Origin of the sequence: Lysobacter soli, from assembly GCF_003382285.1 — a bacterium.
Lineage (GTDB): Bacteria > Pseudomonadota > Gammaproteobacteria > Xanthomonadales > Xanthomonadaceae > Lysobacter_J > Lysobacter_J soli.
The window spans coordinates 54,957-169,715 of the sequence record NZ_QTJR01000005.1; the positions used below are offsets into that span (position 1 = coordinate 54,957).

The 114,759-nt window shown below is 67.8% G+C and carries 104 protein-coding genes and 1 pseudogene (2 of these 105 running past the window's edge); 56 read left to right on the forward strand and 49 right to left on the reverse strand.

Annotated elements, in window-relative coordinates:
• A protein-coding gene (locus tag DX912_RS08875) for a pseudouridine synthase (protein ID WP_115842148.1) crosses the window boundary here: on the forward strand, positions 1-222 show its final stretch. The gene continues 690 nt to the left of window position 1, outside the view; the window shows 222 of its 912 coding nt (coding positions 691-912); its start codon lies beyond the left edge, outside the window; the stop codon is at positions 220-222.
• Here the strand turns inward: DX912_RS08875 and DX912_RS08880 are convergent.
• The 8 genes from DX912_RS08880 to DX912_RS08915 all read right to left on the reverse strand — a co-directional run bounded on the left by DX912_RS08880 (position 212) and on the right by DX912_RS08915 (position 10,152).
• Positions 212-910 (reverse strand): response regulator, encoded by a 699-nt coding sequence (locus DX912_RS08880; protein ID WP_115842149.1) that lies wholly within the window; start codon positions 908-910, stop codon positions 212-214. The genes DX912_RS08875 and DX912_RS08880 overlap by 11 nt on opposite strands.
• A 15-nt stretch (positions 911-925) precedes the next feature.
• Positions 926-3,571 carry a sensor histidine kinase gene (locus DX912_RS08885; protein ID WP_115842150.1) on the reverse strand — a complete coding sequence of 882 codons (2,646 nt, stop codon included), beginning with the start codon at positions 3,569-3,571 and terminating at the stop codon, positions 926-928.
• A gap of 25 nt (positions 3,572-3,596) precedes the next feature.
• Positions 3,597-4,205 carry a potassium-transporting ATPase subunit KdpC gene (kdpC, locus tag DX912_RS08890; RefSeq protein ID WP_115842151.1) on the reverse strand — a complete coding sequence of 203 codons (609 nt, stop codon included), beginning with the start codon at positions 4,203-4,205 and terminating at the stop codon, positions 3,597-3,599.
• Between the two features lie 127 nt (positions 4,206-4,332).
• Positions 4,333-6,393, reverse strand: a complete 2,061-nt coding sequence (gene kdpB / locus DX912_RS08895; RefSeq protein WP_115842348.1) for a potassium-transporting ATPase subunit KdpB — start codon at positions 6,391-6,393, stop codon at positions 4,333-4,335.
• A gap of 18 nt (positions 6,394-6,411) precedes the next feature.
• Entirely contained in the window at positions 6,412-8,115 is a 1,704-nt protein-coding gene (gene kdpA, locus DX912_RS08900) for a potassium-transporting ATPase subunit KdpA (protein WP_115842152.1), read from the reverse strand.
• 143 nt (positions 8,116-8,258) lie between these two features.
• A complete protein-coding gene (locus DX912_RS08905) occupies positions 8,259-8,351 on the reverse strand; it encodes a potassium-transporting ATPase subunit F (RefSeq protein WP_115842153.1) in 93 nt (30 codons plus the stop codon).
• A 13-nt stretch (positions 8,352-8,364) separates the two neighbouring features.
• Entirely contained in the window at positions 8,365-9,078 is a 714-nt protein-coding gene (locus DX912_RS08910; protein ID WP_115842154.1) for a TorF family putative porin, read from the reverse strand.
• Between the two features lie 138 nt (positions 9,079-9,216).
• On the reverse strand, positions 9,217-10,152 hold the full coding sequence (locus DX912_RS08915; RefSeq protein WP_115842155.1) for a 2-hydroxyacid dehydrogenase: 936 nt from the start codon (positions 10,150-10,152) through the stop codon (positions 9,217-9,219).
• 367 nt (positions 10,153-10,519) lie between these two features.
• Between DX912_RS08915 and DX912_RS08920 the strand changes: the two genes are divergently transcribed.
• Positions 10,520-11,041 carry an Ohr family peroxiredoxin gene (locus DX912_RS08920; protein WP_115842156.1) on the forward strand — a complete coding sequence of 174 codons (522 nt, stop codon included), beginning with the start codon at positions 10,520-10,522 and terminating at the stop codon, positions 11,039-11,041.
• A 28-nt stretch (positions 11,042-11,069) separates the two neighbouring features.
• Here DX912_RS08920 and DX912_RS08925 read toward each other — a convergent pair whose 3' ends face one another.
• Together DX912_RS08925 and DX912_RS08930 are read right to left on the reverse strand one after the other, a co-directional pair.
• The gene (locus DX912_RS08925) at positions 11,070-13,061 is read right to left on the reverse strand and encodes a ferritin-like domain-containing protein (protein WP_115842157.1); all 1,992 of its coding nucleotides are present in this window, start codon (positions 13,059-13,061) and stop codon (positions 11,070-11,072) included.
• An 88-nt stretch (positions 13,062-13,149) separates the two neighbouring features.
• On the reverse strand, positions 13,150-14,163 hold the full coding sequence (locus DX912_RS08930; protein WP_115842158.1) for an aldo/keto reductase: 1,014 nt from the start codon (positions 14,161-14,163) through the stop codon (positions 13,150-13,152).
• Positions 14,164-14,429: 266 nt separating this feature from the next.
• Between DX912_RS08930 and DX912_RS08935 the strand changes: the two genes are divergently transcribed.
• The 14 genes from DX912_RS08935 to DX912_RS09000 all read left to right on the forward strand — a co-directional run bounded on the left by DX912_RS08935 (position 14,430) and on the right by DX912_RS09000 (position 31,323).
• Entirely contained in the window at positions 14,430-15,866 is a 1,437-nt protein-coding gene (locus DX912_RS08935) for a basic amino acid/polyamine antiporter (RefSeq protein ID WP_115842159.1), read from the forward strand.
• A gap of 180 nt (positions 15,867-16,046) precedes the next feature.
• The gene (locus tag DX912_RS08940) at positions 16,047-17,471 is read left to right on the forward strand and encodes a basic amino acid/polyamine antiporter (RefSeq protein ID WP_115842160.1); all 1,425 of its coding nucleotides are present in this window, start codon (positions 16,047-16,049) and stop codon (positions 17,469-17,471) included.
• Positions 17,472-17,487: 16 nt separating this feature from the next.
• Positions 17,488-18,741 (forward strand): arginine deiminase, encoded by a 1,254-nt coding sequence (gene arcA, locus DX912_RS08945; RefSeq protein ID WP_115842161.1) that lies wholly within the window; start codon positions 17,488-17,490, stop codon positions 18,739-18,741.
• Positions 18,742-18,883: 142 nt separating this feature from the next.
• Positions 18,884-19,990, forward strand: a complete 1,107-nt coding sequence (locus DX912_RS08950) for an efflux RND transporter periplasmic adaptor subunit (RefSeq protein ID WP_115842162.1) — start codon at positions 18,884-18,886, stop codon at positions 19,988-19,990.
• On the forward strand, positions 19,987-23,046 hold the full coding sequence (locus DX912_RS08955; RefSeq protein WP_115842163.1) for an efflux RND transporter permease subunit: 3,060 nt from the start codon (positions 19,987-19,989) through the stop codon (positions 23,044-23,046). The genes DX912_RS08950 and DX912_RS08955 overlap by 4 nt, the downstream gene beginning before the upstream one ends.
• Position 23,047: 1 nt before the next feature.
• A complete protein-coding gene (locus DX912_RS08960; protein WP_220340781.1) occupies positions 23,048-23,572 on the forward strand; it encodes a Na+/H+ antiporter subunit E in 525 nt (174 codons plus the stop codon).
• Positions 23,565-23,825 carry a monovalent cation/H+ antiporter complex subunit F gene (locus tag DX912_RS08965; protein ID WP_115842165.1) on the forward strand — a complete coding sequence of 87 codons (261 nt, stop codon included), beginning with the start codon at positions 23,565-23,567 and terminating at the stop codon, positions 23,823-23,825. The genes DX912_RS08960 and DX912_RS08965 overlap by 8 nt, the downstream gene beginning before the upstream one ends.
• Entirely contained in the window at positions 23,822-24,124 is a 303-nt protein-coding gene (locus tag DX912_RS08970; RefSeq protein WP_220340782.1) for a cation:proton antiporter, read from the forward strand. Before DX912_RS08965 ends, DX912_RS08970 begins: the two co-directional genes overlap by 4 nt.
• On the forward strand, positions 24,121-25,065 hold the full coding sequence (locus tag DX912_RS08975) for a hydrogenase subunit MbhD domain-containing protein (protein WP_115842166.1): 945 nt from the start codon (positions 24,121-24,123) through the stop codon (positions 25,063-25,065). Before DX912_RS08970 ends, DX912_RS08975 begins: the two co-directional genes overlap by 4 nt.
• A complete protein-coding gene (locus DX912_RS08980) occupies positions 25,062-25,403 on the forward strand; it encodes an NADH-quinone oxidoreductase subunit K (RefSeq protein WP_115842167.1) in 342 nt (113 codons plus the stop codon). The genes DX912_RS08975 and DX912_RS08980 overlap by 4 nt, the downstream gene beginning before the upstream one ends.
• A gap of 27 nt (positions 25,404-25,430) precedes the next feature.
• Positions 25,431-26,933: a complex I subunit 5 family protein gene (locus DX912_RS08985; protein ID WP_220340783.1), complete on the forward strand. Its 1,503-nt coding sequence runs from the start codon at positions 25,431-25,433 to the stop codon at positions 26,931-26,933.
• Positions 26,930-28,525 carry a proton-conducting transporter transmembrane domain-containing protein gene (locus DX912_RS08990; protein WP_181902771.1) on the forward strand — a complete coding sequence of 532 codons (1,596 nt, stop codon included), beginning with the start codon at positions 26,930-26,932 and terminating at the stop codon, positions 28,523-28,525. The genes DX912_RS08985 and DX912_RS08990 overlap by 4 nt, the downstream gene beginning before the upstream one ends.
• Positions 28,526-28,580: 55 nt before the next feature.
• Positions 28,581-30,035: an efflux transporter outer membrane subunit gene (locus DX912_RS08995; protein ID WP_115842169.1), complete on the forward strand. Its 1,455-nt coding sequence runs from the start codon at positions 28,581-28,583 to the stop codon at positions 30,033-30,035.
• A 31-nt stretch (positions 30,036-30,066) separates the two neighbouring features.
• Positions 30,067-31,323 (forward strand): patatin-like phospholipase family protein, encoded by a 1,257-nt coding sequence (locus tag DX912_RS09000; protein WP_115842170.1) that lies wholly within the window; start codon positions 30,067-30,069, stop codon positions 31,321-31,323.
• 21 nt (positions 31,324-31,344) lie between these two features.
• Here DX912_RS09000 and DX912_RS09005 read toward each other — a convergent pair whose 3' ends face one another.
• Genes DX912_RS09005 through DX912_RS09015 form a run of 3 tightly spaced genes read right to left on the reverse strand, consistent with a single transcriptional unit; the run spans position 31,345 to position 36,022 of the window.
• Positions 31,345-32,649 (reverse strand): sugar MFS transporter, encoded by a 1,305-nt coding sequence (locus tag DX912_RS09005; RefSeq protein ID WP_115842171.1) that lies wholly within the window; start codon positions 32,647-32,649, stop codon positions 31,345-31,347.
• Positions 32,650-32,688: 39 nt separating this feature from the next.
• Complete coding sequence (locus tag DX912_RS09010; RefSeq protein ID WP_115842172.1) at positions 32,689-33,513, reverse strand: polysaccharide deacetylase family protein; 825 nt, start codon at positions 33,511-33,513, stop codon at positions 32,689-32,691.
• A gap of 4 nt (positions 33,514-33,517) precedes the next feature.
• Complete coding sequence (locus DX912_RS09015) at positions 33,518-36,022, reverse strand: glycoside hydrolase family 3 protein (protein WP_115842173.1); 2,505 nt, start codon at positions 36,020-36,022, stop codon at positions 33,518-33,520.
• Positions 36,023-36,360: 338 nt separating this feature from the next.
• On the opposite strand from DX912_RS09015, the gene DX912_RS09020 reads away from it, so the two are divergent.
• The 12 genes from DX912_RS09020 to DX912_RS09075 all read left to right on the forward strand — a co-directional run bounded on the left by DX912_RS09020 (position 36,361) and on the right by DX912_RS09075 (position 51,269).
• Positions 36,361-37,368 (forward strand): LacI family DNA-binding transcriptional regulator, encoded by a 1,008-nt coding sequence (locus DX912_RS09020; protein WP_115842174.1) that lies wholly within the window; start codon positions 36,361-36,363, stop codon positions 37,366-37,368.
• 238 nt (positions 37,369-37,606) lie between these two features.
• A complete protein-coding gene (locus DX912_RS09025; RefSeq protein WP_115842175.1) occupies positions 37,607-40,636 on the forward strand; it encodes a TonB-dependent receptor in 3,030 nt (1,009 codons plus the stop codon).
• Between the two features lie 164 nt (positions 40,637-40,800).
• Positions 40,801-41,508 carry a SapC family protein gene (locus DX912_RS09030; RefSeq protein ID WP_115842176.1) on the forward strand — a complete coding sequence of 236 codons (708 nt, stop codon included), beginning with the start codon at positions 40,801-40,803 and terminating at the stop codon, positions 41,506-41,508.
• Positions 41,492-42,511: a cupin-like domain-containing protein gene (locus DX912_RS09035; protein ID WP_115842177.1), complete on the forward strand. Its 1,020-nt coding sequence runs from the start codon at positions 41,492-41,494 to the stop codon at positions 42,509-42,511. Before DX912_RS09030 ends, DX912_RS09035 begins: the two co-directional genes overlap by 17 nt.
• 9 nt (positions 42,512-42,520) lie before the next feature.
• Positions 42,521-44,044, forward strand: coding sequence for a tryptophan halogenase family protein (locus tag DX912_RS09040; RefSeq protein ID WP_115842178.1), 1,524 nt, complete (start codon positions 42,521-42,523; stop codon positions 44,042-44,044).
• A 6-nt stretch (positions 44,045-44,050) separates the two neighbouring features.
• On the forward strand, positions 44,051-45,802 hold the full coding sequence (locus DX912_RS09045; protein WP_115842179.1) for a cellulase family glycosylhydrolase: 1,752 nt from the start codon (positions 44,051-44,053) through the stop codon (positions 45,800-45,802).
• Between the two features lie 133 nt (positions 45,803-45,935).
• Entirely contained in the window at positions 45,936-46,787 is an 852-nt protein-coding gene (locus DX912_RS09050) for an STAS domain-containing protein (protein WP_115842180.1), read from the forward strand.
• A gap of 2 nt (positions 46,788-46,789) precedes the next feature.
• The gene (locus tag DX912_RS09055) at positions 46,790-47,152 is read left to right on the forward strand and encodes an STAS domain-containing protein (protein ID WP_115842181.1); all 363 of its coding nucleotides are present in this window, start codon (positions 46,790-46,792) and stop codon (positions 47,150-47,152) included.
• Positions 47,153-47,156: 4 nt separating this feature from the next.
• Positions 47,157-47,552 (forward strand): anti-sigma regulatory factor, encoded by a 396-nt coding sequence (locus DX912_RS09060; RefSeq protein WP_181902772.1) that lies wholly within the window; start codon positions 47,157-47,159, stop codon positions 47,550-47,552.
• The gene (locus DX912_RS09065) at positions 47,543-48,520 is read left to right on the forward strand and encodes a SpoIIE family protein phosphatase (protein WP_115842183.1); all 978 of its coding nucleotides are present in this window, start codon (positions 47,543-47,545) and stop codon (positions 48,518-48,520) included. Before DX912_RS09060 ends, DX912_RS09065 begins: the two co-directional genes overlap by 10 nt.
• A 2-nt stretch (positions 48,521-48,522) precedes the next feature.
• Complete coding sequence (locus DX912_RS09070; protein WP_115842184.1) at positions 48,523-49,380, forward strand: sensor histidine kinase; 858 nt, start codon at positions 48,523-48,525, stop codon at positions 49,378-49,380.
• Positions 49,377-51,269: a hybrid sensor histidine kinase/response regulator gene (locus DX912_RS09075; protein WP_115842185.1), complete on the forward strand. Its 1,893-nt coding sequence runs from the start codon at positions 49,377-49,379 to the stop codon at positions 51,267-51,269. Before DX912_RS09070 ends, DX912_RS09075 begins: the two co-directional genes overlap by 4 nt.
• A gap of 1 nt (position 51,270) precedes the next feature.
• On the opposite strand, the gene DX912_RS09080 is transcribed toward DX912_RS09075, so the two are convergent.
• Positions 51,271-51,789, reverse strand: a complete 519-nt coding sequence (locus tag DX912_RS09080; RefSeq protein WP_115842186.1) for a gluconokinase — start codon at positions 51,787-51,789, stop codon at positions 51,271-51,273.
• Between the two features lie 124 nt (positions 51,790-51,913).
• On the opposite strand from DX912_RS09080, the gene DX912_RS09085 reads away from it, so the two are divergent.
• Positions 51,914-52,780, forward strand: coding sequence for an SDR family oxidoreductase (locus DX912_RS09085; RefSeq protein ID WP_115842187.1), 867 nt, complete (start codon positions 51,914-51,916; stop codon positions 52,778-52,780).
• Positions 52,781-52,789: 9 nt separating this feature from the next.
• Here DX912_RS09085 and DX912_RS09090 read toward each other — a convergent pair whose 3' ends face one another.
• Genes DX912_RS09090 through DX912_RS09100 form a run of 3 tightly spaced genes read right to left on the reverse strand, consistent with a single transcriptional unit; the run spans position 52,790 to position 54,900 of the window.
• Positions 52,790-53,638: an NAD(P)H-hydrate dehydratase gene (locus DX912_RS09090; protein ID WP_115842188.1), complete on the reverse strand. Its 849-nt coding sequence runs from the start codon at positions 53,636-53,638 to the stop codon at positions 52,790-52,792.
• Positions 53,635-54,399, reverse strand: coding sequence for a histidine phosphatase family protein (locus DX912_RS09095; protein ID WP_425477923.1), 765 nt, complete (start codon positions 54,397-54,399; stop codon positions 53,635-53,637). Before DX912_RS09095 ends, DX912_RS09090 begins: the two co-directional genes overlap by 4 nt.
• An 18-nt stretch (positions 54,400-54,417) precedes the next feature.
• Positions 54,418-54,900, reverse strand: coding sequence for a pyridoxamine 5'-phosphate oxidase family protein (locus tag DX912_RS09100; RefSeq protein ID WP_115842189.1), 483 nt, complete (start codon positions 54,898-54,900; stop codon positions 54,418-54,420).
• Between the two features lie 274 nt (positions 54,901-55,174).
• Between DX912_RS09100 and DX912_RS09105 the strand changes: the two genes are divergently transcribed.
• Genes DX912_RS09105 through DX912_RS09115 form a run of 3 tightly spaced genes read left to right on the forward strand, consistent with a single transcriptional unit; the run spans position 55,175 to position 56,680 of the window.
• Positions 55,175-55,696, forward strand: coding sequence for a hemerythrin domain-containing protein (locus DX912_RS09105; RefSeq protein ID WP_115842190.1), 522 nt, complete (start codon positions 55,175-55,177; stop codon positions 55,694-55,696).
• A gap of 20 nt (positions 55,697-55,716) precedes the next feature.
• On the forward strand, positions 55,717-56,214 hold the full coding sequence (locus tag DX912_RS09110) for a hypothetical protein (RefSeq protein WP_147298608.1): 498 nt from the start codon (positions 55,717-55,719) through the stop codon (positions 56,212-56,214).
• Positions 56,215-56,224: 10 nt separating this feature from the next.
• Positions 56,225-56,680: a DUF421 domain-containing protein gene (locus DX912_RS09115; RefSeq protein WP_115842192.1), complete on the forward strand. Its 456-nt coding sequence runs from the start codon at positions 56,225-56,227 to the stop codon at positions 56,678-56,680.
• A 54-nt stretch (positions 56,681-56,734) separates the two neighbouring features.
• Here DX912_RS09115 and DX912_RS09120 read toward each other — a convergent pair whose 3' ends face one another.
• The 3 genes from DX912_RS09120 to DX912_RS09130 form a co-directional block, all read right to left on the reverse strand.
• Positions 56,735-58,249, reverse strand: coding sequence for an FAD-dependent oxidoreductase (locus tag DX912_RS09120; RefSeq protein ID WP_115842193.1), 1,515 nt, complete (start codon positions 58,247-58,249; stop codon positions 56,735-56,737).
• 92 nt (positions 58,250-58,341) lie between these two features.
• Positions 58,342-60,624 carry an amylo-alpha-1,6-glucosidase gene (locus tag DX912_RS09125; protein ID WP_181902773.1) on the reverse strand — a complete coding sequence of 761 codons (2,283 nt, stop codon included), beginning with the start codon at positions 60,622-60,624 and terminating at the stop codon, positions 58,342-58,344.
• Positions 60,625-60,699: 75 nt separating this feature from the next.
• The gene (locus DX912_RS09130; protein ID WP_115842195.1) at positions 60,700-61,077 is read right to left on the reverse strand and encodes a sensory rhodopsin transducer; all 378 of its coding nucleotides are present in this window, start codon (positions 61,075-61,077) and stop codon (positions 60,700-60,702) included.
• Between the two features lie 86 nt (positions 61,078-61,163).
• On the opposite strand from DX912_RS09130, the gene DX912_RS09135 reads away from it, so the two are divergent.
• The 5 genes from DX912_RS09135 to DX912_RS09155 all read left to right on the forward strand — a co-directional run bounded on the left by DX912_RS09135 (position 61,164) and on the right by DX912_RS09155 (position 66,801).
• The gene (locus DX912_RS09135; protein ID WP_115842352.1) at positions 61,164-62,123 is read left to right on the forward strand and encodes a TIGR03885 family FMN-dependent LLM class oxidoreductase; all 960 of its coding nucleotides are present in this window, start codon (positions 61,164-61,166) and stop codon (positions 62,121-62,123) included.
• Positions 62,124-62,259: 136 nt separating this feature from the next.
• On the forward strand, positions 62,260-64,662 hold the full coding sequence (locus tag DX912_RS09140) for a hybrid sensor histidine kinase/response regulator (RefSeq protein WP_115842196.1): 2,403 nt from the start codon (positions 62,260-62,262) through the stop codon (positions 64,660-64,662).
• Positions 64,663-64,745: 83 nt separating this feature from the next.
• Positions 64,746-65,663 (forward strand): LysR family transcriptional regulator, encoded by a 918-nt coding sequence (locus DX912_RS09145; RefSeq protein WP_115842197.1) that lies wholly within the window; start codon positions 64,746-64,748, stop codon positions 65,661-65,663.
• A gap of 143 nt (positions 65,664-65,806) precedes the next feature.
• A complete protein-coding gene (locus tag DX912_RS09150) occupies positions 65,807-66,517 on the forward strand; it encodes an SDR family NAD(P)-dependent oxidoreductase (RefSeq protein WP_115842198.1) in 711 nt (236 codons plus the stop codon).
• Between the two features lie 50 nt (positions 66,518-66,567).
• Positions 66,568-66,801, forward strand: a complete 234-nt coding sequence (locus DX912_RS09155; RefSeq protein ID WP_115842353.1) for a tautomerase family protein — start codon at positions 66,568-66,570, stop codon at positions 66,799-66,801.
• Positions 66,802-66,929: 128 nt separating this feature from the next.
• Here DX912_RS09155 and DX912_RS18600 read toward each other — a convergent pair.
• Positions 66,930-67,262 (reverse strand): annotated as a pseudogene (locus DX912_RS18600) (NADP-dependent oxidoreductase); the annotation flags it as partial.
• Positions 67,263-67,272: 10 nt separating this feature from the next.
• Entirely contained in the window at positions 67,273-68,502 is a 1,230-nt protein-coding gene (locus tag DX912_RS09165; RefSeq protein ID WP_115842199.1) for an MFS transporter, read from the reverse strand.
• A 74-nt stretch (positions 68,503-68,576) separates the two neighbouring features.
• Between DX912_RS09165 and DX912_RS09170 the strand changes: the two genes are divergently transcribed.
• Positions 68,577-69,572, forward strand: a complete 996-nt coding sequence (locus tag DX912_RS09170; RefSeq protein WP_115842200.1) for an AraC family transcriptional regulator — start codon at positions 68,577-68,579, stop codon at positions 69,570-69,572.
• An 81-nt stretch (positions 69,573-69,653) separates the two neighbouring features.
• Positions 69,654-71,387, forward strand: a complete 1,734-nt coding sequence (locus tag DX912_RS09175) for an alpha/beta hydrolase (protein ID WP_115842201.1) — start codon at positions 69,654-69,656, stop codon at positions 71,385-71,387.
• A gap of 1 nt (position 71,388) precedes the next feature.
• On the opposite strand, the gene DX912_RS09180 is transcribed toward DX912_RS09175, so the two are convergent.
• The gene (locus DX912_RS09180) at positions 71,389-71,865 is read right to left on the reverse strand and encodes a DUF6491 family protein (RefSeq protein WP_147298609.1); all 477 of its coding nucleotides are present in this window, start codon (positions 71,863-71,865) and stop codon (positions 71,389-71,391) included.
• A gap of 99 nt (positions 71,866-71,964) precedes the next feature.
• Positions 71,965-72,423, reverse strand: a complete 459-nt coding sequence (locus DX912_RS09185; RefSeq protein WP_115842203.1) for an outer membrane lipoprotein — start codon at positions 72,421-72,423, stop codon at positions 71,965-71,967.
• 230 nt (positions 72,424-72,653) lie between these two features.
• On the opposite strand from DX912_RS09185, the gene DX912_RS09190 reads away from it, so the two are divergent.
• From DX912_RS09190 to DX912_RS09200, 3 genes are read left to right on the forward strand one after another with little or no spacing between them, the layout of a single operon-like run.
• Entirely contained in the window at positions 72,654-74,093 is a 1,440-nt protein-coding gene (locus DX912_RS09190) for a MipA/OmpV family protein (protein ID WP_115842204.1), read from the forward strand.
• 11 nt (positions 74,094-74,104) lie between these two features.
• Positions 74,105-75,145 (forward strand): AI-2E family transporter, encoded by a 1,041-nt coding sequence (locus DX912_RS09195; protein ID WP_115842205.1) that lies wholly within the window; start codon positions 74,105-74,107, stop codon positions 75,143-75,145.
• Between the two features lie 27 nt (positions 75,146-75,172).
• Complete coding sequence (locus DX912_RS09200) at positions 75,173-75,631, forward strand: hypothetical protein (protein WP_115842206.1); 459 nt, start codon at positions 75,173-75,175, stop codon at positions 75,629-75,631.
• 3 nt (positions 75,632-75,634) lie between these two features.
• Here the strand turns inward: DX912_RS09200 and DX912_RS09205 are convergent, their stop codons facing one another.
• From DX912_RS09205 to DX912_RS09275, 15 genes are all read right to left on the reverse strand, one after another.
• Complete coding sequence (locus DX912_RS09205) at positions 75,635-76,156, reverse strand: hypothetical protein (RefSeq protein ID WP_115842207.1); 522 nt, start codon at positions 76,154-76,156, stop codon at positions 75,635-75,637.
• A complete protein-coding gene (locus DX912_RS09210) occupies positions 76,153-76,611 on the reverse strand; it encodes a DUF6491 family protein (RefSeq protein ID WP_115842208.1) in 459 nt (152 codons plus the stop codon). Before DX912_RS09210 ends, DX912_RS09205 begins: the two co-directional genes overlap by 4 nt.
• On the reverse strand, positions 76,592-77,914 hold the full coding sequence (locus DX912_RS09215) for a tetratricopeptide repeat protein (RefSeq protein WP_115842209.1): 1,323 nt from the start codon (positions 77,912-77,914) through the stop codon (positions 76,592-76,594). Before DX912_RS09215 ends, DX912_RS09210 begins: the two co-directional genes overlap by 20 nt.
• Before the next feature lie 142 nt (positions 77,915-78,056).
• Positions 78,057-79,073 (reverse strand): sialidase family protein, encoded by a 1,017-nt coding sequence (locus DX912_RS09220; RefSeq protein ID WP_115842210.1) that lies wholly within the window; start codon positions 79,071-79,073, stop codon positions 78,057-78,059.
• A 2-nt stretch (positions 79,074-79,075) separates the two neighbouring features.
• Positions 79,076-80,638 carry a sodium/sugar symporter gene (locus DX912_RS09225; RefSeq protein WP_115842211.1) on the reverse strand — a complete coding sequence of 521 codons (1,563 nt, stop codon included), beginning with the start codon at positions 80,636-80,638 and terminating at the stop codon, positions 79,076-79,078.
• 30 nt (positions 80,639-80,668) lie between these two features.
• On the reverse strand, positions 80,669-81,574 hold the full coding sequence (locus DX912_RS09230) for an SMP-30/gluconolactonase/LRE family protein (RefSeq protein ID WP_115842212.1): 906 nt from the start codon (positions 81,572-81,574) through the stop codon (positions 80,669-80,671).
• Positions 81,571-82,341: an SDR family NAD(P)-dependent oxidoreductase gene (locus DX912_RS09235; RefSeq protein WP_233433541.1), complete on the reverse strand. Its 771-nt coding sequence runs from the start codon at positions 82,339-82,341 to the stop codon at positions 81,571-81,573. The genes DX912_RS09230 and DX912_RS09235 overlap by 4 nt, the downstream gene beginning before the upstream one ends.
• Positions 82,342-82,346: 5 nt before the next feature.
• A complete protein-coding gene (gene dgoD / locus DX912_RS09240; RefSeq protein WP_267896514.1) occupies positions 82,347-83,534 on the reverse strand; it encodes a galactonate dehydratase in 1,188 nt (395 codons plus the stop codon).
• Positions 83,531-84,157, reverse strand: coding sequence for a 2-dehydro-3-deoxy-6-phosphogalactonate aldolase (locus DX912_RS09245; RefSeq protein ID WP_115842215.1), 627 nt, complete (start codon positions 84,155-84,157; stop codon positions 83,531-83,533). Before DX912_RS09245 ends, dgoD begins: the two co-directional genes overlap by 4 nt.
• 37 nt (positions 84,158-84,194) lie before the next feature.
• The gene (locus tag DX912_RS09250; RefSeq protein ID WP_233433542.1) at positions 84,195-84,908 is read right to left on the reverse strand and encodes a FadR/GntR family transcriptional regulator; all 714 of its coding nucleotides are present in this window, start codon (positions 84,906-84,908) and stop codon (positions 84,195-84,197) included.
• A 90-nt stretch (positions 84,909-84,998) separates the two neighbouring features.
• A complete protein-coding gene (locus tag DX912_RS09255; protein ID WP_115842217.1) occupies positions 84,999-86,591 on the reverse strand; it encodes an exo-alpha-sialidase in 1,593 nt (530 codons plus the stop codon).
• Entirely contained in the window at positions 86,591-89,329 is a 2,739-nt protein-coding gene (locus DX912_RS09260; RefSeq protein ID WP_115842218.1) for a TonB-dependent receptor, read from the reverse strand. Before DX912_RS09260 ends, DX912_RS09255 begins: the two co-directional genes overlap by 1 nt.
• 63 nt (positions 89,330-89,392) lie before the next feature.
• Positions 89,393-90,553 carry a cellulase family glycosylhydrolase gene (locus DX912_RS09265; RefSeq protein ID WP_115842219.1) on the reverse strand — a complete coding sequence of 387 codons (1,161 nt, stop codon included), beginning with the start codon at positions 90,551-90,553 and terminating at the stop codon, positions 89,393-89,395.
• Positions 90,554-90,655: 102 nt separating this feature from the next.
• Positions 90,656-91,783, reverse strand: coding sequence for an aldose epimerase family protein (locus DX912_RS09270; protein ID WP_115842220.1), 1,128 nt, complete (start codon positions 91,781-91,783; stop codon positions 90,656-90,658).
• Positions 91,784-92,094: 311 nt separating this feature from the next.
• Positions 92,095-93,024, reverse strand: a complete 930-nt coding sequence (locus DX912_RS09275; RefSeq protein ID WP_115842221.1) for a 2-dehydro-3-deoxygalactonokinase — start codon at positions 93,022-93,024, stop codon at positions 92,095-92,097.
• 156 nt (positions 93,025-93,180) lie between these two features.
• On the opposite strand from DX912_RS09275, the gene DX912_RS09280 reads away from it, so the two are divergent.
• The 5 genes from DX912_RS09280 (at position 93,181) to DX912_RS09295 (ending at position 97,263) form a co-directional block, all read left to right on the forward strand.
• Positions 93,181-94,194, forward strand: coding sequence for a glycoside hydrolase family 43 protein (locus tag DX912_RS09280; RefSeq protein WP_115842222.1), 1,014 nt, complete (start codon positions 93,181-93,183; stop codon positions 94,192-94,194).
• Positions 94,195-94,345: 151 nt separating this feature from the next.
• A complete protein-coding gene (locus DX912_RS18380) occupies positions 94,346-94,486 on the forward strand; it encodes a hypothetical protein (protein WP_181902774.1) in 141 nt (46 codons plus the stop codon).
• A 285-nt stretch (positions 94,487-94,771) separates the two neighbouring features.
• Complete coding sequence (locus DX912_RS09285) at positions 94,772-95,440, forward strand: MarC family NAAT transporter (protein WP_115842354.1); 669 nt, start codon at positions 94,772-94,774, stop codon at positions 95,438-95,440.
• Between the two features lie 124 nt (positions 95,441-95,564).
• On the forward strand, positions 95,565-96,548 hold the full coding sequence (locus DX912_RS09290) for a L,D-transpeptidase family protein (protein WP_115842223.1): 984 nt from the start codon (positions 95,565-95,567) through the stop codon (positions 96,546-96,548).
• A gap of 25 nt (positions 96,549-96,573) precedes the next feature.
• Positions 96,574-97,263, forward strand: coding sequence for a M23 family metallopeptidase (locus tag DX912_RS09295; RefSeq protein ID WP_115842224.1), 690 nt, complete (start codon positions 96,574-96,576; stop codon positions 97,261-97,263).
• 12 nt (positions 97,264-97,275) lie between these two features.
• Here the strand turns inward: DX912_RS09295 and DX912_RS09300 are convergent, their stop codons facing one another.
• A complete protein-coding gene (locus DX912_RS09300; protein ID WP_115842225.1) occupies positions 97,276-97,962 on the reverse strand; it encodes an N-acetylmuramoyl-L-alanine amidase in 687 nt (228 codons plus the stop codon).
• 167 nt (positions 97,963-98,129) lie between these two features.
• Here DX912_RS09300 and DX912_RS09305 point away from each other — a divergent pair, with 167 nt between their 5' ends.
• Both DX912_RS09305 and DX912_RS09310 read left to right on the forward strand, forming a co-directional pair.
• On the forward strand, positions 98,130-99,275 hold the full coding sequence (locus tag DX912_RS09305) for a DUF2235 domain-containing protein (RefSeq protein WP_115842226.1): 1,146 nt from the start codon (positions 98,130-98,132) through the stop codon (positions 99,273-99,275).
• A 16-nt stretch (positions 99,276-99,291) separates the two neighbouring features.
• On the forward strand, positions 99,292-101,781 hold the full coding sequence (locus DX912_RS09310) for a DNA/RNA non-specific endonuclease (protein ID WP_115842227.1): 2,490 nt from the start codon (positions 99,292-99,294) through the stop codon (positions 101,779-101,781).
• 283 nt (positions 101,782-102,064) lie between these two features.
• Here DX912_RS09310 and DX912_RS09315 read toward each other — a convergent pair whose 3' ends face one another.
• Positions 102,065-102,421, reverse strand: a complete 357-nt coding sequence (locus DX912_RS09315) for a response regulator (protein WP_181902775.1) — start codon at positions 102,419-102,421, stop codon at positions 102,065-102,067.
• A 199-nt stretch (positions 102,422-102,620) separates the two neighbouring features.
• Between DX912_RS09315 and DX912_RS09320 the strand changes: the two genes are divergently transcribed.
• Positions 102,621-103,736, forward strand: coding sequence for a PAS domain-containing sensor histidine kinase (locus tag DX912_RS09320; RefSeq protein WP_115842229.1), 1,116 nt, complete (start codon positions 102,621-102,623; stop codon positions 103,734-103,736).
• A gap of 36 nt (positions 103,737-103,772) precedes the next feature.
• On the opposite strand, the gene DX912_RS09325 is transcribed toward DX912_RS09320, so the two are convergent.
• The 3 genes from DX912_RS09325 to DX912_RS09330 form a co-directional block, all read right to left on the reverse strand.
• A complete protein-coding gene (locus DX912_RS09325; protein WP_181902776.1) occupies positions 103,773-104,753 on the reverse strand; it encodes a chemotaxis protein CheB in 981 nt (326 codons plus the stop codon).
• A gap of 165 nt (positions 104,754-104,918) precedes the next feature.
• Positions 104,919-105,077, reverse strand: coding sequence for a hypothetical protein (locus DX912_RS18385; protein ID WP_181902777.1), 159 nt, complete (start codon positions 105,075-105,077; stop codon positions 104,919-104,921).
• A 30-nt stretch (positions 105,078-105,107) separates the two neighbouring features.
• Positions 105,108-105,842: an OBAP family protein gene (locus DX912_RS09330; RefSeq protein WP_233433556.1), complete on the reverse strand. Its 735-nt coding sequence runs from the start codon at positions 105,840-105,842 to the stop codon at positions 105,108-105,110.
• 448 nt (positions 105,843-106,290) lie between these two features.
• Between DX912_RS09330 and DX912_RS09335 the strand changes: the two genes are divergently transcribed.
• Positions 106,291-106,521, forward strand: a complete 231-nt coding sequence (locus DX912_RS09335; RefSeq protein WP_181902778.1) for a hypothetical protein — start codon at positions 106,291-106,293, stop codon at positions 106,519-106,521.
• Positions 106,522-106,545: 24 nt separating this feature from the next.
• Here the strand turns inward: DX912_RS09335 and DX912_RS09340 are convergent, their stop codons facing one another.
• From DX912_RS09340 to DX912_RS09360, 5 genes are all read right to left on the reverse strand, one after another.
• A complete protein-coding gene (locus DX912_RS09340; protein WP_115842233.1) occupies positions 106,546-106,935 on the reverse strand; it encodes a hypothetical protein in 390 nt (129 codons plus the stop codon).
• A 59-nt stretch (positions 106,936-106,994) separates the two neighbouring features.
• The gene (locus tag DX912_RS09345; RefSeq protein WP_115842355.1) at positions 106,995-107,459 is read right to left on the reverse strand and encodes a DUF2269 family protein; all 465 of its coding nucleotides are present in this window, start codon (positions 107,457-107,459) and stop codon (positions 106,995-106,997) included.
• A complete protein-coding gene (locus DX912_RS09350; protein WP_233433543.1) occupies positions 107,440-108,720 on the reverse strand; it encodes an SDR family oxidoreductase in 1,281 nt (426 codons plus the stop codon). The genes DX912_RS09345 and DX912_RS09350 overlap by 20 nt, the downstream gene beginning before the upstream one ends.
• Before the next feature lie 460 nt (positions 108,721-109,180).
• Positions 109,181-109,714, reverse strand: a complete 534-nt coding sequence (locus DX912_RS09355; RefSeq protein ID WP_115842234.1) for a hypothetical protein — start codon at positions 109,712-109,714, stop codon at positions 109,181-109,183.
• Positions 109,715-109,799: 85 nt separating this feature from the next.
• Positions 109,800-110,684, reverse strand: coding sequence for an SDR family oxidoreductase (locus tag DX912_RS09360; RefSeq protein ID WP_115842235.1), 885 nt, complete (start codon positions 110,682-110,684; stop codon positions 109,800-109,802).
• Between the two features lie 249 nt (positions 110,685-110,933).
• On the opposite strand from DX912_RS09360, the gene DX912_RS09365 reads away from it, so the two are divergent.
• From DX912_RS09365 to DX912_RS09385, 5 genes are all read left to right on the forward strand, one after another.
• On the forward strand, positions 110,934-112,103 hold the full coding sequence (locus DX912_RS09365) for a zinc-dependent alcohol dehydrogenase (protein WP_115842236.1): 1,170 nt from the start codon (positions 110,934-110,936) through the stop codon (positions 112,101-112,103).
• A gap of 303 nt (positions 112,104-112,406) precedes the next feature.
• A complete protein-coding gene (locus tag DX912_RS09370) occupies positions 112,407-113,060 on the forward strand; it encodes a penicillin-binding protein activator LpoB (RefSeq protein WP_233433544.1) in 654 nt (217 codons plus the stop codon).
• A 129-nt stretch (positions 113,061-113,189) separates the two neighbouring features.
• Positions 113,190-113,681: a putative periplasmic lipoprotein gene (locus tag DX912_RS09375; protein WP_115842238.1), complete on the forward strand. Its 492-nt coding sequence runs from the start codon at positions 113,190-113,192 to the stop codon at positions 113,679-113,681.
• Positions 113,678-114,523: a hypothetical protein gene (locus DX912_RS09380; protein WP_115842239.1), complete on the forward strand. Its 846-nt coding sequence runs from the start codon at positions 113,678-113,680 to the stop codon at positions 114,521-114,523. The genes DX912_RS09375 and DX912_RS09380 overlap by 4 nt, the downstream gene beginning before the upstream one ends.
• On the forward strand, positions 114,520-114,759 hold the beginning of the coding sequence (locus tag DX912_RS09385; RefSeq protein ID WP_115842240.1) for a hypothetical protein. Its footprint extends 1,056 nt past the window's final position; only the first 240 of its 1,296 coding nucleotides appear in the window; its start codon is at positions 114,520-114,522; its stop codon lies off the right edge, out of view. The genes DX912_RS09380 and DX912_RS09385 overlap by 4 nt, the downstream gene beginning before the upstream one ends.

A 114,759-nucleotide genomic window follows, 5' to 3' on the forward strand; every position in this document is an offset into this window, starting at 1 on the left:
GGGCGGAAACACCAGCTGCGCGTCCACATGGCCGCGCTCGGTGCGCCGATCGTGAACGATCCGGTCTATCCGGCGGTGCGGCACCGCGAGGCCGGCGATTACTCGGCGCCCTTGCAGCTGCTGGCGAAGCGGCTTTCGTTCGTCGACCCGGTCAGCGGGGCGGAGCGCAGCTTTTCGAGTGGCCTTGAGCTGGAGAACGGACGCCCGCCGCTCAACCGATGAAGCGCAGGCCGACGCCGGGTTCGGTGGCAATCCATCGCGGCGAGGCGGCATTGTCGCCGAGCTTCTGTCGCAGCTTGCCGACGAGGATGCGCAGGTAATGGGTGTCGCCCTCGTGCGTCGGTCCCCATAGTTCCCGCAGGATCTGCGGTTGCGTCACCACGCGGCCGGCGTGCTGCACCAGCAACGCGAGCAGCGCGTATTCCTTGCGTGCGAGTGCCAGCGGCTGGCCGCCGAGCGTCACCTCGCGGCGGACGAGGTCCACGTGCAGCTGGCCGTCGTCGAACACCGGCGGCGTATCGTTCGCCACCACTCGCGTACGCAGCAAGGCGCGCACACGTGCCATCAGCTCCTGCGCGCCGAAGGGTTTGGTGACGTAATCGTTGGCGCCGCCGTCCAGCCCGGCGACCTTCTCGGCTTCGTGCGAGCGCACCGTCAGCAGGATCACCGGCACGGTCGACCACTCGCGCAACTCGCGCAGCACCTGCTGGCCGTCGCGATCGGGCAGGCCGAGGTCGAGGATGACCAGATCGGCACCGTGCGTCGCCAGCGCTTCGAGCCCGCCCTGGCCGGTGTCGGCCATGTCCACCACGTAACCTTGCGCACGCAGGCTGATGTCGAGGAACCGGCGGATCTGCGGTTCGTCGTCGATCACCAGGATGCGCGGCGCGTTGGCGGTGGTTTCGGTCATCGGATGTTTCGCGGCTCAGGGCTCCACGCGGGGCAGGGTAATCCGGATGGTGGTGCCGCGACCATCCGCACCCGGCAGCGCTTCGACGCTGCCGCCGTGCGCGCCGATCATGCCCTGCGTGATCGCCAATCCCAGGCCGGTGCCTTGCCGCCCGCGGTCGCCACGCTCGACGCTGTAGAACATGTCGAAGATGCGGCGGCGTTCGTCCTCCGGGATGCCCGGGCCGCGATCGCGCACGTCGATGCGCAGGGCGTTGTCGACCATGCGCGCCTCCACTGTTACGGCATCGCCAGCCGGCGAGAACTTCGCCGCGTTCTCCAGCACGTTGAACAGCGCCTGTTCGACCAGCGCCGGATGCACCCAGATCGGCGCGAGTCCGGGCGCGATCGATACCTCGAAACGCGCGTCCGGCTCGTAGCGCTGCAGGCGCGTGACCGCCGAGCCGACCAGCTCGTCCACGCCGATCCAGTCGCGGTTGAGCGTCAGGCCGCCGTGGCCCAGCCGCGTCATGTCGAGCAGGTTCTGGATGTAACGGTCGAGGCGTTCCCCTTCGATGCGGATGGTGTCCAACAGGCTGCGGCGGTCGGGTTCGTCCATCGACTGGCCGTAGTGCTCCAGGCTGCTCGCCGCGCCGATGATCGAGGCCAGCGGCGAGCGCAGGTCGTGCGAGACCGACGACAGCAGTGCCGACCGCAGGCGTTCGGTTTCGTTGCCGACGCGCGCGTCTTCCAGATCCGCGACGAGCCGCGCGCGGGCGAGCGCCTGCGCGATGTCCTCGGTCATCGCCTCGGCGAGCCGTCGCTGTTCCGAGCCGATGCGCACCGCGCCGTCGGACAATCGCAGCCCGACCACGCCGGTCTCGCGTTCGCCCAGCACCAGCGGCAGGAACCACCAGCCCGATCCGGCAAGCGTGTCGGTGTAGCGGCCGGACGGCTGGCGATGGCGCATCGCCCAGTCGGCGGCGGCGCGATCCTTTTCGTCCAGCGCTTCGGCGTGGAGCGATTGGCCGCCGGCCTGCAGCATGACGTCGGCATCGAGCGCGCGACGCAGCGCATCGCGACCGGCATGAAGCACCTCGCCGACATCGCCGGCGGTCGACAGCTGCCGTCCCAGCGTCTGCAACGCGGTCGCGTGCGCGTTGGCCGCGCGCAGCGCGAGCACCTGCATCCGCAGCTTCGACGCGAGCCGCCCGGCGACCAGCGCCGCGACCAGGAACAGCACGACCGTGATCGCGCCCTGCCGCGCGCCGATCATCAGCGTGAAGCGCGGTTCGATGAAGAAGAAGTTGTACGCGAAGAAGCACGACACCGCGGCGATCACCGCCGCCGTCATGCGCGTTCGCGCCGCGACCAACACGACGGCAACGATGAAGATCAGCGACAGGTCGTCCAGTTCGATCCAGCGTTCGGCGATCCATGCCAGCGCCGTCGCGCCCGCGGCGGCGGCGAAGGCAAGCGCTGCGTCGCTGCGGCTCAACAGGCTGCCCGTGTCGCGCCACGACCGTCGCGCGCGTGCACGGGCTTCGGGCGTGCTCACGATGGTCAGTTCGTAATGCGCGCCGCGCTGGATCAGCTGCTGCGTCAGCGTGCGGTTGAACATGCGTGCCAGGGGGCGTTCGCGCGTGCGGCCGAGCACGATGGCGCTGGCGCCGGAACGCGACGCGTGATCGAGCAGCGCATCGACGATGTTGTTTCCGTGCAGCACGAGTGCGTCGCCGCCGAGGCGCCGGGCCAGGGCGAACGAATTGTCGAGTTCGCGCTGGCGTGCGTCGTCGGGCGCATCGCTCGACTGCACGGTCACCACGGTCCACGGCGCATCGCGGCGTTCGGCGAGGCGTCTCGCCACGCGCACGAGGTACTCCGACGCGCCACGTCCGTCGATCGCCACCATCACGCCGCGCCGCACCGGCACGCCGGGCAGGCCGCGTGCCGCCTGCGCTTCGCGGAGGTCGCTGTCGACACGGTCGGCCGCCGTCTGCATCGCCAGTTCGCGCAGCGCCGTGAGGTTGCTCGGCGAAAAGAACGCCTGCAGCGCATGCGCGGCCTGTTCGGGCACGTAGACCTTGCCCTGGTGCAGGCGCTCGATGAGCTCGCGCGGCGGCAGGTCGACCAGCACGATGTCGCGCAGCCGGTCGAACACGGCGTCGGGCACGGTCTCGCTCACGCGCACGCCGGTGATGCGGTGCACGACGTCGTTGAGACTTTCCAGATGCTGGATGTTGATCGTCGTGTAGACGTCGATGCCGGCGTCGAGCAGTTCGATCACGTCCTGCCAGCGGCGTTCGTGCCGGCTGCCCGGCACGTTGCGGTGGGCGAGCTCGTCGATCACCGCCAGCGCGGGCTTGCGGGCGAGCAGGGCGTCGAGGTCGAACTCCTCCAGCGTGCGGCTCGCACCGCCGGGAGGCGCGTAGTCGATGCGCCGACGCGCGATGACGTCGAGGCCGTCGAGCAGCGCCGCGGTCTCGCTGCGGCCGTGCGTCTCGACGACGCCGATCGCAGCATCGGTGCCGGTGCGCACCAGTTCGCGCACGCGCGCCAGCATCGTGTAGGTCTTGCCGACGCCGGGCGCGGCGCCGAGGAAGATCGTCAGCCGCCCGGCGCCCTGTCGTTGCAATTCGCCGACCAGGGCGTCGGCCTGCCGCTCGCGGCTGGAATCGGTCATGTGGCTATTGTGGCCGAAGCGGGCGTCAGCGTTTCGCGTCGAACGCGAGGTTCAGTTCGAGCACATTGACGCGCGGCTCGCCAAGGGCGCCGAATGTCGCCGGCTCGGTATGTTCGGCGACCAGCGCGGCGACGTCGGCTTCGTTCAACCCGCGCGCCTTTGCCACCCGCGCGATCTGCACCCGAGCGCCCTGCGGCGACAGATGCGGGTCCATGCCGCTGCCGGACATCGTCACCAGTTCGGCGGGAACCTCATCGGGCGAGATGCCGTCGCGCTGCGCGACCTGCTGACGCAGCGTCGCCATGCGCTCGCGGAGGTCGGGATTGCTGCGCGCGAGGTTGCCGCCGGCGGCGGCCATCGGGTCGTAGTTGCCGGCCGACGGGCGCGGCTGGAAGTAGCGCGCATCGACGAAGGGCTGGGCGACCAGGGCGGAGCCGCGCGGCGTGCCGTCGACCACGACGAGGCTGCCGGCCGCCTGGTAAGGGAACAGCACGCGCCCGATGCCGGTGCCGGCGAGCGAGTAGAGGAAGCCGAAGCCGAGCAGGGTGACGGCGGCGAAGGCGAGGCTGGGGCGCAGGGCGGTGCGGTCGTCCAGCGTGTGCTGTGGTGCGCGTGTCTTGGCAGTGATCGGCATTTGGATAGCGGGGACGTTCATTTCGTGTCCTTCAGGAAGATGGCGAATGCGGGCCCGGTGGCTTCTCCGGCCCTCACCCCAACCCCTCTCCCGCGCGCGGGAGAGGGGCTGTCTAGCGTGATGTGCGTCAGAAACCCAGCGCGACCAGCGCCATGTCGATCACCTTGATGCCGGCGAACGGCAGCAGCACGCCGCCGACGCCGTACACCAGCATGTTCCGGCGCAGCAGCACGACGGCGCTCGCGGGTTTGAAGCGCACGCCCTTCAGCGCAAGCGGAATCAGCGCGGGTATCACCATCGCGTTGAAGATCAATGCGGCAAGCACGGCGTTGCGCGGGCTCGACAACGCCATGACGTTCAGCGCGGCCATCTGCGGAATGGCCGTGGCGAACAGCGCGGGCAGGATCGCGAAATACTTCGACACATCGTTGGCGAGCGAGAACGTCGTCAGCGCGCCGCGCGTGATCAGCTGCTGCTTGCCGACTTCGACCACCGCGAGCAGCTTGGCCGGGTCGCTGTCGAGATCGACCATGTTGCCGGCTTCCTTGGCCGCCTGCGTGCCGGAGTTCATCGCAAGGCCGACATCGGCCTGCGCGAGTGCGGGCGCGTCGTTGGTGCCGTCGCCGACCATCGCGATGAGCCGGCCACCGGCCTGTTCGGCGCGGATGCGGGCGAGCTTGTCCTCCGGCCGCGCTTCGGCGATGTAGTCGTCGACGCCGGCTTCGGCCGCGATCGCCGCCGCGGTGAGCGGGTTGTCGCCGGTGATCATCACCGTGCGGATGCCCATCGCGCGCAGCCGGGCGAAGCGCTCCTTCACGCCGTGCTTCACCACGTCGCCGAGTTCGATCACGCCGAGCACGTGCCGGCCTTCGCTCACCACCAGCGGCGTGGCGCCGCCGCGCGCGACCTGTTCGATGCGGCCGCGAAGCTCGGCGGGGACGATGCCGCCCATTGCCGCGACATGGCGTTCGATGGCGTCGCCCGCGCCCTTGCGGATCACGCGCGTGTCGTTCGCGCCCGGCAGGTCCACGCCGGACATGCGCGTCTGCGCGGTGAACGCGACGAAGCGCGCGTTCGCGGGATCCTGCAGCGCCGTGCCCTGTTCGCGCGCGAGCTTCACGATCGACTTGCCTTCCGGCGTCGGGTCCGCAAGCGAGGACAGCATCGCGGCATCGCGCAGCTGTTCGGCATCCACGCCGGCGACGGGGTGGAACGCGGTCGCCTGCCGGTCGCCGTAGGTGATCGTGCCGGTCTTGTCGAGCAGCAGCACGTCGACGTCGCCGGCCACTTCGACCGCCTTGCCGGATTTCGCCAGGACGTTCGCCGCCAGCGCGCGGTTCATGCCGGCGATGCCGATGGCGGGCAGCAGGCCGCCGATGGTGGTCGGAATCAGGCACACCAGCAGCGCGATGAGCAGCAGCGGATCGAGCGTCGCGCCGACGAAGCCCGCCAGCGCCGGCAACGTCGCGACCACGATGAGGAAGGTCAGCGTCATCGCGGCCAGCAACATCGTGAGTGCGATCTCGTTGGGCGTCTTCTGGCGGTTGGCGCCTTCGACCAGCGCGATCATGCGATCGAGGAAGCTGTGCCCGGCTTCCGCGCTCACCTGCACGAGGATCTCGTCCGACAGCACCTTCGTGCCGCCGATGACGCCGGAGCGGTCGGTGCCGGCCTCGCGGAGCACCGGCGCGGATTCGCCGGTGACGGCGGCTTCGTTGATCGTGGCGACGCCTTCGACGATCTCGCCGTCGGCCGGCACGAACTCGCCGGCCGAGACGATCACGTAATCGCCCGGCTTGAGCGCCGCGGCCGCCACGCGCACTTCGCCGCCGGCGCGGGTGCGGCCGTTGAGCCGACGTGCAACGAGATCGCGCCTCGCCGCGCGCAGCGAGGCCGCCTGGCCGCGGCCGCGCGCTTCGGCGATGGCCTCGGCGAAGTTCGCGAACAACACCGTCACGAACAGGATCAGCGTGACGGCGATGCCGAATGCAGGATTGCCCGGCGTCGCGATCGTGATCAGCGCCGACAGCAGCGTGCCGAGGAGGACGATCGCGATGATCGGACTCTTCAGCGCCTGTCGCGGCGCCAGTTTGCGGAATGCATCTAGCAGCGCGGCGCGTATCGAGGCACCGTCGAACATCGCCGGGTTGCGGCGCGTGGCGGGCAGGGGTTGGGTGATGTCGTTCATCGTCATGTTCCGAGTGAATTACCGCACTAGCGTCAGGTGGTCGGCGATCGGGCCGAGCACCAGCGCGGGCGTGAATTGCAGGATCGTGAGGATCACCACCACCGCGACGAGCGTCAGCGCGAAGGTCGGCGTTTCCACGTGCAGCGTGCCGCGGCCTTCCGGGGCGACGCGCTTGCGCGCCAGCAGGCCGGCGATGGCGAGCGGGACGATCAACGCGGGGAAGCGGCCGAGTGCGAGCACCAGCGCGCAGCTCAGGTTCCACCAATAGGTCGCATCGCCCAGTCCCTCGAAACCCGAACCGTTGTTGGCGAACGCCGAGGTGTACTCGTAGAACACCTGGCTGATGCCGTGGAAGGACGGGTTCGAATTGCCGGTGATCGACGGGAAGGCGAGGGTGACCGCGGTGAAGCCCAGCACGACGAGCGGCTGCAGCAGGATCAGCAGCGCGAGCAGACGCACCTCCGGCGCTTCGATCTTGCGGCCGAACAACTCCGGCGTGCGCCCTGTCATGAGGCCGGCGAGGAATACGCTGAGCAGCAGGTACACGATGAACTGCTGCAACCCGCAGCCGACGCCACCCCAGATCGCATTCACCAGCATGTTGACCATCGCCACGCCCCCGGTCAGTGGTGCCATGGAGTCGTGCATCGCGTTGACCGAGCCGTTGTTCACCTGCGTGGTCATTGCCGACCACAACGCCGACGACGACACGCCGAGGCGCACTTCCTTGCCTTCCATGACGGCGGCATCGCCTGCCGTGGCCGAATGCGCCTCGGACCACATCGACAAACCCGTCGATGCGGCGGACATCAGCAGCATCGTGCCGAAGACCAACGCAGTGAGGCGGCGGCGTCCGACCAGCGGGCCGACCATGAAGGTGATCGCGATCGGGATCAGCACGATGCCGAGCATTTCGATCAGGTTCGACAGCGGCGTCGGATTTTCCAGCGCGACGGCGCTGTTCGGCCCGTACCAGCCGCCGCCGTTTGAACCGAGCTGCTTGGCCGCGACCATCGGCGAGACGGGGCCGAGGGGGATCTTCTGTTCCTTCAGTTCCGCGCTTGCATCGATCGGCGCGATCGTGGGACCGCCTTCGAGCGTCGCCGGCACGCCTTGCCACGTCAGCAGCGCCGACCACAGCAGGCATAGCGGGAGCATGAAACGCACCGTGGCGCGCGTGACGTCGGCCCAGTAGTTGCCGAGGTCGCGGTCTGCATCGTTCTTGATGCCGGACGACTGCGGTTCGGCGCGCGATGCGAACAATCCCCTCAACGTGGCCACCGCCACCGCCAACCCCATCATCGGCGTCACCACCTGCAGACCGACAATGCCGGCCATCTGCGAGAGATAGCTGAGCTGCGCCTGGCCCGAGTAATGCTGCTGGTTGGTGTTGGTGAGGAACGACACCATCGTGTGCAGCGCGGTGTCCCAGCGCAGGTTGGGAATGCCGTCGCGATTGAGCGGCAGCCACGCCTGCGTCATGAACTGCACCCAGACGAAAACGCCGACGACGAGGTTGCTTAGCGCGAATGCTTTTGCGTAACCGCGCCAGCTCATGCCGCGCGAGGCGTCGGTGCCCAGCACGCGATACAGCGCACGTTCGACGGGAAGGAAGACCGCGTCCAGCGGTGCGGGTCCGCCGCGCATCACGCGCGCGAGGTAAAGGCCGAGCGGCCAACCGAGGCCGACGGCGAGCAGGAAGAGAAGGAGGATTTCGGTCATGGGCGTTCCCGCGTTGGTAACTCCCTCCCCTGCAATGCAGGGGAGGGTTGGGGAGGGGTCGCGAGCCGCGTGGCGGCGAGTTCGGCGCATGCGCGCCTCACGACCCCCTCCCAACCTCCCCCTGCATGCAGGGGGAGGAGAGGTCAGAAGTCTTCGGGGCGAAGGATCACGTAGAGTAGGTACGCGGAAGCGAGAACCACCGCGATGCCGCAGACGAAGGCGAGCCAGGCGGGCATGTGCGTGCTCCTGTCAGAAGGACGCCTGCACGGCGGCCTCGATGCGGCTGCCGGCAGCGTTGTCGCCGAATATCCGCTTCGCGCCCGAATCGGTGCCATGCGCGGTGACGCGCAGTTCGACCGGTTGCGAGGCGGCGTTGACGGTCCAGATCGCGCTGAGCTGCCCGTGCGCGTAGCGCTCGTCGTAGACATCGTCGAGGAAGTAGTAGCCCGCCGCCGCCTCGACGCGGAAGGCATTGTTGACCGGGAAGCGTGCGCCGAGCTGCGCGTATGTGCCGGCGTCATCGCTGCCCAGTGCTTCGGGCGAGTAGCCCAGCGACAGCCAGTAGCGCGCGTCGACCGTCAGCGTGCCGTTGAGTTCCGTCCAGTTGAGGTCGGTGGCCGTCGACGGATAGCGATAGTGCAGGGCGTTGATGTCGAGGGCGAGCGTGTCGCTGAGCGCGCCGCTCCAGCCCGCGGTGAAATCCAGTTCGCTGCTGGCGTGGAATTCCGGTGCGAACTCGACGTTGGAGCCCCATGCCGAGGCGTACCAGCCGTTGTCGCCGGCCAACTTGAAGCCGGCCTGCACGGCGGGGTCGCCCTGCGTCTGCGTGGTGCCGCGCCAGACGTAATCGCTGGTGAGCGCGGCGTTCCCGCTCAAGGTCGCCGCGCGAGCGTTACTGAAACCCGCGAGGACGGCGCAGACGCCGACGGCCGCTGCGCGGAGGAAGATCGGTTGGAAAGTCATGGTTCGCTACGTTCGCGAGGCCATCGTGGCCACGGCGAAAGTCTCGATCCGCGCTGCGTAAAGCCTCCATTCCCGGGCTGGACGCGCGCGTAACTTCTTCGTAAACAATGCGCCCGAGGCTTCGGGGCGCTACACAACTCAGTACTGCCGTTCGAAATCCACGACGCCGGTGATGGACAGGCCGGCTTCCAGGCGTCGGATCTTGTCGGCGACCTCGCGCGCCGCGACGAGCGGATCGGTCAACGCCGCGATGTGCGGCGTCATGTGCACGCGAGGATGCCGCCAGTACGGATGGTCGACAGGCAGCGGTTCCTGCGCGAACACGTCCAGGTGCGCCTCGTCGATGTGGTTCGCGTCGAGCAGTGCGAGCAGCGCCACGTCGTCGAGGACTTCGCCGCGCGAGAGGTTCGCGATGGACGCACCCGCGGGCAGCATCCGCAGGCGTTCGGTGTCGAGAATGCCGCGCGTCGCGTCGGTCAGCGGCAGCAGGATCACCGCGAGCGCGCTGCGCGCGAGCACACGGTCGAGTCCGTCGGAACCGTGTCCGGTCGCGATGCCCGCGATGTCCTTTGGCGTCCGGCTCCAGCCCGTGACGGTGAATCCGAAATCGGCGAGCGCTCGTGCGACCTTCTCGCCGAGCGCGCCCAGGCCGAGCACGCCGACGCGGAGTTCGTGGCGGGCACGCGCCGGACGTGGCGACCATCGCTGCGCCCGCTGGTCGCGTTCGTACGCGGCGAACCGGCGAAGCCGTCGCAGCGCCACGTACAGCGCGTACTCGACCAGCTGTTCTGCCATGCCGCCGTCTTCCATGCGGACGAGCGGAACGTCGCGCGGCAGGAACGGCATCGCCACCAGCGCGTTCACGCCCGCGCCCAGCGAGAAGATGGCCTTCAGTTTCGTCTGGCGTTCGAACAGCGCGTACGGCGGCTTCCAGACGACGGCGTAATCGCACGGTGGCGCGTCGATGCCGACATGCAGCGTTGCGTCCGGCAGGCACTGCGCCAGCGCGCTGCGCCAGTCGTCCTGGTCCTTGGCGGTGCAGATCAGGACGTGGGGTCTGTCGTGTGTCGTCATGGCGCGGTTCGATGGGGGCCGGAGGATGATAAGCCCCGCGCATTGTTGCCGCCCGGGCAACGCGAGGTATCCGTCGACATGCCTACCCGGCCAGGAGGGGCGGGCCTATCGTGCCGCAACGAGGAGTCGGCGCTGCGTGGTCGATGACGGCGATCGACACCTCGTGCGGTGCGCGATTGACTGCGTCGAATGCTTCCTGTCCGCCGTGACGGAGATGACGGATGTCAGCTTGTCGAGGATGCTGTAACGGGGCGTGCACTTTCCATCCGTTCGTGCACGGGACGAACCCATGTCGGCGCGGCGTCTCCGCGGAAACCGATCAGCGACACGGCGAGACGGCGGACAGGAAGCACTTTCGGAGGCGCGCATGTCATCGTTGAAACCGCCGTCGCCGGAGTGGCTAGACCGCTATTACGGACGCGACGAGCAGACGCTGTACACCGGGCGCGTCAGCGTGACGGGTGGCGAAGCCGGACACGGTCGCGCCTCAGGCGTGGTGCGATCCGATGACGGCGCACTGGAGGTCGACCTGCGTCTTCCCGGCACATTGGGCGGCGAGGGCGGCGGCACCAATCCCGAACAACTGCTCGCCGCGGCGTACGCATCGTGCTTCCACGGCGCGATGACGCTGCTCGCGATGCGGGCAGGCGTGAAGCTGGTCGATGCACGGCTCGACGTCGCGGTGAACTTCTCGCGCGATCCCGTCGATGGCCTGTTCCTGCTTTCAGCGCGAATCGACGTGCATCTGCCCGGCATCGATCGGGGGTTCGCGGCGGAACTCATCCGCAATACCGAGCGCATCTGCCCCTACGCGAAGATGTTCCGGCAGGGCATCGAGCACGTCGTCGCGCTTGCGCCGGAGTCCTCGCCATTGCCCGGCGACGATTGAAATCGGACGTTCGTTTCGTCCCGCAACCTCAGCTCCGGAATCCGTTCCGCCGATGCGTGTTGTCGCAGAACGGCTTGTTCGACGAGCCGCCGCAGCGGCACAGCCGCGCGGAGGTGACGCGGTTGATCGTGCGGCCGGTGCCGCAGCAGATCTCGACGTTTCCGCTCACCACGAGCGGCCCGTTGACTTCCGGATCGATGTTCAACTCACCGTCGCGGACCGGCAGCGGCTGCGATTCCACGCTCGCCGGTTCGCCCGTCGCCTCGAAGTGGATGTCGTTGTGGCTACCGTCGCAGAAGGGTTTGTGCTTCGAGGCGCCGCAACGGCACAGCACCGCGCGCATGCCGATGGGGACGCCGTCGAGCACGATGCGCGCGCGCACGCCGAGCGGGCCGTTCTCGCGAAGCTGGATCAGGTTGACCGCGGGCGCGGCCTCCTCGTCGCCACCATCATGCCGGCGATAGGCGATGGCGCCCGACGGGCACATGTGCGCGACGGTGACCAGCGCTTCGGTCGTCGCCGCGTCGGGATGGATCCACGCGCCCGGCGTATTCGCGCGGAACACGCCAGGCAGGCCGAGCACGCAATGCCGCGCGTGGATGCAGCGTGTGCCGTTGTAGACGATGTCGAGATCGGCGCCCGGGATGAGTTCGGCGCCGTCGTCGAGCGCTTGCGGTTGCGGCGCTTCGTCGAGAACGGGTGCGGGCACGGGATCGGGCTGGCTGGCCACGCCGGTGGCGAACATCGCCGCTTCCTCGCGCCGGCATCGATCGGCCTGCGCCGTGAGCCGGTTGGCGAGACGCTCGGTGCCGGCCCGCGTGGCGTCGAGCAGCGCCGCTTCGCCGGGGAAGCGCTGCGCGAGGAGCGCGCAGCGGTCGCCGATCTCGCGCAGCCTCTCGACCAGGATGTCGACGCTTCCCGCTTCGCCCATCAAGGCCGCGGAAGAGCGGATGGTGGCGAAGCTCAGGCCAGCCGTGGCTTCGGGCAGGCTCGGATTCGCGGGAAGCACGCCGAGCCGTGTCGCCACCGGCGTCAGCAGGTGCATCAGGTCGACGCCGGCCGATACGAGCGCGACCTGCGCGTCGCGGCCGACGTCGCCATAGGCCAGCGACACACAACGCAGACAGTGGTTGTACAGCGCGTTGCCGAGGTCCAGCAGCGCGGCAGCGGGTTCCTCGCTGACCCAGAGCCGGCCTTCGGGTGTCGGCGGCGGGCGCATCACCGGGTTGTGGGCGTTCATCCGCGCCGGGCGGAAAGTGGGCCGCGCCGCCAGCAACGCATCGAATTCGCGACCGATGCGCAGGAAGCGCTGGTAATGCGAGTCCTCGCTCCCCGCGTCGGCACCTTCGCCCTGGCGCACGATCGCGTCGATCGCTTCCAGCGCGGTTTTCAGGCAGCGCACGGTCTTCAGGCCCGGCAGCCGCGCGGTGTCGGCATTGAGCTGGTGCTCGGGATTGCCCACGAACAGGCGCCGCTCGCCCATCGCATCGCTCAGCCCGCGCAGGCCGGCCGAGATCGAGCGATACAGCTCGCCCACGGTGTCGTAATCGGTGCACGCGGTCATCAGGCGATCCATGCCCAATGCGCGTGAATAGCGCTGCGGCGGCTCGAAGCCCTCACCGTCCTGCACGTCCGCATCGTCGGGCCGTTCCAGGAACACGAAATGCGCCAGCGTCTGCCGGTTGAATGGCGCGAGCTTCACGACCACGCCGGCGGGGTGATAGCCGGGCGGTATCGGGAAGTTCTGGTGGACCAGGTGCGCCGGTGCGCCGAGCGCCGACAGGATGTTGCAGACGATGGCGAGATGGCCCATTTCCTCGACGGAAACGGAGAGGATCTCGCGGCGCCAGCGTTCGACGGCGTCGAGTTCGGCGGCCGAGAGGTCTTCGTCGACGCTTTCCTTGAGGCTGAAGGCTGCGTAGAGGTAGCAGCACATCAGGTGGTGCTCGATCTCGGCCGCTTCGGCGAGCAGGGCCCACAGTTGTTCGCGGGACGTCGGTACGGCGATCTGCTGTTCCAAGCTCGATCCTCCCCGCCACTGAATCGCAGGCGATCACGGCCGCCCGTGCAGGTTCGAGTCTAGCGCGGATGACGCAGGCGGGCGCGCGTCAGACCCCGAACGGAAGCGGCGCCGCGGGATCGACCAGCCGCGCCTCGCGCAGTTCACGCCAGAACGCCTTCGGCACGGTTTCCTGAAGCGCGGCGCGATCCTCTTCCACGCGCCCCGGTTTGCTCGCGCCGGGAATCACGGCGACGACGGCGGGATTCGCGAGCGCGAACTGCAATCCCGCCGCCTTCATGCTGACGCCGTGCTGGTCGGCGATGGACTTGATCCTCGCCACCTTCTCCAGGATGGCGGGCGTCGCGGGCGCGTATTCGAAGTTCGGACCACCGACCAGCGCGCCGGAACTGTACGGACCGCCGACGACGATGCCGAGCCCGCGCTCGGCGACGCGCGGCATCACGCGCTGCAGCGCCCGCGAGTGATCGAGCAGCGTGTAGCGGCCCGCAAGCAGGAAACCATCGGGCCGCGGCGTGTCCAGATCGAGCAGCAACTCGATCGGTTCCACCCGGTTGACGCCGAGGCCCCACGCCTTGATGACGCCTTCGTCGCGCAGGCGATCCAGCGCCTTGAACGCGCCCTTGCGCGCGCTCTCGAACACGCCGAGCCATTCGTCGCCGTAGAAATCCTGCGCCACGTCGTGGACCCACACGACTTCGACGCGATCCGTCTTCAGCCGCTCCAGGCTGCCTTCGATGGAGCGGAGCGTCGCGTCTTCCGAATAGTCGTTGACGATCCGGTTTGGGCGGCCGTACTTGAACACGTCGCCTTTCTCGCCCAGGTCGCGGGCGCTGACGTCTTCGACCTCGTCCAGGATCAGCCGTCCGACTTTGGTGCTGACCACGTACTCCTTGCGCGGCCGATCGCCCAGCGCTTCGCCGAGGCGGATCTCCGCCAGGCCTGCGCCATAGAAGGGCGCCGTATCGAAGTAGCGGATGCCGTCGGCCCATGCCGCCTCGACGGTCGCCCGTGCTTCCTCCTCCGGGATGTCGCGGAACATGTTGCCCAGCGGCGCCGTGCCGAATCCGAGCTTGCCGGGAAGAATGTCCTTCAGTGCCATGGCGCGCTCCGGAAGTGGGTGGGAGCGATGAGGGTAGCGCGGCGGGCGTGGTGCGGGAACGACCGCGGCCAGGCGCCTAGCCACCCAGACGGGTGAGGGCACGGCCCCGCATGGGCGGTGCGATTTCATCCCTCCGTGACGCGGACGGGCCCATCGTCGCCCGTTGCGTCCCATCGACGCTCCACGGGTTGTGTCATGACGACTGATCCGACGAGATCGCGACCGTCCGCATCCGGCGTCGCCAATGCGCGCAGTGGGCCGCAGCCATGAGCGCCCCGCAGAAACAGACGCTTTCGTTCGTCGCGCTGATCTCGCTCGTGGTCGGCTCGATGATCGGCTCGGGCATCTTCGCGTTGCCGGCGGCCTTCGCGCGCACGACCGGCGGCGTCGGCGCGATGATCGCGTGGCTCATCGCCGGCACCGGCATGTTGATGCTGGCGCTGGTCTTCCAGAACCTGTCGATGCGCCGCCCGGACCTGGATTCGGGCATCTATGCCTACGCGAAGGCCGGCTTCGGCGATTACGCGGGCTTCGTCTCGGCGGCGGGTTACTGGATCGGCTGCTGCCTGGCGGACGTGGCCTGCCTGGTGCTGATCAAGGCGACGATCGGGCAATTCGTGCCTGCCTTCGGCGATGGCACCACGGCGCTCGCGATCCTCTCCGCATCGCTGCTGCTGTGGGGCGTGCATTTCCTGATCCTGCGCGGCATCCGCGAAGCCGCGGCGATCAACACCATCGCCACCATCGCGAAGCTCGTCCCCATTGCGACGTTCCTCTTCGTCGCCGCCGTCGGAATGAAGCGCGACGTGTTCGCGGCGAACCTGTGGGGCGGGGAGCCTGCGAGCCTGTCCAGCGTCGCCGGGCAGGTGCGTGCGACGATGCTGGTGACGGTGTTCGTCTTCGTCGGGATCGAAGGCGCCAGCGTGTATTCGCGTTATGCGAGGCGGCGCGAGGATGTGGGACTCGCGACCGTGCTCGGCTTCCTCGGCGTGCTGTGCCTGCTGGTGATGGTGACGATGTTCTCCTACGGCGTGCTGTTGCGGCCGGAGCTCGCGGCGCTGGCGACACCGTCGATGGCGGGCGTGATGGAAGCGGTCGTCGGGCCGTGGGGCAAGGTGTTCGTCAGCATCGGCCTGCTGATCTCGGTGCTCGGGAACTACCTGTCATGGTCGTTGCTCGCAGCGGAAGTCCTGCATTCGGCGGCTCGCGACAACACGATGCCGTCGGTGCTGGCACGCGAGAACGCGCGCGGCGTACCGGCCGCCGCGTTGTGGCTCACCAACGGTCTCATCCAACTGTTCCTGCTGGTGACGTGGTTCGCCGAGTACGCCTTCATCCTGGCGCTGAAGATGACCAGCGCGATGACGCTGGTGCCGTACCTGCTGGTCGCGGCCTACGGCTTCAAACTCGCGTGGCGCGGGGAGGCATACACGCCCGAAGAGGAATCGCGACGCCGCTCGGCACTGGTGTTCGGCGCGATCGCGACGCTGTACGCGGCATCCATGCTCGTCTTCGGCGGTACGAAATACCTGTTGCTCTCGGCGCTGCTCTATGCGCCGGGCACGATCCTGTTCGTGATTTCGCGGCGCGAACAGCGGCACGCATCGGTGTTCCGGCGAGGCGAGGCGGTGCTTTTCGCGATCCTGGCGCTCGCCGCCGTCGTTGCGCTCTTCTCGTTGGCGACGGGCCGCCTCGTCATCTGAGTCGCCGCGAGTGGCGTTAGCACCGCTCGCGGAAACGACACGCGAAGGCTGCGTGATCGATGTGTGACAAATCAGCGGACACAGCCCGTTAAACAGGCGGATTTGCTCGCACCGCCTTCACAAACACGTTACGCAACCTGAAGCATGGTTCGCCGACGCGCGCAAAGGACTGGCACTGACATGTCGACGTCCGACCCGAAGATGTCCCGCATGCAGCTGACCGCGATGGTGGTCGGCGGAATGGTAGGCGCAGGCATCTTCTCGCTGCCGCGAACCTTTGCCGGCGCCACTGGACCACTCGGCGCGATCATCGCCTGGCTCATCGCCGGCACCGGCATGTACATGCTGGCGCGCGTGTTCCAGTTCCTCGCCGAACGCAAGCCGAATCTCGATGCCGGCGTGTTCGCCTATGCGAAGGAAGGCTTCGGCGACTATCCGGGTTTCCTCTCCGCATTCGGCTACTGGATCGGTAGCTGCATCGGCAACGTGTCGTACTGGGTGCTGATCAAGTCGACGCTCGGCGCATTCTTCCCGGTGTTCGGCGACGGCAACACGGTCGTGGCGATCGTGGTGGCTTCCGTCGGCATCTGGCTGTTCCACTTCATGATCCTGCGCGGCGTGCAGCAGGCCGCCTTCATCAATCAGGTCGTGACGATCGCCAAGATCATCCCGATCCTGGTCTTCATCGTCATCCTCGCGTTCGCGTTCAAGATGGACCTGTTCCAGTTCAACTTCTACGGAGGCGGGCTGGAAGGCGGCATCTTCGAACAGGTGCGCGCGACGATGCTGGTGACGGTGTTCGTGTTCCTCGGCATCGAGGGCGCGAGCGTCTATTCGCGTTACGCCAAGAAGCGCGAGGACGTCGGCGCCGCGACCATCACCGGTTTCATTTCCGTCACCACGCTCATGGTGCTGGTGACGCTGCTGCCGTACGCGGTGATCGAACGCGCCGAAGTGGCGGGCATGCGTCAGCCGTCGATGGCGACGGTGCTGGAAGCGGTGGTCGGCCAGTGGGGCGCGATCTTCGTCAGCGTCGGCCTGCTGGTGTCGGTGCTGGGCGCGTACCTGGCGTGGTCGCTAATCTGCGCCGAGGTGATGTTCACCGCTGCAAAGACGCGCGACATGCCGAAGATCTTCGCGCGCGAGAACGCCAACAAGGTGCCGGACGTCGCGTTGTGGGCGACAAGCATCGTCATCCAGGTCATCGTCATCACCACGTACTGGTCGCGCGATGCCTTCAGCCTGATGCTGAACCTGACCAGCGCGATGGCGCTGATCCCGTTCCTGCTGGTGGCGGGCTACGGGCTGATGCTCACGCGTCGAGGCGAAACCTACGAACGCGATCCGAAGGACCACAGGCGCGACGTCATAATCGCGGCGCTCGCGACTGTCTACACGATATTCCTGCTGTACGCCGGGGGCATGAAGTTCATCGTGCTGTCGGCGGTGCTCTATGCGCCGGGTACGGCGCTGTATGTGTGGGCACGCCGCGAACAGGGCCTTCCGGTGTTCTCGCGTACTTCGGACTGGATCATCTTCGTCCTCGCGGCGATCGGCGCCGTGGTGGGCATCTGGTGGCTGGTTACCGGCTACATCACCATCTAGCGAGCGGGAGCACGACATGGCGACGGCATCCGACGGCAAGTTTGGCGTCCATTCCGAGGTGGGCACGCTGCGCAAAGTGATGGTGTGCGCGCCAGGCCGCGCGCACCAGCGGCTCACGCCTACCAACTGCGACCGGCTGCTGTTCGACGACGTGCTGTGGGTGGACAACGCCAAGCGCGACCACTTCGACTTCGTCAACAAGATGCGCGACCGCGGGATCGACGTGGTCGAAATGCACAACCTGCTCGCCGAAACCGTCGCCATTCCCGAAGCGAAGAAGTGGATCATCGACAACCAGGTGGTGCCCGACCAGGTCGGCCTTGGGTTGATCAGCGAGATCCGCAGCTACCTCGAAGGCCTCACGCCGCGCGACCTCGCCGAAACGCTGATCGGCGGGCTGTCGACCGAGGAATTTCCCGAGTCCATCGGTGGCGATGCGCTGAAAGTCATCCGCGAAGCGGCGGGCGAGACCGAATACCTGCTGCAGCCGCTGCCCAACACCTTGTACACGCGCGACACGACGTGCTGGATCTACGGCGGCGTGACGCTCAATCCGCTGTACTGGCCGGCGCGCCACGAGGAAACCATCCTCACCACGTCGATCTACAAGTTTCATCCGGATTTCGCCGGCAAGGTGAACGTGTGGTGGGGCGATCCCACGAAGGATCACGGCCTGGCGACGCTGGAAGGCGGCGACGTCATGCCCATCGGCAAGGGCAACGTGCTTATCGGCATGAGCGAACGCACGTCACGACAGGCGATCAGCCAGCTTGCGGCGGCGCTGTTCGAGAAGAAGGCCGCCGAACGCGTGATCGTCGCCGTGATTCCCAAGATGCGCACGGCCATGCACCTGGACACCGTGTTCACCTTCGCCGATCGCGACCTGTGCCTGCTCGCGCCGGAGTTCATCAACCAGGTGCGTACGTATTCGTATCGGCCCAGCAGCCATGAAAGCGGCGTCGAACTCCATCGCGAGGAAAAGCCCTTCGTCGATGTCGTCGGCGACGCGCTGGGACTGAAGAAGCTGCGCGTCGTCGAGACGGGCGGCACCGCGTACCAGCAGGAGCGTACGCAGTGGGACAGCGGCGCGAACCTGGTCTGCGCCGCGCCCGGCGTGGTCTACGCCTACGACCGCAACACCTACACGAACACGCTGCTGCGCAAGGAAGGCGTCGAGGTCATCACGATCGTCGGTGCCGAACTCGGACGCGGCCGTGGCGGCGGCCACTGCATGACCTGTCCGATCATCCGCGATCCGGTGGAGTTCTAGGCCGCCCTGCTGGCGCCAATCGCCGTCAGAAGGCGACCGGGCCCGCGTTCGCGAGCGGCGGAACCGACGTGCGCCGGTCCATCGAGAGGGAGTCGACGCCGTGCCTTCCATCCGAGCCTTCCGGCGTTCCCGCAACGGTTGCATGCTGGCCGCAGCACTGGCCGTGCTCGCGCTGGCGGCGTGCGGACGTGGCGACGACGAGGAGGCGCAGGAAGTCCGCCCGGTCCGCGTCATGATCACCGACAAGCGGCTCAGCGGCGACACCGTCACCCTCATCGGCAGCGTGCAGCCGCAGAGCGAGATCAACCTGTCGTTCCGCATTTCCGGGCGCATGACCGATCGCCTGGTTAGCGTGGGCGATCACGTGCGGCGCGGGCAGCTCGTCGCGCGCCTGGACACGCAGGATGAGGAAAGCGCGCTGCAGTCGGCACGCGCGCAGCAGTCCGGCGCGCAGGCGCAGATGGTGGAAGCGGAGAACAACTTCATCCGGATGCGCGGCTTGGTCGCGCAGGATGCGGTGTCGCGCGCCTTGTTTGACCAGGCGCAGTCCAGCCGCAAGGCCGCGCAGGCGCAGGCCGAATCGGCGCAGGCGCAGGTCAACCTCGCGAACAATCGGCTGAGCTACACACGCCTGAGTTCCGATGTGGCCGGCGTGGTGACGGCGCAGGGCGCGGAACCCGGCGAGGTCGTGGCCGCAGGCCAGATGATCGTGCAGGTGGCGCGCGAAGGCGGGCGCGACGCGGCGTTCGACGTCCCCGCCGCGGTAAAGGAGAGCACGCCGGCCGACACCGACGTGCTCGTCATGCTGACCGCCGACCCGCGCATCACCGCGCGCGGGCGCGTGCGCGAGGTCGCGCCGCGCGCCGACCCCGTCACGAACACGTTCCGCGTGAAGGTCGGATTGATCGACCCGCCGGCCGCGATGCGAATGGGCAGCACCGTCACCGGCCGCATCAAGCTCGACGCCGTGCTCGGCATCGAAGTGCCGGCGGCCGCGGTGATGCGTTCGGGTGGCCGCACGGCGGTGTGGGTGGTGGATCCGAAGGCACACACGGTGTCGATGCGCCAGATCGCGGTGCAGTCGTCGAGCCCGTCCAGCGTGATGGTGGCCTCGGGGCTGGAGCAGGGCGACATCGTGGTGACCGCCGGCGTGCACGCGCTGCATCCCGGCCAGAAGGTGCGCTTCGAACAGGCGAAGCCGACGTTCGCAAAGCCCGGTGAGGCGGCGCCCGGCGGGGCGCAGCCGTGATCGGTCCGAACCTGTCGGAATGGGCGCTCGGCAAGCGCTCGCTGGTCGTGTTCCTGATGATCATCGCGCTGGTGGCGGGCGTGATGTCGTTCATGCGGCTGGGGCGCGACGAGGATCCCGCGTTCACGGTCCGCACGATGGTGGTCGGCGCGGGGTGGCCGGGCGCGACCGTGGAGGAGATGCTGCCGCAGGTCACCGAGCGGCTGGAACGCAAGCTCCAGGAAACGCGCCACATCGACAGCGTGCGCAGCTACACCACGGCGGGGCAGACGACGATCTTCGTCGAACTGGAGCAGTCGACGACGCCCGAGGAAGTGCCCGACGTCTGGTACCAGGTGCGCAAGAGCATCGGCGACATCCGCGGCACGCTGCCGGCAGGCGTGGTCGGCCCGTTCTTCAACGACGATTTCGGCGACACCTTCGGCACGATCTACGCGTTCACCTCCGACGGATTCACGTTCCGGCAGTTGCGAGACGAGGTCGAAGCGATCCGCGCGCGGCTGCTCAACCTGCCGGACGTGTCGAAGATCGAGGTGCTCGGCGCGCAGGACGAGCAGATCTACATCGAGTTCTCCACCGAGCGCATGGCCGGCATGCGGCTGGATTTCCGCACGATCATCGCGGCCCTGCAGACGCAGAACATCGTGCGCCCCGCGGGCGTGATCCAGACGCCGCAGGAGCGGCTGTTCCTGCGCGTCAGCGGCGCGTTCGACAACGAGGCCGACATCGAGTCGTTCAACCTCGCTGTCGGCGACCGCATCGTCCGACTTGGCGACATCGCGCGCGTGCACCGCAGCACGGTTGATCCGCCGCAGCCGATGTTCCGCGTCAACGGAAAGCCCGCGATAGGACTCGCGATCGCGATGCGCGTGGGCGGCGACATCCTGGCGCTGGGCGAGAACATCCGGCGCGAGATGGCCGACATCCGCGCCGACCTTCCCATCGGCATCGAGCCGGTGCTGGTCGCCGACCAGGCCGTGACGGTGGAAGTGTCGATCGACGATTTCATGGCCTCGTTGTGGCAGGCAATCATCATCATCCTGGTGTGCAGCTTCGTGAGCCTGGGCGTGCGGCCGGGCACTGTGGTGGCGCTGTCGATCCCGCTCACGCTGGCGATCGTGTTCACCGTGATGTACATGGCGAACATCGACCTTCACCGCATATCGCTCGGTGCATTGATCATCGCGCTGACATTGCTGGTGGACGACGCGATGACCACCGTGGACGCGATGATGAATCGCCTTGGCATGGGCGACAGCAAGGACGAAGCGGCGACCTACGCGTACCGCACGCTCGCCGCGCCGATGCTGATCGGCACGCTGGTGACGATATCGAGTTTCGTGCCGATCGGATTCGCGCGCAGTTCGGCGGGCGAGTACACGTTCTCGATCTTCGCGGTGGTGGCGATCTCGCTGATCGTCTCGTGGCTGGGCGCGGTGATCTTCGCGCCGCTGCTGGGCAAGGCCATCCTGAAAGTGCCCGAGAAGCGCGCCGATGCGGAACCCAGCCGCATCATGGACACCTACGGCAAGCTGCTGCGCGGCGCGATCGCGGCGCGATGGCTGACCATCGGCATCACCGTGGCGGCGTTCGTGCTGGCGTTGTTCCTGCTGCGCTTCGTGCCGCAGCAGTTCTTCCCGGCGTCCGACCGGCCCGAGCTCACCGTCGACATGACGCTGCGGCAGAACGCGTCGATCTTCGCGACAGAAACGCAAGCCAAACGGCTCGAAGCGCTGCTCAACGGCAATCCCGACGTGGACCACTACAGCACCTACGTTGGCCGCGGCGCGATCCGCTTCATTCTCACGCTCAACGTGCAGCTGGCCAATCCGTTCTTCGCGCAGTTCGTGATCGTGGCGAAGGACCTGGAGGCACGCGAGCGCCTGCACCAGATGCTGGAGAAGGAACTGGCCGAACAGTTTCCCGACGTCATCGCCCGCGTTTCGCCGCTCGAACTCGGCCCGCCCGTAGGATGGCCGCTGCAGTACCGCGTGAGCGGGCCCGACGTCGACCAGCTGCGGCAGATCTCGCTCGAACTTGCCGGCGTCGTGGGTTCGGACCCGCGCGTGCGCCACGTCAACTACGACTGGATGGAGCCCGCGCGGCAGGTGCGCATCCACGTGGACCAGGACGAGGCGCGCCAGCTCGGCGTGAGTTCGTCCGCGCTCGCGGGCGTGCTCAATGCGGCGATCACCGGCACGCCGATCACGCAGGTGCGCGACGACATCTACCTGGTGAGCGTCGTCGCACGCGCCGCCGACGACCAGCGTGCTTCGTTCCAGACGCTGTCGGCGCTGCAGGTGCCCACGAAGACGGGTCGCATGGTGCCGCTCGCGCAGTTCGCGACGTTCAATGAAGAACAGGAATTCCCGCTGGTCTGGCGCCGCGACCGCGTGCCGACGCTGACGGTGCGCGCCGACGTCAACCGCGACGTGCTGCCCGACGACGTCGTCGAGTCGCTCGCGCCGAAGATCGAGGCATTCGACAAGCTCCTGCCCAAGCACTACCGCGTGGAAACCGGCGGTCTGTACGAGGAAAGCAATGCGTCCAGCCAGTCGGTGTACGCCGTGGTGCCGGTGATGATCCTGCTGATGCTGGTCAGCATGATGGTGCTGCTGGTCAGCTTCCGGCGACTGGCGATGGTGGTGTGCGTGCTGCCACTGGGCCTGATCGGCGTCGTCGGTGCGCTGCTGCTGTTCAATCGGCCGCTGGGATTCGTGGCGATCCTCGGCATCCTCGCGCTCATCGGCATGATCGCCAAGAACGCGGTGATCCTGATCGTGCAGATCGAGACGGATCGCGCTTCCGGCATGGGCGTGACGGAGGCGGTGTCGAGCGCGGCGACCTCGCGCATGCGGCCGCTGATGCTCACCGCGATCTCCACCGTGCTGGGCCTGATACCCATCGCACCTACCGTCTTCTGGGGCCCGATGGCGTTCGCGATCATGGGCGGCCTGCTGGTGGCGACGGTGCTGACGCTGATCTTCCTGCCCGTGCTCTACGTGACGGTGTTCGGAAAGGAAGACGCGCCGCCACGCGCGCCGGAGGAGGTGTAGCGTGCCGGTCCGCGCCCGCCGCCGATGGCATGCCGCCGCGATGTCGCGTGCGATCTGCTTCTTCGCGCTGTGGATCGTGCTGATGCCGAGCGCGAAGCCGGTCGATCTCCTGTTCGGCGCGATCGCTACCACGCTTGCGACGATGGCGAGCCTGCGGCTGCTGGCGCCGCAGGCCGGGCACCTGCGGTTCGTTGCGCTGCTGTCGCTGGCGCCGCACTTCCTGTGGCAGTCGGTGCTCGCGGGTCTGGACGTGGCGCGTCGGGCGTTCTCTCCGCGCATGCCGATGGCCCCGGGTTTCGTCGAGTGCAAGCTCGACTTTCCGCGCGGCCTGACACGCAACACCTTCGCCGCGATCACCAGCCTGTTGCCCGGCTCGGTGCCCTGTGGCGAGACGCGCGACGGACTGGTCTATCACTGCCTCGACGTCCGGCTTCCGAACGTCGAACAACTGAAGCGCGAAGAGCATCTGTTTGCCCGCGCCCTGATCCCGGGCGATACGCCCGCGCAGGAGGATCGCGATGGCTGATTTCCTCTTCGCTGCGGCGGCATTCGTGCTGCTGGTCGTCGCCGCCGGCTTGATCCGCATCCTGCGCGGGCCCGGCGATGCGGAACGCATGATGGCGGCGCAGTTGCTCGGCAGCGGCGGCATCGCCGCGTTGCTGCTCAGTGCGTCGAACGGGGCGGCCGCGGTCACCGACGTGGCACTGATCCTCGCGCTGCTGGCGGCATTCGCATCAATCATGTTCGTCAAGGGCGCGCGCCCGGCGAGGCGGCCGTGAGCGCGCTGCTCGAACGCGTGCTCGATGCGTGGACCGTCGTCGCGGTGAGCGCGGGTGCGCTGTTCTTCCTCGCCGGGACCGTGGGCCTGCTGCGATTCCCGGATTCGCTCACGCGACTGCATGCGCTGACCAAGGCGGACAACCTCGGCCTTGGGCTGGTGGTGCTCGGCCTGGTGGCGCAGGCGGACAGCGTCGTCATGGGTGTCAAGCTCGTCCTGATCTGGGGCCTGCTGATGTGGGCGTCGGCGGCGGTCTCGCAGCTCATCGCGCGCACCGTGCACGAGGCGAAGCGGCCATGAACGGCGCGCCGACGCTGGCGTTGATCGCGCTGATCCTTGGTCTCGCGCTGTGGATCGTGCTTGCGCGTGAGACGTTCGCGGCGGTGGCCGGCTTCATCGCGTACGGCCTGCTGCTGACGCTGGCGTGGGTGGGATTGTCGGCGGTCGATGTGGCGATGACGGAAGCGGCCATCGGTGCGGGATTGACGGGCGCGCTGCTGATCGGCGCAGCATCGCGCCTCCGTGGCGGCGGCTATGCCGAGGTGCGGATGCGGCGCGGACTCGCGGTGCGCGTGCTGGCGATCGCCGCATCGATCGGGGTGACGGCGGTCCTGATCGTCTGCCTGCGCTTGTTGCCCGAACCGTCGCCCACGCTGGCGCCGCTCGTCGCCGAGCATCTGCCTGCGATCGGCGTCGGAAATCCGATCACCGCCGTGCTGCTGGCGTTCCGCGCGATGGACACGCTGCTGGAGGCGATCGTGCTGCTGTTCGCATTGATCGCGGTGTGGTCGCTCACGCCGGATGCGGCGTGGGGGCAGCCGCCGGACGTCTCGCACGATGCCGATCCGCAGGGCGTGCTGGCCTATGTCGCGCGCGTGCTGCCGCCCATCGGCATCGTGATCGCCGTGTACATCCTCTGGGTCGGTGCGGACGCACCGGGCGGCAAGTTCCAGGGCGCGACCATCCTGGCGTCGATGTGGCTGCTGGTCATGATGGCAGGCCTCACGCGCGCACCCCCGGTCAGCAGCATGGCGCTGCGCGCGTGGCTGGTCGCCGGGCCGCTGGTGTTCGTCGCCATCGGGCTGTATGGCGCGTGGATGGCGGGTGCATTCCTGGCGTATCCCGACGGCTTCGCGAAACCGCTCATCGTCGTCATCGAGATCGCGCTGATGCCGTCGCTCGCGGTCACGCTTGCGCTGCTGCTGGCCGGTGCGCCGCGAGATGCGGGGGCCGTCCGATGAACGAGATGTGGCTCGGCTACTGTGCCGCGGGGCTCATCGGCATCGGGCTGTACGGCCTGATCGTGAACCCGCAGCCGCTGCACAAGATCCTCGCGTTCAACATCATCGGCACCGGCGTGTTCCTGGTCTGCGCGGTCGTGGCGCGCCGTGGCGCGATGCCGGGCATGGGCGGCGATCCGGTGCCGCAGGCGTTGCTGATCACCGCGATAGTGGTGGCGTTTGCGGCATCGGCGCTCGCGGTCGCGCTGCTGATGCGCCTGTTCGAAGTCGAAGGACGCACGACGCTCGATGAAAACGACGATGCCCCGCGGACGGATCGCCATGGCCGCGGCGCGTGACATCCACGCGCGCGGAGGAGGGCGGCGGTGACGACCTCGGGCGGACTGTTGCTCGTGCTCGCCGTCTTGGCGCCGTTCGTCGCGGTCATGGCGGGGCTGGTATTGGGCGGACGCAATGCCGAACGCGTCGCGCTCACCGCCGTCGGCGCGGGGCTCGTGATCGCGTTCGAGATCGCGCGTGCGCTGCTCGCATCCGCCGAACCCGTGGTCTACCTGCTGGGCGGCTGGGCGCCGCCGCTCGGCGTCGCGCTGCGGGCGGACGGGCTGTCGGTGGTGATGATGCTCGCCGTCGGTGTCGTGATCGCCGGCGTCGCGGTCTATGCGCGTGGCGACTTTGGCACACCGATCGGCACGCGTGAAACGCGTGCATCGCTGACGTTCTGGTCGCTGCTGATGGCGGCGTGGGGAGCGTTGAACCTCGTCTTCGTCAGCGGCGACGTGTTCACGCTGTACGTCGCGCTGGAACTGCTGACCTTCGCCGGCGTGCCGCTGGTCTGTCTCGACGGACGTGGCGAGACGCTCCGCGCCGCGCTGCGCTACCTCGTGTTCGCGCTGCTCGGCTCGATGGTGTACCTGCTGGGCGTGTTCCTGCTCTACGGCGCGTACGGCACGCTGGACATCGCGATGCTGGGCGAACGCGTTGCCGCCAGTCCGCTCACGTGGAGCGCCGCCGCGCTGATGACAACAGGGCTGCTGGCGAAGACGGCGCTGTTTCCGCTGCACCTTTGGCTTCCGCCGGCGCATGCGGGCGCGCCTGCGGCGGCGAGCGCGGTGTTGTCGGCGCTTGTCATCAAGGGCTCGTGGTTCCTGGTGGTGCGACTGTGGCTCGATGTATTTCCGGGCATCGTCACGTGGTCGGCTGCGCAGTGGCTCGCCGGGCTCGGCGTCGCCGCGATCGTCACCGGCAACCTCGTCGCGTTGAAGCAGGTGCGGTTGAAGCTGTTGATCGCCTATTCGACGGTGGCCCAGATCGGCTACCTGTTCCTGATGTTTCCGCTGGCGGCCGGTGCACGCGCGGCGCACATGGACGACACCGCGGCCGTGACGGGCGGCATGCTGCAGGCGACTTCGCACGCCACGGCGAAGGCGGCGATGTTCATGGCGGCCGGGCTGATCTACACCACGCTCGGGCATGACCGCGTCGCGGAACTGCGCGGCGCCGCGAGCACGTTGCCGATGACGATCCTCGCCTTCGCGCTCGCGGGCGCGTCGCTCATCGGGCTGCCGCCGTCCGGGGGATTCCTCGCGAAGTGGCTGCTGACGTCGGCGGCGTTCTCGACCGCGCAGTGGTGGTGGGCGCTCGCAATGCTCATCGGCGGGCTGTTGACCAGCATCTACGTCTTCATTGTGGTGATGCACGCGCTGGCGCCGGCGGATGTTGGCTGGACGCCGAAACGCGCGGTGCCGGGCTATCAGCAGGGCGTGGTGCTTGCGCTGGCGTTGTGCTCGTTCCTGCTGGGCGCAGCCGCGTTGCTACCGCCCGACCTGATGCGCGTGGGACGTCCACACGCCGGATGGGTGGCGCCATGAACGCATGGATCGCCGCCGCGCTCGCGACGCCATTCGTACTGCTGCTTGCGTGCGTGTCCTCGCGGTTTCGTTCGCGCATGCCGGCGTTGCTGGCGTTGGCACCGTTGCCTGCATTGCTGGCGGCGCTGCTCGCTTCGCATGACGTGCCGCTGCGCATCGGCTCGGCACGTTTCGCGCTGGTGTTCGCGCTGGATGTGCCAGGCGCGATGCTGCTGGGCGCCGCGGCCTTGTTGTGGATCGTCGTCGGCGTGCATGCGCGCCGTTATCTGCTCGGCAGGCCCCACGCTGGCGCGTTCGTGGTCGCCTGGCTGATGACGCTGACCGGATGCGTCGGTGTGTTCGTCGCGGCCGACGTGGTCGGCTTCTACTTCCTGCTGGCGGTGCTCAGCGTCGGCGCGGCCGGGCTGGTGCTGCAAGGGCAGGGCGCGCAGGCGCTGCGTGCCGGTGCGATCTACCTTGGCGTTGCGTTGTTCGCCGAGGCGTTCCTCCTTGCGGGCCTGATCCTCGCCGTGCAGGCGTCTCCCTCGGAGAGCCTGCTGATCGCCGACGTCGCAACGACGCTGGCGTCATCGGAGTCGCGCGGCGCGGCGTTGACGCTCCTCATCGTCGGGCTGGGCATCAAGGCCGGCCTGGTGCCGTTCCACTTCTGGATGCCGCTGGCGTACGGCGCCGCGCCGGTGCCCGCCGCCGCCGTGCTGAGCGGCGCCGTGGTGAAGGCCAGCCTGCTGGCGATGGTGCGCCTGCTTCCCTTCGACACCGCACTGCCGGAATTCGGCCTGCCGCTCGCATGCGTCGGGATGTTCGGCGCGTTGTACGGCGTCGCGATCGGCATCACGCGGTCGAACGCGAACCTCGTGCTCGCGTATTCCAGCGTCAGCCAGATGGGGTTCGTCATGGCGATCGTCGGCATGGGGCTGGCGACGGGCAACGCCGCCACACCGCTGATCGCCGCGTTCTATGCCGTGCACCACCTGCTGGTGAAGGGCACGCTGTTCCTCTGCGTCGATGCCGTCCCGGCGACGCGCGCACGTGCCGTGCTCGTGCCGGCGGGCGTCATCGCGCTCGGCCTCGCCGGCCTGCCGCTCACCGGCGGCTTCGTCGCCAAGTACGCAGCGAAGGACATCTTCGGCGAGGGTGCGTTCGCGACGCTGGCGGTCGCGTCGTCGGTGGCAACGGCGTGGTTGATGTGCCATCTGCTGCGCAGGCTTGCCGTCGACGCGAATCTCTCCGCGCGGTTCTCGTGGACGTGGTTCGCGATGGCGTTCGCCTGCGTGTTCGTGCCGTGGTGGATCTACGTCGCCACGGCGATCGGCACGGCGTCGGCGTTGTTGGCGGCGCCGGTGTTGTGGTCGTCGCTGTGGCCGGTGCTGGCCGGTGGCGCGCTGGCGGTGGCAATGACGCGCACTGGCATCAGGTGGCCGGCGGTTCCCGCAGGCGACGTGGGCGCGATGCTCCGCGGTCTGGAGCGCGTCGCCGGCCGGATCGCGACGACCTTCCAGCAAGGCGATGTCGTCGCGCGGCGCTGGCACGTGGCGAGCGTGGCGCTGCTGCTGATCGCCGCGGCCTTCTACTGGACGCTGCGCGCGCCATGAACGCGATCCGCGCCATCGCAATGCCCCTTGTCCGGCGCGCCGCGGAGGTATCGACATGAGACTCCTCATCACCACGGTAGTGCTGGTATTCGCAGCCGGCTGCACGCTCGGTCCCGACTACGCACGTCCGACGATCGACGCACCCGGCGCCTGGCGCGTGCAGCCCGCAGAAGCGCAGGTCGTCGCGAATACCCGGTGGTGGACGTCGTTCAATGATCCGGTGCTGGACGATCTCATCGCGACCGCGCTCGCCGAGAACCTTGACGTGCGCATCGCCGCGGCGCGCGTCGAGCAGTTCCTCGGTGCGCTCACCGCCACGCGCTCGCGCTTCTTCCCGACGGTGGGGTACGACGTCGATGCCACCCGCGCGAAGGCGAGCCGGGTGGGGCAGCCGCCGATCCCGGCGGGCGGCGATCCGTACTTCACGCTCTACCAGGGTTCACTGGGCGCGACGTGGCAGATCGACCTGTTCGGCCGCGTGCGGCGCCTGAACGAAGCGGCGCAGGCGCGTGTGTATGCGAGCGAGCAGGCACGCCGGGGCGTGCTGCTCTCGCTGGTGACGAGCGTGGCGACCAGCTACATCACGCTGCGGCAACTGGACCGCCAGCTGGAAATCGCGAAAGCGACGGCCCACAACTTCGGCGAGACGGCGCGCATCTTCGACCTGCGGCACAAGGCGGGCGTCGTCTCGCAGACAGAGGTGTCGCAGGTGCAATCGCAGCACGAGCAGGCATTGGCGACGATCCCCGTGCTGGAGCAGCAGATCGCCGCCGTCGAGAACCTCATCTCGATCACGCTGGGACGAAACCCCGGTGCGATCCCGCGCGGGTTGACCATCGACCAGCTGGTTCCGCCGCGCATTCCGGCCGATCTGCCGTCTTCGTTGCTCGAGCGCAGGCCCGACATCCTGCAGGCCGAACAGAACCTCGTTGCGGCCAACGCGAACATCGGCGCCACGCGTGCGCTGTACTTCCCGGACCTCACGCTCACCGGCGCGCTGGGCTCGACGAGCACGTCGTTCGGCAACTTCCTCACCGGGCCGGCCAGCGCGTGGCTGGTCGGCGCCAACCTTGCGGGGCCGATCTTCACCTTCGGCGCGATCAAGGGGCAGGTGCGTTCGGCGGAGGCGCAGAAGGACGAAGCGGTACTTGTCTACCAGCAGACGATCCTCAACGCGTTCCGCGAGACGGACGATGCCATTACCGGCTCGATGAAGAAGGAGGAGGAACTGGCGCGGCAGGCGGCGCGCGTGACGGCGCTGCGCGAATCGGCGCGGCTGTCGCGGCTGAAGTTCGAGTACGGCATGGCGGGCTATGTCGAAGTGCTGATCGCCGACAACGAGCTGTTCGCCGCGGAGATCGCGCTCGTGCGCGTGCGTGCCGAACGCAACACGCAGATCGTGCAGGTCTACCGCGCGATGGGGGGCGGGTGGGTCGATGCGGTCGATCCGTCGCAGGCGACCGGCACCGCTTCGGACACGTCGACGGAGACGGAGGGCCTGCGACGGTGACGTCGCGGCCGCCGGCACGCAATGAACCCGCATGAGCCTTGATCCGCTGCCGCCTTGTCTGGTCCTCGCACGTCGCCCGGTTCGCCTGGCGCGTGTCGTGATTCTCGCCGTGTGCGCGGCCTGGCTGGTTGGCTGCGTGACGATCCCGCGCAATCCCGTGCCCGCGGACCAGACGCCGGTCGCGCTGATTCCCGGCATGCCCGACGCGCGCGCCTTCGCCGGGCGCCCCAATGCGTTGATGCAGCGCGATTTCGAACAGTCGATGGAGCAGGAATCGCGAGAGGACTTCCCACCGGATGCCGACGGCGCGGTGCGCTATCCGCATCTCGCGTTGTCGGGTGGTGGTGCCAACGGCGCGTTCGGCGCGGGCTTCCTCAACGGCTGGACGCGCACGGAGAAACGGCCGGTCTTCAAGATCGTCACGGGCGTCTCCACCGGTGCGCTGATGGCGCCGTTCGCGTTCCTGGGTTCGAAGTACGACGGCGCGCTCCATCGGTTCTATACGACGACGACCGCGCCCGACGTATTCACCGCCGGATCGCCGCTGATGGCACTGCTGCGTCGCGATTCGCTGGCGAGCACCGCGCCGCTGGAAGCGCTCATCGCGCGCCACATCGACCACGCGCTGCTGCGCGACGTCGCCGCGGCGCATCGTGGCGGAAGACGTTTGTACGTCGGTACCGTCGACCTCGACTCGCGCCGCTTCGTCGTGTGGAACATGGGATTGATCGCCACGTACGGCACGCCCGCCGGGGACGATCTGTTCCGCCGCGTGATGCTGGCATCGGCGGCGATCCCGCTGGTGTTTCCGCCGGTGATGTTCGAGGTCGAGGCGAACGGCAAACGCTACGACGAGATGCATGTCGACGGGTTCATCGGCGCCAACGTGTTCATGAACTCCGGCATCTTCAATCCGACGGAGATCTATCGTCGTGCGGGCCATTTCAGGGCGTACGAAGACACCTTCCTGGTCCACAACGGGCAGCTGCATCCGCGCCCGAAGCCGACGGAGCGCTCCATGCGCGGCATCGCGATGCGGGTCATCGAGACCGCCGGACGCGCGGGCATGGTCGGCGACCTGTTCCGCGAGTTCGCCATCGCGCAGCGCAACGGCGGCAACTTCCACTGGGTGACGATCCCGGAAGAGGTCGAAGTGCCTGATCCCATCCTCTTCGATCCGGCCGGGATGACCGCGCTGTACGACACCGGATACGCCGCCGCGCTGGCGGGCCCGCAATGGCTGACAAGCCCGCCGGGGATGCTGGTGCCGTCAACGCCCGCCGAGTGAGCGGGCGTTCGCGGCATGCACTCAGTGCATCGCGCGCACCGGCGTCTGCACGGCGTCGTGCGGCAGCGCCTGCACGCCCAGGCGCGAACCGTGCAGGCCGTACCACGCGATGTACGCGTAGCAGGCCAGCGGCAGGAAGAAGGCGGCCTGGATGCCGATGTGGTCGGCCAGCGCACCCTGCGCGAGCGGGATCACGGCGCCGCCGACGATCGCCATCACCAGCAGGCTCGAGGCCTTGCCGGTCAGCGGGCCCATGCCCTCGATGGCGGAGGTGAAGATCGTCGGGAACATGATCGAGTTGAACAGGCCGATCGCCAGCACGCTCCACAACGCGATGCTGCCCTTGCTGCCCATCGTGATGGCCAGCAGCACGGCCGCGACGACGGCGAACAGCGCCAGCAGCTTGCGCGCGTCGACCACGGTCATCAGCGCCGCGCCGATGAAGCGGCCGACCATCGCGCCGCCCCAGTACCAGACGAGGTAACGGCTCGCGGTGGCTTCGCTCAGCCCGCCGATGTCCGGCATCGCCATGTAGTTGATCAGGAAGCTGCCGATCGACACTTCGGCGCCGACGTACAGGAAGATCGCCAGCACGCCCCAGCGCAGGTGCGGACGACGCAGCGCCTCGGCGTAGGTGTGATGGCGGCCGTCGGCCGCGTCGGTGGCCTCGCGCAGCGGCGGGATGCGCAGCGCGAACACCAGCACGGCCATCAGCACCAACCCGGCGGCGAGCAGCACGTAGGGCACCTGCACCGACTGTGCCTGCGCCGTGCGGTAGGTCGCCAGCGCTTCGGGCGTCATCGCGGCGAGTTGCTCGGTGCCGAGCACGGCGCCGGACAGGATCAGCGGACCGATGAAAAACGGGAACACCGTCGTGCCCAGCGAGTTCAGTGCCTGGGCGAGGTTGAGCCGGCTGTGAGACGTCGCCGGGTTACCGAGCAGGCTGATATACGGGTTCGCGGCGACCTGCAGCAGCGTGATGCCGCTGGCGAGCACGAACAGCGCGGTGAGGAACACGCCGTACGAGGGCAGCTTCGCCGCGGGATAGAACAGCAGTGCGCCGACCGCCGCGGTGAGCAGGCCGATCACGATGCTCGGCTTGTACCCCAGCCGCGAGACGATCGAGCCCGACGGCAGCGACATGAGGAAATACGCGCCGAAGAACGTGAACTGGATGAGCATCGTCTGCGCGTAGTTCATGGCGAACACGGCCTTCAGATGCGGGATCAGCACGTCGTTGAGGCTGGTCATGCCGCCCCAGGCGAAGAAGATCAGGCTGACGATGGCGATCGCGGCCGGGTAGGACAGGTGGCGCTGCTGGTTCATGCGGGCTTTTCTCGGTCTTGTGCCGCTGCGGAAGGGGTTTCAGGGCGCCGCGGCGGGTGGCCGCTGCCGCCGGACGTACGTCATCACGTTGAGGAAAGTATCGACCCAATAGCGGTCGCGGTGGCGGGCCAGGTAGTCGAGCAGCTCCTCGTGCGCCTGCGCGCTGGTGGTGAGGTAGTCGCCGCCGACGCCATGGAAGGTGAAGTTCACCATCGTGCCACGCCGCCCGGCGTCCTCGACCATCGCGATCAGCTGTTTGCCGGTCAGTCCGGCCGGCGCGCCCACGGGGACCGCCGCGGGATCGAGCGTCGCCATGTCCGGCGTCACCGCGCCGCCACCGACCTTGATCGCCACGAAGTCGTCCTTCACCAGCGCGGCGTAGTCGCCGTCGCTCGCCTTCGACTCGCCGCAGGGCAGGGTGAGCGTGCGTCGGGGGCCGGCGCCGTCGATGGCGTCGAGCATGGTGTTCGCAAGCCGAACCTGATCGCGCATCTGCGCGGCGGTGGTGGTGTCGAGGTCGCGCTCCGGTGGCACCCAGTCGCGATCAGCGCCCGCACCGGAGCACTGGTGGAACAGCGTGTGGTTGCCGAGCTCGTGGCCGTTGCGTGCGGCGCTGCGCCAGTCGGCAAGGCGCGTCGCGATCGGCGGATTCGCCAGCGGCACGTAGAACGAGCCCTTGAAACCGTGGCGACCGAGCGCCGGAATCGCGATGTCGAGCTGCGAATCCAACGCATCGTCGTAGGCCAGGCTCACGGCCGCGCGTCGGCCTTCCGGCCACTGGAACGGGGGCGCCGCGTGCGCGCCGACGACGGGCAACGCCGCCAGCGCGAAGCAGAGCCACGACATCGCGACGCGTCCGGGCATCGGCTTACGGCGCCTGCCCGCAGTCGATCGCGCCGGCGCTCTTCGCCGCACCCGCGACCACCGCGATGCGCGTGAACGCCGCCGAGAACGGCGCATCGGCCGAGACGCTGAAGGGCATGTCCACGCCGCCGAGGTCCACCTTGCGCGCGACGAAACACTTCAGCGGCACGTTGATCGTGGCCTTCTTGCCGATGCCCGCGCGGGTGATGGCCTGCGTGATGTCGACGCTTCCGCTGCAGGTCTTTCCGCAGCCCATCGTCAGCGTGACGGGCGAAGTCGGTGCGACGTCGACGAGGACATCGAATTGCAGCGCGCCGTCGGCCGATGCCATCGCGTTGAGGTTGTTGTTGCCGGCGCTGCGCGAGAACACGCGCGCCGGTGCCAGCCACGTCACGCGCTTGGCATCCTGCTGGGTGTTGATCTGCGTGGTCGCCACGCGGATGGCCGGCTTGCCCTGCGGGAATTCGAGCGTGTCGTTGAGCGATGCGCCCAGCGCCTGCGCCGCGCCGCCGGCTTCCACGTACATCGCGAAGGGCACCGCGTCGCGCGTGTTGAACACCGGCATCGACGTCGCCGCACCGCAGGCATCCTGCTTCGGTTCCGGCAGCTTTCCGACCGTGCCGGGCGCCGCATACGAAAGGCCATGGCCGCGCGCGAACAGCGCCGGGCGCTTCGGATCGGGGCGATTCTCCGGGGCGGGGCAGGGCACGCCCGGCCACGAGAATGACAGCCGACCCTTGAAATCGTGGCGCGGCGTGCCGTCCTGCGAGGCGACCAGGACGTCCGCGATGCCGGCGCCTTCCGAACCCGGCAGCCAGCCGGCCACGAACGCATCGGACAGGTTGATCAGGTCGTTCGCGTACAGCGGGCGGCCCGACAGGAACACCGTCGTCACCGGCTTGCCGTACGCCTTCGCTGCGCGCAGCGCCGCGAGGTCTTCCGGATGGCGTCGGCTGTGCGCCATGTTCTCCGAACCGACGATGTCGCCGTTGGTTTCCGCATACGGCGTTTCGCCGATGACCGCGACGACGGCGTCGAAGGCGTTCCGGTCCGCGCCCGTGCCGTCTTCGTCGAACACCACGTTCTGCGCGCCCAGCGCTTCGCGAAGGCCGGTCAGCACGGTGTCGGCATTGCCGTAGTCGGCGTTGGTGTTGTCGGTGCCCTGCCAGGTCAACGACCAGCCGCCGGCCTGGTTCGCGAAGCTGTCGGCGCTCTTGCCGACCACCAGCACGCGCTGGCCCGGCTTGAGCGGCAACGCGCCGCGCTCGTTCTTCAGCAGCACCAGCGATTCGCGCACCGCCTGGCGGGCGAGGTCGCGGTGCACGGTCGCCGCGGCCTTTCCGGCGAACTGGCCGTCGGACGGTTTGCGATCGAACATACCGGCGCGCAGCTTCACGCGCAGGATGCGCGTCACGGCGTCGTCGATGCGCGCCATCGGGATCTCGCCGCCTTCGACCTGTCTGATCGTGTTGGCGATGAAGGCCTTCCAGTCGTCGGGCACCATCACCATGTCGATGCCGGCGTTGATCGCCTGCGGGCAACTCGCGTTCTCGCAGCCGGGCACCTGCGCGATGCCGTTCCAGTCCGACACGACGAAACCGTCGAAGCCCATCCTGTCCTTCAGCGCATTGGTGAGCAGCGCTTTGGAGCCGTGCATCTTGCCGTAGTCGACACCGCCAGCGACGTCGTTCCAGCTGTTGAACGACGCCATCACGGTCTGCACGCCGGCGCCGAGCGCACCGTAATAGCCCTGGCCGTGGACGTTCACCATTTCCAGCTTCGGGATGATCGCGTTGCCCTGGTCGCGGCCCTGGTCGGTCGCGCCATCGCCGATGTAGTGCTTGGCCGTGGCCACGACCGTGCCGTCGGCGCGCAGGTCGCCCTGCAGGCCGGCGATGTAGGCACCGGCGTATTCGCGTACGACGGCCGGATCGGACGAGAAGCTCTCGTAGCTGCGGCCCCAGCGCACGTCCTGCGCGACGGCCAGCGTCGGCGCGAACACCCAGTCGATGCCGGTGGCGCGCGTGGCCTGCGCCGTGGCTTCGCCGATGCGCCTGACCAGCGCGGCATCGTGCGCCGCGCCCAGTCCGATGTTGTGCGGGAACAGCGTGGCGCCGAAGACGTTGTTGTGGCCGTGCACGGCGTCGGTGCCCCAGATCACCGGGATCGGGGTGCGCGCTTTCATCGATGCCGCGTGGTAGCGGTCGGCGAGCTTCAGCCAGTCCTCCACCGTGGCACGCTTGTTCATGCCCGGCCACGAGCCGCCGCCGTTGAGCACCGAACCGATGTGGTAGCGCTGCACGTCCTCGGGCGTGATCGACTTGATCTCCGGCTGCGTCATCTGGCCGACCTTCTCGGCCAGTGTCATGCCTTTCAGGATCGTCGCGATGCGCGCTTCCAGTGCCTCGTCGCGTTTGACCGCGCTTTCGATGCGCGGCCAGTCCTGCAGTTGCGCCGGCGGTGCGGCGTTCGCGCCGAAGTGCGCCAGGCCCAGTCCCATCACCAACATGCCCGTTCCAACGAAGACTCTCGCCTGCACGATCTGCTCCCTGGCTGGATACCGCAGTGACGCAGGCCGCGATTCGCGCATTCGACGCGCCGACGGCCGGCGGTTGACAGCGCTGTCAATACAAGGCGAGGCTGGTGAAGTCAATCGTCGTCGCCGTGACGTGGTGCATTCGGCGATCAAGCGCCCATTCCGCCGCGCATGCCTGCGCAACGGCTGTTGCGACGCAGCACGATGATGCGCACGAAAGTTGTCGATGGCGCGAGTTTGTCGGCGTGACCATCGGGTTGCAGGACGGTTCTGGCACCATTCGCAGCGGTTGGACGACCAGGGAGCGTGCAATGCGTGTTCGGATCGAGGATGTGGCGGAAGCCGCCGGCGTGTCGATGAAGACCGTTTCGCGCGTGCTCAACAACGAGCCCAACGTGCGCGAGGAGATGCGCGCGCGCGTGATGAAGGCGATGGACAAGCTGCAGTACAAGCCCAATCCGTCGGCGCGCAGCCTGGCGGCGCAGCGTTCGTACAGCGTGGCGCTGGTCTACAACAACCCGTCGCGCAACTACATGATGGAAGTCCAGAACGGCATGCTCGAAGCGTGCCTCGCGAACCACTACAACCTGTTCCTGGCGCCTGTGAGCGTGGGCCGCGAACGCGTGGCCGACATGCAGGGGCTGTTCCGGAACTTCGGTCCCGATGGCGTGGTGCTCATCCCGCCGCTTACCGACGACACGCAGCTGATCAGCGTGCTGGAGCAGAAAGGCGTGCCCTTCGCCTGCATCGCACCGAAGAACGCCGCCGGCCGGATCGGCGTGGCGATGGACGAGACATCCGCCGTGCTGGACATGATGGCGCGCCTGATCGATCTGGGGCACACGCGTATCGGCCACATCAAGGGCGCGGCCAGGCACGGCGCCTGCCAGTGGCGTTTCGACGGCTATCGCGAGGCCCTGAAGCGCGCCGGCATCCGGTTCGACCCCGAGCTGGTGGTGCAGGGCGCGTTCTCGTACGAATCCGGCTGTGCGGGCGCGCAGCAACTCCTGGAGCTGGCCTCGCCGCCGACGGCGATCTTCGCCGCCAACGACGACATGGCGGCCGGCGTCATTCGCATCGCGGCCGAACGCGGACTGTCGGTGCCGCGCGATCTTTCGGTGTGCGGCTTCGACGACACGCCGATCTCGCGACACATCTATCCCGCGCTGACCACCATCCGGCAGCCCACGTCGGAGATGGGGCGGCTGGCGACGCTGGAGCTGCTCGCGCGGATCAAATCGCCGGGAGCAGGACGGATGTTGCGCGTCGATCACGCGGTGCTCATGCGCGAGTCGACGCAGGCTCCGCGGCGTCGCTGATTTTCTTTGCGACAGGAATGTTAGCGCTCTCATTCTGCGCGCCGATGGCGTGAAGTCGCTGCGCTGCAACATCGAAATACGCTGGAAAACAAGACTCCGCGCACACTCGACGGGCGTCTTCACGGTCAGAGTTGACAGCGCTGTCAACCCGAGGTTCCAATCGGCCCGCACTTACTTTGCGGGCCTGTGTGGCGACACGCCTGCATCTTCTACGTCGTGAATTCTGGGAGGAGTTTCGATGAAGCAGTTGCGTGTCGCCCCCAAGCGAACACTGTTGACGTCCGCATTGCTGCTGGCACTGAGCCAGCCGCTTTACGCGCAGACCGCGCCCGCCGCCGAAGCGGGACAACGCACCGCCTCGGCGGACGAGGATGCCCGCACGCTCGACGCCGTCGTCGTGCAAGGCATCCGCGGGAGCCTGACCGGCTCGATGAACCTGAAACGCGACTCGCAGGGCGTCGTGGATGGCATCGTGGCCGAGGAAATCGGCAAGTTCCCCGATACCAACCTCGCCGAATCGCTGCAGCGCATCAGCGGCGTGTCGATCGACCGCACGCTGGGCGAAGGCTCGAAGGTGACGGTGCGCGGCATCGGGCCGGACTACAACATGGTGCTGCTCAACGGCCGGCAGATGCCGACCTCGGGCAACGCCAACGGCGCGGGCGTGTCGAACTCGCGCGCGTTCGACTTCGCCAACCTGGCGTCGGAGGCGATCTCCAGCGTCGAGGTCTACAAGACCAGCCGCGCCGACGTTCCGCCCGGCGGCATCGGCGCGACGATCAACATCCGCACGGCACGGCCGCTCGAGTCGGAGCCGGTCATCAACGTCGGCCTGAAGGCGGTGCACGACACCTCCAACGGCAACCTGCCCAAGTCACTGCAGGGCCACGACATCACGCCGGAGATCTCCGGCATCTTCAGCCAGCGCTATGCCGACGGCACGTTCGGCGTCGCGCTGACGGGCAGCTACCAGGAACGCGACTTCGGCTTCAGCCAGGCCGCCGTTCCGAATGGCTGGCGTCCGTTCCGCGGCGACGAGAACAACTGGGGCACGATCCCGCAGCCGGGCACGCCGGGTTCGGAGAACATCACCAACCGTCCGGGCCCGACCGACATCTATTCGGTCCCGCAGAACCTCAACTACAGCGTCAACGGCGTGCAGCGCCAGCGCACCAACGGCCAGCTGACGCTGCAGTGGGCGCCGGCAGACAACATCACCACGACGCTGGATTACACCTACGCCGAGAACAAGATCCAGCAGCAGCGCAACGAGCTGTCGGTGTGGTTCAACTTCGGCCCGTCGGTGACGTCCTGGACCGACGGCCCGGTCGCGGCGCCGATCTACTACTCCGAGATCATCAACCCGGCGACGTCCGACATCTCGATGGGCGGCATGCGCCTGGCGAACGTCAACAAGAACGAATCGCTGGGCTTCAACGTCGACTGGCAGGTGTCCGACGCGCTCGACCTGCAGCTGGACTACCACAGCTCGTCGGCCGAGACGAAGCCGGACAGCCCCTGGGGTTCGGCCGGCGTGCTCGGCGTGGCGGCGTTCGTGCGCGGCACGACGTCGGTGGATTTCAGCGGCGAGTTCCCGGTGGTGAACATCGCGTTGCCGCCGGGCGTGGCGGGCGTGGATCCGTCGCAGGCGCTGGTCACCGGTTCGGTGTTCCAGAACGCGTACTCCAAGTCCGAGATCGACCAGACGCAGCTGAAGGGCCGTTGGGAGTTCGGCGAGTACTCCGGCCTGGACTTCGGCGCGTCCTACACCGACGTCGACAACCGCACCGCGTACGGCTTCATGCAGCGCGATACATGGGGTGGCGTCGGCACGCCGGCGGACTACGACGACGACATCTGGTTCGCCGACAGCATGGGCCAGTACTTCGACCAGTTCGGTGGGCACAACTCGTCGAACTTCACCGACCGTTTCCTGCTGTTCGATTTCGACCGCCTGCGCAACCGCGCGGCCGAACTGACCGGGCGCCCGGACTGGTACCGCGCGCCGGACGAATTCAGCCGCGACCTGCGCACCAACGAGAAGTCCAGCGGCGCGTACCTGCAGTACACGACGAAGTTCGACTGGGAAATGCCGCTGAACGTGGCCGTCGGCGTGCGCTACGAGAAGACGGAAGTCACCTCGTCGGCGCTGGTGCCGGTGGCGACCGGCATCACCTGGCAGTCGGCGAACGAGCTCAACCTGATCTTCGCCGACCCGGCCTTCGCGACGCTGAAGGGCGATTACGACTACTGGCTGCCCAACCTCGACCTCAACCTGGAGATCACTGACGCGGTAATCCTGCGCGGCAGCTACAGCCAGACCATCGGCCGGCCGGGCTGGGCGGACATCCAGGGCGGACGCACGCTCGAGCAGATCGTGCGCGTGGACGGCGGCACCGGCACGCAGGGCGATCCCACGCTCAAGCCGCTGGTGTCGGACAACTTCGACCTGTCGCTGGAGTGGTACTACGGCGAGTCGAGCTACGTGTCGGCCGGCTGGTTCCGCAAGGACATCAAGAACTACATCGGCACCACGCAGATCATCGACGTGGGCGGCAGCGACGGCGCCACGCCGTTCAACCTGCACACGCCGGTGGGTGGCGCGTACTGGAACGCGGCGCTGGCGGGCGGCTGCATCCAGGCCGACGTGACCTGCATCCGCAACTACATCTTCGCCAACTTCAACGGCCAGCCGGGCGTGACGGCGACGGGGCAGGACGCGAACGGCAACTTCACCGGTACGATCAACGGGCTCGCCAGCGATCCGCTGGCATCGTTCAAGATCACCTCGCCGGCGAACCGCGAGGACTCGTCGCTGGACGGCTGGGAGTTCAACATCCAGCACATGTTCGGGCAGAGCGGCTTCGGCGTCTCGGCGAACTACACCATCGTCGACAGTCCGGACCTCAGCTACGACAACTACGTCATCGGCGGGCAGTTCGCGCTGGTGGGCCTGAGCGATTCGGCGAACCTGGTGCTGTTCTACGAGAAGGACGCCTGGCAGATCCGTACCGCCTACAACTGGCGCGACCAGTTCCTGTCGGCGGTGTTTGACGGATCGGGCATCCCGAACCCGCAGTACGTGGACGATTACGGGCAGCTGGACATCAGCATCGGCTACAAGATCAACGACCAGATGACGGTGCAGTTCGAAGGCCTGAACCTCACCGACGAGACGATGCGAATCTTCGGTCGCCACGAGAACGAAGTGCTGTACGCGACGCAGTACGGGCCCCGCTACGTGCTGGGTTTCCGCTACAACTTCTGACGTCGCGGTCGGGCAGTGTCGCGCGGCCATCCGGTCGCGCGGCCAGGGAGCGGGCCGCCGCGCCACCGGCGGCCCGCTGTCTGGCCGGATGTGAGGCAGGATGCAAGGATGGGCGGGAGGGCGCAGCGTCGCCGAATCCCGCGAAGTTCGACCAAGAGGACGCAATGCCCAACCACGCAGCGCTCAACAACGTCGAACACCGCGATTTGCGGATCGACACCCGCCGCCTGGCGGCGCTCGGCGACGACGTGATGTGCGCGGCGACCTTTCCCGCGGAATTCCGCAACGTGCAGTCGCATTACCCGATCGTGTTCCGCCGCACGGGCGAGGGCGCGTTCCAGCCGGTCGCGCTGTTCGGATTCAGCGAAGGCGACAACCTGTTCCTCGACGGCGGCCATTGGGACGCCACGTACATTCCGCTCGCCATCGAGCGCCAGCCGTTCCTGATCGGCCGCGACGGCGAAGCGCTCACCGTGCACGTCGACCTCGACCACCCGCGCACGAAGGCGGGGCAGGGCGAAGCGCTCTTCCGCGAACACGGCGGCACCACGGATTACCTCGAGCGCGTCACCTCGGTCCTGCTGGCGTTGCATGATGGCCTCGCGTCGGTGCCGGCATTCGTCGACGCGCTGCAGAAACATGGCCTGCTGGAATCGTTCGTGATCGATATCGAACTGCCCGGCGGTGCCGTCAACCGCTTCGGCGGATTCCATACGATCCATGAAGAACGCCTGCGTGCGCTCGATGCGGCCGCGCTGGACGAACTGCAGCGCGCCGGCTTCCTCGAGCCGATCTACATGGCCATCGCGTCGGTGTCGCAGTTCCGCGCGCTCATCGAGCGACTCAACCGGCGCCATGCTGCCGGGCGCTAGCCCCATCGCCGAACGTGCGGACGTCGACGTTCGCGCGATCCCGGACGCGCTGCTCGCGTCCGGCGAACCCGTCGTGCTGCGCGGACTGGTCGCGGACTGGCCGATGGTGCGCGCGGCGCGCGACTCGGCCGAAGCGGCCGTCGCCTACCTGCGTACGTTCGAACGGCGCGACGCTCCGCCGGTGGTCGCGACGGTAGGCCCGCCCGAGATCGGCGGCCGGTTCTTCTACAACGACGACCTGAGCGGTTTCAATTTCCGCCAGGAGAACGTGCCGCTGGGCGTGGTGCTCAACACGCTGCTGAAGTACGCGACGGAAGAACGCCCGCCCGCGATCTACGTCGCCTCCACGACCATCGACACGTGGCTGCCCGGTTTCCGCGCGCACAACGACATTCCGTTCGGCCCGCGCGAACCGCTGGCGAGCGTGTGGATCGGCAATCGCACGCGAATCGCCGCGCACCAGGACGTTCCGGACAACCTGGCCTGCGTCGTCGCGGGGCGTCGCCGCGTCACGCTGTTTCCGCCCGACCAGTTACCCAATCTGTACGTCGGGCCGCTCGACCACACGCCGGCCGGGCAGCCGATCAGCCTCGTCGATTTCGCCGCACCGGACCTGCAGAAATACCCGCGTTTCGCCGAAGCCTGTCGCCATGCGCGCACGGCGCTGCTGGAGCCGGGCGACGCGGTGCTCATTCCCAGCATGTGGTGGCACCACATGGAAGGGCTGGACGCGTTCAACGTGCTGGTCAACTACTGGTGGCGGCAGTCGCCGGCGTGGATGGATACCCCGATGAACGCGCTGATGCTCGCGATCATGACCGTGCGCGACCTGCCGCCGGCGCAGCGCGCGATCTGGGACGACATCTTCCGCCATTACGTCTTCGCGCCCGGCGATGCCACCGCCGATCACATTCCCGACGATGCCCGGCGCGTGCTCGCGCCGATGGACGAAGCGCGTGCGCGCTCGCTGCGCGCCCGCCTGCTGCAACGACTCAACCGCTGAGGATTCCGCATGAGCGAGACCGACATCCGCACCCGTCCCATCCGACGCGTCGTCATCGCCGGCGGAGGCACCGCGGGCTGGATGGCCGCGGCGGCGCTGTCGCGCACGCTGGGCAAGGTGCTCGACATCACGCTGGTGGAGTCGGAGGAAATCGGCACCGTGGGCGTGGGCGAGGCGACGATCCCGACGCTGGTGACGTTCCACCGGCTGCTCGAGATCAACGAGCAGGAATACATGTCGGCGGTGAAGGGCACCATCAAGCTCGGCATCTCGTTCGAGAACTGGCTCGACAAGGGCCATCGCTACATCCACTCCTTTGGCGTCAGCGGCAAGGACCACTGGTCGGCGGGCTTCCAGCATTTCTGGCTGCGCGGGCAAAAGCTCGGCATCGCCAGCGGCTACGAGGATTACTGCGTCGAACTGAAGGCGGCGCTGCAGGACAAGTTCGCGCACCTGCCGCGCGGCGGCATCAACTACGCGTACCACATGGACGCGAGCCTCTACGCGCGCTACCTGCGCACGCTCAGCCAGGGCCATGGCGCGCGTCGCGTGGAAGGCAAGATTGTCGAAGTCGTGAAGGACGAAGCATCGGGTTTCGTCACCGCGGTGAAACTGGCCGACGGCTCGATGCTGGAAGGCGATCTGTTCATCGACTGCACGGGCTTTCGCGCCCTGCTCATCGGGCAAGCGCTGGGCGTGGGGTTCACCGACTGGTCGCACTGGCTGTTCAACGACAGCGCGCTGGCGACGCAGACCACCGCCGTTCGCGACGCCGTGCCGTACACGCGTGCGATCGCCGGCAGCGCCGGCTGGCAGTGGCGCATTCCGTTGCAGCACCGCATGGGCAACGGCATCGTCTATTCCAGCCGTTTCATGAGCGATGACGAGGCGCGGCACGACTTCCTGTCCAGCATCGAAGGCGAGGTGATCAAGGATCCGTGGCCGATCCGCTTCAAGCCCGGCCAGCGGCAGAAGTCGTGGGAAAAGAACGTCGTCGCGCTCGGGCTGGCCGGCAGCTTCATCGAGCCGCTGGAGTCGACCACGATCCACCTCATCCAGCGCGGCATCGTGCACCTGCTGCGAATGTTCCCGCAGGTCATCGCGCAGCCGGACATCGACCAGTACAACGCGCAGCTCGATTCGGAACTGGCACACGTGCGCGACTTCGTCGTGATGCACTACAAGCTCACCAACCGCCGTGACACGCCGTACTGGCAGGCGGTGCAGGACATGGAGATGCCGGCCACGCTGAAGCACCGCATCGACCTGTTCCGCGAAACCGGCAAGGTCTTCCGCAGCTCGGAGGAACTGTTCGCCGAGAATTCGTGGATCCAGGTGATGATGGGGCAGGGCGTGATGCCGCAGCAGTACCACCCCACGGCCGACGTCATGAGCGAGCCGGACCTGCGGCGCTTCCTCGATGACATCCGCGCGCACGTGGACAACACCGTGCGCCAGCTGCCGCCGCACCAGGCCTACATCGACCAGTATTGCCCGGGCGTGCGCGCACCGGAGCCGGCCGCCGCGGGCTGAGCACGCATGGGCGCGCTGCGGAAGGCCGGCGCCGTCCCGATCCGCCACGGTCATGTCGCACGCGCGGCGGCGTGGTTGCTGGCGGCCTTCAGTGCGTTCGCGACGACGCCGTCGATGGCGGGCGGTTTCCTTCGCGCCGACGGCACGCGCATCGTCGATGAGCGCGGCGAGCCGGTGATCCTGCGCGGCGTCGGCCTCGGTGGCTGGATGCTGCAGGAAGGCTACATGCTGGAGATGCCCGGCGCGGGCACCCAGCGTTCGATCCGCGCGCGCATCGTTGATCTCATCGGCGAAGCGAAGGCCGAGGCGTTCTACCAGGCCTGGCGCGACAACCGCGTCACCAAGGCCGACATCGACGCGCTGGCCGCGTGGGGCTTCAACCACGTACGACTGCCCATGCATTACGCGCTGTACACCGCGCCCGTGTCGGAAGAGCCGGTGCCGGGGCAGCAGACGTGGCGCGAGGAAGGCTTCCGCCGCACCGACGAACTGCTGTCGTGGCTGAAGGCCAACGGCATGACCGTCGTGCTCGACCTGCACGCCGCGCCGGGCGGGCAGGGCAACGACGTCAACATCGCCGATCGCGATCCCGCTGCGCCATCGCTGTGGGACGACGGCGCGAACCGCGACAAGATGGTCGCGCTGTGGCGTCGCCTGGCCGAACGTTACAAGGACGAACCGGCTGTCGCCGCGTACGACATCCTCAACGAGCCGAACTGGGGCTTCCACGACGCGGCCGACCGCAACGGCTGCAAGGAATCCGGCAACGCGCCGCTGCGCGAACTGCTGCAGCGGACCACGCGCGCGATCCGCGAAGTCGACACACGCCACATCGTCATCATCGAAGGCAACTGCTGGGGCAACAATTACCGCGGCGTGCTCGACGAGGGCCCTTGGGACGACAACCTCGTCGTCAGCTTCCACAAATACTGGAACGGCACGGGGCGCGACAGCATCGCGGAGCTGCTGGCGCTGCGCGATCGCTGGAAGTTGCCGCTGTACTTGGGCGAAACCGGCGAGAACTCGAACGACTGGTACGCGCGAACGGTGGCGCTCGCGGAAGGCGAGGGCATCGGCTGGGCCGCCTGGCCGCTGAAGAAGATCCGCTACAACAATCCGCTGCAAATCGAGCCCAATCCGGCCTACGCCCGACTGCTCGCGTACTGGGCAGGTAACGGCAAGCGACCGACCGCAGATGAGGCGGAGCACGCACTCATGACGCTGGCCACGCGCGATATCCGCTTCGAATACAACCTTGTCCATCCCGATGTCGTCGATGCCTGGCTGCGTGCGCCGCATGCGGACCGTGCGGTTCCATTCCGCGACCATCGCATCGCCCACGACGGCGGCATCGTGGCCGCCGTGGATTTCGACATGGGGCGCGACGGCGTCGCGTATCACGACACGAATTCCGCGAACGAGAGCGGAAAGCCGCGCGTCGACTGGAACCCCGGCAAGGGCTATCGCAATGATGGCGTCGACCTCGCACGCGACGCGAGCGGCTGGCGCGTCGTCGACATGCAGCCCGGCGAATGGATGCAGTACACGATTGCGGTCGATCGCGCCGGCACGTATGGGCTGGATCTCGACGGTCGCGGCACGGTGAGGCTCCGTGTCAACGGCACGACGCCGGTCGATCTCCGCGTCGGCGAACCGGTCGACATCCCGCTGCTTGCAGGTCGCAACACGCTCGTCGTCGAGGCGCTGGTTCCCGACATGGAGCTTCGCGCCCTGCATTTCTCCGCACCGTCCAGGTAGGGCGCTCGCGTTTGCGGATCGCCTGAGACCGGAAAGGGGGCGGCATCGGGACCAGATCTCCCGCGAACGTCGCGTCAATGGGACGTATTCGCCGTGTGATAAGGTCTGCGTCCATTTCCCAGGGGTGTACCGGATGAACCTGCACGAGCTGTTTCTGACCGAGAAGGACGCGATCCGGTCGGGCTGGATCCAGGAGTTGCAGCGGGTCTCCGGCAACCTTGCCGGCCGGGTCAGCCAGGCCGACCTGATGAAGCGTGCCGACGAGATGAGCGGCCTGCTGGTGCAGGCGCTCCAGTCGTCCGGCGGCAACACCGTCGACACCGTGGACTTCACGATCCTGGACCGCTTCTTCGACGAGTTCGCCCGCGACCGCGTCGAGCAGGGCTTCAATTCGGAAGAGACAGCGACGTTCGTCTTCACCCTGAAGCGCCCGTTGTTCGAGCGCATCCAGGCCCGCACGGCGGGTGATGCACAGGCCATGGCGCAGCTGTCGTGGGACGCGACCGAGCTGGTCGATCGCCTCGGCCTGCGTGCGGTGAGCGCGTTCCAGCGCATGCGCGAGGCGGTGATCGAGCGCCAGCAGCACGAGCTGCTCGAGCTGTCCACGCCGGTGGTCAAGCTGTGGAAGGACGTCCTGGCGCTGCCGATCATCGGCACGCTGGACAGCAACCGCACCCAGATCATGATGGAGACGCTGCTCACGCGCATCGCGGAAACCGAAGCGGCCATCGCGATCATCGACATCACCGGCGTGCCGACGGTCGACACGCTGGTCGCGCAGCACCTCATCAAGACGGTCACCGCGATCCGGCTGATGGGCGCGGACTGCATCATCAGCGGCGTTCGCCCGCAGATCGCGCAGACCATCGTCCACCTGGGCGTGGACCTGGGCGAGGTGACCACCAAGGCGAACCTCGCCGACGCGCTGGCGCTGGCACTGAAGCGCACCGGCGTGCGCGTGGTGTCGGGCGGCGAGGCCGCCTGACCATGGAGCGGATCCCGATCCTCCGCATGGGGGACCTGCTGCTCGTGACGATTCAGGTCGATCTCCACGACCAGGTCGCGATGCAGTTGCAGAACGACCTCACCAACGAGATCGAACGCATCAACGCCAAGGGCGTGGTGATCGACATCTCCGCGCTGGAGATGGTCGATTCCTTCATCGGTCGCCTCATCGCCGACACCTCGTCGATGGCCCGCGTGCTGGATGCCGAGACGGTCGTGGTCGGCATGCGCCCGGCGGTGGCGATCACGCTGGTCGAGCTGGGCGTCGCGATGCCGGGCGTGCGCACCGCGCTCAATGTCGAGAAGGGCATGGCGTTGCTGATGCAGTCGCGGCGGGAGGACTGACCCGGTGACGTCCGGAACGATGCCGCTCCGCAGCGAACAGGACATCGTGTCCGCGCGCCAGGCCGTGCGGAAATGGTGCGTGGAGCTCGGCTTCTCGCTGGTGGACCAGACCAAGATGGTCACCGCCGCGAGCGAGCTCGCGCGCAACACGCTGATTTACGGCGGTGGTGGCGAGATGCAGTGGTCGCACGGTGCGCAGGCCGCCCGCCGCACCCTGACGCTCACCTTTGCCGACGAAGGTCCGGGCATCCCCGACCTCGATCTCGCGCTGACCGATCGCTGGACGTCCGGGAACGGACTCGGGCTCGGCCTGTCCGGCGCCAAGCGTCTGGTCCAGGAATTCAACATCGATACCCGACCCGGAGCCGGCACGCGCGTCACCATCAGCCGATGGAAATGATCCGCGACGGCGGCCTCTGGCGTCACACGGAAATCGACGACGCCACGCAGGTCGGGGCCGCGCGCCGGCAGGTGGCGCTGGCCTGCGCCGACGCCGGCGTTGCCGACGAGCTGACCGGCAAGGCGCTGATCGTGGCGGTCGAGCTGGCGACGAACCTGCACAAGCACGCGCGCCGCGGCGCGTTGTTCGTGAAGGCGGCGTCGGCGAACACAATCGACCTGGTGTCGGTCGATCACGGCCCCGGCATGGACCTGCAGCAATGCTTCGTCGACGGGTTCTCGACCAGCCACACCAACGGCACCGGCCTGGGCGCGGTGCGTCGGCTGTCGGCGGCGTTCGACGCGTATACCGATCCGTCTGGCAGTGTCGTGTTCGCGCGCGTGGGCGTCGTCCCGGCGGGGCTGGAATACGGATCGCTGGCCGTTGCGATCCGCGGCGAATCGGTCAGCGGCGACCAGTGGGCGCTGCGCGCGGACGAGGGCGGCTGGACGCTGGTGATGGCCGACGGCCTCGGCCACGGCCCGCAGGCGCACGAGGCCTCGGCGTTCGTCGGCCCGATCGCAGACATCGACACCGCGCCTTCGCTGCAGCTGCAGCGGGCGAACGACCTCAGTCGCGGAACGCGCGGCAGCGCCGCCGCCGCTTTGCGTTGCCGGACCGCGCAGGCCGCGCTCGACTATGCGTCGGTCGGCAACCTGCACTGCGTGGTGCAGCGGCGCGAGCAGGCGCAGGTCCTGCCCGGCCAGAACGGCACCGTCGGCGGCGCGTTCCCCGCGGTGAAGCAGCAGCAGGTCGCGGTCGAACCGCGGGGACTGGTCGTCGTGCACACTGACGGCCTGAGCGGGCGCTGGTCGCTGGATCGTTACCCCGGCCTTCGCATCCGGCACCCGCAGGTCGTCTGCGGCGTGTTGTTCCGCGACTGCAATCGACACCGCGACGACGCCACGGTCGTCGCCATCCGGAGTTGACCATGGGCGGAACCGAAGAGGAACTGGCCAACGCTCAGCGCGAGATCGCCATGCTGCGCGAGGAGCTGGCCGAGACGAACCAGGGCGTGCTGGCGCTATACGCCGAACTCGACGACAAGGCCGAGGAACTGCGGCAGGTCTCGGACCTGAAGAGCCGGTTCCTGTCCTACATGAGCCACGAATTCCGCACGCCGCTGGTGTCGATCCAGAGCATGGCGCGCCTGCTGCTGGAGCGCTTCGACGGCCCGCTGTCGGAGGAGCAGGAGCGCCAGGTCGCCTTCATCCAGTCCTGCTCGGCCGAGATGAGCGGGATGGTCGACGACCTGCTCGACCTCGCGAAGGTCGAGGCCGGACGCATCACCATCTCGCCGGACTGGTTCGAGCTGATCGACCTGTTCGCGGCGCTGCGCGGCATGTTCAAGCCGATCGCGACCTCGGCCGCCGTGGAGGTGGTGTTCGAGGAACCCGACGGCGTGCCGGCGCTGTTCTCGGACAACCAGAAGGTCGCGCAGATCCTGCGCAATTTCATATCGAACGCACTGAAGTTCACCGAGGCGGGAACCATCACCATTTCGGCACGGTCCGAACCCGACAATCACGTCCGTCTTTCCGTCGCCGACACCGGACCCGGGATCGCCGAGCATGACCTTCCCAACCTCTTCGTCGAGTTCTCCCAGGTGCGTTCGCTGAGGACGCCCGCCTGGCGCGGGACCGGGCTCGGGTTGTCGGTCTGCAAGCGGTTCGCCGAACTGCTCGGCGGCCGGGTCGAAGTGGAAAGCCGCCTCGGCGAGGGCTCGGTGTTCTCGGTCGTCCTGCCGGTCAAGGGGCCTGTGGAGGAATCGGCGGAGTCTGCCGAATGATGGCGAACGCGCACCTGCTGGATCGCCCGGTACTGCTCGTCGACGACACCAACGCGACGCGATACGCGACGCGACGCATGCTCACTGCCAACGGCATGGAGGTGATCGAGGCGGTCACCGGCGAGGAAGCGCTGCGGCTCGCATCGGGCTGCGATGCGGTGGTGCTCGACGTGAACCTGCCCGACCTGGACGGGTTCGAAGTGTGCCGCCGGCTGCGTGCCGATCCGGCCACGCAGTCGCTGCCGGTGCTGCACCTCAGCGCGCAGCACATGCAGGACTCCGACAAGGTCGTCGGCCTCGAGGCCGGCGGCGACGCCTACCTGACGCATCCGGTGGGTGCCGGCGTGCTGGTCGCGACGATCAACGCGCTCGTGCGCGCACGCAAGGCCGAACGGGCGCAGATGAGCCTGCGTGCCCAGCTGGCCTCGGTCATCGATAGCGCGCCGGTCGCCATCGCGGTGTTCAACGCCGCGGGCGAGCTGACGCTCGGCAACGACGCGTTCCGCGACTACGCCGGTTCGCTCTCGGTCGAGCAGCGAGCGCTGCCGGAATTCCTGTCGGCCTCCTTCCACGCCGTGCGCGGCGGCAGCGGACCGCTGCGCGGCACCGCGACGCTGGAACGACCGGGCCGTCCCACGGCGTTCATGGAATGGCGCGTGGGCCTGGTGGACGAGGAAAGCGTCGTCGTCGTGCTGGCCGACCGCACGGTCGAACACACGCTGGGCCTGGAACGCGAGAGCCTGCTCGCACGCGAGCGCGCGGCACGCTCCGAGGCCGAGACCGCCTATCAGACCAAGGATGCCTTCCTCGCGCTGGTCTCGCACGAGCTTCGCAATCCGCTGAACACGATCTCGATGTGGTCCTCGATGCTGCAGCGCCCCGACGCGCGCGTGCACCTGGGCCAGGGGCTCACGGCGATCGAGCGCAGCGCGCACCTGCAGGCGCGCCTGCTCGGCGACCTGCTGGACGTCGCGCGTGCCAGTTCCGGCAAGCTGACGGTCACCACGACGCCGACGGATTTCGCCGCCGTGTTGCGCGACGTGGTGGCATCGGTCGACGAAATGGCGGCGCAGCGCCAGATTTCGATCGAGGCGGACATCGACATTCCGTACGCGGTGCTGGGCGACGCGCCGCGCCTGCATCAGATCGCGTGGAACCTGCTGTCCAACGCGATCAAGTTCTCCGAACCGGGCGGCGTGGTGAAAGTCACCCTTGCCGACGAAGACGGTCACGCCGTGCTGTCGGTGCACGACGACGGCGTCGGCTTCGATCCGGACGATGCGACGCTGCTGTTCGAACGGTTCCGCCAGGCCGCGCATTCGCGACCGTCCAGCGCGGGCGGACTGGGCCTGGGACTGTCGATCGTGCGCGAACTGGTGCTGCTCCATGGCGGCACGGTGACCGCCTGGAGTCCCGGCCTCGGGCAGGGCGCGCGCTTCGACGTGCGCATTCCGCTCACGCACGCGCACGCCGACGAACAGGCGACGGCCAGCCCGGCGGCACTGTCGGCGCGCGACATCCTGGTCATCGAGGACGAAGTCGAAACGCGCCGGCTCATGAAGCTCGCGTTCGAGGAACACGGCGCGACGGTCCGCGACGTGGGGTCGGCCGAGCTCGCGCTGAACCTGCTCGGCGAGCGGCGCTTCGACCTGATCGTGTCCGACGTCGGCCTGCCGTTCATGGACGGGTTCTCGCTGATGCAGACCTTGCGTCGCACCGACGGCCCGAACCGGGACACGCCCGCCATCGCGGTGACCGCCTACGCGCGCGATACCGATGTGGAGCGCAGTCGCGAAGCCGGGTTCGATGCGCACGTCAGCAAGCCGGTCGACATCGCCGGCCTGCTGCGGCGCGTGGCCACGCTGCTTTCCGAACGCGGCGGCGCGTAGGTCAGGGCACGGGCGAGGCGTCGAGCAACGCGATCGCGCGTTCCAGCACCTGCGCAGGCGTTCCGCCGACTTCGACGCGGATGACGTCCGCCTCGCCGACGGGTTCTTCCAGCGCTTCGTACTGGCTGGCGAGCAGGACGGCGGGCATGAAGTGGCCGAGCCGGCTTTCGAGCCGCCCGGCGACCGTCGAGGGCGGGGCATCCAGATAGACGAAGCGCATCGGCACGCCGCAGTCGCGCAGGCGTTGCCGATGAACCGCGCGCAGCCCGGAAAACGCCAGCACGCTCGACGATCCCCGCGCTGCGAGCGCCTGCAGCTGCCGTCCGAGTTCGGCGACCCACGGCTCGCGCTGCGCGTCCATCAACGGCACGCCCGCGGCCATCTGCGCTTTCGCGTCGTCGGCGTGGAAATCGTCCGCGTCGAGGAACACGTACCCGTAATGGCGGGCGAGGCCGAGCGCGACCGTGCTCTTTCCGCTGCCGGCCACGCCGATGACCACGATCGCGTTTGCATGAGGCATTGCGTTTGTCGCTCCCGCGTGGTGGCTGCGCGTAAAGGCCACGTGTCCGAGTGGGCAGGCTTCCTTCTCGTCGGCTTACGCGCGAACCGGAATAGTCATGCGACCTACCTACATGACTTCGACCATGACCGTACCCGATTATCCGCGTCCTCCGTTCAAACCCCAGCAACAGTCCTTCCCCGGCAAGACCGACAAGATGGACCCGCGCCCCGACCATGGCGAGGACAGCTACGTCGGCCACGGGCTGCTTGCCGGCAAGAAGGCGCTGATCACCGGCGGCGACAGCGGCATCGGTGCCGCCGTGGCGATCGCATTCGCGCGTGAAGGTGCGGACGTCGCGATCGTCCATCTTCCGACCGAAGAGAAGGACGCCCAGCGCATTCTTGAACTCGTGAAGAAGGCGGGCGTGGACGGCGTCGCGCTCGCCTGCGACATCAGCGATCCGGAGCTCGCGGCCAAGACCGTCGAGTCGGTCGCCGAGCGCTTCGGCCGCATCGACGTGCTCGTGAACAACGCGGCGTACCAGAAGTATTACGAGTCGATGGAGGAGATCACGCTGGAAGAGTGGACGAAGCACTTCAACACCAACGTGCACGCGCCGTTCAACCTCGTCCGCCTCGCGCTGCCGCATATGCAGGAAGGCGCCTCCGTGATCAACACAGCGTCGGTGCAGTCGAAGAAACCGTCGCCGAACATCCTGCCGTACGCGGCGACGAAGGGCGCCATCGCGAACATGACCGTCGGCCTGGCGGGACTGCTCGCCGAGAAGAAGATTCGCGTGAACGCCGTGCTGCCCGGACCGATCTGGACGCCGTTCATTCCTGCCGGCATGGCGCCGGAAGAAGTCGAAACCTTCGGCGAGCAGACCCCGTTCAAGCGTCCCGGCCAGCCCGTCGAACTGGCGTCGGCCTACGTCATGCTCGCGGCGGACACATCCAGCTACACCTCGGGCGCACTGCTGACGGTGTCGGGCGGCGCCGCGACCCTGTAATCGCAATCGCTACTGGCCGGCATGCTCCCGGAGCAGGGCGGGGAGCATCGCCGGCAGATCGCGCGCGAGCAGTCCGACATCGGCAACGTCGCGTTCGAACCGGCGTCCTGCGAGTCCGTGCAGGTACACGCCCCACTGCGCGGCGACGAGCGGATCGGCGCCGCGGGCCGCCAACCCGCCAATGATGCCCGCGAGCACATCGCCCGAACCCGACGTTCCCAGCGCGATGCTGCCGCCGGTGTGCACCCAGGCGCGTTCGCCGTTCGCGCTGACATGCGTGGTCGCGCCCTTCAGCACGACGATGCATCCGGTCTGAGCGCTGTAGCGTTGGGCGACCTGCGCCGGTTCCTTCCCGATTTCCTCGATCGGCAGGCCGGTGACGGAGGCCATTTCGCCGGCGTGCGGGGTCACGATGCATCGCGCGGTCGCCCCTTCGATCGCTTCCACCGCGCTCAGCGCGCCGGCATCGAGCACGAGCGTTCCGCGGGATTCGCGCGCCAGCGCGCCGACGATCTCCAGCCACTGCGGAGTAGGGTCGCAACCCGGCCCCACGATCAAGGCATCCGCACGCCGCGCCGCCTCGAGCAAGGCGTCGCTTGCGACCGCGATGTCGCCGTTCGCTGTTTCTTCGAGCGAGATCACGCGTGCTTCCGGCATCGCGATGCCGAGCTGCCGCGCGACAGAGGCCACCGTCGCGAACTGCAGCTTTCCCGCACCCACGTGCAACGCGGCCATGCCGGCGAGCAGCACCGCGCCCGGGATTTCCGCCGAGCCGCCGATGACCAGCACGCGACCGCGACCTTCCTTCCCGGCCGTTTCGTCCACCGGAGGCAACGGGTATTGGGGCTTGTTGGTCACTTCGGTCCCACCGGACGGTCGGGCGCACGCGTGACGGCGGCTTCCTCCACCAGCTCGGGCGCGACGAAATTGGCGCGCTGCAGGCAGAAGCGCGCCTCGTCGCCCGCACCGGTGAGCGCATATTCGGTGACGCCGCAGTTGGGAACGTCGGCCTTCGCGTCGATCGCGAGGATGGTCTGCTCGTCCATGCATTCGAGCAGGTAACGGAAGCAGTTCACGATCACCTGGTGCGCGACGATGATGACGCGATCGCCGACGTGGTCGCGCCGCAGTACCTCGACGACGCTGCGCAGGCGGAGGATGACGTCGCACCAGCTCTCGCCGCCGGGCGGACGGAAATAGAACTTGCCCACGCGCCTTCGCTGCTCGGCAAGTTCGGGGAAGGTCTCGATGATGCCGCGCGTGGTGTAGCGGTCGAGTACGCCGAATTCCTTCTCGCGAAGCCGCTCGTCCATGCTGATCTCGTCCGGATCCTTGCCCAGCGCCTTCGCGATCGCGCGGCAGGTGTCCATCGAACGGACGAAGGGCGAGCTGTAGTAGCAGGTCGGCCGCAATTCCGGCGGCTGTGACGAGAACCAGTGGGCGAGGGCTCCGGCCTGCTGCTGGCCCAGCTGCGACAGCGGCGTGTCCGCGTCGCGCGTCTGGATATCGATCAGGCCGAGCCCGCGCGCTTCGGCGTCATCGCGCGCGGCGTTGCCGGCGCTCTGGCCGTGCCGCACGATCCACAGGCGCTCGGGCCAGTCGGAATGCTTCAGGCTCAAGATCGGCGGCCTCCGCGATCAGAGATCGACCTTCGCCGCCTTGTCGTCGTAATCCTGTTTCGGATCGCGACCCATCAGCAGCTTGAGGCCCGCCACGAGACTGTGCTCGTTCAGCCAGATCTCGGCTTCGGCCGGCGTGAAGCGCAGCAGGATGAGTTTGGGATCGTCCTTGCCGCCCTCGTACCACGCGGCGATGAATGCGTTCCAGAGGCGATCCACCACATCGCGGTCGAGGATGGTCTGCACGGTGCCGCCGATCGTCGCGAACAGTTCGTGGCCCTTGGACGCGAACGCGCAGAACGCCGGCGTGGGCGCGGCGGCCTGCTGTGCCAGTTCGTTCTCGGTCGAGGTGAAGAACCAGATCTCGCCCGGCGTCTGCTTGTCGAGCAGCGCGGTCATCGGGCGCGAATGACCGGCCGGATCCGACGTGAGCCCGAGCATCACGGTGCGATCGGATTCGATGTGGTCCCACAGCTTTCGCTCGAACTTGCGGTCGTCCATCTCGATGCCTGCCTGAATGAGTTCACGACACGCTACGAAACGCGCGGTGGGAGAGCGGTGAACGCGCGAGAACGCGCCGGTGCTGCACGCGCGACAACCCCGCGACTCTGATCCAACGTGGCCGATGCGATCGCACCAGGCTCATCCATATCGTCGATCGCGATCGTCGATGGCGCGTTGTCGTGGATAAGTCGTGATGATCACAACGTCCACGCGACATCCACCATCGAATTGCGATCTTGCAGGAACCCACCACATCGGCAGGCGACAAACAATGGCACGAGACATCCTGAAGACCCTCAAGGCCGAGCACGACGAACTGCGCGAGCTCTTCGCCGAACTCAAGGAAACCACCGACCGCGGCGTCAAGAAGCGCGAAGGACTCCTCGAGAAGATCGAGGCCTCGCTGCTTCCGCACGCGAAGTGGGAAGAGAAGGTGTTCTATCCCGCATTCAAGGAACGCGCCGACCGCGACGGCATCCAGACCTACGCCGAGGCGTTGACCGAGCACCACGCGGTGGAGAACACCGTGATTCCGGAAGTCCACGCGGCCGATCCGGGCACGCCCGAGTTCGCCGGTCGCACCAAGGTGTTCGGCGAGTTCATCGACCACCACGCCAAGGAAGAAGAGAAGACCATGTTCAAGATGGCGCGCGAACTGTTCACGGCGGAAGAGCGCGCCCAGCTCGACGAGGACTACGAGGAATGGAAGCAGTCCGACGCCGCGGCCGCGCTGATCGCCGGCGAAAAGGCGAAGGCGGGCGTCAAGGGCGCCGTGAACTCGATGACCCAGTAAGTCGGGCAGGGACGCTGCCGATGACAGGGACGAACGAGGATTTCGACAAGGTAATGCGTCATCACCGCAAGGCCTGGCGCGTCGAGCGGATCGCGTGGTTCGTCATCGCGCTCACGCTGGCTGCTGCGCTGTTCGGCGCATTCGGCGGTGGCGTGCTCAGCGAGGCGCAGGTCGGCTCCAGGCAGACGGTCACGATCGAGTACGACCGCCTGCTCCGTTCGAGCGCGCCGTCATTGATGCGCTTCCACGTGCATCCATCGCTGCGTCGCGACGGCGCCGTGCGCCTGCGCATCGATCGGTCGATCGTGTCGCGGATGGAGATCGAGTCCATCGTGCCCCAGCCACTGAGCCAGGCCAGCGGCGCGGACTACACCGAGTTCGTCTTCGACGTGGCGCCGGGGGAATCGCCGGCGACCATCGACCTGCGTTACCGGCCGTCGACCTTCGGCCGGATGCGCGGCGAGGTGTCGATCGCCGGCGAACACGCGCTGGTGATCGACCAGTTCGTCTACCCATGAGGAGGCCATCATGGAATCCGTGATCCGCGGCATGACGATCTACATCTTCCTGTGGCTGATCTTCCGCATTTCCGGAAAGCGCACCCTGGCGGAGACGTCGCCGTTCGAGCTGATCCTGCTGCTCATCATCTCGGAAGTGACCAACGAGGCCATGGTCGACAGCGATCATTCGATCACCAACGCCATCCTGCTGATCATGACGCTGACGGGCATGAGCGTCGCGCTGTCGGTGGTGAAGCACTACTGGCCGTGGGCGAGCCGCGTGCTGGAAGGCATGCCGCTTCCGCTGGTGCGCGATGGCAGGATGCTGAAGGAGAACATGGACAAGTCGCGCGTGGACGAGGAGGAGATCCTGATGGCGGCCCGCCACACGCAGGGCATCGACCGGATGGAAGACATCAAGGACGCGACCGTGGAGAACGACGGAAACATCTCCGTCATTCCCCGTTCGAAACAGGACGGCTGATCGGGGGCGCTGCGTCCTCCGCCATCTGCGTCGATGGCGGAGGACGGTAGCGTGTCAGCGGGGATCGAGCTCCATCGGCGCGAGCGGCTCGCTGGTCGGACCGTTGAGGATCGCGCCGCTCTCGCCGTCGAAGCGCGAGCCGTGGCACGGGCAATCCCAGGACTTCTCCTCGCCGCTCCAGCGCACGACGCAGCCCATGTGCGGGCAACGCGCGTTGTACGTATGCAGCCGGCCGTCGCCGCTGCGATAGCAGGCGATGCGATGCGCGCCACGGCGCAGCACGGCGCCGGTGCCCAGCGGAATCCGCTCCGGATCGTCGACGTCGGCCGGCCGCACCCAGTCGCGGAACTGGAGCGCGGCGTTGGCGTTCTCACGTATCCATTCGCCCGCGCTGCGCACGGGCTTCCGCGACGGGTCGTACAGCGCTTCCCACGGGTTGTCGCGTCCCTGCGCGATGTCGGCGATGAGCAGCGCCGCGAGCGTGCCATGCGTCAGGCCGTTGCCCGAGTCGCCGGTCACCAGGTAGACGTTCTCGTGATCGGGATCGCGGCCGATGAAGGCGAGGCCATCGACCGGCTCGATGATCTGGCCCGACCAGCCATGCGTGAAGTGCGTGGAGCCGGGGAAGTGTTCGCGCGTCCACGCCTGCAGTCGGACATAGGCTTCCGGATCGTCGTCCTGACCGGTCTTGTGGTCCTCGCCGCCGACGATGATCTTCGCCACGCCGTCTTCGTCCACGTATTTGCGGATGTAGTGGTACGGGTCGGCGTCGTCCCAGATCAGCGCATCGGGCAGGTCCGCGGGCGCGTCGCCCGACACGACGTACGAACGGTACGCCGCCTGCTTCATGTACGTCGCGCCGGTTTCATGCACCGGTACGTTCGTCGCCGCCACGACCGTCTTCGCCTTCAGTTCGCCATTCCGCAGCGAAATGGTGCAGGGCGAGCCGCCCTTGATGTCGACGATCTCCGCGCGCAGGAAACGACCGCCGGCCTCGCGGACTTCCGCGGCAAGCACCTGGATGTAGCGTCCGACGTCGACGACCGCCTGACGCTCGAATCGCACCACCGGGCCGAACGAGGCGGGCAGGGCGTCGCCTGCCTGCAGGAGCGTCGCGCTGAGACTCGCCGCGTTGGCGGCCTCGACTTCCTTCTCCAGGTTCGAGGCATCCCGATCGTGTGCGAACAGATAGCCCGGCACGCGGGCGAAGCCGCAATCCTTTCCGCTGGCTTCGACGACCGCCTCGATCCAGTCGATCGCCGCCGCGTGACTTGCCGCCGCCAGTCGCGCGCCGTCATCACCGTGCTGGCGAGCCAGCCGGTAATAGCGGTCGTCGAGCGCGTTGGAGAGATGGGCCGACGTGCGCAGCGTTTCACCCGCGCCGATGCCTTCCTTGTCGATGACGACGACCTTGCGGCCTTCGCGCAGCAGGCAGAGCGCCGCGCTGAGCCCGGCGATGCCGGCGCCCACGACGACGACATCCAGCGCGTGCGAATCGAGGTCGGTGACGAACCACTTCGACAGGTCGTCGGCGTTCTTCCAGACGGGAATGGTGCGTGCGGTGGTCATCCGGTTCTCCAGTGAACGGTCGTTGCGTCTTACCTCGCCCGCCCGCAAACCGCAGTGAAGCCGCCCGCGTGCACGCTGCGTAGACGGTCGCGTCAGGTGAATCGCGACGCCACGTCGTCCAGCGGCGCGAACACATCGCGCCACGTGGTGACGGCCCGGACGACGGAGAGCTTTCCGTCCATCTCGAGGACTTCGAACTGCGTGGTTCCCGCGGCATCGCGCCAGAAGCGCAGCGAGACGCTTGCCGCGCCGACACGCAGGCCGCGCACCGAAAGCTCCGGCAGCCACGTTGGCAGGTGCGGATCGAGGAGGAGCAAGCCGAGTGGCGCGAAGGGCTGCATGCCCAGCAGCGTCTGCGTCAGGGTGATCGCCGTGCTGGCCGACCATGCCTGCGGCGAATTCGACTGCGGATACGTGGCCGGAAACGGATGCGCCTTGTCGCGCGCGTGTCCGCTGAAACATTCAGGCAGCCGGTATTGATCGAATGCCGAGGCGATCTCGAACTGCGCGCGTGCGATCTGCTCCACGCGATCGTGCGCGCGATGGCGTTGGCAGCCCATCGCGAACGGCCCGTGTTCGACCGGCCACACCGTGCCGCGGTGGTACGCGTACGGGTTGTAGGCCGGATGATCGCTGGACAGCGTGCGGATGCCCCAGCCGCTGAACAGATCGGGCGCGAACGAGCGTTCGAGCAGGCGCGGGATGCGCTCGTCCTCGACGATGCCCGAGCCCACGCAGCGCAGGCCGTTCGAACCGACGGAGCGGATCAGATGGCCGTCGCGCGCCAGCGCCATCGCGAACGAGCCGATGTCGTCCATCCAGAAGGTCGCATCGAAACGCGCTTTCAGGGCCTCGGCCGCGGCGCGTTGCCGCTTCGCCTCATCTTCGTGTCCGAAGGACTCCAGGATCTGCGCCATTGCGTGCCGGGCCGCATGGATGATGCCTTGCTCCTCGCACGTCGCGACCGGATGTTCCGCCGTGCGTCCGTCCTCTTCGACGATGCCTTCGTCCGAATCCTTCCACGTCTGGTTTTTCAGGCCGTCCTTCGACCGCGTGGCGACAAGGTGAAATCCAAGCTTCTCGTCGAACGCGTGCGTGTCGAGCCACTCCAGCGCCGCCATCGCGGGTTTGATCATCGGCTCGACCGCGTCGCGATCGCCCGTCCATTGCCACAGATGGCCCAGCGCCGTGCAGAACAGGGCCGGGGCGGTGAGCGTGCCGTAATAGCGGTCCTTGGGCTTGTACTGCAGCATCGACAGCGGGCCGGGATGCGCTTCGTGCAGGATGCGGCCCGGCTGTTCGTCGCGCCAGGCGTTGTCCTTGGTGCCTTGCCACTCCGCCATCACCGGAAGCGTGCCGCGCAGGATCTCCGGCCCGAGCATCGCGCTCTGTTGCGCGGTGGTCAGCGTGTCGCGGCCGAACAGCGCGACGTACATCGGCAGGCCCGCCGCGACCGTCCACGCGCGCGGGCCGCGATCGAAGCGTTGCAGGCGCAATGCCGCGAGATCATGGCGGGCGCGATTGAGCGTGTTGTCGACCACGCCGGCCAGCGTTTCGTGATCCAGCGCCGCGACCTTAGTTGATTCGCGCAGGAACTCCATGCCGCGCCGCTTGGACTCGATGCCATCGAGCTCGTTGTCGCGGATCGGAAGCGGCAGGACCTCGTCGCCGAAGCGCGCGCACCAGTCCAGGTCGGCATGCCAGCTGGCGCCGGGCGCGAGGTCGATGTCGAACTGGACGCGCCCGCCGCGGTGTTTCGGCGAGCCGGACGACGTCTCGATGCGCAGCGTCACGCCCGCATCGAAACGCAGATGCTGGCGTTTCCCGTCGCGGCGCACGTCGCGCGTGGCCACGTAATCGAACGTCAGCGTCGCGACGTTTCCGTCGCGTTTCCAGTGCCGCTTCCGGGTGCCTTCCTGTTGCCGCGGTCCGTGCGTCTCCTCGATGTCGGCGAAGTCGGCGTCGATCTCGAGCGTCATCCGAAGCTGCGCCGGCGACTGCGTGAAATTGGTCAGGACGAAATGCTCGCGCATCCCGTCGCCGACCCAGCGCGACACCTGCAGCTCCACGGCCTGTTGGGCGGCGGCGGCGATCGCATCGTCGCCGACCGGTTCACCGGGTGCGGGCACGATGTAGTAGCCCATCCAGCTGTCCTGCCGCACGTTCGACTTGGTGACCGGATGCGGGCGACGGCGACCGAGCTGGCAGCGGTAGCGGCTGAGCATGCGCGTCTGGCGCACGTACAGTCCTTCCTCGCCACCTTCGATGAAGCCCGACGCGCCGGTCGCAAGCACCGTATCGCCCTTGCTGATGTACGAAGCGTGCTCACGAACGCGCAGTCGAATCAGGCTGCGCTCAATCGAAAATGCGTCCATGGAATCGATTCTTCCGACGCCCGCGTGATGCCGGCGTCCAGCCATCGCCCATGATCGGCATGGCGGTGCCGACGATCAGCCTTGCCCGAAGGCGATCGTGCTCATCAGTGCGTTCTCGGCCTGGCGCGAGTCCAGTCGCGTGTGCTGTACCACGATGGGAACGTCGGACGAGATCACACTCGCGAATGGTGTTTCCTTCGCGATGGGCTCGGGGTCGTCGAGCTCGTTGAAGCGAAGGTGCCGCGTGCGACCGGCCTTCACCGTCAACGTGTAGGGGCCGACCGGATCGCGATCCTCGTAATACACGTGGATGCGAATGTGCGCATCGCGGTCCGACGCGTTCAGGATGCAGCACGTCTCGTGGCTTTCCAGTGCGGGCTTGGGGCCGTTGCTCCAGCCCGGTATGTAGCCTTCGGCAATCGCCCAGGTTGTATGACCGATCTTCGTATCCATGGCGACGATCTAGCACGCGCGTCGAAAAGACGGCGTCATCGCGCCGGCTCGTCACGATGTTCACGCGCGATCGGTACGCTCGCGACATGACCCGCATCGGCTTCCACGCATCGCACGAACAGTTCCCGCCCGGCGAGCTCCTGCGCCTGGCCGCGCATGCCGAAGCCAGCGGTTTCGATGCGGTGATGTGCTCGGATCATTTCCATCCGTGGAGCCGCCGCCAGGGCCAAAGCGGGCACGCGTGGACGTGGCTCGGCGCGGCGATGGCGACGACGTCGTGCTCGTATGGCGTCGTGAACGCGCCGGTCGGCCGCTATCACCCGGCCGTCATCGCGCAGGCGGCCGCCACGCTCGACGCGATGTTCCCGGATCGCTTCTGGCTGGCGGCAGGCAGCGGCGAGGCGTTGAACGAACGCATGGCCGGCCCGTGGCCCGACAAGTCCGAGCGCAACAGACGTCTGCTGGAAGCAGTCGAGGTCATGCGCGCGCTATGGCGCGGCGAATGCGTCGACCATCAGGGCGCGTTCCGTGTCGATCAGGCCCGGTTGTTCACGCGTCCGGTGAAGCCGCCGCTTGTGTTCGTGCCGGCGCTGTCGGAGAAGACGGCCAAGTGGGGCGCGGAGTGGGCTGACGGACTCATCACCGTGAGCCAGCCGCTGGAGAAGCTCCGGCCGATCGTCGAGGCGTTCCGCAACCATGGCGGCGCGGGCAAACCCGTGTACCTGCAGGTGAAGCTGTCGTACGCAACCGACGAAGCGACCGCGCTGCGCGAGGCGCACGAGCAATGGGCGACGAACGTGCTCGAACCGGCGTTGTCGGAGGATGTCGGCACGCCACAGGCCTACGAGGCGCTCGCCGAGCAGGTCACGCCGCAGCAGGTCGCCAAGGCGGTGCATGTCTCGGCCGATGCGGACCAGCACGTGGAATGGCTGCAGACCTACCTCGACATGGGCGTCGACGCGCTGTACCTGCACAACGTCAGCACGCGGCAGAAGGAATTCATCGATGTGTTCGCGCGCGACGTGTTGCCGCGGCTGCGGCGTTGACGACCGTCGGTTGTTCCGAAGAGGCCGCTTGATCTCGCCGGTCGACGGGCCTGAAGCCGCACCCCCGCCCCTGGCGTGAAAGCGCCCCCGGCCCGGGTGCAATAATCGAGCGCATTCCGACGCGTCGCGGTGTTCGATGGCCCATGGCGGCACCCTAGGTTTCCTCGACGCGCCCGGCGAGATGGCGGGCATGATGCGACGCCACGACTGGAGCGGCTCGCCGCTGGGCCCGCCCGACGGCTGGCCGCAGACGTTGCGCAGCGTCGTCGGCCTGATGCTGCGATCCCGCTTCCCGATGTTCGTCGCCTGGGGGCCCCGCATGGGCTTCCTGTACAACGACGCGTACGTCGACATCCTCGGCGCCAAGCACCCCTCCGCGTTGGGGCGCGCGTTCGAGGACATCTGGTGGGAGATCTGGGACGACGTGGGCCCGCTCGCCCATCGCGCCTTGCAGGGAGAGGCGACCTACGTCGAGAACTTCCCGCTGATCATGAGCCGCAAGGGCTACGACGAGCCCACGTGGTTCACCTTCTCGTATTCGCCCGTCGCCGATGAGGACGGCACGATCGCCGGCATGTACTGCGTGTGCACCGAGACCACCCGCAGCGTGCTGGCCGAAGCCGCCCGCGACGCGCAGACGCAGCGGCTGAGCACGCTCGCCGAACAGCGGCAGCTCGCGCTGGACGCGGCCGGCCTCGGCTGGTGGCAGTACGACCCGGCGACCGGCATCGTCACGCACGATGAGCGCTACGGGCAGATCTACGGACTCGACGGCGCGGCGCCGCGCCACGTCGACGAGATCAACCGGCTCCTGCATCCGGACGACGCGCCGCGCCTGTGGGCCGCGGTCGACGCCGCGACCAAGCCCGTCCTGCCGGAGCGTTATGCGGTCGAATACCGGATCCGGCGGCCCGACGGCAACGTGCGCTGGCTCGAAGCCCGCGGCATACCGACCTTCGAAGGCGAGGGCGCGTCGCGCGTCGTGACGAGCTTCGCGGGCACCGTCGCCGACGTGACCGACCGCCGCCTCGCCGAGGAAGTGCTTCGCGAGAACGAAGCGCGCTTCCGCCTGATGGCCGACGCATCGCCCGCGGCGCTCTGGCTCACCGATCCGAGCGGCGTCTGCACGTTCCTCTCGCACCAGTGGTACGAGTTCACCGGCCAGACCGAGGAGGAGGCGCTGGGCCTGGGCTGGACGACGGCCACGCATCCGGACGACGCGGAAGCGGCGCGCGCGGCCTTCATCGAGGCCAACCGCACGCGCGGCATCCTGGGTATCGAGTACCGCCTGCGGGCGAAGGACGGCACGTACCGCTGGGCGATCGACCTCGGCCGCCCGTGGTACTCGGAAGCAGGCGAATACGCGGGCATGGTCGGCGTGGTGTTCGACATCGATGCGCGCAAGCGTGCGGAGGAAGCGGTGGAGGAGGCGAGCCGGCGCAAGGACCAGTTCCTGGCCACGCTCGCGCACGAGCTGCGCAATCCGCTCACGCCCATCTCCAACGCGTTGCAGATCTGGCCGCGCCTGGAAGGCAGGCCCGAGGAAGCCGCCCGCCTGCGCGAGATGATGGGGCGCCAGGTGCGCCAGATGATCCGGCTGATCGACGACCTGCTGGACGTCTCGCGCATCACGCGCGGCAAGATCGAGCTGCGCCGGGAGCGGCTCGACCTCGCGGTCGCGATTCGTGGCGCGGTGGAGGCGATGGAGCCGTTCATCGAAAGCCATGGCCACGCATTGCGCGTCGTGCTTCCCGCGCAGCCGCTTCATGTCGAAGCCGATCTCGGGCGGCTCGTGCAGGTGTTCGGCAACCTGCTGCACAACGCGGCCAAGTTCACGGAACGGGGCGGGCGCATCGAGATTGCTGCCCGTCGCGAGGACGATGCCGCCGTGGTGCGCGTGCGCGACAACGGTTCGGGCATTCCGCGCGAAATGCTGCGCGAGATCTTCGAGATGTTCGCGCAGGCCGACCAGACGCTCGGCCGCCAGCACGGCGGGCTCGGCATCGGCCTGACGCTGGTGGAAACCCTCGTGGCGCTGCACGACGGAACCGTCGAAGCGAACAGCGAGGGGGCCGGGCAGGGTAGTGAATTCGTCGTGCGCCTGCCGCTTGCCGCCGACGCGGCGACGGGACCGTCTACCGTGAGCGATCGCGACCTGTCGTCGCTGCCATCGCGCCGCGTGCTCGTCGTCGACGACGTGCAGTCCTCGGCCGATACGCTCGCGATGATGCTTTCGTCGATCGGCCAGCAGCCGCTGGCGGTGTACGACGGTGCGGCCGCCCTGCAGCGGTGGAATGACTTCGCGCCCGACGTCGCGTTCGTCGACATCGCGATGCCGGGCATGGACGGCTACGAAGTCGCGCGTCGCGTGCGGGACCTGTCGGGCCCGACGCCGATGCTCGTCGCCCTGACCGGCTTCGGACAGGACGAGGATCGCCGTCGCGCGCTCGACGCGGGTTTCGACCATCACCTCGTCAAGCCGACGACGATCGACGCGCTGCACGACCTGCTGGCGGCCGGCGCGCCCGCAAGGGAATAAGCGGGGCGCCTGCCGACCACGCGCCCGTGATCCGGGCCGTCCGCTCTGGCACGCTTGGCGTCTCCCCACCGGATCCGGCGCCCATGGACCGCATTGAAGCGATGAAGATCTTCATTGCCGCGCTGGACGAGGGCAGCCTCGCCGGGGCGAGCCGTCGAACGGGACGTTCGGCTGCCGCGGTGAGCCGCGCCGTCGCGTACCTGGAGGCGCACGTCGGCGTGCCGCTGCTGCACCGGACGACCCGCTCGATCCGCCTGAGCGAAGCGGGCGAGCGGTATTCGTCCGCGTGCCGGAAGATCCTCGCTGACCTGGACGAAGCGGACCGCCAGGCCGCGGGCGAGCGCTCGGTGCCGCGCGGAACGCTGAGCATCAGTTCGACCGTGTTCGTCGGCGTGGAGGTGCTGCGTCCGATCGTGGATGCGTTCATGACCGAATTCCCGACGGTGAACGTGCGCATGTATTTGCTGGAGCGCCCGGTGAACCTGGTCGACGAGGGCATCGATGTGGCGCTTCGCATCACGCACCTGTCCGACTCGACGCTGGTCGCGCAACACATCGGCGAAGCACGGCGCGTCGTCGTCGCGTCGCCACGCTACCTCGCCACGCATCCGCGCATCGACGAGCCGGGCGATCTGTCGCAGCACGCGATCGTCACGATGCAGCACATGGGCCTGGATTCGTGGAGCTTTCCACCGCCGGAGGGATCGACGGTGCCGCGTTCGGTCTCGTTCGTGCCGCGGCTGGTCGTCAACAACGTGCAGGCGGCGGTGGGATCGGCCGTGGACGGACACGGCGTGACGCGGCTGCTGTCGTACCACGTCGCGGCACATGTGGAACGCGATGACCTGCGCGTGATCCTGTCCGGCTTCGAGCCGCCGCCGCTTCCCATCAGCCTCGTGTCGCCGTACGGGCGGTTGTCCGTGCCGAAAGTTCGGGCGTTCGTCGACTTCGCCTTGCCGCGGCTGCGGGCGCAGTTCGCCCGCGCCACGCTCGCATCGTAGGAGGCGATTCCACCGTTTCGCGGAAGAATGTCTGCCGGAATGCGTGGATTCGCACGGCCGGGTTGCGTCCCTAGATTGGGCTCCATCGGAAACACGTCGCCCCGCGCGGCGGAAACCGATCCCCTTCAATCCGGAGCAACACCATGAGCAGTTCACGCAAGACCGTCATCGTCACCGGCGCCTCGCAGGGCATCGGCGCCGGCCTGGTCCAGGCCTTCCGCGACCGCGATTACCGCGTCATCGCCAACTCCCGTTCGATCAAGCCGTCGTCCGATCCCGATGTGCTCGCCGTCGCCGGTGACATTTCCGACCGCGCCGTCGCGCAACGCATCGTCGACGAAGGCCTCGCGCGTTTCGGCCGCATCGACACGCTGGTGAACAACGCGGGCATCTTCACCGCCAAGCCGTTCACGCAGTTCGACGCCGACGATTACGCTAACAACGTCGCGATCAACCTGACCGGCTTCTTCCACATCACGCAGCTGGCCATCGAGCAGATGGAGAAGCAGGGCGCCGGCCACGTGGTCACCATCACGACGAGCCTGACCGATCATGCGATCGATGGTGTTCCGTCGGTGCTCGCATCGCTGACGAAAGGTGGCCTCAATGCGGCCACGAAGTCGTTGGCCATCGAGTACGCCAAGCGCGGCATCCGCGTGAACGCCGTATCGCCCGGCGTCATCCGCACGCCGATGCACGCGCCGGAAACGCACGAATGGCTGGCCGCGCTGCATCCGGTGGCTCGGCTCGGCGAGATCTCCGATGTCACGCAGGCGGTGCTGTTCCTGGAGTCGGCGGGCTTCGTCACCGGCGAGATCCTGCACGTCGACGGCGGCCAGAGCGCCGGCCACTGACTTTCTACCGGGGCGCGGGAAACCTCGCCCCTCACGACAGGAGCAAGGCAATGCCCATCGTCAACATACAGATCACCCGCGAGGGTTCCGGCCCGGGCCGCGATGCGGCCACAGCGGAAGAAAAGGCCGCGCTGATCCGAGGCGTCAGCCAGCTGCTGCTCGATGTACTCGGCAAGCCGCTCGACTCGACGTTTGTCGTGATCGAGGAAGTCCCGCTGGAGAACTGGGGCTGGTACGGCATGCCAGTGCCCGAGCTGCGACGGCGGCGCGCCGAGGAGAAGTGAAGCGCGCTGTTCTCGCCCGGCTTGGGTTCGCCGATGTCGAGCAGGCCGACGTAGGCCGTGAATCCCGGCATGCCCAATCCACCCAGCGCCAGCGACGGCTGCGCCATCTCGCCCAGCGGCGTGAGGTCCGCACCATCGGAGAGCGCGTAGTCCTGCCAACCCGAGTTCGACAGGACGAGCTGCCCGACGCTGAAGCGCGGATGGCGCGAGGCTTCGACGACGCTGACGGTGCCGCCGACCATCGTCTGGCCGAGTTGCACGGCGGGCGCGTAGCCCGGACCGGCCTCGTCCATCATTCCGCGCATGTACGGATCGAGCGACAGGTAGCGCGTGCGCAGCAGCACCTGGCCGTCGGCTGGTTCCGGCACGGGTTGCGTCTCGAAGTGGAAGTCGCGTGCGGTCGGCGTGCCCTGCGGACGCGCGGCAAGCGTGAAGCGGCGATTGAGGCGGGTCTCGCTCATGGTCGTGGTCTCAGTGGGACGCCGTGACGGCAAGGGGAGTGGAACCGCGCGGGCCGTAACGCAGCGTCAGCATCGCGCCGAGCGTCATCGCGACGACGGCGAACAGCGGACCGCCCAGTGCGCCGATGCGATCGACCAGCACGCCGCCGCCGATCGCGCCGGTGGCGATGGCGGTCTGGAACGCCGCCACCAGCAGGCCGCTCGCGCCTTCGGCCTGGTCCGGGGCAGCGCGCACGATCCAGATCTGGAAGCCGACCGGGAACGCGCCGAACGCGAAGCCCCACAGCACGATCGCCACGGACGCGACGCCCGCCGACTGGCCGGCGATCAGCAACGCGACCGCAAGTGCCGCGATGGCGACGCTGCCGAGCACGATCGCGTGACGTTCGCTGCGCCCGGCGACGTAGCCGCCCGCCAGGTTGCCGAAGAAGCCGCCGATGCCGTAACCCAGCAGCACGGCGGAGACCGCGCCGATCGACAGGTGCGTGACGTTCTCCATCAGCGGCCGGATGTAGGTGAAGCCTGCGAAGTGGCCGGAGATCACCAGCAGCACGACGACGAGCGCGGCGCGTACCGGTCCGCGCGTGACGAGCTCGGCGAGCACACGAAGGTCCGGATGCGTCTTCGGCGGCAGCGCCGGCAAGGTGAGCCACTGGGCGACCAGCGTGACCACGCCGACCGCGCCCGCCGCAACGAACGCACTGCGCCATCCCCACGCATCGCCCATCCACGCGCCGATCGGCGCCGCGCACACCGTCGCGACCGATACGCCGGTGAGGATCAGCGACATCGCGCGCGGAAACAGCGATTCGGGCACCAGGCGCAGCGCGAGCGGTGCCGCCATCGACCAGAACCCGCCCAGCGCGACGCCAAGCAGCACGCGCGCGACCAGCAGGGTCGTCAGGTTCGAGGCGAACACGGCGATCGTGTTCGACAGCAACAGCGCGAGGGTGAGGGCGAGCATCACGCGCCGGCGATCCATGCGTCGCGTGAGCACGGGAATCGACGGCGCGGCGATGGCGCCGATGAGCGCCGTCGCGGTCACGGTCTGGCCAGCGGCGCCTTCGCTGATGCGCAGGTCGGCGGCCATCGCGGTGAGCAGGCTCGCAGGCAGGAACTCGGCCGTGACCAGCCCGAAGACGCCGAGGGTAAGGGACGCGACGGCCGGCCAATGCGCGGCATCCGACGACGCCTCGGGCGCGGCATCGCCATCAGGAACGGAACACTCGGTTGAGGACACGAGGAGCTGCCAGTGGGGAAGGGCAGCGCAGGTTAGGCGTACGATGCAGGCGTTTGAATGCCGGAACCACCGCAATGCATGACGATTCCTCCCGCCACGTGGCCGCCGTTCGGCCCCCCGAGGCGAGCGACCTGCTGACCCGCGTGCTGCTGGGACTTCGACTCGACGGCGTCGAATACGGCCGCTGCGTGATGCACGAGCCGTGGGCGATCGCGTTTCCGGCGCAGCGCGACGCGCGGTTCCATTTCGTCGCACGCGGCAGTGCCTGGCTGTGGACGGCGGCGGACGAATGGAAGCGGCTGGGGCCCGGCGACGCCGTGCTGCTGCCGCGCGGCAGCTTCCACGTGATGGCGAGTTCGCCCGACGTTCCCGCCGTCGACATCCACGAACTCGCGCGCGAACCGGTGTCGGAAAACCTGTACCTGGTGCGTTCCACCGACGACGCGCCGCGCGATCCGGCCGAAGCGGACGTCATGTTCTGCGGCGCGATGCGCTTCAACCTCGATCCACTGCATCCGCTGCTGGCGATGGTGCCCGACCTCATGCACGCGGGCGATCTGGTCCAACGCGATCCCGCCGTGTTCGCCGTGCTCGAAGCCATGGAGCGCGAAGTCTCGCTCGATCGCATCGGCGCGTGCGGAATCCTCGCGCGGCTGGCCGACGTGCTCGCCGCGAGCATCATCCGCGCCTGGGTCGAATGCGGATGCAGCGATTCCACCGGCTGGATCGCCGCGGTGCGGTGCCCGAAGGTGGGCAAGGTGATCGCCGCGATCCACGCCGAACCCGAACGCGACTGGGACGTGCCGGCCCTGGCCCGGTTGATGGGCGCCTCGCGTTCGCGCTTCGCCGAAGCGTTCACGCGCACCGTCGGCGAAAGTCCCGCGCGCTATGTCGCGAAGGTGAAGATGTTCCAGGCGCGGCGCTGGATCCAGCAGGAAGGCATGCGCGTCACCGTCGCCGCCGAGCGTCTGGGCTACGACTCCGAAGCCTCCTTCAGCCGCGCCTTCAAACGCATCATGGGGATGCCGCCCAGCGCGGTGCGCGCCACCGAGGAACCGCTGCGCGCGTGATCGATCAAAGACGGATCACGGGCGCTTAACGCCGCGTCCACCTAAGCTCCGCCGATCCCGACACGCCATCGCGAAGGGGCCATGCGCGCGGAGATCGCCGATCGGAACGGCATCGTCGCAGTGTCGCGGAAACGGTCCGCGGCTTTCGCACGGCTGGTCGCGCCGCTCTCGCCGGCAGGCCTGCTGATCGGCACCGCGTTCCTCGTCGCCTCGTTCACGCCGAGCCTGATTCCACGCACGCCGACGATGCAGGGCGTGCTGGGCGGAACGGCATTCGCAGCGGGTTACGGCATCGGCGTGTTCCTCCGTTGGCTGTGGGAATACCTCGAATTGCCGCCCTCGCGAGGGCGCACGCCGTGGCGTGTGAAGCGTGCGCTGTACTGGCTTTGCGCCCTCGTCGCGCTGTGGGCGCTGTGGCGCGCGCCGCATTGGCAGAACCACGTTCGCGCCGCGCTGCGCATGCCCGCCGAGGAGGGCGCCGATTCGTTCACCGTCGCGGCCGCCGCGCTGGTCGCGTTCGGAGCGTGGCTCGCCCTGGCACGCGTGCTTCGTGCGATGGCGGTGGTGTTCTCGCTTTCGCTGGCGAAGGTGCTGCCGCGACGAGTCGCCAGCGTGCTTGGCGTCTCGGCGGTGCTGGTGGTGGTGATCGTGCTGAGCAACAGCATCGTGCTGCGCATCGCACTGCAGGTCATCGACTCGTCGTTCCGCCAGGCCGATGCGCTGATTCCGCCCGACACTGCGCCACCGATCGGCGCCTTGCAAACGGGCGGCCCGCAATCGCTCATCGCATGGGAAAACCTGGGGCGGATGGGGCGCCGCTTCGTGTCGTCCGCGCCGACGGCGACGGACATCGGAGCGCTCGCCGGTGCGCCTGCACGCACGCCGCTGCGCGTGTACGCCGGCCTGCCGTCGGCGGATTCGGCGCAGGCGCGCGGGCAACTTGCGCTTGAGGAACTGAAACGCGTCGGCGGCTTCTCGCGCGGCGCGCTGGTGATCATCACGCCGACGGGAACCGGCTGGGTCGATCCGGCCGGCATCGAGGCCATCGAGTACCTGCGCCGCGGCGACGTCGCCAGCGTGGCGATGCAGTACTCGTATCTGTCGAGCCCGTTCTCGCTGATGATCGAACCCGAATACGGCGAGGAAAGCTCGCAGGCGCTGTTCGAGGCGATCTACGGTTACTGGAGAACGCTGCCGCGCGATGCGCGCCCGCGGCTCTACCTGCACGGCCTGAGTCTGGGTGCGCTGAATTCGGAGCGCTCGCTGGAGCTGTTCGACGTGCTTGGCGATCCGCCGCAGGGCGCCTTGTGGAGCGGGCCGCCATTTGCGGCGCGGCAATGGCGTCGCATGACGCACACGCGCAATCCCGGATCGCCCGCGTGGCTGCCGCGATTCCGCGACGGCCGCTTCGTGCGTTTCATGAACCAAGATGGATCGCCCGTGCCGACGGACGCGCCGTGGGGCCCGATGCGCGTGATGTACCTGCAGTACGCCAGCGACGCGATCACGTTCTTCGATCATCGCGATCTGTTCAGCGCGCCCGACTGGCTGCATCCTCGCGGGCCCGATGTGGCGCCGCAGATGCGCTGGTATCCGGTCGTGTCCACGATGCAGCTGGTGCTCGACATGATGCTGGCCGACGACGCGCCGATGGGCTTCGGTCACGTCTTCGCGCCGTCGCATTACGTCGCCGCGTGGCGGCAGGTCGCCGGGATCGACGACTGGTCCGAGGCGGATCTGGCGCGGCTGTCGCGCACGCTCGACGCGCGGCGTGCGGCGGAGATCGCGCGCGACGAAGACGAAGGCGGGGGCTGAACTACGGCTGCGGCGTGCCTTCGTCCGCCGGCGCCGTGCTGCGATCGACGATCTGCGCGTCGCGAAGTTCGCGCTTCGCATCGCGCAAGGCGCTGCCGTCGATCGGGCGGATCGAGTCGATGCGACACGACGTGCGCATGCCGGCGGTGCGAGGGACGACGCTGTCCATCCGTGCGTTGACGTTGCCGAGCGAATTGGTGATCGAGATGCCGCCGGCCGACAGCATCGACGGACACCGGTTGCGCAGTTCGAGCAGATGCCCGCGGCTGCCGCTGGACCACACCGCCAGCGCCTGGTCGCCCAGCGGCGTCCACTGCTGCATGCCGGTCATGCGATCCAGCCGGAACGACATCACCGGCAAGCCGGCGTGCGCGCGATACAGATCCAGGCGCTCCTGCGTGGTCAATGTCGGGCCGTGCGAACAGGCGGTCAGTGCAACCGCCGCCAGCATCGGGGCAATCAGGGCGTGAGGTTTCATGTCGCTACCGTCCATGTCCGATGGAATCCGTGTCCGACGAACGAACGCCGACGAGATGTGGAACCGGCCGCGAGCCGGCCGGCTCCGTTTCGCGCAGGATCAGCGCGTGACGCGTGTGGTCGTGCCGTCGGACGAGACCTGCACGCGATCGCCGACGCGGAACTGCTGACTCGTGCCGTCCTGCGTGACGGCGATGGTGCGTCCCGAGTCGAGTTCGACCGTGATCTCCACGCCGGCGCGCTGGTTCCGCGACATCGCGTTGCCGGCCGCGCCGCCGGCGACGGCACCGGCCACTGCGCCGGCCGTATTCGCGCGCGTGCCGCTGCCGATGGTGCTTCCGGCGATACCGCCCAGCGCCGCGCCCGTGGCGGTGCCGATGCCACGCGAGTCGTTCTGGATTGCAACATCGCGCAGGCCGCGAACCGTGCCCATCTCGACGGTGCGCGCGGCACCGACTTCCGAACGGTTGAACGTCGACGGCGTGCTGTGCGTTGCGCAGCCCGAAGCCAGGACCAGCCCGACGGCGAGCAGTGCCGCCTTGATTGCAGTGACTTTCATTGCGGTGCCTCCATGTCCATTCCGGCGTGGTGCCGGCCCCACAACGGCTTGCGCTTGTGGTCGCCGGATTACTCCGGTCGCAGTGACGCGATGGTGAAACGCTCGTGACGGTCCGCTGCCCGACGTGACGAAGGCTTCACGCGACGCCCACGCGAAATCAACGACTGTCGCTGCTCGTGCGCGAGGAATGCGGCGCACGCTGCGCTCGGCGTCCCCGGAGGGACGGTGCCATGACGATGCCAGCGATCACCCGCCGCCGGTCGGCCGCCTTGCGGCATCGCGCCACGCTGCGCCGCCGCACGCTTGCCGCGACCTTGCTCGCCTCCATGCTCGCCACTCCAATCACGGCGTTCGCGCAGGACGCGATGATGGGCACCGTGCTCGACGAGCCGGGCAGCGCCGGGCTGGGCTTCGCGTTCCGCGCGGAATCATCGCCCTACGTCGATGGCGACACGCGCGACGACTTCCTGCCGCTGTACCTCTACGAAGGCGAGCGCTTCTTCCTGCGCGCGAACGAAGCCGGCGTGCGGATGTGGCGCAACGACACGATGGGGCTGGAAGGCTTCGTGGAACGGCGCCTGGAAGGCTATCCGGAAGACGAGGCGCCGACGTCGCTCGAAGGCATGACCGTGCGCAACACCGGCGCGGATCTCGGCGTGCGCTTCTATTTCCAGCACGATGCCTCGCGCTGGGACGCTGCCGTGCGCCACGACGTGGCGGGGCTCTCGCACGGCACGGAAGTGCGCGCCGGTTACGCGTACACGATCGAGCGCGAGCGCTGGCGCCTGCAGCCGGTGGCGATCGCGTCGTGGAGAAGCGGCGATCTCAACGACTACTACTACGGCGTCGCACCCTTCGAAGCGCGCGACGACCGTCCGGCATACGACGCGGGCGACGGATGGAACGCGACGCTGGCGCTGTACGGGAAGTACCGCATTTTCCAGCACTGGAGCCTGGTCGGCGGCGCGTACGTGACGAAGCTTTCGTCGGAGATCACGAACAGTCCCGTCGTGGACGACGACGTGCAGTGGGGCGTGATGGCCGGCGCCGCGTACGACTTCGGCAACGGGCAGGTGCGCTGGGACGACGACACGTCGCCGACGTACGTGAAGGTGTTCTACGGCCGCGATACGGGTGACGGCTGCCATCTGGTGCGGATCATGACGCTCCAGTGCGTGAGCCTCAACGACGACGATCCGACCGACATCTACGGCGTGCACGTCGGCCGTCCGTTCGTATCGAAGTTCAACGGCTGGCCGCTCGACATCATCGGTTACGTCGGTCTGCTCCGGCACGACGAGAAGGGACTTCAGCCCGACGGCTGGCAGCTCGACGCGTACATGAAGGGATTCTGGTACGGCTTTCCGTGGAGTCATCGGGTGACCACGCGCGTGGGATTCGGCATCGGCGTGTCGTACGCCGAACGCGTTCCGTACAGCGAGGTGACCACGCAGGCCGAGCGCGAACGCAACACTTCCAAGCTGCTCAACTACCTGGAGCCGAGCATCGACGTCAGCGTCGGCGACCTGTTCGGCAACAAGCGCTGGCACGACGTCTACTTCGGGTTTGCGGTGTCGCACCGGTCCGGCATCTTCGCCACGTCGCAGCTGCTTGGCACCGTCGATGGTGGCTCCAACTACCTGTACGCGTACCTCGAAGCCGCGTTCTGACGGGCCGATCCATGCGCGACGAACGCATCCCGGCGACCCTTGCGATGCTCCTCGGCATCAGCGCGGTGTTCGTGATCCTGCTGGCGCTGTACCTCGGGCGTTCGCTGTTCGCCCCGGTGTTCTTCGCGATCTTCATCGTCGCCATCGTGTGGCCGCTGCAGGACTTCATGGAAAAGAAGCTTCCGCGCGTGCTCGCCATGCTCGTGACCGTAGTGGTCGCTGGTGGCGTGCTGGTCACGCTGGCAGGCCTGGTGCTGTGGAGCCTCAATCGCGCCGTGCTGTGGGCCATCGGCAACGCAGCCGCATTCCAGGCGGCGTACGTGCAGATGGACACATGGTTGCAAGGGCATGGGTTGTATCTGGCCAGCGAGTTCGTGCACAACTTCGACCCGCGCTGGCTGTTCGCCGCATTGCAGCGACTCGGTGCCGGCCTGCAGTACGTCGCGAGCTTCGTGGTGGTCGCGCTGGTGTTCGTCGTCCTTGGATTGCTGGAAGTCGAACCGACGCGTCGCAAGCTCGTGCGCGCGAACAAGGTGGAGCTGGTGGCGGCGTGTCGCGCGGCGGCGGCGAAGTTCCAGCGCTACATGATCATCCGCGCCGTGATGAGCCTGGCGACCGGCCTCGGCGTGTGGGCGCTCACGTACGCCTTCGGCATGGATCTGGCGATGGAATGGGGTGTCACCGCGTTCGCGCTCAACTTCATTCCGTTCATCGGCCCGTTGTTCGCGACGATGCTCCCGACGCTGTTCGCCATCGTGCAGTTCGACAACTTCGTCGTCCCGATCGCGATCTTCGTCGGGCTGAACGTGGTGCAGTTCCTGATCGGCAGCTACCTCGAACCACGTGTGGCGGGCGACCGGTTGTCGATCTCGCCGTTCCTCGTGCTGTTCGCGGTGTTCATGTGGAGCATGCTCTGGGGCATCGCCGGCGCGTTCATCGGCGTGCCGATCCTCATCGCGGCAATGACCTTCGCCGAACACCATCCCACCGCGCGCAACTGGGCGCAGCTGCTGTCGGGCGATTCCGCGCGACGCGCCCGCGCGAACGAATGAGCCAGTCCATCTGACAAGGAGGCGACCATGTACCGTGTCCTGCTGCTGATCGCGATCGGTGTCGTGCTTGCGCTGGTCGGCGTGTTCCGCCTGCCGCAGTGGCCGACGGCGCAATCGACGGGCACTGTCGAAAGCTGCGCGGACCTGACGGCACCGGTCACGCGTGCGCAGGCGCGGCGCGAGCTCGAACGTCGCCGCGCCAACCTCGCGCAGGGAACCGACGCAGCACGCCTGGCCACGCGCACCGGCGACGTCGCCGAACAGCGGCGCGCCGGGGCCACCTACAGCGCGACGCGCGCGAACGAGGTGGCGGACGCGCCGTGCGTCGCCGAGCTGGAGCAGATCGCAAGCGGCGAGCGCCTGGGTGCGGCGCGGGGCGAATGGATGCGCGTGACGGCCCTGATCCTCATCGTCAGCATCGGTGCGCTGCTTGCGCTGTATTTTGGCCGGATCGCCGCGCTGCGCGGCCGCTGGCGTCGTCGCTGATATTCAGCGTGGCGCGCGGTTCTTCGACGCGAGTTCGGCGAACGACCGCGTCACCGCGCGCGCTTCCGGCACGCCGGCGCCGTTGAGGCGCGCCTGCGCATACGCCGCGAGAACCGGCGGCAGCGCGGGAACAGCGTTGGGCGCCATGCCGTCGGTGGCGAACAACGCCGCGTCGAGCACGTCGATCACGTCCTCCGGCTGCGACTTCGCGATGGCGTTGCGCGTCGAGAGCGCAAGACTCGCAACGCGGTCCTTGCTGAGGCCGAAGCGCGCGGAAGCACGGGTGATCGAAGCGTCCGCCCGCGGGATGCGCGGCGAGTTCGACGGCAGCGTGCCGCCGGCTTCCTCGTTCAGGAGCCGATGTCCGGGCGACATGCCGCGCTCCACCAGGGCGCCGGGTGGCGCGTCTTGGCTGCTGCGCCGGTCGAACATCGAGAACATGAGCACCGCGAGCGCGGCGAGGATCGCGATGCCGATCAGCGTGGCACGATGCGACGCGCCGCTGGAGGCATGAGGGCGTGTCATGGTCCGGCTCCTTCGGCGTCGTCGACGTCGCGAAGTTCGCCCGCTGCGGATGGTTCGCGGATCGGGCTGATCAGCATGATGGGGCAGGGCGGACGCTGCATAGGCCGGGCGCCGGGCATCGACATCACGCGAACGGCATCGCGTCGCGACTGCACGCGGCCTTCGCTACGTGTGATCTGGATCGACGTGGCCGTGTCGAGGCCGGTGCACGGCGACGCGAGTTCGAGCAGGAAGCCGTTGTCGCGCCGCGGCCACACCGCCAGCGCCTGGTCGCCGAGGGCTTCCCACCGCATGTTGCGTGCGTAGTCGATGCCCGCGACCGGCGTGCCTGCATGCTGGCGATATCGCGCGAGCCGTTCCTGCGGATCGGCGGGCGTGTGCGCGCAGGCGCACAGCAGCGCGACGGTCGCGATGGGAACGAGCCTGCACAGCGCCTCAGAAATCCGCGCGGACATTCAACCAGACCTCCGTCGAACTGTAGTTGAGCGCGACGACGTTGCTCTGGTCGCGGATGTAGAGCAGCTCCGGACGCAGCGACCAGCCGTCCGTGAAGGCCCACACGAGCCCGGCGCCGCCTTCGTACAGGTTGTCCTTGCGGCTGAACGTCGCGGCCTCGTCGCGTTCGTCCGGGTGGAAGCGGACGTCGTCGGCGCTGAAGTCGTCTCGTTCCCACCAGACGAACACGAACGCGTCGAGCGTGTCGCTGAAGGTCCAGTCGAGGTTCGCGGTGGCGCCGAACACGTCGGAATCGCCATCGGGGCGCGACGTCGCCGTGTTGCGGCCGGCATGCCCGGTGATGCCGAAGTTCGCCGCGCCATCGTTGAACGAGTGCGACCAGCCGACGCTGCCAGTGGTCGTGGTGCGGCTGCGATCGCGCAGCGGCCCTTCCGGGTAGCGACGGCGTTGCACCGACAGGCCCGCCGTCAGCTGCGACTCCACGTCCATGTTGTGCGTGTAGTCGAAGAATCCCGCGACGTCGTTGCGATAATCGCCGTTGCCTCGATAACTCACGCGGCCGCGAATGCCACCGGAAAAGCGGCTGTCGTTCACTCCATGGCTCGCGGCGAAACTCCAGCGCAGGTCGCGATCGTCGCGGGATCCGGCGTCGTACTCGCGATGGCGATAGTCGAGCGTTCCGTCGAGCGACGTGCCGTTCGAGAGCGCGTGGCTGAGTCCGCCGCCGACGCGAAGGTTGTAGAAGGTCTCGCGCCGATCGCCGCCACCGAACGTGTTCGTGCCGCGCGTGGAGTTCACGCGATAACGCCCGATCCCGGTCGCCGCGTAGCCGAACGTGCTGGTGCGCCGACCTTCATCCAGTGCTTCGCGTGCAGCGTCATCGTAGATCTGCGACTGCGTGATGAGATCGGGCGGCAGGTTCTCGAAGTGCATCGCGATCTCGAACTGGTTGACCGCGTTCGCGTGCTGCCCCAGCGCGTGGTACGCGCGGCCGAGCGCGAGATGCGCATTCGCGTTGTCGGCGTCGAGTTCGATGCTGCGTTCGAGTGCGACGCGCGCGCGTTCGGCATCGCCTGCGCCGAGCGCGGCGCGCCCCAGGACGTACTGATAGGTCGCGTCCTGCGCGCTCGCTGATTCCTGCGGTGCGAGCCGCTCCAGCGCTTCGGCGTAGCGCTTCTGCGTGAGCAGCGACTGCGCGTCGGACAGCGCATCCTGCGCGTTCACCGCCGAGGCGGCGAGCATCGCGACACACAGGAACACGATGCGGCCAATACCACCGGGCGGTCTGTCTGGGCGTCGCATGGCTCCTCCCTGCCGTAACGGCTCGGCGCGCCAGAGCTCGGCTTCACGCGCGAGGGCTATCTGGCTGGGACACGCGTTAACGGGGTGTCAACGAGATGCGCGAGAGTGGAGGGCTTGTGCCCGTTAAGTTGCGCAGTCCGCTTCAGAACGTGCCGAAGCGGATCTGCACGCCGCCGCCCGGCACGCCGTTGATCACGCCGATCTCGTTGTCGTCGAACTGGTAGATCGCCGGCCAGGTATGGCGGAAACCGAAGGGCCACGCCGGCGGCGTGACGCGTTTCCAGCTCGCGCCATTGTCCTCGCTCCAGGTGACTTCGTTCTGGCACGAGGTGACGAAGACCGTCCCGCGCGTGGTGGCCGTGAGCTGCGGGCCACAGCGCTGGTCGGCGAGCGGCGTGCCGAGCCCGTCGGGCCAGGTCACGCCGTCCTTCGAGATCTTCGTCGAAACGGGACATTGCGGATCGTCGCCGCACGTCTCGAACACGAGCAGGTAGCGACCATCCTGCATGCGCGACATCACCGGCATGCCGGGACGCAGCTTGCCGCCGCCGGGTTCGGCGACGAGCACGGACTTCGCACCCCATGTCGCTCCGTGATCGCGTGAGGTGCGCTGCGACACGACCTGGTTGTACGAGGGCTTGCCGTCGGCAAGCGTCTCGTCGGCATAAAGCACCGACAGCGTGCCATCGGGCAGCAGCGAGAACACCGGTTCCCACACGCCGCGATCCTTTCGCCCGCGCGGGTTTTCGTTGCGGTCGATGGTGCTGAGGAATCGCCACGTGCGGCCGCCGTCGTCGCTCGCGTGCACGTTGAGGCGATACGACTTGCCTTCGATGAGGGACCGCATGCCGAGCAGGATGCGTCCGTCCGGCAACACCAGCAGTTCGCCGTTGTCGATGTTGCGTCCCGGCTCGGCGACCGATGACAGCTCCTTCCACTCCCGGCCACGCGAATCGCCCAGCGAGATCGTCAACGTCGTCGGCGTGCCCTTGCCGTGGAATCGCGTGGTCACCGCGAGCCAGCGACCATCCGGGAGTCGTGCGAGCCGCCCCCACGCCGCCTTGCTTTTGGCGACGGTGGCGGTGTCGGTCCACTGCACCGTCGCAGACGCGCAGGGCGGCAAGGCGAGCAGGGCGAGCGCGAGAACGAAGCCGCGCATCGTCAGTGCCAGAAGGTCGCGTACAGCGCGACGAGGATCGCGAGCACCGCCAGCGACGCCACGTTGAACGACGGCGCGGTCTTGTAGCTCACGTCATCCGTCCGGATGCGGTCGCGCGCGCCGCTGGCCGGCGTCGCCAGCGCGACCACCGTCGCCAGCGCGAACGACAGCAGGAACACCAGGCCGATGCGATCCATGAAGGGCAGGTCGGGCCACAGCAGCTTCAGTGCCAGCGACAACACAAACGAGCCGATGGCCGCGGCGAGCGCGCCGGCTTCATTGGCGCGCTTCCAGAACAGGCCCTGCAGGAAGATCACCACGATGCCCGGCGTGAAGAAGCCGGTGAACTCCTGGATGTACTGGAAGCCCTGATCGAAGCTGCCCAGCAGCGGGCGCGCGGTGAGCACGGCGATGACGATCGACACGGCCGCGGTGATGCGGCCCACGCGCACGAGCTTGGGCTGCGAGGCCTGCGTGTCGCGCTTGGCGTAGAAGTCGAGCGTGAAGATCGTCGCGACGGAATTGATCTTCGATGCGAGCGAGGCCACGATCGCCGCCACCAGTGCCGCGAATACCAGGCCCAGCACGCCGCTCGGCAGCAGGCGCATCATCGTCGGATACGCCGCATCGGGGCGCTCAAGCGACGGCGCCAGCATCACCGCGGCGATGCCCGGCAGCACCACGATCACCGGCATCAGCAGCTTCAGGAACGCGGCGAACACCACGCCCTTCTGCGCTTCGCGAATGTCCTTGGCGGCCAGCGCACGCTGGATGATGTACTGGTTGAAGCCCCAGTAGCTCAGGTTCGCGATCCACAGTCCGCCCAGCAGCACCGACAGGCCCGGCAGATCCTTATAGAACGGGTTCGACGGGTCGAGGATCATCTGGAACTTGCCGGGATGCGTCGTCCACAGCGTGTGGAAGCCCTGCACGATGCTGCCGTCGCCGATCTGACTCAGCGTGATGCCGGTGACCAGCAGGCCGCCCAGCACCAGCAGCGTGACCTGCACGATGTCGGTCAGCGCCACCGCCTTCAACCCGCCGTACAACTGGTAGGCGAGTGCGAACAGGCCAAGCAGGATCAGCGCGAGCGTCTGGTCCATGCCCGCGACCTGCGACACGGCGATCGAGCCCAGCCACAGGATCGAGGTCAGGTTGACGAACACGTACAGCCCGAGCCAGAACACCGCCATCAGTGTGCGGATGCGATTGCCGTAACGTTCCTCCAGGAACTGCGGCATCGTCGTGACCTGGTTGCGCAGGAAGATCGGCAGGAACCACTTGCCGACGATGAGCAGCGTCACCGCGCCCATCCATTCGTACGACGCGATCGCAAGGCCGATCGCATAACCCGAGCCGGACATGCCAATGATCTGCTCGGCGGAAATATTGGCTGCGATCAGCGACGCGCCGATGGCCCACCAGGGCAGGGCGCGGCTGGCGAGGAAGTAGTCCTGCGCCGATTTCTGGTGCCCGCCCTTCTCGCGCGAGACCCACTGCGCGAGCACGAAGATGCCCGCCAGGTACGCCAGCACGATGCCGACATCGAGGGTGGAAAGACTCATTCGACAAATCTCCGCAAGGTGGGCAGGGCGTCAACGACGCCGCACGGCATCGGGGTCGCCGGCGAAACGCGGCTCGCGCAGGCCGGTGATGCCGGGCTCGAACGCGAACACATCGCCGGCATGGCGATCGATCGAGCGCGCGGCGTCGGTCATGCCGTCGTGCGCGCTGGTGACGTAAAGCGTGGCCAGCGACGGGCCGCCGAAGGCCGGGCGCGTGGGCTGCGAGGTGGGCATGGCGACGACGCGATCCTCGCGGCCGTCAGCGCGATAACGCACGACGCGCGATGCGCCCCATTGCGCGTTCCACACGCCGCCTTCGCTGTCCACGGTGGAACCGTCGGGTTCGCCGCCTTCCAGCGACGTCAGGTCGACGAAGGTGGACACCGCACCGACCTCGTCGCCGTATTCGCATTGGAGGATCCGCTTCTGCAGCGAATCGCAGAAGTACATCGTGCCGCCATCGGGACTGAAGGCGACCGAGTTGGCTATCGCGACGCGCGGCAGCGGCAGTTCGTGCAGCGTCAGGTCCGCGTCCAGTCGCAGGAACTGGCCATGCGCGCCCTTCGGGCCGTGCGCGGGTTCGTGCAGGGTTCCGAAGACGAAACGCCCTTGGCGATCGCACGCGCCGTCGTTCGCGCGCGTTTCCGGTGCGATGGGAAGCGTTCGGATCTCGCGGATCTCGCCGGTGCCGAAATGGAAGAACGCGAGTCGCGACGCGAGCGCGAGCAGCAGCCAGCCATCGGCGACGCACAGCGCGAACGATGCGAGACGCTCCGGCATCGGCCAGCTGCGCACCGTGCCGTCTCCGGGCACGTAACGCCACAACATCGATGCGTGGATGTCGGTCCACAGCAGCGACTGCGTGCGATCGCACCAGAGCACGCCTTCGCCCAGCGCGTGGCCGGACTGGACCGCGACGCGAACGTCGACGCTCAAACCCAGCCTCCGTCCACGATGAAGTCCTGGCCCGTGCACATGCGGCTGTCGTCGGCGGCGAGGAACAGCGCCATCCGCGCGAGGTCTTCGGGCTTCAGGTGTCCGGGCAGGCACTGCGCGCGCGCGATCTGCGCTTCGCCTTCCTCGTCCAGCCACAGGCGTTTCTGCTTCTCGGTGATCACCCAACCCGGCACGAGCGCGTTGATGCGGATGCGGTCGCGGCCAAGTTCGCGCGCCAGGCCGTTCACCAGCCCGTGCACGGCGGATTTCGCCATGGCGTACATCGGATAGCCGGCGTTCTTGATCATCCAGCCGGTCGAGCCGAGGCAGATCACCGAACCACCGCCGAGCGCGCGCATGTCCTCGACGACGGCCTGCGTCGCGAAATACTGATGGCGCAGGTTGACGGCGATGTTTCGTTCGAAGTCCGCGGCGGTCGTGCTGCCGAAGGAATGGCGCACGTCGTTGGCGGCGTTGTTCACCAGCACGGCGATGCGGCCGATGCGCTCGCGTGCCTGCGAGATGGCGTCGTGCAGCGCATCGAGATTCGTGACGTCGCAGCGCAGGTACACCGGTGCGTGTTCGACATCGCGCACTTCGTCGATCAGCGCCTGCGCGCCGGCGTCGTCGATGTCGAGGAATGCGACGCGTGCGCCCTGGCGCGCGAAGTGCTCGACGAAGCTCGCGCCGATGCCGGTCGCGCCGCCGGTGATGAGCACGGCGCGGCCGGCGAGACTCGGGTAATGCGCCATGGAGTCGTCGGTCATCGCGCTCACCATTCGGCCACGCTGCCGTCGGCGTGGCGCCAGATCGGATTTCGCCAGCGGTGACCTTCGGCGGCGCGTTCGTCGACGTACTCCTGGTTGATCTCGATGCCCAGGCCCGGCCCCTGCGGGATCGCGACGTAGCCGCCTTCGTATGCGAAGGGCGCGCGATCGGTCAGGTAATCGAGCAGGTCGTTGTTCGCGTTGTAGTGGATGCCCAGGCTCTGTTCCTGGATGAAGGCGTTGTAGCAGACCGCATCCAGCTGCAGGTTCGCTGCAAGGGCGATCGGGCCGAGCGGGCAGTGCAGCGCGAGCGCGACGTCGAAGGCCTCGGCCATCGCGGCGATCTTGCGTGTTTCGGTGATGCCGCCCGAATGCGACGGATCGGGCTGGATGATGTCCACACCGCCGGTCTGCAGTACGCGCTTGAAGTCGAAGCGCGAGTACAGGCGTTCCCCCAGCGCGATCGGGGCAGGGGAGAGCGAGGCGAGTTCGGGGATGCATTCCAGGTGCTCGGACAGAACCGGTTCCTCGATGAACATGAGGCCGAACGGTGCCAGTTCGCGCATCAGCACCTTCGCCATCGGCTTGTGCACGCGGCCGTGGAAATCGACCGCAAGGCCGACTTCGCGCCCGACGGCATCGCGCACGGCCTGCACGTTTTCCAGCACGCGCGAGACCTTCTCGTGCGTGTCGACGAACTGCACTTCCTCGGTGGCGTTCATCTTCACCGCGCTGAAACCCCGTGCGACGGCGTCCTTCGCCGCGCGTGCGGTTTCGGCCGGACGGTCGCCGCCGATCCACGAATACACGCGGATGCGGTCGCGCACCTGGCCACCGAGCAGCGAATGCACCGGCACGCCCAGCGCCTTGCCGTGGATGTCCCACAACGCCTGGTCGATACCGGCGAGCGCGCTCATCAGGATCGGGCCGCCGCGGTAGAAGCCGCCGCGGTACATCACGTTCCAGTGGTCCTCGATGAAACGCGGATCCTTGCCGATGAGGTAATCGGACAGTTCGTCGACGGCTGCCGCGACGGTATGCGCGCGGCCTTCGACGATAGGCTCTCCCCAGCCGCTGATGCCGGCATCGGTGTCGATGCGCACGAAACACCAGCGCGGCGGCACGAGGAAAGTGGAAATGGCGGTGATCTTCATGCGTGTGGGGGTCCGTGCTCGTTGCGTGCGGTCGGTCAGGTGAGGTTGATCGAGTTCCAGCCGTCGACGAAGGCGCGCGCGCGGCGCGCGGTTTCGGTGGCGTCGATGCCGGGCGAATACAGTGCGGAGCCGATGCCGAAGCCGGCGGCGCCGGCCTTGCGGTAGGCACCCATGTTGTCGGGCGTGATGCCGCCGACGGGCAGCAGCGCGGTGCCCTTGGGCAACACGCTCGACCACGCCTTCAGCACCGGAGGCGGGAGTTGTTCGGCAGGAAAGAGTTTCAGCGCGTCCGCGCCCGCGGCGAGCGCGGCGAAGGCTTCGGTCGGCGTGGCGACGCCCGGCGTGCAGACCAGGTCGGCGGCCTTCGCCGCGCGGATCACGGTCGTGTCGCCGTGCGGCATGACGATGAGCTTGCCGCCGGCGTTTTTCACCTGCGCGACCTGCTCGGGCGTGAGCACGGTGCCGGCGCCGACGAGGCAGCGGTCGCCGAACTCGCGCGCGAGCAGCGCGATGCTCTCCAGCGGCTGCGGCGAATTGAGCGGCACTTCGATGACGCGGAAACCGGCGTCGAACAGCGCGGCGCCGACGGGCAATGCGTCCTGCGGGGTGAGCCCGCGCAGGATCGCAACCAGGGGAAGGGGTTGCAGCCACGCGGTGCTCATGCGCACTCCGTCGATGTTGGTGCGGGGGTGTTCCGGGCTAGCGCGCCGTCTTGCGCGCGCGTCGTCCTTTGATGTTCGCGCGGGAGTCGACGATCATGCCGTGCATCGCTTCGCGCGCCTGCTCCGGCCGTTTCAGCCGGATCGCGTCGTACACCGCGAAGTGCCGCGGCAGCGAATACTTGAAGTCCACGGCGGTCTTCGCCGACAGCAGGAAGTACGCGCCCAGTGCCGTGTCGATCACCGAGAACAACGAGCCCATCAGCTCGTTGTTCGCCGCGTCCAGCACGCACTCGTGGAACTCCAGGTCGGCCTTCGCCCAGGCGTCCAGATCCGTCGCTGCGTCCATCGCCTCGTACGCGGACTTGATGCGTGCCAGCTGCTCCGGCGTGCGCTTGCGCGCGGCCGCCGCTGCGGCAGCCGGTTCGATGATCTCGCGCATCTCCACCAGCTTCTCGACGAAGTCCTCCGTCGGCATCGACGCGCAGCGCCACGCCAGGATGTCCGCGTCGAGCTGGTTCCAGTAGCGCGTGTCGCGCACGCGCGAACCGGTCTTCTGCTTGGTTTCGATCAGGCCCTTGGAGCCCAGCACCTTCAGCGCCTCGCGCAGCGCGGTGCGGCTGACCGCCATGCGCTGCGCCAGCGCTTCCTCGCGCGGCAGCAGTTCGCCCGGCTTGATCTCGCCGCTGACGATCAGCCGGCCGAGTTCCTGGATGACCTGGTTGTGCAGGTTCCGCACCGCGATCTGTCTCACTGGTCCCCCTCCACGACGCATCCGGCGTCGCTCCTATTATCCGACAATAGGGGTATAGCATGAGTTCGGTTGCGCGTACCGCTTCGAGCCTCATGGCGATGCCACCGGGTCGATCCGCAGCCAGTCGTAGTCGAGCGGGCGCTCGGGATTCGACAGGACGATGCGGTTGTGGCCCGCCTTCAGCGGTGCCTTGAACGTCGCCTCGCGCCAGCCTTCGGACGTGGACGGCGTCGCGCCACCGGTCGCGGCAACGCCGTTGATGCTCATGCGCGGTGCGGCCGCGAACCCGATGTCGGCGAAGCGCACCGCCAGCGTGCGTGGGCCGGACTGCCCGACGACGACGTCGAAGCTCAGGTCCGCATCCTTGCCGCTGGCCAGCCGCACCTTGCGATAGGCCGATGCCTCGACGTTGTCGATCTGCGCGCCGCCGCGACGCACGGCGTCCTCGGCTTCATAGCGGTTGAGCGCGAGCGGCGCCGACGCGAACAGGATCTCGTTGGTCTCGTCGGGTGCGGGCGCGTTCGCCGTCGAAGACGACGTGACGTGCAGCAGCGTGCCGTCGGCGCGCGGGATCATCGCCTGCGTCCAACCCGCGTGGATGTTGCCCGTGCGCTTGCGCACCGGCGCGCCGGCTTCCCACCACGGGCCACGGCCGCCGTCGGCGTTCCAGTAGAACGTGCGTCCACCCGCATCGCCGCCACCGCCGGCCCGCTGTGCGGCGACCACGATCACGCCGTCGGGCGTCTCGCCGGGAAGCCAGCGGATCGTCGGGCAGGCCGAGGGATACGCGCCGGACGCCGTCTGGATCGGCGTGCCACGATCGCCCGCGTCGCCCCAGTCGAGGCCATCGCGGCTGAACTTGATGTGCACCTGGCCGTTGCGCGCAGCTCCGGTGTTGTCGATGTTCTCGTACACCATCGCGTAGCCGCGACCGGGGATGCGTTCGACGATCGCCATGCCGGGACGCTCGACGCCGCCGGGCAGGGCGACATCGAAGACTTCCTTGCCCCAGGTGCGGCCGCCGTCATTCGAAACCCGGTGCGCCAGCAGCTGGTTGAAGCCCTGTGCCTTGTGCTGTTCGGTCGAATAGAAGACGACCATGCGGCCGTCGTCGAGCACGACGATGTACGGCTCCCACACGCCCTTGTTGAGCCGGTCGGACGGCTGCCCGCCGCCCTTGACGATGCTGCTTCGGTACGTCCACGACCTGCCGCCGTCGACGCTGGCGTACAACTGCAGGTCCTGGTCGGTGATGCGCTCGCCGCCGTCGCGGCGGATCGCGTTGGCCGCCAGCAGCAGCGTGCCCGCGGGAAGATCGCCGCTGCTGCGCGCAAGTTCGCTCAGGTGCGGCTGCCAGCGCAGTGCCCAGCTTTTGTCGCCGCGATGCGCCGTTTCGTCGATCGAACCGATGCGCTTGAAGCTGTCGCCATCGTCGCGGCTTTCGAACAGCGGCACGTTGCCGGCTTCGGACGGCTCGTAGACCAGCAACAGGCGGCCGTTGTCGCCGCCGTTCGACTGGTGCGCGAGCTTCACCGCCGACGCGTAGCCGATGCCGGGCGCGAGCTTGTGGCCCACGACCTCATCGGGCACGTCGGCGATTGCGCCGTCGACGACGCCCGTGCACAGCAGCACGGACATCGCGACGGGCAGCAGGCGCCGCGCGGGGGAGGGCGCGCGTCGCATCACAGCTTGAACCGGTAACCCAGGCCGATGGTCTGGTCCTGGAAGCGGATGTCGCGCGGACGCGTGTCGCCATCGCCCCAGAACTGGTGCAGGTTGTTGCCCAGCAGGTTGGTCGCCGAGAGGATGACCGTCTGCCGCGGCGTCACGTCGTAGCTGATCGAGAAGTCCAGCGAGCTGGCCGGTTCGACCTGGTCCTCGTTGCCGGCCACAGTGGGCTGGGTGAAGAAGTCGATGTAGCGGCTGCGATAGCCGTAGGCCAGTCGCGCCGAGACGCCGTAGTTTTCCCAGAACAGCACCGCGTTGTAGTTGTTCTTCGACACGTTCTGCAGCGGGCGCGAGGTTTCCGGGCCGCCGATGAACTGCGGCGAACGCGTGGAGCCGTCGATGTAGGTGTAGTTGAACTGCGCGCCCAGGCCACTCCATGCGCCGGGCAGGAAGTCGAACGTCTGCTGCCAGGCGAACTCGACGCCCTGCAGGTGGCCGCTGCCGGCGCTCTGCGGGGACGACAGCTCGAAGTCCTCGCCGCCGATCACGACGTTGGTGACGTAGTTCTGGATGTAGCCGTCGATGTCGCGATAGAACAAGCCCAGGCTCGTGTAGCCCACCGGCGAGAAGTACCACTCCAGCGACGCGTCGTAGTTCATCGACTCGATCGGCGTCAGATCCGGATTGCCGCTGGCGGCGATGCCGGCGCGGTTGATCGTGCCGGGGTTGAGCGAGATGGACGGATTGAGCGCGCCGAAATCCGGATAGCTCAGCGTCTTGGCGGCCACCAGGCGGAGCTGCCATTCATCGTTGAAATGCAGGTTCATGCTCGCGTTCGGCAGCGTGTTCGTGTCCTTCGTGTTGCGCGAGATCGGGCTGTAGATGCCGGTGGACGCATCGAAGGAGTATGCGTTGAGGTCGCGCTCCACGCGCTCCACGCGCACGCCGACCAGGCCGTCCACGCGCAGGCCGAACATCTCCGTGTCGTACTTCGCCTGCAGGTAGCCGGCGAGCTTTTCCTCGCCGATGTCGAAGAAGCGGCCGGGGTTTTCCGCCGCCAGGCCCGGCTGCAGGCCGTACAGCGTGCGCAGGTAGTCGGCGCTGTCGATCAGCGTGTCGTAGCAGGGCGTCAGCCACTTCTGGTGCAGGGCGTCGTTGCCGCGCTTGCTGCAGAAGAAGTCCAGGCCCGGCAGGCGCGCGATGACCTGGTTGTCCGGGTTCGGATTGGCGGTGATGTTGCCGGTGCCCGCGCCGCCCGGCGGCGGCGTGGACAGCTCGACGCTGCCCTTCGCCTCGGCGTTGCGGTCCGCGTAGCGCAGGCCGAACTGCAGTGATGCGATCGGGCCGTCGATGAAATCGAAGTGGCCGTCGCCGCGCCAGCTGTTTTCCTCGCCGTACGAATAGCCCCAGGTCTGGAACAGGCCGTTGAGGTAGAAGCGCGAGGGATCCAGCGCCGGATCGCCCTGCAGGTACCAGTTCTGGTGGCGGCCGGACGTGCCTTCCCACACGGTGGTGATCGGGCCCGACAGGAACGTGTCGATGATGAAGTTCTCGTCGCGGTAGTAACCGGACGTGCGCGAGAACTCGGTGGAAAGGTGCAGCTGATCGCCGTCCCACTTCAGGCCGAGCGCGTTCTGGATGTCCTGCCCGCGCTGCTTGTGCGCCTGCGTACTGGTGGCCGCGTACGTGTCGCCGGTCCACACGCCGTTGGAGGCGTCGCAGATGGTCTGGCCCTGCAGCGCGCCTTCCAGCTGGTTCGGATAGCAGTGGCTGCCCACGCCCAGCTGCGACGGCGTGACCGCGCCGACGGGGAAGGTGAAGTAGAACGCGTTGGAATAGCTGTCGCGCACCCAGTCGTACAGGCCTTCCAGGTAGATCTCGGTGTCTTCGCGGGGCTTCCACTGCAGCGCGTAGTTGAAGGCGCCGCGTTCGCGGTAGCCGTCGTTGTACGACGTGCCCCAGCCGTTCGGCGCGGCGATGAGGTTGCCATCGCTGGTGCGGATCGGCTCGCCCGTGCCGGTGGTGACGACCTTCGGGAAGTCGCCCCACACCGCGTCGTACGCATAGTCCTTCGCCTGGTAACCGAAGTTGACCAGCGCGCCGAACTCGCCGGCGTCGGTGTCCCAGCGATCGCTGAAGAGCAGGCTCGCGTTGGGATCGACGCTGCCGCCGTACTTGCTGTGCGTGGCGGTATAGGTGCCGGCGACTTCGCGGCCATCGAAATCGAACGGACGGCGCAGCTGGATGTCGACAAGACCGGCAATGCCGCCGAGAGGGAGGGAGGCCTCGGAAGTCTTGTACACGCTGAGCGTCCTGACCGCGGTCGCCGGCAGGTTCTGGAATGCGAAGCCACGGCCGGAGCTGGAGAAGATCTCGCGGCCGTTGAGGGTGGTGATGACGTTGGGCAGGCCGCGGATCACCACGCTGGTGGTCTCGCCCTGGTTGCCCTGCGCGATCTGCACGCCGGTGACGCGTTGCAGCGCGTCGGCGACGCTGTTGTCGGGCAGCTTGCCGATGTCCTCGGCGACGATCGAATCGACGACCATCGTCGCGTCCTGCTTCAGCGACTGCGCGGTTTCAAGGCTCTGGCGCAGCGCGGTCACCGTCACGGTGTCCAGCTCGGTCGCTTCCTGCGACGAGGTCGGCTGCTGCGCAGCGGCCGGGGTGGCGTCCTGCGCGAGCGCCATCGGCGGCAGCACCAGCGCGGACAGGATCGACAGCGACAACAGCGAGCGTGGGAAGCGTCGGTTCATGGCATCGGTCTCGAAGACGTTGGGTGCGCGCGGCCGGCACGAAGGCGCGCCGCGCGTCAGGGATCAGAGGGCGGGGACTTCGTTCTTGGGGGCGCGGCTGAGGGCGCGGATGATCTCGATCTCGCGCGCGCGATACGGCTTTCCATCGCCATGGAGCAGGTCGTGGAACCACAGCGTCGGCGGCTTCTGCGTGTACGGACGCTCCCACGAATCCCACGGGAAGCGCGTCTGCGTCTTGCCGTCCACGAAGCCCCAGTTGTACATGCCGACGTTGAGCTTCTTGGCGACCGGCAGCACGCCGTCGATGGTCGAACCGGCGCCGCGGGCCAGGTACTCGGTGCACAGCAGCGGACGGCCGTAGACCTGCAGCTCCTGCACACGCTGGGCAAAATCCTCCGGCCAGGCGTAGGTGTGGAACGAGATCACGTCGGACAGCTCGACCTGCGCCCTCTCGACGCGGTTCAGGCCTTCGAGCTTGTTCCAGTCGGGGTTGTGCCACAGGCCGCTGGTGAGCGGCTGCGTCGGCTTCTGCGTGCGTGCCCACGCGAAGACCTGCGGCAGCAGTTCGGCGACGCGGTCGAACTTGTGCTTGCTTTCGCGCGGCTGGTAGAAGCCGCTGCCGCCGCCTTCGTTGTCGGGCTCGTTCCACACGTCCCACGCAAGCACGCGGTCGTCCTTGGCGTAGGTGCCGACGATGTCCTTCACGTACGCCTCAAGACGCGCGTGCTGTTTGGGATCGTCCAGCGCGGCGGTGCCCGGGCCCTGCACCCAGCCGGAGTTGTGCACGCCGGGGATCGGCGGACGCTGCGGGCCGAGCTTCGGATCCGGATCCCAGCACGAATCGAACAGCACCAGCATCGGCTTGATGCCGTGCTTCGCGGAAATCTGCAGGAAGGTTTCGAGGCGACGCTTGAAGCCCTTCGGATCCTGGTGCCAGGCCATGTCGTGCAGGAACACGCGCATGGTGTTCATGCCCATGTCCTGCGCCCAGCCCAGTTCCAGGTCGATGCGCTTGGGATCGAACGTCTCGGCCTGCCACATTTCCAGCTGGTTGATCGCGTTGGCCGGGATGTAGTTGCTGCCCACCAGCCACGGCTGCTTCGCGTACCACGCGTTTGCTTCTTCCTGCGACCAGCGCTCGCCCGTCGCGGCGAGCGCCGGCTGCGCGAGGGACGCGCCCGCCAGCGCAGCGGCGACGAGCAGTTTGGGTAGCCACTTGAACATCAATCCATCTCCTTGTTTCGAGGAATCCAGGCATGCCTCCGGCCTTCACGACAGCCGTGGCCGTCGCGTTGCAGTGGCATTGGGCAGCGTTGGCGGCCGTGGTTACGGCGTGGCGCGGGCGCCCTGATCGGTGGTGAAGCGGTAGACCATGCGATTCACGTACTGCTTGCCGGGCACCAGTCGCGCCGAGCCGAACGCCGGCTGGTTCGGTGTGTCCGGGAACAACTGGGGTTCGAGCACGAAGGCATCGCCCTGGCGATACACGCGGCCGCTCTTGCCGACCGTGGTGCCGTCCAGGAAGTTGCCGGAATAGAACTGCAGGCCGGGCTGCGCCGACGTCAGCGTCAGCACGCGGCCGGAACGCGGATCGTGCACGCGCGCGACTTCACGCGGCGCCTTGGCGATGGCGCGGCTCACGACCCAGTTGTGGTCGTAGCCGCGGCCACGCAGCAGTTGCGGTTCCGAACCGGTGCGCAGGTCGCGACCGATCGGCTTGGGCGTGCGGAAATCGAACACGGTGCCGGCCACGCTCGTGACCTCGCCGGTCGGGATCAGCGTTTCGTCGACCGGCGTGTACGCGTCGGCGTCGATGGTGAGTTCGTGGTCCATCGCCGTGCCCGAACCTTCGCCGGACAGGTTCCAGTACGCGTGGTTGCTGAGGTTGACGATCGTCGGCGCGTCGGTGGTCGCGCGATATTCGATGGCGAGCTTGCCGTCGCCTTCGAGCGCGTAGCTCGCGGTGACGGTGAGCTTGCCGGGGTAACCCTGGTCGCCGTCGGGGCTCACGTAGCGCAGCGTGGCGCGGTCGGGCCTGGCTTCGACGACGTCCCACACCACCTTGTCGAAACCGCGGGTACCGCCGTGCAGGGTGTTGGGGCCGTCGTTGGTCGGGATGGTGTACGACTTGCCGTCGAGCGTGAACGTGCCCTTCGCGATGCGGTTGGCGAAGCGGCCGACGACGGTGCCGAAGTACTGCGGCTTGGCGAGCGTCGCGTCGAGCGTGGCGTCAGCGAGGACGACGTCGGCGAACTTGCCGTCGCGATCGGGCACCTGCAGTGCGTGCAGCGCGGCGCCCAGCGTCCACAGTTGCGCCTGCATGCCGCTGCTATCGCGCAGGGTGATCGATTCGACCTTCGTGCCGTCCGGCAACGTGCCGACGACCGCGCGTTCCTGCGCGCCCACCGCGCCCGCGGTGGCAAGCGCCAGCGCGCCCAGAACCAACCCCGACATCCCCGTCCCAAGCCCCATCGCTCTCGACCCTCCCAAGGTGCGCCATGACCAGCGTGGAACAGACAAAAACATATAATCAGACAATATGCACGTTGCGCCGCAACACGCTTTGGACAGTCGATGCACAAAAGTGCGTTGGAGAAGCAGCAGGACGGGCAAAGGCATCAGAGTGCAATGCAATGGATGGCTGGGCCGTTCGCCCTCATCCGTCTGCCGGCACCTTCTCCCGCACGCGGGAGAAGGGCGCTGTTTCAGTACGCGTGATGGAGCCCCTCTCCCGCATGCAGGAGAGGGTGGGGGTGAGGGCAAACTCAACCGCTCGCGCGAGCCCGCGCATCGATTTCCACGAACCCGCGCGCGATCGCGTCAGCCGAGGCCACCGCGTGCGATGCGATGCCGAGTTCCTCCAGCGCCGCCGCATACAGCGCGCAGACCGCGGGCGAGCCCACCAGCGGGATGGCAACGTTCTCGCGGCGCGGAAACAGCGCCAAGGCATCGGCGATCTCCGACCCGATCAGCAGCCCGCGCAGGTACGCGCTGGCGTCGGCCTTCGGCAGCATTCCGCGGATCACCCGCGCACGCGCGCCGAAGAGGAGGGCGCCCAGGCCGAGCGTGCGCGACGCGCTCGTGCGGACGCCGTCGCGGAACGCGGCACCGTCGTTTCCCGGGCCTTCGACGATGGAGGCGAGCAGCCCCGCCGCGGTCAGGCGGTCGTAGATCTCGCCCGACATCGCCGTCATGAACTCGTGCACGCGACCGTCCACGATGCGCACCCACTTCGTGTGCGTGCCCGGTAGCGCGACCAGCGGCGCATCTCCGAGACGACCGCTCGCCTGCAGTCCGAGCAGTTCGGTTTCCTCGCCGCGCATGATGTCCGGCGCGCCGTCGCGTTCGCGCACGCACGCCAGGCCGGGGACGATGTGCAGGTCCAGCTCGCCGATGCGCGTGGGCACCAGTCGTCCGCTGAGGCGATCGAACCCGGCAGGGCAGTCGACGTAGCCGGCATCGGTCCACCCGACGTTCGAACCGATCATGCCGGCCGCATAGACGCGCGTGGCATCGGGCCAGCGGGCGCGTACGCGTCCGGCGATGTCGACCATGCCGTCGCGCTGCACCGTTGCGACACCGGCCGCCGCTTCAAGCGTATCGACCACCGCACCATCGGGCGCGATCAAATGCGCGCGGAAGTTCGAGCTGCCCCAGTTGATGCCAACGATGGAATCGGACGATGGATCGCTCATGTCACGTGACCGGATGCTTGCCGCGTTTGCGGCGTGAATGTGCGGCGATTGGCGGTCGCCTTGTGTATTGTCCGATTATATGTTTACGTCGTTGGCCTCGCGCAATGCCCGTGCACGCGTCGCATCGCGCTTCCGGTTCGGCAAGGAGAACACCGTATGTCCGTTCGCACGACGCTGCTATCCGCCACGCTGATGCTGTCCCTCGCCGGTCTCGCGAACGCGGCGGAATCGGGCACCTTCCGCAATCCGCTGCTGCCGTCGGGCCCGGATCCGTGGATCGTCCGCGACGGCGACACGTACTACTACATGGCCACGCGCGGGGACCGGCTCGCGATGCGGAAGACGGGCGACCTCACGCGCCTGGCCGACGCGCCTGAAATCACGGTGTGGCGTCCGCCGGCGAGCGGGCCGAACGCGCAGTCCATCTGGGCGCCGGAGCTGCATCGCATCGACGGCAAGTGGTACCTCTACTACACCGCCGCGGCGAGCGGCCACGACGACGACGCGCATCGCGGCATCTTCGTGCTGGAGAACGCCGGCGCGGATCCGACGAAGGGCGAGTGGATCGATCGCGGGCAGGTGAAGACCGCACACACCGGCATCGACGGCACGACGTTCGTGCACGCGGGCAAGCGTTATTTCGTGTACTCGCCCTACGTCGGGCCGGACAGCGTGCTGTCGATTTCCGCGATGGAGAATCCCTGGACGCTCGCGGGGAAGGAAACGATCATCGCGCGTCCCGACCAGTCGTGGGAGCGACAGGGCGGCCGGCAGATCCTCGAAGGCCCGGAATATCTCGAAGGCCCCAACGGCGATCTGTTCCTCACGTATTCCGGCAGCGCATGCTGGTCGGACGACTACGCGATCGGCCTGCTGCATGCGGCGCCGGGCAGCGATCCGCTGGACGCGGCGTCATGGACCAAGTCGCCGCGTCCGGTGCTGGCGAAGGACGCGGGCCAGGGCGTCTATGCGCCAGGGCACAACGGATTCTTCGAAGCGGCCGACGGCACGACGTGGATCGTCTACCACGCCAACTCCGGGCCGGACATGAAGTGCACCGCGAAGCGCTCGCCGCGCATGCAGCCGGTGCAGTGGGATGCCGCCGGGCGCCCCGTGTTCGGCCGGCCGGCGGGCGAGAAGACGGAGTTGAAGGCACCGGCACGTCCGTGAATGCGGCCTGCGCCGGCTCGACGAAGTTCGCCAACGGTCGCGCATTCGCACGCCACGACACCGAGCCGACAGGCCCGCGGACGATTTGCCGCACTGCGCCATGCATCCCGGCGGCGCCGTCACTAGAGTGGACGCGCACAGGGGGGAATACATGAGCGGTTTCATCCATCAGGCGGCCACGTGCGCCGCCGGCATCGGCTGTGGCCTGAGTGCCGCCACGATCATCACGTTCGCCTTCGGCGCCGTGAGTGGCGGCGAAAGCGCGGCCTTGCTGAAGCGCTGGCTGGGCTGACGCCCGGCGACGCAACGAGGAAGGACGCTCCGCACCGACGCGTGCGGCTTGCCAGGAAGGCCTGATCCCGCGGCTCCACCCGCGGACGCTGGCCTGCGCGTGCCGCGCGGCCGTCACCGCCATCGCAACGCCGCCCGGGGCTTCGATGTACGCTCCGCAGCGTGGCGGGCCTGTCCCGCCAATGCCATCACCACGACGCGTTGCGACCCGCATGGGTACGCACGCGCACGACATCACGTTCGATCCCGCCACGCGTTCCGGCACGCCGCATCACGGGAGATGGTCATGTGGGAGTTGATGAGAGCGGTGGGCACCGGCTTGGCGATGCTGTTGCCGCTCACCAATCCGGTATCTACGGTCGCGGTGATGCTCGGCCTGTCGCGCGGCATGTCCGACCAGCAGCGCAAGCGGCAGGCGCTGCTGTGTTCGTGCTACGTCTTCGCGATCATGACCATCGCGTTCTACGCGGGGCAGGCGGTGATGGGGGTGTTCGGCATCACCATCTCGGGGTTGCGCATCGCCGGCGGCCTGATCGTCGGCTTCATCGGCTTCCGCATGCTGTTCCCCGACGAGCGCGACGCGCCCGAAGTCGAGCACCGCAGCGAAGAGCTGCAACTGCGCCAGAAGCAGGACATCGCCTTCATTCCGCTGGCGATGCCGACGACCGCCGGGCCCGGCACCATCGCGCTGCTCATCGGCACTGCCGCGACGATGGCCGATGAGCGCCCGTTCTCGCCGTGGGTGATGCAGGTGGCGCCGGTGGTGGTGTTCGTGCTGGTCAGCGTGATCCTGCTGCTGTGCCTGCGCAGCGCCAGCGCGATCATCCGCCTGCTCGGCCAGAGCGGCGTCGATGCGCTGTCGCGGTTGATGGGCTTCCTGCTGGCGTGCATGGGCGTGCAGTTCGTGATCAACGGCGTGCTGGACATCATCCAGGACTACCCGTTCGTGAACTGAAGGCTGCGGAGCACGGCCGATCGACCATCGCTTCAGGTGGCCGACAGCCAGACGGCGCCGCATTCACGCCACACCGAAAAGCGTGCAAGCAGCATGCAGGCGTATCCGTTGCCTCGGGCGTTCGATGAAACCGATCCTGCATGCCGCACTGCTGCTCGCACTGTCCACTCCGATTTCCGCCTTCGCGCAGGACGCGCCGGCGCCCGACGCCTTGCCGCTGAATCGCGCGAACGAAGCCGAATTCACCGGTGACCTGAAAGGTGACGCCAACGCCGCGGCGCGACTGCGCGCGCAGGTGCTGCTCGATCGCGCGTACTTCGGTACGGGCGAGATCGACGCACGCTGGGGCAGCAACACCGAGCGTGCGATCGCCGCGTTCCAGCGCAGCCGCAACCTTGAGGCGACCGGCACGATGGACGAAGCGACCTGGCGCGCGCTCCGCGCCGATGCATCGCCCGCGCTGGTCGAATACCGCCTGACCGCGCAGGACGTCGCGGGTCCGTACGCCACGATCCCCGACGACATGATGGCGAAGGCGGCGTTGCCGCAGCTGGGATTCACCTCCGTCGCCGAAAGCCTGGGCGAACGTTTCCACGCCAGTCCCGCGCTGCTGGCCGCGCTCAACCCCGGTGCGGACCTCACGCGCGAAGGCACGACGCTGTGGGTGCCGAACGTGCAGTCCGCCGCGCCGGCGAAGGCGGCGTCGGTGGTGGTCGACAAGTCCGATGCCTCGGTGATGCTGCGCGACGACCAGCAGCGCGTGTACGCGCGGTTCCCTGCGTCGACCGGTAGCGAACACGATCCGTTGCCGATCGGTCGCTGGACGATCAAGGGCGTCGCGCGCGATCCGCACTTCCAGTACAACCCGAAGCTGTTCTGGGACGCCGATCCCGGCCATGCGAAGGCGAAGATCGCCCCTGGTCCGAACAATCCGGTCGGCGTGGTGTGGGTCGACCTGAGCAAGGACCACTACGGCATCCACGGCACGCCGGAGCCGCGGAAGATCGGCAAGACCGAATCGCACGGCTGCATCCGGCTGACGAACTGGGATGCGACGGCCGTGGCCGCGGCCGTCGGCCCGGGCACGCCGGCGCTGCTTCAGGAATGAATGCACCAACGCCACGGAGGCGGGCATGAGCAAGGCGGCGCTGCTGTTCCTCGCGATCGTGCTGGTGGGCGCGAACGTGGCGATCTATCACTTCGGGAGGGAGCGGGGCGCAGCGTCGTCCGTCGACGCCGCGGTGACCCCATCCGCAGCTGTCATCACGAAAGCGGCGTCGCCAGCGCCCGCGCCGGTGCGCCAGCCCGCGGCCACCGCGCCCATCGCGCCGGCGACGCGTGACACGCGCGCAACGTCGCCGGTCGCGACGGCGCCCATCGCAGCAGGCGAGGGCGCGCTGACGATCCCCGTGCAGGGCGTGACCTCGGCGCAGCTGCGCGACACCTTCAGCGAAGCGCGTTCGGAAGGCCGCGTGCATGAAGCGCTGGACATCATGGCGCCAAGCGGCACGCCGGTGCTCGCAGTGGCAGACGGCACGGTCGAGAAGCTGTTCACCAGCGTGCCCGGCGGTCTGACGATCTACCAGTTCGAACCGACCGGCCGCTACGCTTACTACTACGCGCACCTGGATCGTTACGCGGACGGACTGCAGGAAAAGCAGGCGATCCGCCGCGGCGAGGTGATCGGTTACGTCGGCAGCACGGGCAATGCCGATCCGTCCGCGCCGCACCTGCATTTCGCGATCTTCGAGCTCGGGCCCGAGCGGCAGTGGTGGAAGGGAACGGCGATCAATCCGTATCCGGTCTTCACACGTCCGCAGTAGGCCTCAACGTTGTTATGGGTAGCAAAGATGCGGAACCGTCTCCGCCGTCCTTCTCGAAGGTGCGCGGACGCGAGGTATCGATTCCATCCGCGTGAGCGATTCCGGCAGCGACGACGCACCTTGCAGCACGAGTTCCTTGAACTGCGCCCAGTCGAACGCGGTGCCGGGATCGCTGCGTCGCGCGGGATCGAGCACCGCATGCGAGACGACGTGCTTGAGGTTGGGATACTTCGCCCAGCAGTAGCGGACGATCTGCGCCGTGGCTTCGAGCTGCCACTCGGAGAAGGGATCCTGCACCTGCGTGTTCACCACTTCGATGCCGAGCGACCAGTGGTTCACGCGCTTGGCGCCGCCGTTCACGGACGGATGGCTGCACGTGTTGCGCACGTGCCATGCCGCGCGCGCCTCGGGGATGCACGCCCACACGAACTCGCCGTGCGCGTCTTCGTTCTCGTCCGGCACCAGCCAGTGGAACGACGCCGTGCCCGCGCGGATCACCGACGCGGCGCCGTCGGAACTGGCGCCGGCCGTCGCGTGGATCACCACGGCGCGGATGCCGAAGATGGGATCGACCGTCCGGCGCGCAGACGCCGATTCCCAGAACGCCCGGATGCCCGGATACCAGAACTCCGCCAGTTCGACATCGTCGGGCCGCCCGGCGACGGGCAGGTTGAACTTGTACTGGGAAGGACTGGCCATGACGCTTCCTCCTTGAATGCGCTTTCGCACGCGCTCACGAAAACCAACGAGGCCGATCGCACGCGGCGGCCAGCGCCGTACCGACCAGCGGTTGGCCGACGCATCGCGATCCGCGCGTTGGCCGTAATGGGTGCGCACGCGCGCATGAACCCAGGGAAGGCCGCCTCGTGGCGAACATCGCGATATTCCTGGACGGAACCTGGAACGACCCGAAGGATCGGACCAGCGTTTTCGAACTGAAGGAATGCCTGGACGTCGCCTCGAACGTCCCGGATCGCCAGCAGTGCTACTACTCCGCCGGCGTCGGCGTGAAGCGCTTCGAGAAGTTCCGCGGCGGCGCCTTCGGCATGGGATTGTCGGAGAACGTACTGCAGGCGTATCGCTGGCTCGTGAAGACCTATCGCGATGGCGACCGCATCTTCCTGTTCGGTTTCAGCCGCGGCGCCTACACCGCGCGCAGCCTGGCGGGCCTGATCGCACGATGCGGGCTGCTGCACGCGCAATACGGGGATCGTGCCGATGCGATCTACGAGCGCTACCGGCTGGACAAGAAGGCCGAACGCATCGACGAACTGGAGTACATCCGCCGCCACGACAAGCGGCCGCTGACCGCCGACGAGGAACGCCTGCTGCGCGAAAGCCGGCGTGTCGAAATCGAGATGATCGGCGTGTGGGACACGGTCGGATCGCTCGGCATTCCGTGGAGCGCGGCGCCGATCTTCGGGCCCAAGGACTACTACTTCCTCAACACGCGCCCGAGCGTGCTGTATCGCCACTGCTTCCACGCGCTGGCCATCGACGAGCATCGCGGCCCCTACCAGCCGACGTTGTGGACGCGCTTCGTACCCGCCGGCGAACGTGCGGATGCGAAGCCCGCTCCGCCGCTCGATCGTTTCGAGCAGCGATGGTTCATCGGCGCGCATTCGAACATCGGTGGCGGTTACGGCGGCCAGGATGCGCTGCGCAATCCGCCGCTGATCTGGATGCAGGAGAAGGCGCAGGCGCTGGGCCTGCGGTTCACGCGCACGTTCGAGCCAAGCGGCAACGAAGCCACGACGCAGCCGGCGAAGTCGTACGAACAATTCATGCACGGCCTGTATCGCGTCGCGACACTCGGCCGCCGCACCTGGCGGACGATCGGCGGCGACGCAACGCCCGTGAAGGGCGGCGTGTCCATCCCGATCAACGAGACGATCGACGGCTCGGTCTTCGACTGGTGCCGCGCGAACAACCAGGTGCCGAAGAACCTGGCCGACTGGGCGCAACGGAAGTCGCGGAACGCCGGGACGCTCGCCGGACTCCAGAACGCCTGACAGGAGGAATGCCCGCATGGCGACCGAACGCATCGAGAAGGCCGCGCTACGTCGATTGAACCAGCCCGACACCGTCGCGCAGGTCACCAACTCGATCACCGCCGTGCGCAACGGCGTTCCGCTGGCGGCCGAATGGGACCAGCAGCGGCTGGAAGATCGCCTGGCCGCGAAAGCGCAGTTGACGAAGACGGAATCGCGCACGATCGCGCGCACCGTGGCGCGTGGACGCGAGGCCATCGAGCGCACGACCGCGCGCGCGAGGGGCGCACGGGAGGCGATGGCGCCCGTCGCGTTACCGCGTCCGGCCGAAGTGCCCGAGAAGATCTGGGGCAGCACGTTCGATTTCATCCAGGTGGGTTTCCTCGACCTCGGCGTGCTGACCGCGCGTGCGGTGGCGCGCGTGGCCTACCTGGACGGCCGCCCGCAGGGGTCGGGTTTCATGGTGTCCAACCGGTTGTTCCTGACCAACAACCACGTCATTCCCACGCCCGAGTCGGCGGACGCGCTGTGCATCGAGTTCGATTACCAGACTGATGCGCGCGGCAACCGCATGCCGGTGAGCCGTTTCCAGTTGGATCCCAACGCGTTCTTCCTCACCGACGAACGCGACGACCTGGACTACACGCTGATCGCCGTCGGCGAGCGGCTGGAAGGCGCGTTCACGCTGGAGGCGTTCGGCTACTGCGCGTTGTCGTCCTCGCGCGACAAGCACGCGCTGGGCGAATTCGTGAACATCGTGCAGCACCCCGACGGACGCCTGAAGGAGCTGGTGCTGCGCGAGAACCGGCTGGTGGCGCGCGAATCGCACGTGCTGCATTACATCGCCGATACCGAACCCGGTTCGTCCGGCTCGCCGGTGTTCAACGACCAGTGGCAGGTGGTCGCGCTGCATCACTGGGGCGGTCCGTGGCGGCAGACGGTGGGTGCCGACGGCCAGCCGCTGCAGACCGACGTCAACGAAGGCATCCGCATCAGCGTGATCCTCGAAGACCTCCGGCAGAAGGGCGCGGCGCTGCCGCACATCGAACGCGACCTGCTGGAGAACGCGCTGTCGCTGGCGGAGATCAAGCCGGTTCCCGCGCCCGTCGCGAGCGCGCCGGCGACATCCGAAACGGATCATCGCGAGCCCCAGATCGATGCCGACGGGCGCGCGACGTGGCGCATTCCGCTGGAACTGTCCGTGCAGTTGCCGAACATGGCGCGCGCGTCGACGCCACCTCCGCCGCCACCGAAGCCGGAGCTTCCGCCGGCGCTCGGCCCGGAAGCATCGGGGCGTCCGGACGAGGATTACGGCCGTCGTTCCGGCTACAAGCCCAAGTTCATCCGCGGCCACGAAATTCCGTTGCCGGCGCTGTCGGACGCGATGCGCGCCCTCGCGGCGCCGAACCTGCAGGCGGAGCCCGGCGACGACGACTTCGAGCTGCGCTACCACCATTTCAGCGTCGTCATGAACGGGCACCGACGGCTGGCGTTCTACACCGCGTGCAACATCGACGGACGCAACGCGAAGAAGATCAACCGCAAGACCGGCGACATCCGGCCGATGACAGCGGCCGATGTCGGCAACGAATCGATGGAAGGCGCGGAAGGTTCGGAGACCTGGTACAAGGACGCGCGCATCGCGCTCGACCAGCAGACCAACCAGGCGCTGTACGACGCGCAGCAGGTGGCGGGATTCGGCACGCGCGACGCCGGGCGCCTTGGGCGCATCCTGCAACGCGGGCATCTGGTGCGGCGCATGGACCCGTCGTGGGGCGACGACGCGCTCGCGCTGAAAGCCGACGCCGACACATTCCACTTCACCAACTGCGTGCCGCAACTGGGCTTCTTCAACCAGGGCAACGCGAAGGGCCTGGACCTGCCGAACTCCGGCAACGGCCGCTTGTGGCGCGCGCTCGAGGACCACGTGCTCGGCAACGCCGTCGCCGAAGACCAGCGCGTGAACTGCTTCACCGGCCCGGTGCTGGACGAGGACGATCCGGATTACCGCACGGTGCAGGTGCCGATGCGGTTCTGGAAGGTCGTGGTGTGGGCGGAGAAGGGCACGCTGCGTTCGCTGGCGATGCAGGCCGACCAGACGCCCGTGCTGGAGGCGATCCATGCGCTGCCCGAAGGCGCGACGGACCGCGAAGCCATGGACGAGCTGGACGCCGTGCAGGATTTCCTGAGCACCGTGGAAGAGATCGAGGCCCTCACGGGTCTGGACTTCGGCCAGGATGTGCGCGATGCGGACATCCGGGCCGGCTCACGCGACGAGAAGGTCGCCTCGCGCATCGACATTCCGCTGAATCCGGCGGCGGCGAAGAAGCGCGTTGGGCGTGCGAAAACGGCGTCGAAGAAGGCGCCCCGCCAGGCGACCCGCAAGCCGTCGCGGAAGGCCGCGTCCAAACCCGCGACGAGGGCGGATTCCAAAACGTCGCGTACGAAGAAGACTGCAACGAGCCGGGCCGTCCCGAAAACCGACCGTTCAAGGAGGTCGGCAACGAAGACGGCCCGGAAGCGTTGATGCCTGCGAGGCACTCAGGTCGTGACTCAGGTCGTGCTGTCCTCCTGGCCGCGATCGCCACTCAATGAAAGATCCGCCTGCAGCGACAGCCGCAACCAGTCGGTGACGCGCGCCACGTGCTCGTTCTCGCGGGTCAGAGCATCGGTGAACTGCGTGACCAGTTCATCGCGCTCAGGGCGGCATCAACATCTTCTGTTCGCATGATCCGGTTGAGTTCGAGCGTCTCGCACGGCGTCCGCTTCAGGCGCCCGCATCGTAGGGGCGCGTCGGCGGTAGCGGTTGCTTAGGCCGCTGCGTCCTGCTTGAACATCGCGGCGACCAGCTCCGACATGCGATACGGCTTGCGCATCAGCATCACGCCCTCGGGCGGATCCACCACGCCCGGTTCGTGTCCCGTCGTCAGAACCGCGCAGAGTCCCGGTCGCAGCTCGCGGATCGCTGCCAGCAACTCGACGCCATCGACGCGTCCTTTCAGGTCGATATCGATGATCGCACCATCGAACTCCTGCGCCGCGACCAGCTTCAGCGCCTGCGTCGCGTTCATCGCACCGCACGCCTGCAATCCCTGCGCTTCCAGCGCCTGCGCGGTGGCCCGCGTCAGATACACGTTGTCGTCAACCACTAGCACCGATCGCTTCATCGTCTTCTCCATTCGTGAACGCAGTGTCCACGGCGTGGGCGTGCGATGACGTGAAATCGCCGGCAACGTGACGCCGGCAGGAACGTCCGGGCCCGCCATTCATGCGGTGCGATGGGTCGCGTGATTCCCCGCAGAAGCTTCACGTACCGAACCGCCGGGCAGGGGCAGACTCGTATTTCCACCGCATGGAGATCCCGCGATGACCGAGAGCCCGTCCGCTGCCGAACAGACCGTTCAGCAGATGCTCTGGGCGTTCGCAAGCCGGTCGAACGATTACGCGGTGATGCTGATGGACAACGAAGGCGTGATCACCTGGGCCAATGCGGGTGCGGAGACGATCCTTGGAGAGGCGCGGGGCGACCTCGTCAATTCACCGGTGGCGCGCTTCTTCACCCGCCCCGACGTACGCAAGGGAATTCCGGAACACGAACTGGAGGAAGCCCGCCTGCGTGGAACCTCGGGGAACGATCGGTGGATGCTTCGCAGCGACCGTTCGAAATTCTGGGCTTCCGGGTTGACCATCAGCCTCGGAAACGAAGTCGGTGCCTACACCTTCCTCAAGATCTTCCGCGACCAGACCGACGTCAGGATGCAGCTCGAGTCCGCGTTGAAGCAGTGCACCGCCACCACGCAGATCAACGAGGGGCTCACGGCGTCGATCGCGCTGCTGGCGCACGAACTGCGCAATCCACTGTCGGGAATCGGCCTGTCCGCAGCGGTGCTCGCCAGCCGCGTGAACGATCCGGTGGGCGCTCCGCAGGTCGACACGATCGTGCGCAATGTCGACATGGCGGCGCGTCTCATCGACGATCTCATGCAGCACAGCAAGGTGACGTCAAAGAGCTTCGCGCTCGATCGCAGCGACTGCAGCCTGCGCGACCTGCTTCAGCGATCGGCGCAGATCGCGCTGCGGCAGATGGACCAGGAGGGTCGCGACGTACCCGTGCTGGTGCCGTCGGGCGACATCGACATGCACGTGGACTGCATGCGCATGCAGCAGGTCTTCGTGAACCTGATCGCCAACGCGCTGCGTTACACGCCCTTGCCCGGGCGGATATGGGTGACCGGCACCCTCATCGGATCGGACGTGACGGTGCGCGTGTCGGACGAAGGCGTGGGCATCGACACCGCGCAACTCGAACAGATCTTCGACCTGTTCACCGTGCCGCAGCTGCAGGGCTCCAAGCTCGGCCTGGGTCTGGGATTGGCGCTGGTGAAGAAGATCGTGGAAATGCATTCCGGCAGCGTGCAGGCCAAGAGCGAAGGCCTCGGCAAGGGCAGCATGTTCATCGTGCGCTTTCCCGCGCACGAGTGAGGCCGCGCGCCTGACGCCTCGCTTCGTCAACGCGCGTCACTCGTCGTCCGCCATGTTCCGAAGCACCTCGATGCGGTGCCTCACGCGCTCTTCCTCCAGGCGCCACGTAGCGACGGCGGGATCGTCCGCGTCATGGAGCTCAAGCATCATCAGCAGCACGCGATGCCGTTCGTGCAATGCCCTCAGCGCCGCCCACAGTGCGACGTCGGCTTGGCTGGCCTGGCAATCGTCGAGCGTCGTCAGCGAGAACGCGTGACCGGTGTGGCATCGGAAGCGGCACGGCCGGGAACCGTTGACCTGCCAAAGAACGCCACCGCATTCCGGACACGCAAGATCGGAGCGGGTGCCGATGTCGTCGATGCGTTCCATCGCATCCGACCTGTCCAGCGTGAGCGCATGCTCGGCCCGAATCGCGCGCGGCACGTCATCGTGTCCGGTGATCGGCACGCGCACCAGTTCCTGGAGAACCTCGGCCAGCATCGCGCCCGTGGTCACGCGATCAACATCGATGCATGCAAGCGCGCTGCGGGGCATTTCCGGCTCCTTCGCGTCGTCCGGCTCCTGCACGACGGTGAGGCCGCCCGCCGCCTTGATCGCCTGCAAACCTGCAGTTCCATCGTCGAGCCGGCCACTGAGGACGACGCCGATCGTGCGCGGGCCGTAGGCGATCGCCGCCGACCGGAAGAGGGGATCGATGGCCGGCCGCGCGAAGTTCTCCTTCGGCCCCATCGTCAGCACGATTTCTCCGTCGGACACGAGCATGTGGTGATCGGGCGGCGCGATCAGGAACGTGCCGTTGGTAATCTTCTGCCCCGATACCGGATGGAACGCCCGGTGCGGCCCGGCGCTGCCGAGCAGTTCCGGCAGCACGCTGAGGTGGCGTCCGATGTGCTGCACCACCAGCACCGGTGGAAATCCTTCGGGGAGTTCCGCGGCGAGTTGCAGCAGCACGCGCAGCGCCCCGGCCGAGGCGCCGATGACGATGAGGTCGCGGTGTATGGGCGCCGGTGCGTTCAACGCAGGAACTCGTGTGCGGGGTTCGAGTATCGCGTTGCGAACGTGAGGTTTCGATAACGGGCATTCGCGTGGCGGTGCATCGCTTCGCGCATGCGAGGAGTGCAACGGGCTCATCTGCCGCGCGCGTCGCAGCCCGCGGTTGGTTGCGCCGCCGGAGCGGGTTCGTCAGTTGGAAGCGGTCGCGGGATTGGGGGATTCAACCGGCACGCCGAAGTCTTCCAGGATCCGTGCGATCTCCGTCGCATGACGCTCCAGTGCGCGGTCGAGTTCACGACGAAGCTCGCGATCTTCCCGACGCACTCCGAACGAGATCTCGAATGTCATCGGCCACTGCGGGCTAGGGCCTCCGACGCATCACGGCTGCTCCGTCACGCCCGGAATGGGCGTTGCATCCGGAAACCGTTCGCGTAACGCGTCCACGCCGACCTGCGGATGTGCGAGCGGCACCAGATCCTGTCGCTGCCGGCGTATGTCCTTAGTCGAGACTCCGAGGTTCCGATCACGCGCTTCGATCAGCGCCGGCTGCACTTCGCCATCGCGATTGAACGACCACGCGAGCATCGCCGGACCCAATGGCAGGGCATCGGCCGGCTGCGTTCCCATGCGCGAGTGCCACGTGTGCCACGTCTTGCCGTAGCTGTTCATCTTCGACTTCATCAGCGCATGTTCTGCAGGCGCGGGAATGCCCGGCGCGATCAGCTGGCCGGTCAGGATCTCCGCGTTGTGCGGATGCCAGTACCTGCGTTCTTCCGCGGGAAGCTGCGCGAACACCTTCTCGGACACGATGTACTCGACACCGGTGAGGTTCGCCTGCGCGGTGTTGCCGTCGAACAGCGCGCACTGCGCGAAGTCCTCGTTGACCTGCCGGCAGAAGTGGTGCGCTTCCATCTGGTGGCTCGGCTCGTCCTTCATCGGATGGAAACCGACGAGGTGGATGTCGTGGCGCGCGAGCGGGCCGTTGTCCTGCAGCAGCGCGGCACCGGCTTCGAGGGCTTCCGTGCGCGGCTGCTTGTCTTTACCGGGCGGGGCGACCGCCGGTGCGGTCGCGCCTCCGCACGCCGTGACCAGCGCTGCGGCGATTACAACCAGGCCGACGCCGCCTTCCGTGCGGCATGCCTGGCATGCGCTGTTTCCATGCTTCCACCCTCGATCGTGATGACGCCGGTGAAACGAGCGGGCCGTCCCATGCGCCCCTGACACGAGGAATCCAACGCAAGTTCGATGCCACGCGGAAGCGCGGAGGCAGCGAGCTCGTGTGGTTCGCCATCGAAACGCGGACCTGCAGAAACTTTCCGGACGCTGCATAAACTTCAATGCGCTCGGGCGGCGCGCAGCGCGAGCGTGCTCTGCCGTAGCGCAGCGGGACACGATCTTCCGAGCGTCCGACCTCGCGAGACTTTCCATCGGCACGCGCGAGGTCACTGCGGCGGGCTCTTCCGTTCGTGCGCCGTGACATCGCGACTGGCACGACTGTTGCGCGCCTCATCACCATCGAGCAGACGGAATGGAAGTCCGTGCGGATCGCACGGCACACGCAATGACGCCAAGACATCATTCGAACATCGTCCCCGACATACACCTGATGGGAGACAGCCTGCCGCCCGGCTGGCATATCGAAATCGAGACGGACGACGCCAGCGGTGGGTCGACGCTCGCGCTGGTCAGGCCGGATGGGCAACGGGTGGAGTGGCACGCCGACGCGAGTCCGGATGCGCCGGAGCTGCTGCGCGAGCTCGCGCAGGACATCATCCGCTCCGGGCGTGGCTGAGCGGGCGGCGCCGAAGTACGCGATTCAGGCGTCCGCAGCGCAGACCTCGCGCCCGCTGCGGTGCGCGTTGTCGATAGCCTCGAGCGCGGCGCGCAGCACGATCAGTCGTGCGCGATCGCCGCCTCGCTGCCTCGGCAACCGCTCGAACGAAAGCGCCAGCAACGTTCTGCTCGGCGACCGGCAAGATGCGATCGTCGCGCGTCCCGCCCAGCGATCGCCAACCGCGAGCCGATCCAGCACCACCGTCACCGTATAGCCGCGATACGTGGCCGCCGGCGCGCACACGATGCCGAGCGCGCTGACGTCGCGGCATCGTGAAGGCGTGGGCGGGATGCGATGCAGTTTTGCGCCGGACGTTGCCGGAATCCCACTGCGACGTTCGCGAGGCTGGGCGAGCAGGAGATGCTTGTGCATGGAGGCCTACCGGTACTGACGACTGGCAGACGGAACCGTCGCAAGTTCGATGCCACCGCTCAGGCCGGCCGCGCCACCATCAGGTAGAAGATCACCAGGAAGCTGATCAATGCGGGCACGCCCAATGCGGCCCACGCGCCCAGATAGCCGTGGTAACGCAGCGGCAGTTCTTCGCCCCGGTTCGCCGCCTCCACGGCCATGTCGCGCAGCCGCATCTGGATCCAGACCACCGGCAGCCAGCACAAGGCCGCGATGACGAACAGCACAATCGACCAGTACAGCCACGTCGAGCTCAACGGGTAGCCCAGCCGGTGCGCAAGGTAGAGCCCGCTCAGCGGCTGGAAGACGATGGTGGTGGCGGTGAAGATCCAGTCCGCGACGACCACGTAACGCGCGATCGCCGCCACGACCTGCACGTTGCGCGAGCGACTGGCGACGAGCAGGTAGAAGGCGGTGCCGACGCCGGTTCCGAACAGGAACGTGGACGACAGGACATGCAGGAATTTAACGACGATGACGTCCATCGGGCGCATCCAGTTCGCGAGCGAGCGCGATCGCCGCCAGCAGCGGCAGGTTCTTGAGGATCGGTCCGTACGGATGCGCCCAGTATTCGGGCAGGCACCACGTGATGACCAGCGTGTAGAACGTGATGAGCAGCAGTTGCGCCGTGTAGCTGAGGCGCCGCCAGGCGGGGAACAGCAGCATGACGCCGAGCACGACGTCCAGCGCGGCGGCGCCGTACAGCGCGATGTCGGCAACGAAGCCGTGCAGTCCGGTGCGCGCGAGCAGCTCCAGGCTCGCCTCGCGCGGATAGACGAACGCCGACACCAGACCCGTGACGACCCACAAGGCGACGAGCGTGGCGCGCAGGAGCGGACGCAGCCATTCGAGCATGGCCTCGCGTCGCAGTGCCGAACGGTTGCCCGCGTGCACGAACGTCGAAACATCGCGAGGCGCGCGTCCGAGCACCTTCGCGAAACCTTCGGCCGGCGCCGACGATCCGGACGCGAGCATGCTCAACGAGGCCGGCGACAGCCACGGGCTCGCCCAGCCGAAGAGCGCCGACATCGTCCGCAGCAGCCAGGCGGGCACGACGATGAAGCCGCCCCAGCCATTCAACTTCTCCTTGAACTGGGCGAGGTACGCGCGGAGCGTGAGCGCACGCGGACCGACGGCGTCCAGCTCCGACGGCGGATCGGGCAGCGTCGCGATGCGCACGATGGCGTCGCACAGATCCTCGACGTGCACGGGCTGCACCTCCTGCTCGCCGCCTGCGGGCAGCGGCGTGAGCGGGAGCAGGGCGAGGGCGGCGAACCAGCGCGTACTCGGGCTGTCGACGGAAAACACGAGCGATGGGCGCACGATCGTGCTGCGTATCGGCAAGGCCACGAGTTCCGCATCGGCGCGGCCTTTGGTCGACAGGTGCGGCTCGGGCCGCGCTGCGTCCGCACCGAGCGCGGAAATCTGCACGATGCGCTCCACGCCCGCGGCGACCGCGGCACGGAACAGTTCGACGGGCCCTTTCACGTGCACTGCATCCAGCGTCTGGCTTGCTTGGGTTCCGAAGCGACCCGCCGCGTTGATCACCACGTGGACGCCTTGCAGGTGGTCGGCCCAGGCGATGTCGTCCCCGAAACTTCCGCGCACGATGTGCGCGGCCGGCCACCGCGCTTCCGCCGCGGCAGGATCGCGAACCAGCAGGACCACCTCATGTCCATCGCGCAGCAACCGCTCGACCAGCGCCGAACCGATCATGCCGGTGGATCCGGTCAGCAGGATCCGCATCGGGCGCTCCGTGCGAAAGTCGGCGACTGGTTGTCGCGCACGCTGGTGTCAGGTTCCATGGCGAGCGCCCTGTCGTCGGTGGTCGTCGCGGCGTTCTCGCGCGCGCGGACCGGAAAGGCGGCAAGCGGCGTGAATGCGACGAGCCATTGGATATGGGGCGACCCCGCGATGCGGCGGCACCGCACCGACGTGCGGCATACCGCGCTGGGTTACGCCATCCACCACGCGAGTTCGCTGTGGTGGGCGGGATGGTTCGAAGTGAAGGCGGCGTCCTGCACGCCCCGCGGCGTGACCGCGCTGGGCGCGGCGACCGCTGTCACCGCGTATGTCGTCGATTACCACGTCGTGCCCAAGCGGCTCACGCCGGGCTTCGAGCGGCATCTGTCCGCGGCCGGAATGGTGTCGTCGTACGTCGCCTTCGGAGCCGGGCTGACGTTGGCGCATCTGGCGCTGCGCAAGCTCAGGCATGCGAAGCACCCGCCTTCGCGCGCCATGCGTCGCGAAATTCCCGGAGCGCAGGCAGGACGCAAAGCGCCAGCGCCGGCAGCAGCACCGCGATCCAGAGCGCGGCATCAACTGCGGGGCGACGCAGACTGAGCGACCATTCCAGCGCAGGCGCGCTGGCGGCATGCCACGCCACGATCGCCCACGCGATCCACGGCGCCATGTCGAGCACGCTGTGGATGTGCTGTTCGATCGGAAGGATGGTGCGGCCTGCGTCGAACGCGAACCGCGTGTCGCGATAGCCCGCCCACGCATGCGCGAGCACGATGCACAGCAGCAGCGCCGCCAGTCCCGCGGTCGGCTCGAACAGCAGGACGAGCACCGTCGCCGACCCGCACAAGGCCAGCTGCACCTGGTGCATCGATGATTCGGCGACACCGGACGTGTGCGGAAGGTCCGTGCGCCGGTGGCACGCGAAATCGAGCGCACCGGCGATCACCCAGACCCAGTACAGCGCCAGGAAACCCCATGTTGTGGAAGACCAGTCCATGCGTGATGTGTGTGGATCCGTCGCCTGTTACGACACATCGAACATGGTGAAGTGGCCGTGATACCGGCGGCGCGCATTCGCGCGATCAGCGATGGGATCCGTGCACGCGGCCTGCCTGGCCCGCTTCGTACAGCGTGCCTTGCGGGCGGATGGGCGCCTCGTCGAGTTGCTGCTTGTCGACCTGCCGTGCGGACAGGCGATCGGCCACGCGCGGCATGAGGCGCGAGGCCATCACGTTCAGTCGCGCCATCGAACCGACCTTGATGTCGCGACCGCCGCTCTGCGCCGCCTCGATGATCGCGGCGGCGACCTGCGCCGGATCGATCTGCGGGTCGGGCAGTTTCGGCTCGCGCGACATGTAGTTGCGCGCATGCTCGGGGAAGGGCGTGTTGACCGCTGTCGGCTGTATCAACACTACCGACATGCCGGACCGGTCGACGTTCTCCACTTCCACGCGCAGCGCGTCGGTGAAGCCCTTCACGGCGTGCTTGCTCGCGGTGTACATGCCCTGCAGCGGGACCACGGCCTCGGAGACTTCGCTGCCCACGTTGATCAGCGCGCCGTTCTCGCGACGCAGATGGGGCAGGGCGGCGAGGCTGCCGTGCACCACGCCCCAGAAGTTCGTGTCGAACAGACGCCGCGCGTCTTCCAGCCCGATTTCGTCGAGCGAGCCGTAGATCGAGACGCCGGCGTTGTTCACCCAGGTATCGATGCGACCGAACTCCGCGACGATGCGGTCGACCGCTTCCGCAACCGCGTCGGCATCGCCCACGTCGACGGTAAGCGCCAATGCGTGTCCACCGCTCGCGCGGATTTCCTCGGCGATCTCCGCAAGGGTCTGCTCGCTGCGCGCGAGCATCACCACCGTCGCTCCTTTTTCCGCGGCCGTCAGCGCCGTCGCCAGCCCGATGCCGCTGCTGGCGCCGGTGATGACGATGACCTGGCGTTCGATCGGCTTGTGTCGTGCCACTTCCTGCTCCTGTTCGCGTTCCGCAGTTACGGTCCCATCGCATGTGTTTCATGCGCGTGACGCACGCGCGCGATCGGGTTCACATCGACGACGCGCGCGACCCGCAACACCGGCGCCGTTCGTGAACTTTTTTCTGCCGCGATCGACCCGCTTCATGCACGACGCACCGTCGAGGCCGCCTGCACGGTGCGGCGGGTGGCATGCCTCTTGCGGGAAATCATTCAGGTACACACGACGCAGGAGCGGCAGATGAAAGCATTGACCTGGCAGGGCTCGTACGATGTGCGCATCGAGAACGTGCCCGATCCGACGATCCTCGAGGACACCGACGTCCTGCTGCGCGTGACGGCCACCGCGATCTGCGGCTCCGACCTGCACCTGTATCGCGGCAAGGTGCCGGGCATGAAGGATGGCGACATCCTCGGCCACGAATTCATGGGCATCGTCGAGGACGTCGGTCCCGCCGTCACGCGCGTGCGTCGCGGCGACCGGGTCGTCGTACCGTTCACCATTTCCTGCGGCGACTGCTTCTTCTGCAGCCGTGCGCTGTTCGCGGCGTGCGAGAACACCAACCCCGACCGTGGCGCGATCCTCAACAAGAAGGACGCGCGATCGGGCGCGGGGATGTTCGGCTACACGCACCTGTACGGCGGCTACGCGGGCGGGCAGGCGGAGTTCGTGCGCGTGCCGCAGGGCAACGTCGGCCCGCTGGTCATTCCGGACAGCACGCTTCGCGACGAGCAGGTGCTGTTCCTGTCGGACATCCTGCCGACGGGCTACCAGGCGGTGCTCAATGCGGCGGTCGGGCCGGGCTCGTCCCTGGCGATCTTCGGCGCGGGCCCGGTGGGCATGATGTCGGCGGCCTGCGCGCGGCTGCTCGGCGTGGAGCGCATCTTCATGATCGACCACCATCCGTACCGGCTCGAATTCGCGCGCGATACCTATGGCGTGGAGACGATCGACTTCGACGAGGAAGAGGATCCCGCCGCGCTCATCGTGTCGCTGATGGGCAACCGCGGCGTCGATGCGTCGATCGAGGCGGTCGGCTTCGAGGCCAAGGGCAGCAAGCTGGAGACGGCGATGACGACGCTGAAGCTGGAGGGCTCCAGCGGCAAGGCGCTCCGCCAGTGCATCGCGGCGACCCGTCGCGGCGGCATCGTCAGCGTGCCCGGCGTGTATGCCGGCTTCATCCACGGCTTCCTGTTCGGCGACGCCTTCGACAAGGGCCTGGGCTTCCGCATGGGCCAGACGCACGTGCAGCAGTACATGCCGCAGCTGCTGGAACACATCTCCAATGGCGAGCTGCACCCGGACGTCATCATCAGCCACCGGATGCGGCTGTCGGACGCGCCGAAGGGCTACGAGGTGTTCGAGAAGAAGCAGGAGAACTGCCGCAAGGTGGTGCTGACGCCGGACTGACCGGCGGGCGGGCAGGGCGGACCGGCGCCGCTGTCCTGCCTTCATGGCGGCCGGGAACTGTCCCGCGGCGACAACGGCGCCTTGGCGAAGCGGGATGCGCTCGGGCGGGTCGCTCGCAAGTGCTTGACCAACAACGGGTTGCCGCACGATCCACGCCGCGATTCATAACTTTTCAGAAGATTTCATCGCTCGGAAAAGACTCCGGGATGTGACGGTGGTCCACTTCGCCCGTCCCGCCGACCGCGGGGCCGGCCGCGATGCCGGCCCGGTGCGCCAGGCGGTCCAGCACTCCAGGGGGAAATCGTGACTGCAAGACATTTCAGTGCCGGCATCTGGCTGGTACTCGCCGCCGCGTGTCTGCCGGCCGGGGACGGCCAGGCGCGCGAACGCAAGCTCGAGAACCGCAACGGCGTCCAGGCGCGCGACCTCGATCCGTCGGAAAAGGGACTGGTCACCGGCGTGGGCATCGAGGCGCACGACATCCAGTCGATGACCAACCAGATGGCGCGCGACATGTTCGCCAGCGGGTTTCTCAACGGGCTCTCGAAGCCGCCGCGCATCCTGATCGACGAGCAGGAGTTCCGGAACGAAGGCTCGCAGATCATCAACCGCCGCATGATCACGCAGCGGCTGATGACCGAACTCAACCGCGCCTCGCAGGGCCGCATGGCCTTCGTGGGACAGCGCTACGCGGGGATGGTCGCCAAGCAGCGCGAACTCAAGCGCGAAGGCGTCACCGACGTGGGCACGACCGGCATGACCGGCGCCCAGGCCGGCGTCGACTACTTCCTGGGCGGCGCGATCATGACGCTCGACAGCCGGGACCCGAAGAGCGGCGTGATCCAGCGCTACAACCAGATCGCGTTCGAACTGGTCGACGCCGAGACGGGCGCGGTCGTGTGGAGCGGCATGTACGAGTTCCAGCGCGCCGCTGCCGACGACGTGGTCTACCGCTGACGTCCCGCGCGCCGCGACGGCGCGCCTTCCATCCCAACACACGTGCCGCCGGGACGACCGGCCGCCGCTGACGCGGTGTGCCCGGTTCCGCGCGCGGCATCCACTCGCGAGTTCCCTGAAGGAGACGCCATGCAATCCTCCGCTTCCATCCTCGGCCTGACCGTCCTGGCCGCCCTCGTGCTGGTCGGCTGTTCGTCCACGCCGGCCGCACGTCCGCAGGCCATGCTCAAGTGCGACTACAAGGCGCTGAAGGCCAGTGCGCTCGTCGGCGGCCCGGCGCTGACGTCGACCGCCTACGGCTCGGTGAAGGACATCCCGGCCGATGCGGTGCTGATCAGCGATTCCGGCCTCTACAACAGCGTCATCGTGCAGCAGCTGGCCACGCAGAACACCGCCGGCGGCACCGTGCAGGTCAACGCGCGACTGGCCAACTGCACCGGTGCGCCGATGAGCGTGCGCGCACGCACGGCGTTCCTCGATGCGGGCATGGCGCCGGCCGAACCGGTGTCGGCATGGCGCACGGTGTTCCTGCCCGCGGGCGGCATGGCGGTGTACCAGGAGTCCTCGTTCTCCACGGGCAAGGCCGCGCACTACTACATCGAACTGGCGCGCAACCCGTGAGCCGCCGGACGCTGCTCTCCTGCGCGCTCGCGTGCGCCGCGACGGCGGGTCTCGCCGTGCCGGCGGTGACCGGCGCACAGATGCGCCCCGGGCAGCCGACGGTGCTCACGCCCGCCGCGCGCCCGGTGCAGCAGGTCGCCACGCCGTGGACCGCATTGCGCGGCCGGCTCGGCGCACGCAACCGCGTGATGCTGTTCTGGGAATCCACGCTCGATGACGCCGTGTCCACACGCTATCGCGACGTGGAAACCCTCGACCGCCGCGTGCATGGCAATGCCGCGCAGGTCGACGGCGTGGTCGACGGATCCAGCGGTCCGGTCGGCGTTGCCGTCGCCGGTGCGCAGGCGCACTTGCACCAGCGCAGCGAATCCTTCGTCGAAGGCGAGGGCCCCGCACACGCCGCGCTGTCGGCAGACGCCCGTTCGATGCAGTCGGTCTTCATGTCCGAACTGCGCCAGGGCGGCGTCCGCTTCATCGACCGCACGCTGGCCACGCGGCTGGCCGGGCAATCGGTGCAGGGCGAGCGGCCGAACCTGCATGCGATCGAGACGGGCGCGCTCGTCGGTCACGCGGATTTCCTGATGGAGGTGACCTCCAGCGCCGACGGCAATGCGGCGTCGGGACGCCGTTTCCATGTATCGCTGCGTTCGATCGCCACCGGCGAGACGCTGCTGGATTTCGACACGCCGGCCGACGCGGGCGAACCCGCGGTACGTCCCTACGTGGCGACGGCAAACGGCTTCGAACGCGGTACCGCGGCGCCCGCCACGCAGGCCGACACCGCACGCGTGCTGGCGAACGAAACCGGTCACCGCATGGCCGACGCGATGGTGCGTCGATGAGCCTGCGCACCGCGATGAACCTCGGCCGCGCCGCGCTGTTTTCCGCGCTGCTGGCCTGCACCGCGCCGTCTTTCGCGCAGGATGCGCCGTCGGCGTTGCCAGCCGGCCTGCGCCCGTACTACGACACGCTGCTCGCCGAAGGCGAGTGGGGCGCCGTGCTCAACCTGCAGCGGCTCGGGCTGGAGGCCATCGACCAGGGACACCTGGACGTCGCCGAGCGCGCCTTCGACGCCGCG

What these genes read in the sequence shown, in the direction of transcription:
- DX912_RS08880 (WP_115842149.1), bottom strand. Translation starts at nt 910, where the DNA reads ATGACCGAAACCACCGCCAACGCGCCGCGCATCCTGGTGATCGACGAC.
- DX912_RS08885 (WP_115842150.1), bottom strand. Translation starts at nt 3,571, where the DNA reads ATGACCGATTCCAGCCGCGAGCGGCAGGCCGACGCCCTGGTCGGCGAA.
- kdpC (WP_115842151.1), bottom strand. Translation starts at nt 4,205, where the DNA reads ATGCCGATCACTGCCAAGACACGCGCACCACAGCACACGCTGGACGAC.
- kdpB (WP_115842348.1), bottom strand. Translation starts at nt 6,393, where the DNA reads ATGAACGACATCACCCAACCCCTGCCCGCCACGCGCCGCAACCCGGCG.
- kdpA (WP_115842152.1), bottom strand. Translation starts at nt 8,115, where the DNA reads ATGACCGAAATCCTCCTTCTCTTCCTGCTCGCCGTCGGCCTCGGTTGG.
- DX912_RS08905 (WP_115842153.1), bottom strand. Translation starts at nt 8,351, where the DNA reads ATGCCCGCCTGGCTCGCCTTCGTCTGCGGCATCGCGGTGGTTCTCGCT.
- DX912_RS08910 (WP_115842154.1), bottom strand. Translation starts at nt 9,078, where the DNA reads ATGACTTTCCAACCGATCTTCCTCCGCGCAGCGGCCGTCGGCGTCTGC.
- DX912_RS08915 (WP_115842155.1), bottom strand. Translation starts at nt 10,152, where the DNA reads ATGACGACACACGACAGACCCCACGTCCTGATCTGCACCGCCAAGGAC.
- DX912_RS08920 (WP_115842156.1), top strand. Translation starts at nt 10,520, where the DNA reads ATGTCATCGTTGAAACCGCCGTCGCCGGAGTGGCTAGACCGCTATTAC.
- DX912_RS08930 (WP_115842158.1), bottom strand. Translation starts at nt 14,163, where the DNA reads ATGGCACTGAAGGACATTCTTCCCGGCAAGCTCGGATTCGGCACGGCG.
- DX912_RS08935 (WP_115842159.1), top strand. Translation starts at nt 14,430, where the DNA reads ATGAGCGCCCCGCAGAAACAGACGCTTTCGTTCGTCGCGCTGATCTCG.
- DX912_RS08940 (WP_115842160.1), top strand. Translation starts at nt 16,047, where the DNA reads ATGTCGACGTCCGACCCGAAGATGTCCCGCATGCAGCTGACCGCGATG.
- arcA (WP_115842161.1), top strand. Translation starts at nt 17,488, where the DNA reads ATGGCGACGGCATCCGACGGCAAGTTTGGCGTCCATTCCGAGGTGGGC.
- DX912_RS08950 (WP_115842162.1), top strand. Translation starts at nt 18,884, where the DNA reads ATGCTGGCCGCAGCACTGGCCGTGCTCGCGCTGGCGGCGTGCGGACGT.
- DX912_RS08965 (WP_115842165.1), top strand. Translation starts at nt 23,565, where the DNA reads ATGGCTGATTTCCTCTTCGCTGCGGCGGCATTCGTGCTGCTGGTCGTC.
- DX912_RS08975 (WP_115842166.1), top strand. Translation starts at nt 24,121, where the DNA reads ATGAACGGCGCGCCGACGCTGGCGTTGATCGCGCTGATCCTTGGTCTC.
- DX912_RS08980 (WP_115842167.1), top strand. Translation starts at nt 25,062, where the DNA reads ATGAACGAGATGTGGCTCGGCTACTGTGCCGCGGGGCTCATCGGCATC.
- DX912_RS08990 (WP_181902771.1), top strand. Translation starts at nt 26,930, where the DNA reads ATGAACGCATGGATCGCCGCCGCGCTCGCGACGCCATTCGTACTGCTG.
- DX912_RS08995 (WP_115842169.1), top strand. Translation starts at nt 28,581, where the DNA reads ATGAGACTCCTCATCACCACGGTAGTGCTGGTATTCGCAGCCGGCTGC.
- DX912_RS09000 (WP_115842170.1), top strand. Translation starts at nt 30,067, where the DNA reads ATGAGCCTTGATCCGCTGCCGCCTTGTCTGGTCCTCGCACGTCGCCCG.
- DX912_RS09005 (WP_115842171.1), bottom strand. Translation starts at nt 32,649, where the DNA reads ATGAACCAGCAGCGCCACCTGTCCTACCCGGCCGCGATCGCCATCGTC.
- DX912_RS09010 (WP_115842172.1), bottom strand. Translation starts at nt 33,513, where the DNA reads ATGCCCGGACGCGTCGCGATGTCGTGGCTCTGCTTCGCGCTGGCGGCG.
- DX912_RS09015 (WP_115842173.1), bottom strand. Translation starts at nt 36,022, where the DNA reads ATGTTGGTGATGGGACTGGGCCTGGCGCACTTCGGCGCGAACGCCGCA.
- DX912_RS09020 (WP_115842174.1), top strand. Translation starts at nt 36,361, where the DNA reads ATGCGTGTTCGGATCGAGGATGTGGCGGAAGCCGCCGGCGTGTCGATG.
- DX912_RS09025 (WP_115842175.1), top strand. Translation starts at nt 37,607, where the DNA reads ATGAAGCAGTTGCGTGTCGCCCCCAAGCGAACACTGTTGACGTCCGCA.
- DX912_RS09030 (WP_115842176.1), top strand. Translation starts at nt 40,801, where the DNA reads ATGCCCAACCACGCAGCGCTCAACAACGTCGAACACCGCGATTTGCGG.
- DX912_RS09035 (WP_115842177.1), top strand. Translation starts at nt 41,492, where the DNA reads ATGCTGCCGGGCGCTAGCCCCATCGCCGAACGTGCGGACGTCGACGTT.
- DX912_RS09040 (WP_115842178.1), top strand. Translation starts at nt 42,521, where the DNA reads ATGAGCGAGACCGACATCCGCACCCGTCCCATCCGACGCGTCGTCATC.
- DX912_RS09045 (WP_115842179.1), top strand. Translation starts at nt 44,051, where the DNA reads ATGGGCGCGCTGCGGAAGGCCGGCGCCGTCCCGATCCGCCACGGTCAT.
- DX912_RS09050 (WP_115842180.1), top strand. Translation starts at nt 45,936, where the DNA reads ATGAACCTGCACGAGCTGTTTCTGACCGAGAAGGACGCGATCCGGTCG.
- DX912_RS09055 (WP_115842181.1), top strand. Translation starts at nt 46,790, where the DNA reads ATGGAGCGGATCCCGATCCTCCGCATGGGGGACCTGCTGCTCGTGACG.
- DX912_RS09065 (WP_115842183.1), top strand. Translation starts at nt 47,543, where the DNA reads ATGGAAATGATCCGCGACGGCGGCCTCTGGCGTCACACGGAAATCGAC.
- DX912_RS09070 (WP_115842184.1), top strand. Translation starts at nt 48,523, where the DNA reads ATGGGCGGAACCGAAGAGGAACTGGCCAACGCTCAGCGCGAGATCGCC.
- DX912_RS09075 (WP_115842185.1), top strand. Translation starts at nt 49,377, where the DNA reads ATGATGGCGAACGCGCACCTGCTGGATCGCCCGGTACTGCTCGTCGAC.
- DX912_RS09080 (WP_115842186.1), bottom strand. Translation starts at nt 51,789, where the DNA reads ATGCCTCATGCAAACGCGATCGTGGTCATCGGCGTGGCCGGCAGCGGA.
- DX912_RS09085 (WP_115842187.1), top strand. Translation starts at nt 51,914, where the DNA reads ATGACCGTACCCGATTATCCGCGTCCTCCGTTCAAACCCCAGCAACAG.
- DX912_RS09100 (WP_115842189.1), bottom strand. Translation starts at nt 54,900, where the DNA reads ATGGACGACCGCAAGTTCGAGCGAAAGCTGTGGGACCACATCGAATCC.
- DX912_RS09105 (WP_115842190.1), top strand. Translation starts at nt 55,175, where the DNA reads ATGGCACGAGACATCCTGAAGACCCTCAAGGCCGAGCACGACGAACTG.
- DX912_RS09110 (WP_147298608.1), top strand. Translation starts at nt 55,717, where the DNA reads ATGACAGGGACGAACGAGGATTTCGACAAGGTAATGCGTCATCACCGC.
- DX912_RS09115 (WP_115842192.1), top strand. Translation starts at nt 56,225, where the DNA reads ATGGAATCCGTGATCCGCGGCATGACGATCTACATCTTCCTGTGGCTG.
- DX912_RS09120 (WP_115842193.1), bottom strand. Translation starts at nt 58,249, where the DNA reads ATGACCACCGCACGCACCATTCCCGTCTGGAAGAACGCCGACGACCTG.
- DX912_RS09125 (WP_181902773.1), bottom strand. Translation starts at nt 60,624, where the DNA reads ATGGACGCATTTTCGATTGAGCGCAGCCTGATTCGACTGCGCGTTCGT.
- DX912_RS09130 (WP_115842195.1), bottom strand. Translation starts at nt 61,077, where the DNA reads ATGGATACGAAGATCGGTCATACAACCTGGGCGATTGCCGAAGGCTAC.
- DX912_RS09135 (WP_115842352.1), top strand. Translation starts at nt 61,164, where the DNA reads ATGACCCGCATCGGCTTCCACGCATCGCACGAACAGTTCCCGCCCGGC.
- DX912_RS09140 (WP_115842196.1), top strand. Translation starts at nt 62,260, where the DNA reads ATGGCCCATGGCGGCACCCTAGGTTTCCTCGACGCGCCCGGCGAGATG.
- DX912_RS09145 (WP_115842197.1), top strand. Translation starts at nt 64,746, where the DNA reads ATGGACCGCATTGAAGCGATGAAGATCTTCATTGCCGCGCTGGACGAG.
- DX912_RS09150 (WP_115842198.1), top strand. Translation starts at nt 65,807, where the DNA reads ATGAGCAGTTCACGCAAGACCGTCATCGTCACCGGCGCCTCGCAGGGC.
- DX912_RS09155 (WP_115842353.1), top strand. Translation starts at nt 66,568, where the DNA reads ATGCCCATCGTCAACATACAGATCACCCGCGAGGGTTCCGGCCCGGGC.
- DX912_RS09170 (WP_115842200.1), top strand. Translation starts at nt 68,577, where the DNA reads ATGCATGACGATTCCTCCCGCCACGTGGCCGCCGTTCGGCCCCCCGAG.
- DX912_RS09175 (WP_115842201.1), top strand. Translation starts at nt 69,654, where the DNA reads ATGCGCGCGGAGATCGCCGATCGGAACGGCATCGTCGCAGTGTCGCGG.
- DX912_RS09180 (WP_147298609.1), bottom strand. Translation starts at nt 71,865, where the DNA reads ATGAAACCTCACGCCCTGATTGCCCCGATGCTGGCGGCGGTTGCACTG.
- DX912_RS09185 (WP_115842203.1), bottom strand. Translation starts at nt 72,423, where the DNA reads ATGAAAGTCACTGCAATCAAGGCGGCACTGCTCGCCGTCGGGCTGGTC.
- DX912_RS09190 (WP_115842204.1), top strand. Translation starts at nt 72,654, where the DNA reads ATGACGATGCCAGCGATCACCCGCCGCCGGTCGGCCGCCTTGCGGCAT.
- DX912_RS09195 (WP_115842205.1), top strand. Translation starts at nt 74,105, where the DNA reads ATGCGCGACGAACGCATCCCGGCGACCCTTGCGATGCTCCTCGGCATC.
- DX912_RS09200 (WP_115842206.1), top strand. Translation starts at nt 75,173, where the DNA reads ATGTACCGTGTCCTGCTGCTGATCGCGATCGGTGTCGTGCTTGCGCTG.
- DX912_RS09205 (WP_115842207.1), bottom strand. Translation starts at nt 76,156, where the DNA reads ATGACACGCCCTCATGCCTCCAGCGGCGCGTCGCATCGTGCCACGCTG.
- DX912_RS09210 (WP_115842208.1), bottom strand. Translation starts at nt 76,611, where the DNA reads ATGTCCGCGCGGATTTCTGAGGCGCTGTGCAGGCTCGTTCCCATCGCG.
- DX912_RS09215 (WP_115842209.1), bottom strand. Translation starts at nt 77,914, where the DNA reads ATGCGACGCCCAGACAGACCGCCCGGTGGTATTGGCCGCATCGTGTTC.
- DX912_RS09220 (WP_115842210.1), bottom strand. Translation starts at nt 79,073, where the DNA reads ATGCGCGGCTTCGTTCTCGCGCTCGCCCTGCTCGCCTTGCCGCCCTGC.
- DX912_RS09225 (WP_115842211.1), bottom strand. Translation starts at nt 80,638, where the DNA reads ATGAGTCTTTCCACCCTCGATGTCGGCATCGTGCTGGCGTACCTGGCG.
- DX912_RS09235 (WP_233433541.1), bottom strand. Translation starts at nt 82,341, where the DNA reads ATGACCGACGACTCCATGGCGCATTACCCGAGTCTCGCCGGCCGCGCC.
- DX912_RS09245 (WP_115842215.1), bottom strand. Translation starts at nt 84,157, where the DNA reads ATGAGCACCGCGTGGCTGCAACCCCTTCCCCTGGTTGCGATCCTGCGC.
- DX912_RS09255 (WP_115842217.1), bottom strand. Translation starts at nt 86,591, where the DNA reads ATGCGACGCGCGCCCTCCCCCGCGCGGCGCCTGCTGCCCGTCGCGATG.
- DX912_RS09260 (WP_115842218.1), bottom strand. Translation starts at nt 89,329, where the DNA reads ATGAACCGACGCTTCCCACGCTCGCTGTTGTCGCTGTCGATCCTGTCC.
- DX912_RS09265 (WP_115842219.1), bottom strand. Translation starts at nt 90,553, where the DNA reads ATGTTCAAGTGGCTACCCAAACTGCTCGTCGCCGCTGCGCTGGCGGGC.
- DX912_RS09270 (WP_115842220.1), bottom strand. Translation starts at nt 91,783, where the DNA reads ATGTCGGGGTTGGTTCTGGGCGCGCTGGCGCTTGCCACCGCGGGCGCG.
- DX912_RS09275 (WP_115842221.1), bottom strand. Translation starts at nt 93,024, where the DNA reads ATGAGCGATCCATCGTCCGATTCCATCGTTGGCATCAACTGGGGCAGC.
- DX912_RS09280 (WP_115842222.1), top strand. Translation starts at nt 93,181, where the DNA reads ATGTCCGTTCGCACGACGCTGCTATCCGCCACGCTGATGCTGTCCCTC.
- DX912_RS18380 (WP_181902774.1), top strand. Translation starts at nt 94,346, where the DNA reads ATGAGCGGTTTCATCCATCAGGCGGCCACGTGCGCCGCCGGCATCGGC.
- DX912_RS09285 (WP_115842354.1), top strand. Translation starts at nt 94,772, where the DNA reads ATGTGGGAGTTGATGAGAGCGGTGGGCACCGGCTTGGCGATGCTGTTG.
- DX912_RS09290 (WP_115842223.1), top strand. Translation starts at nt 95,565, where the DNA reads ATGAAACCGATCCTGCATGCCGCACTGCTGCTCGCACTGTCCACTCCG.
- DX912_RS09295 (WP_115842224.1), top strand. Translation starts at nt 96,574, where the DNA reads ATGAGCAAGGCGGCGCTGCTGTTCCTCGCGATCGTGCTGGTGGGCGCG.
- DX912_RS09300 (WP_115842225.1), bottom strand. Translation starts at nt 97,962, where the DNA reads ATGGCCAGTCCTTCCCAGTACAAGTTCAACCTGCCCGTCGCCGGGCGG.
- DX912_RS09310 (WP_115842227.1), top strand. Translation starts at nt 99,292, where the DNA reads ATGGCGACCGAACGCATCGAGAAGGCCGCGCTACGTCGATTGAACCAG.
- DX912_RS09315 (WP_181902775.1), bottom strand. Translation starts at nt 102,421, where the DNA reads ATGAAGCGATCGGTGCTAGTGGTTGACGACAACGTGTATCTGACGCGG.
- DX912_RS09320 (WP_115842229.1), top strand. Translation starts at nt 102,621, where the DNA reads ATGACCGAGAGCCCGTCCGCTGCCGAACAGACCGTTCAGCAGATGCTC.
- DX912_RS18385 (WP_181902777.1), bottom strand. Translation starts at nt 105,077, where the DNA reads ATGACATTCGAGATCTCGTTCGGAGTGCGTCGGGAAGATCGCGAGCTT.
- DX912_RS09335 (WP_181902778.1), top strand. Translation starts at nt 106,291, where the DNA reads ATGACGCCAAGACATCATTCGAACATCGTCCCCGACATACACCTGATG.
- DX912_RS09340 (WP_115842233.1), bottom strand. Translation starts at nt 106,935, where the DNA reads ATGCACAAGCATCTCCTGCTCGCCCAGCCTCGCGAACGTCGCAGTGGG.
- DX912_RS09345 (WP_115842355.1), bottom strand. Translation starts at nt 107,459, where the DNA reads ATGGACGTCATCGTCGTTAAATTCCTGCATGTCCTGTCGTCCACGTTC.
- DX912_RS09350 (WP_233433543.1), bottom strand. Translation starts at nt 108,720, where the DNA reads ATGCGGATCCTGCTGACCGGATCCACCGGCATGATCGGTTCGGCGCTG.
- DX912_RS09355 (WP_115842234.1), bottom strand. Translation starts at nt 109,714, where the DNA reads ATGGACTGGTCTTCCACAACATGGGGTTTCCTGGCGCTGTACTGGGTC.
- DX912_RS09365 (WP_115842236.1), top strand. Translation starts at nt 110,934, where the DNA reads ATGAAAGCATTGACCTGGCAGGGCTCGTACGATGTGCGCATCGAGAAC.
- DX912_RS09375 (WP_115842238.1), top strand. Translation starts at nt 113,190, where the DNA reads ATGCAATCCTCCGCTTCCATCCTCGGCCTGACCGTCCTGGCCGCCCTC.